This is a genomic window from Mycobacterium sp. NGS22 (assembly GCF_059813095.1).
On sequence record NZ_JCALDY010000002.1, the window covers coordinates 111,942 to 225,419 of the forward strand.

105 protein-coding genes, 3 pseudogenes and 1 riboswitch (2 of these 109 running past the window's edge) are annotated in these 113,478 nt (G+C 68.5%); of the genes and pseudogenes, 56 read left to right on the forward strand and 52 right to left on the reverse strand.

The genetic code is table 11. From position 1 onward, the window contains the following. The 5 genes from AC5Y47_RS02325 to AC5Y47_RS02345 all read left to right on the forward strand — a co-directional run. Positions 1-829, forward strand: the 3' end of a protein-coding gene (locus AC5Y47_RS02325) for an alpha/beta hydrolase domain-containing protein (protein ID WP_499941596.1). It extends 890 nt beyond the left edge of the window; only the last 829 of its 1,719 coding nucleotides appear in the window; its start codon lies beyond the left edge, outside the window; the stop codon is at positions 827-829. Positions 830-992: 163 nt separating this feature from the next. Beyond that, positions 993-3,602: a sensor histidine kinase gene (locus tag AC5Y47_RS02330; RefSeq protein WP_499941598.1), complete on the forward strand. Its 2,610-nt coding sequence runs from the start codon at positions 993-995 to the stop codon at positions 3,600-3,602. Further along, complete coding sequence (locus AC5Y47_RS02335; protein ID WP_499941599.1) at positions 3,599-4,030, forward strand: roadblock/LC7 domain-containing protein; 432 nt, start codon at positions 3,599-3,601, stop codon at positions 4,028-4,030. Before AC5Y47_RS02330 ends, AC5Y47_RS02335 begins: the two co-directional genes overlap by 4 nt. Beyond that, positions 4,006-4,371: a DUF742 domain-containing protein gene (locus AC5Y47_RS02340; RefSeq protein WP_499941601.1), complete on the forward strand. Its 366-nt coding sequence runs from the start codon at positions 4,006-4,008 to the stop codon at positions 4,369-4,371. Before AC5Y47_RS02335 ends, AC5Y47_RS02340 begins: the two co-directional genes overlap by 25 nt. After that, positions 4,352-4,924, forward strand: a complete 573-nt coding sequence (locus AC5Y47_RS02345) for a GTP-binding protein (RefSeq protein ID WP_499941602.1) — start codon at positions 4,352-4,354, stop codon at positions 4,922-4,924. The genes AC5Y47_RS02340 and AC5Y47_RS02345 overlap by 20 nt, the downstream gene beginning before the upstream one ends. Positions 4,925-5,017: 93 nt before the next feature. Here AC5Y47_RS02345 and AC5Y47_RS02350 read toward each other — a convergent pair whose 3' ends face one another. After that, positions 5,018-7,648 (reverse strand): FHA domain-containing protein, encoded by a 2,631-nt coding sequence (locus tag AC5Y47_RS02350; RefSeq protein ID WP_499941604.1) that lies wholly within the window; start codon positions 7,646-7,648, stop codon positions 5,018-5,020. A 30-nt stretch (positions 7,649-7,678) separates the two neighbouring features. Continuing rightward, positions 7,679-8,875 (reverse strand): NADH:flavin oxidoreductase, encoded by a 1,197-nt coding sequence (locus AC5Y47_RS02355; RefSeq protein WP_499941606.1) that lies wholly within the window; start codon positions 8,873-8,875, stop codon positions 7,679-7,681. A gap of 191 nt (positions 8,876-9,066) precedes the next feature. Here AC5Y47_RS02355 and AC5Y47_RS02360 point away from each other — a divergent pair, with 191 nt between their 5' ends. After that, positions 9,067-9,912: a bifunctional methylenetetrahydrofolate dehydrogenase/methenyltetrahydrofolate cyclohydrolase gene (locus tag AC5Y47_RS02360; protein ID WP_499941608.1), complete on the forward strand. Its 846-nt coding sequence runs from the start codon at positions 9,067-9,069 to the stop codon at positions 9,910-9,912. Further along, complete coding sequence (locus AC5Y47_RS02365) at positions 9,909-10,202, forward strand: DUF3017 domain-containing protein (protein WP_499941610.1); 294 nt, start codon at positions 9,909-9,911, stop codon at positions 10,200-10,202. Before AC5Y47_RS02360 ends, AC5Y47_RS02365 begins: the two co-directional genes overlap by 4 nt. 9 nt (positions 10,203-10,211) lie before the next feature. Here AC5Y47_RS02365 and AC5Y47_RS02370 read toward each other — a convergent pair whose 3' ends face one another. Next, entirely contained in the window at positions 10,212-10,658 is a 447-nt protein-coding gene (locus AC5Y47_RS02370) for a DUF732 domain-containing protein (protein WP_499941612.1), read from the reverse strand. A 172-nt stretch (positions 10,659-10,830) separates the two neighbouring features. Between AC5Y47_RS02370 and AC5Y47_RS02375 the strand changes: the two genes are divergently transcribed. Beyond that, positions 10,831-12,267: an FAD-dependent oxidoreductase gene (locus AC5Y47_RS02375; RefSeq protein WP_499941613.1), complete on the forward strand. Its 1,437-nt coding sequence runs from the start codon at positions 10,831-10,833 to the stop codon at positions 12,265-12,267. Between the two features lie 101 nt (positions 12,268-12,368). Here the strand turns inward: AC5Y47_RS02375 and AC5Y47_RS02380 are convergent, their stop codons facing one another. Genes AC5Y47_RS02380 through AC5Y47_RS02390 form a run of 3 tightly spaced genes read right to left on the reverse strand, consistent with a single transcriptional unit; the run spans position 12,369 to position 13,530 of the window. Then, positions 12,369-12,737, reverse strand: a complete 369-nt coding sequence (locus AC5Y47_RS02380) for a DUF4267 domain-containing protein (RefSeq protein WP_499941615.1) — start codon at positions 12,735-12,737, stop codon at positions 12,369-12,371. After that, positions 12,734-13,057, reverse strand: coding sequence for an NIPSNAP family protein (locus AC5Y47_RS02385; protein ID WP_499941617.1), 324 nt, complete (start codon positions 13,055-13,057; stop codon positions 12,734-12,736). Before AC5Y47_RS02385 ends, AC5Y47_RS02380 begins: the two co-directional genes overlap by 4 nt. Beyond that, a complete protein-coding gene (locus AC5Y47_RS02390) occupies positions 13,057-13,530 on the reverse strand; it encodes a DUF1772 domain-containing protein (protein ID WP_499941619.1) in 474 nt (157 codons plus the stop codon). The genes AC5Y47_RS02385 and AC5Y47_RS02390 overlap by 1 nt, the downstream gene beginning before the upstream one ends. Positions 13,531-13,630: 100 nt before the next feature. Here AC5Y47_RS02390 and AC5Y47_RS02395 point away from each other — a divergent pair, with 100 nt between their 5' ends. Next, positions 13,631-14,233, forward strand: a complete 603-nt coding sequence (locus tag AC5Y47_RS02395) for a TetR/AcrR family transcriptional regulator (RefSeq protein ID WP_499941621.1) — start codon at positions 13,631-13,633, stop codon at positions 14,231-14,233. Here the strand turns inward: AC5Y47_RS02395 and AC5Y47_RS02400 are convergent. From AC5Y47_RS02400 to AC5Y47_RS02425, 6 genes are all read right to left on the reverse strand, one after another. Next, the gene (locus AC5Y47_RS02400; RefSeq protein ID WP_499941623.1) at positions 14,197-14,928 is read right to left on the reverse strand and encodes a class I SAM-dependent methyltransferase; all 732 of its coding nucleotides are present in this window, start codon (positions 14,926-14,928) and stop codon (positions 14,197-14,199) included. The two genes, AC5Y47_RS02395 and AC5Y47_RS02400, sit on opposite strands and share 37 nt — an antisense overlap. Then, positions 14,925-16,067 carry a homoserine O-acetyltransferase MetX gene (metX, locus tag AC5Y47_RS02405; RefSeq protein WP_499941625.1) on the reverse strand — a complete coding sequence of 381 codons (1,143 nt, stop codon included), beginning with the start codon at positions 16,065-16,067 and terminating at the stop codon, positions 14,925-14,927. Before metX ends, AC5Y47_RS02400 begins: the two co-directional genes overlap by 4 nt. Before the next feature lie 14 nt (positions 16,068-16,081). Beyond that, positions 16,082-17,437: a bifunctional o-acetylhomoserine/o-acetylserine sulfhydrylase gene (locus tag AC5Y47_RS02410; RefSeq protein WP_499941627.1), complete on the reverse strand. Its 1,356-nt coding sequence runs from the start codon at positions 17,435-17,437 to the stop codon at positions 16,082-16,084. 39 nt (positions 17,438-17,476) lie between these two features. After that, a riboswitch (SAM riboswitch) is annotated at positions 17,477-17,596 on the reverse strand. Between the two features lie 59 nt (positions 17,597-17,655). Then, positions 17,656-18,453: an epoxide hydrolase EphH gene (gene ephH, locus AC5Y47_RS02415; protein WP_499941888.1), complete on the reverse strand. Its 798-nt coding sequence runs from the start codon at positions 18,451-18,453 to the stop codon at positions 17,656-17,658. 149 nt (positions 18,454-18,602) lie between these two features. After that, on the reverse strand, positions 18,603-19,007 hold the full coding sequence (locus tag AC5Y47_RS02420) for a type II toxin-antitoxin system VapC family toxin (protein WP_499941629.1): 405 nt from the start codon (positions 19,005-19,007) through the stop codon (positions 18,603-18,605). 10 nt (positions 19,008-19,017) lie between these two features. Further along, positions 19,018-19,248: a FitA-like ribbon-helix-helix domain-containing protein gene (locus tag AC5Y47_RS02425; RefSeq protein WP_499941631.1), complete on the reverse strand. Its 231-nt coding sequence runs from the start codon at positions 19,246-19,248 to the stop codon at positions 19,018-19,020. Between the two features lie 121 nt (positions 19,249-19,369). On the opposite strand from AC5Y47_RS02425, the gene trpS reads away from it, so the two are divergent. Both trpS and yhjD read left to right on the forward strand, forming a co-directional pair. After that, entirely contained in the window at positions 19,370-20,389 is a 1,020-nt protein-coding gene (gene trpS / locus AC5Y47_RS02430) for a tryptophan--tRNA ligase (protein WP_499941633.1), read from the forward strand. A gap of 7 nt (positions 20,390-20,396) precedes the next feature. Further along, on the forward strand, positions 20,397-21,437 hold the full coding sequence (yhjD, locus tag AC5Y47_RS02435; RefSeq protein WP_499941635.1) for an inner membrane protein YhjD: 1,041 nt from the start codon (positions 20,397-20,399) through the stop codon (positions 21,435-21,437). Here yhjD and AC5Y47_RS02440 read toward each other — a convergent pair. From AC5Y47_RS02440 to AC5Y47_RS02465, 6 genes are all read right to left on the reverse strand, one after another. Further along, the gene (locus AC5Y47_RS02440; protein WP_499941637.1) at positions 21,434-21,748 is read right to left on the reverse strand and encodes a DMT family transporter; all 315 of its coding nucleotides are present in this window, start codon (positions 21,746-21,748) and stop codon (positions 21,434-21,436) included. The genes yhjD and AC5Y47_RS02440 overlap by 4 nt on opposite strands. Then, positions 21,748-22,866: an N-acetylglucosamine-6-phosphate deacetylase gene (gene nagA / locus AC5Y47_RS02445; RefSeq protein WP_499941889.1), complete on the reverse strand. Its 1,119-nt coding sequence runs from the start codon at positions 22,864-22,866 to the stop codon at positions 21,748-21,750. The genes AC5Y47_RS02440 and nagA overlap by 1 nt, the downstream gene beginning before the upstream one ends. After that, positions 22,866-24,233 (reverse strand): sugar porter family MFS transporter, encoded by a 1,368-nt coding sequence (locus tag AC5Y47_RS02450; protein ID WP_499941891.1) that lies wholly within the window; start codon positions 24,231-24,233, stop codon positions 22,866-22,868. The genes nagA and AC5Y47_RS02450 overlap by 1 nt, the downstream gene beginning before the upstream one ends. Further along, complete coding sequence (locus AC5Y47_RS02455) at positions 24,230-24,553, reverse strand: hypothetical protein (RefSeq protein ID WP_499941639.1); 324 nt, start codon at positions 24,551-24,553, stop codon at positions 24,230-24,232. The genes AC5Y47_RS02450 and AC5Y47_RS02455 overlap by 4 nt, the downstream gene beginning before the upstream one ends. Positions 24,554-24,563: 10 nt before the next feature. Next, positions 24,564-25,799 carry a D-alanyl-D-alanine carboxypeptidase DacB1 gene (gene dacB1, locus AC5Y47_RS02460; protein WP_499941640.1) on the reverse strand — a complete coding sequence of 412 codons (1,236 nt, stop codon included), beginning with the start codon at positions 25,797-25,799 and terminating at the stop codon, positions 24,564-24,566. Between the two features lie 74 nt (positions 25,800-25,873). Beyond that, positions 25,874-26,497, reverse strand: coding sequence for a hypothetical protein (locus AC5Y47_RS02465; RefSeq protein WP_499941642.1), 624 nt, complete (start codon positions 26,495-26,497; stop codon positions 25,874-25,876). Between the two features lie 151 nt (positions 26,498-26,648). Between AC5Y47_RS02465 and AC5Y47_RS02470 the strand changes: the two genes are divergently transcribed. Both AC5Y47_RS02470 and AC5Y47_RS02475 read left to right on the forward strand, forming a co-directional pair. Continuing rightward, positions 26,649-27,203 (forward strand): MerR family transcriptional regulator, encoded by a 555-nt coding sequence (locus tag AC5Y47_RS02470; RefSeq protein WP_499941892.1) that lies wholly within the window; start codon positions 26,649-26,651, stop codon positions 27,201-27,203. Then, the gene (locus AC5Y47_RS02475) at positions 27,200-29,443 is read left to right on the forward strand and encodes a VIT domain-containing protein (RefSeq protein WP_499941644.1); all 2,244 of its coding nucleotides are present in this window, start codon (positions 27,200-27,202) and stop codon (positions 29,441-29,443) included. Before AC5Y47_RS02470 ends, AC5Y47_RS02475 begins: the two co-directional genes overlap by 4 nt. Before the next feature lie 84 nt (positions 29,444-29,527). Here AC5Y47_RS02475 and AC5Y47_RS02480 read toward each other — a convergent pair whose 3' ends face one another. After that, the gene (locus AC5Y47_RS02480) at positions 29,528-30,853 is read right to left on the reverse strand and encodes an aspartate aminotransferase family protein (protein ID WP_499941646.1); all 1,326 of its coding nucleotides are present in this window, start codon (positions 30,851-30,853) and stop codon (positions 29,528-29,530) included. A gap of 71 nt (positions 30,854-30,924) precedes the next feature. Here AC5Y47_RS02480 and AC5Y47_RS02485 point away from each other — a divergent pair, with 71 nt between their 5' ends. Both AC5Y47_RS02485 and AC5Y47_RS02490 read left to right on the forward strand, forming a co-directional pair. Then, on the forward strand, positions 30,925-32,229 hold the full coding sequence (locus tag AC5Y47_RS02485) for a serine/threonine-protein kinase (protein ID WP_499941648.1): 1,305 nt from the start codon (positions 30,925-30,927) through the stop codon (positions 32,227-32,229). Positions 32,230-32,247: 18 nt separating this feature from the next. Then, positions 32,248-33,150 carry a sigma-70 family RNA polymerase sigma factor gene (locus tag AC5Y47_RS02490; RefSeq protein ID WP_499941650.1) on the forward strand — a complete coding sequence of 301 codons (903 nt, stop codon included), beginning with the start codon at positions 32,248-32,250 and terminating at the stop codon, positions 33,148-33,150. 10 nt (positions 33,151-33,160) lie between these two features. On the opposite strand, the gene AC5Y47_RS02495 is transcribed toward AC5Y47_RS02490, so the two are convergent. Beyond that, positions 33,161-34,519, reverse strand: a complete 1,359-nt coding sequence (locus tag AC5Y47_RS02495) for a PE family protein (protein ID WP_499941651.1) — start codon at positions 34,517-34,519, stop codon at positions 33,161-33,163. A gap of 9 nt (positions 34,520-34,528) precedes the next feature. Further along, a pseudogene (locus tag AC5Y47_RS02500) lies at positions 34,529-35,146 on the reverse strand (carboxymuconolactone decarboxylase family protein); the annotation flags it as partial. A gap of 79 nt (positions 35,147-35,225) precedes the next feature. On the opposite strand from AC5Y47_RS02500, the gene AC5Y47_RS02505 reads away from it, so the two are divergent. Then, positions 35,226-35,771 (forward strand): condensation domain-containing protein, encoded by a 546-nt coding sequence (locus tag AC5Y47_RS02505; RefSeq protein ID WP_499941653.1) that lies wholly within the window; start codon positions 35,226-35,228, stop codon positions 35,769-35,771. On the opposite strand, the gene AC5Y47_RS02510 is transcribed toward AC5Y47_RS02505, so the two are convergent. Continuing rightward, complete coding sequence (locus AC5Y47_RS02510) at positions 35,683-36,543, reverse strand: SCO6745 family protein (RefSeq protein ID WP_499941655.1); 861 nt, start codon at positions 36,541-36,543, stop codon at positions 35,683-35,685. The genes AC5Y47_RS02505 and AC5Y47_RS02510 overlap by 89 nt on opposite strands. A 73-nt stretch (positions 36,544-36,616) precedes the next feature. Here AC5Y47_RS02510 and AC5Y47_RS02515 point away from each other — a divergent pair, with 73 nt between their 5' ends. Beyond that, positions 36,617-39,196, forward strand: a complete 2,580-nt coding sequence (locus tag AC5Y47_RS02515) for a serine/threonine-protein kinase PknD (protein WP_499941656.1) — start codon at positions 36,617-36,619, stop codon at positions 39,194-39,196. A gap of 66 nt (positions 39,197-39,262) precedes the next feature. Here AC5Y47_RS02515 and AC5Y47_RS02520 read toward each other — a convergent pair whose 3' ends face one another. Genes AC5Y47_RS02520 through sdhC form a run of 4 tightly spaced genes read right to left on the reverse strand, consistent with a single transcriptional unit; the run spans position 39,263 to position 42,633 of the window. Further along, positions 39,263-40,066, reverse strand: a complete 804-nt coding sequence (locus tag AC5Y47_RS02520) for a succinate dehydrogenase iron-sulfur subunit (RefSeq protein WP_499941658.1) — start codon at positions 40,064-40,066, stop codon at positions 39,263-39,265. After that, entirely contained in the window at positions 40,066-41,820 is a 1,755-nt protein-coding gene (sdhA, locus tag AC5Y47_RS02525; protein WP_499941659.1) for a succinate dehydrogenase flavoprotein subunit, read from the reverse strand. Before sdhA ends, AC5Y47_RS02520 begins: the two co-directional genes overlap by 1 nt. 10 nt (positions 41,821-41,830) lie before the next feature. Next, positions 41,831-42,262 (reverse strand): succinate dehydrogenase hydrophobic membrane anchor subunit, encoded by a 432-nt coding sequence (locus AC5Y47_RS02530; RefSeq protein WP_499941894.1) that lies wholly within the window; start codon positions 42,260-42,262, stop codon positions 41,831-41,833. A 35-nt stretch (positions 42,263-42,297) separates the two neighbouring features. Further along, positions 42,298-42,633 (reverse strand): succinate dehydrogenase, cytochrome b556 subunit, encoded by a 336-nt coding sequence (sdhC, locus tag AC5Y47_RS02535; RefSeq protein WP_499941896.1) that lies wholly within the window; start codon positions 42,631-42,633, stop codon positions 42,298-42,300. A gap of 251 nt (positions 42,634-42,884) precedes the next feature. On the opposite strand from sdhC, the gene AC5Y47_RS02540 reads away from it, so the two are divergent. The 6 genes from AC5Y47_RS02540 to AC5Y47_RS02565 all read left to right on the forward strand — a co-directional run bounded on the left by AC5Y47_RS02540 (position 42,885) and on the right by AC5Y47_RS02565 (position 47,579). After that, positions 42,885-43,286, forward strand: a complete 402-nt coding sequence (locus tag AC5Y47_RS02540) for a cytidine deaminase (protein WP_499941661.1) — start codon at positions 42,885-42,887, stop codon at positions 43,284-43,286. After that, positions 43,283-44,569, forward strand: coding sequence for a thymidine phosphorylase (locus AC5Y47_RS02545; RefSeq protein WP_499941663.1), 1,287 nt, complete (start codon positions 43,283-43,285; stop codon positions 44,567-44,569). Before AC5Y47_RS02540 ends, AC5Y47_RS02545 begins: the two co-directional genes overlap by 4 nt. Continuing rightward, positions 44,566-45,645, forward strand: a complete 1,080-nt coding sequence (locus AC5Y47_RS02550; protein ID WP_499941665.1) for an adenosine deaminase — start codon at positions 44,566-44,568, stop codon at positions 45,643-45,645. Before AC5Y47_RS02545 ends, AC5Y47_RS02550 begins: the two co-directional genes overlap by 4 nt. 157 nt (positions 45,646-45,802) lie before the next feature. After that, the gene (locus AC5Y47_RS02555; RefSeq protein ID WP_499941667.1) at positions 45,803-45,943 is read left to right on the forward strand and encodes a hypothetical protein; all 141 of its coding nucleotides are present in this window, start codon (positions 45,803-45,805) and stop codon (positions 45,941-45,943) included. 148 nt (positions 45,944-46,091) lie between these two features. Beyond that, positions 46,092-46,643: a PE family protein gene (locus AC5Y47_RS02560; RefSeq protein WP_499941668.1), complete on the forward strand. Its 552-nt coding sequence runs from the start codon at positions 46,092-46,094 to the stop codon at positions 46,641-46,643. Between the two features lie 48 nt (positions 46,644-46,691). Continuing rightward, entirely contained in the window at positions 46,692-47,579 is an 888-nt protein-coding gene (locus tag AC5Y47_RS02565; RefSeq protein ID WP_499941898.1) for an alpha/beta fold hydrolase, read from the forward strand. Positions 47,580-47,646: 67 nt separating this feature from the next. On the opposite strand, the gene satS is transcribed toward AC5Y47_RS02565, so the two are convergent. Together satS and AC5Y47_RS02575 are read right to left on the reverse strand one after the other, a co-directional pair. Further along, complete coding sequence (satS, locus tag AC5Y47_RS02570; protein ID WP_499941670.1) at positions 47,647-48,969, reverse strand: protein export chaperone SatS; 1,323 nt, start codon at positions 48,967-48,969, stop codon at positions 47,647-47,649. 33 nt (positions 48,970-49,002) lie between these two features. Continuing rightward, positions 49,003-49,872 carry an alkaline phosphatase family protein gene (locus AC5Y47_RS02575; RefSeq protein WP_499941672.1) on the reverse strand — a complete coding sequence of 290 codons (870 nt, stop codon included), beginning with the start codon at positions 49,870-49,872 and terminating at the stop codon, positions 49,003-49,005. A gap of 82 nt (positions 49,873-49,954) precedes the next feature. On the opposite strand from AC5Y47_RS02575, the gene upp reads away from it, so the two are divergent. Further along, positions 49,955-50,578, forward strand: a complete 624-nt coding sequence (upp, locus tag AC5Y47_RS02580) for a uracil phosphoribosyltransferase (protein WP_499941674.1) — start codon at positions 49,955-49,957, stop codon at positions 50,576-50,578. 1 nt (position 50,579) lies between these two features. On the opposite strand, the gene AC5Y47_RS02585 is transcribed toward upp, so the two are convergent. Both AC5Y47_RS02585 and AC5Y47_RS02590 read right to left on the reverse strand, forming a co-directional pair. Next, positions 50,580-52,124, reverse strand: coding sequence for a phospho-sugar mutase (locus AC5Y47_RS02585; protein WP_499941676.1), 1,545 nt, complete (start codon positions 52,122-52,124; stop codon positions 50,580-50,582). A gap of 7 nt (positions 52,125-52,131) precedes the next feature. Next, on the reverse strand, positions 52,132-52,929 hold the full coding sequence (locus AC5Y47_RS02590) for a purine-nucleoside phosphorylase (RefSeq protein WP_499941900.1): 798 nt from the start codon (positions 52,927-52,929) through the stop codon (positions 52,132-52,134). A gap of 46 nt (positions 52,930-52,975) precedes the next feature. Between AC5Y47_RS02590 and AC5Y47_RS02595 the strand changes: the two genes are divergently transcribed. Both AC5Y47_RS02595 and AC5Y47_RS02600 read left to right on the forward strand, forming a co-directional pair. After that, on the forward strand, positions 52,976-54,151 hold the full coding sequence (locus AC5Y47_RS02595) for a M20 family metallopeptidase (protein ID WP_499941678.1): 1,176 nt from the start codon (positions 52,976-52,978) through the stop codon (positions 54,149-54,151). Continuing rightward, on the forward strand, positions 54,148-55,317 hold the full coding sequence (locus AC5Y47_RS02600; protein WP_499941679.1) for a M20 family metallopeptidase: 1,170 nt from the start codon (positions 54,148-54,150) through the stop codon (positions 55,315-55,317). Before AC5Y47_RS02595 ends, AC5Y47_RS02600 begins: the two co-directional genes overlap by 4 nt. Positions 55,318-55,612: 295 nt before the next feature. Here AC5Y47_RS02600 and AC5Y47_RS02605 read toward each other — a convergent pair whose 3' ends face one another. Beyond that, a complete protein-coding gene (locus AC5Y47_RS02605; RefSeq protein ID WP_499941681.1) occupies positions 55,613-56,092 on the reverse strand; it encodes a gamma-glutamylcyclotransferase family protein in 480 nt (159 codons plus the stop codon). 31 nt (positions 56,093-56,123) lie between these two features. Between AC5Y47_RS02605 and AC5Y47_RS02610 the strand changes: the two are divergent. The 3 genes and pseudogenes from AC5Y47_RS02610 to AC5Y47_RS02620 form a co-directional block, all read left to right on the forward strand. Then, positions 56,124-57,598: pseudogene (locus tag AC5Y47_RS02610) on the forward strand (NAD(P)H-quinone dehydrogenase); the annotation flags it as partial. An 18-nt stretch (positions 57,599-57,616) separates the two neighbouring features. Then, a complete protein-coding gene (locus AC5Y47_RS02615; protein WP_499941902.1) occupies positions 57,617-59,359 on the forward strand; it encodes a glycerol-3-phosphate dehydrogenase/oxidase in 1,743 nt (580 codons plus the stop codon). Then, the gene (locus AC5Y47_RS02620) at positions 59,356-60,228 is read left to right on the forward strand and encodes a pseudouridine synthase (RefSeq protein ID WP_499941683.1); all 873 of its coding nucleotides are present in this window, start codon (positions 59,356-59,358) and stop codon (positions 60,226-60,228) included. Before AC5Y47_RS02615 ends, AC5Y47_RS02620 begins: the two co-directional genes overlap by 4 nt. An 18-nt stretch (positions 60,229-60,246) precedes the next feature. Here AC5Y47_RS02620 and AC5Y47_RS02625 read toward each other — a convergent pair whose 3' ends face one another. Next, positions 60,247-60,570 (reverse strand): DUF732 domain-containing protein, encoded by a 324-nt coding sequence (locus AC5Y47_RS02625; protein WP_499941685.1) that lies wholly within the window; start codon positions 60,568-60,570, stop codon positions 60,247-60,249. A gap of 267 nt (positions 60,571-60,837) precedes the next feature. On the opposite strand from AC5Y47_RS02625, the gene pstS reads away from it, so the two are divergent. From pstS to AC5Y47_RS02640, 3 genes are all read left to right on the forward strand, one after another. Then, positions 60,838-61,926, forward strand: a complete 1,089-nt coding sequence (pstS, locus tag AC5Y47_RS02630; protein ID WP_499941687.1) for a phosphate ABC transporter substrate-binding protein PstS — start codon at positions 60,838-60,840, stop codon at positions 61,924-61,926. A 124-nt stretch (positions 61,927-62,050) separates the two neighbouring features. Further along, the gene (locus AC5Y47_RS02635; RefSeq protein WP_499941689.1) at positions 62,051-63,250 is read left to right on the forward strand and encodes a PPE family protein; all 1,200 of its coding nucleotides are present in this window, start codon (positions 62,051-62,053) and stop codon (positions 63,248-63,250) included. Between the two features lie 54 nt (positions 63,251-63,304). Next, the gene (locus AC5Y47_RS02640; RefSeq protein WP_499941691.1) at positions 63,305-64,222 is read left to right on the forward strand and encodes a CE1 family esterase; all 918 of its coding nucleotides are present in this window, start codon (positions 63,305-63,307) and stop codon (positions 64,220-64,222) included. A gap of 1 nt (position 64,223) precedes the next feature. Here AC5Y47_RS02640 and nei2 read toward each other — a convergent pair whose 3' ends face one another. The 3 genes from nei2 to AC5Y47_RS02655 are packed head-to-tail and all read right to left on the reverse strand — an operon-like array spanning position 64,224 to position 70,272. After that, positions 64,224-64,991: an endonuclease VIII Nei2 gene (nei2, locus tag AC5Y47_RS02645; RefSeq protein ID WP_499941693.1), complete on the reverse strand. Its 768-nt coding sequence runs from the start codon at positions 64,989-64,991 to the stop codon at positions 64,224-64,226. Positions 64,992-64,994: 3 nt separating this feature from the next. Continuing rightward, on the reverse strand, positions 64,995-69,560 hold the full coding sequence (locus tag AC5Y47_RS02650) for an ATP-dependent helicase (RefSeq protein ID WP_499941695.1): 4,566 nt from the start codon (positions 69,558-69,560) through the stop codon (positions 64,995-64,997). A 34-nt stretch (positions 69,561-69,594) separates the two neighbouring features. After that, positions 69,595-70,272, reverse strand: a complete 678-nt coding sequence (locus AC5Y47_RS02655) for a TetR/AcrR family transcriptional regulator (RefSeq protein WP_499941697.1) — start codon at positions 70,270-70,272, stop codon at positions 69,595-69,597. A 220-nt stretch (positions 70,273-70,492) separates the two neighbouring features. Here AC5Y47_RS02655 and AC5Y47_RS02660 point away from each other — a divergent pair, with 220 nt between their 5' ends. From AC5Y47_RS02660 to AC5Y47_RS02675, 4 genes are all read left to right on the forward strand, one after another. Next, positions 70,493-70,876, forward strand: a complete 384-nt coding sequence (locus tag AC5Y47_RS02660; RefSeq protein ID WP_499941699.1) for a hypothetical protein — start codon at positions 70,493-70,495, stop codon at positions 70,874-70,876. A 126-nt stretch (positions 70,877-71,002) separates the two neighbouring features. Continuing rightward, entirely contained in the window at positions 71,003-71,314 is a 312-nt protein-coding gene (usfY, locus tag AC5Y47_RS02665) for a protein UsfY (RefSeq protein ID WP_499941701.1), read from the forward strand. Between the two features lie 448 nt (positions 71,315-71,762). Next, positions 71,763-72,200: an anti-sigma factor gene (locus tag AC5Y47_RS02670; protein ID WP_499941703.1), complete on the forward strand. Its 438-nt coding sequence runs from the start codon at positions 71,763-71,765 to the stop codon at positions 72,198-72,200. A gap of 7 nt (positions 72,201-72,207) precedes the next feature. Then, a complete protein-coding gene (locus AC5Y47_RS02675) occupies positions 72,208-72,996 on the forward strand; it encodes an RNA polymerase sigma factor SigF (protein WP_499941704.1) in 789 nt (262 codons plus the stop codon). A 95-nt stretch (positions 72,997-73,091) separates the two neighbouring features. Here the strand turns inward: AC5Y47_RS02675 and AC5Y47_RS02680 are convergent, their stop codons facing one another. The 6 genes and pseudogenes from AC5Y47_RS02680 to AC5Y47_RS02705 all read right to left on the reverse strand — a co-directional run bounded on the left by AC5Y47_RS02680 (position 73,092) and on the right by AC5Y47_RS02705 (position 79,368). Beyond that, on the reverse strand, positions 73,092-74,885 hold the full coding sequence (locus AC5Y47_RS02680; RefSeq protein WP_499941706.1) for an acetyl/propionyl/methylcrotonyl-CoA carboxylase subunit alpha: 1,794 nt from the start codon (positions 74,883-74,885) through the stop codon (positions 73,092-73,094). A gap of 107 nt (positions 74,886-74,992) precedes the next feature. Further along, positions 74,993-75,412, reverse strand: a complete 420-nt coding sequence (locus AC5Y47_RS02685; protein WP_499941708.1) for a SufE family protein — start codon at positions 75,410-75,412, stop codon at positions 74,993-74,995. Further along, positions 75,409-76,302: a sulfurtransferase gene (locus tag AC5Y47_RS02690; RefSeq protein ID WP_499941710.1), complete on the reverse strand. Its 894-nt coding sequence runs from the start codon at positions 76,300-76,302 to the stop codon at positions 75,409-75,411. Before AC5Y47_RS02690 ends, AC5Y47_RS02685 begins: the two co-directional genes overlap by 4 nt. Before the next feature lie 420 nt (positions 76,303-76,722). Beyond that, on the reverse strand, positions 76,723-77,376 hold the full coding sequence (locus tag AC5Y47_RS02695; protein ID WP_499941711.1) for a Maf family protein: 654 nt from the start codon (positions 77,374-77,376) through the stop codon (positions 76,723-76,725). Continuing rightward, positions 77,373-77,738: pseudogene (locus tag AC5Y47_RS02700) on the reverse strand (acyl-CoA carboxylase subunit epsilon); the annotation flags it as partial. The pseudogene AC5Y47_RS02700 and the gene AC5Y47_RS02695, both read right to left, overlap by 4 nt. Further along, positions 77,728-79,368, reverse strand: a complete 1,641-nt coding sequence (locus AC5Y47_RS02705) for an acyl-CoA carboxylase subunit beta (protein ID WP_499941713.1) — start codon at positions 79,366-79,368, stop codon at positions 77,728-77,730. The pseudogene AC5Y47_RS02700 and the gene AC5Y47_RS02705, both read right to left, overlap by 11 nt. Positions 79,369-79,431: 63 nt before the next feature. Here AC5Y47_RS02705 and AC5Y47_RS02710 point away from each other — a divergent pair, with 63 nt between their 5' ends. The 3 genes from AC5Y47_RS02710 to AC5Y47_RS02720 all read left to right on the forward strand — a co-directional run bounded on the left by AC5Y47_RS02710 (position 79,432) and on the right by AC5Y47_RS02720 (position 82,465). Beyond that, positions 79,432-80,988, forward strand: coding sequence for an FAD-binding protein (locus tag AC5Y47_RS02710; RefSeq protein ID WP_499941715.1), 1,557 nt, complete (start codon positions 79,432-79,434; stop codon positions 80,986-80,988). A 145-nt stretch (positions 80,989-81,133) separates the two neighbouring features. Further along, positions 81,134-81,937: a biotin--[acetyl-CoA-carboxylase] ligase gene (locus AC5Y47_RS02715; protein WP_499941717.1), complete on the forward strand. Its 804-nt coding sequence runs from the start codon at positions 81,134-81,136 to the stop codon at positions 81,935-81,937. 9 nt (positions 81,938-81,946) lie between these two features. Next, a complete protein-coding gene (locus AC5Y47_RS02720; RefSeq protein WP_499941718.1) occupies positions 81,947-82,465 on the forward strand; it encodes a PH domain-containing protein in 519 nt (172 codons plus the stop codon). Here the strand turns inward: AC5Y47_RS02720 and AC5Y47_RS02725 are convergent. After that, entirely contained in the window at positions 82,420-83,076 is a 657-nt protein-coding gene (locus AC5Y47_RS02725) for a GtrA family protein (RefSeq protein WP_499941720.1), read from the reverse strand. The genes AC5Y47_RS02720 and AC5Y47_RS02725 overlap by 46 nt on opposite strands. 110 nt (positions 83,077-83,186) lie before the next feature. Between AC5Y47_RS02725 and AC5Y47_RS02730 the strand changes: the two genes are divergently transcribed. The 6 genes from AC5Y47_RS02730 (at position 83,187) to AC5Y47_RS02755 (ending at position 89,654) form a co-directional block, all read left to right on the forward strand. Continuing rightward, positions 83,187-84,407, forward strand: a complete 1,221-nt coding sequence (locus AC5Y47_RS02730; protein WP_499941721.1) for a 5-(carboxyamino)imidazole ribonucleotide synthase — start codon at positions 83,187-83,189, stop codon at positions 84,405-84,407. Beyond that, the gene (purE, locus tag AC5Y47_RS02735) at positions 84,400-84,924 is read left to right on the forward strand and encodes a 5-(carboxyamino)imidazole ribonucleotide mutase (protein WP_499941723.1); all 525 of its coding nucleotides are present in this window, start codon (positions 84,400-84,402) and stop codon (positions 84,922-84,924) included. The genes AC5Y47_RS02730 and purE overlap by 8 nt, the downstream gene beginning before the upstream one ends. Positions 84,925-84,938: 14 nt before the next feature. Then, positions 84,939-86,108, forward strand: a complete 1,170-nt coding sequence (locus AC5Y47_RS02740; protein ID WP_499941724.1) for an acyl-CoA dehydrogenase — start codon at positions 84,939-84,941, stop codon at positions 86,106-86,108. Positions 86,109-86,420: 312 nt separating this feature from the next. Continuing rightward, entirely contained in the window at positions 86,421-87,566 is a 1,146-nt protein-coding gene (locus tag AC5Y47_RS02745) for a PP2C family protein-serine/threonine phosphatase (RefSeq protein ID WP_499941903.1), read from the forward strand. An 82-nt stretch (positions 87,567-87,648) separates the two neighbouring features. Continuing rightward, positions 87,649-89,217 carry a sensor histidine kinase gene (locus tag AC5Y47_RS02750; protein WP_499941905.1) on the forward strand — a complete coding sequence of 523 codons (1,569 nt, stop codon included), beginning with the start codon at positions 87,649-87,651 and terminating at the stop codon, positions 89,215-89,217. Continuing rightward, positions 89,214-89,654 (forward strand): response regulator, encoded by a 441-nt coding sequence (locus tag AC5Y47_RS02755; protein WP_499941726.1) that lies wholly within the window; start codon positions 89,214-89,216, stop codon positions 89,652-89,654. Before AC5Y47_RS02750 ends, AC5Y47_RS02755 begins: the two co-directional genes overlap by 4 nt. Here the strand turns inward: AC5Y47_RS02755 and AC5Y47_RS02760 are convergent. Next, positions 89,651-91,903 carry a SulP family inorganic anion transporter gene (locus AC5Y47_RS02760; RefSeq protein ID WP_499941728.1) on the reverse strand — a complete coding sequence of 751 codons (2,253 nt, stop codon included), beginning with the start codon at positions 91,901-91,903 and terminating at the stop codon, positions 89,651-89,653. The genes AC5Y47_RS02755 and AC5Y47_RS02760 overlap by 4 nt on opposite strands. Before the next feature lie 266 nt (positions 91,904-92,169). Beyond that, positions 92,170-93,357, reverse strand: a complete 1,188-nt coding sequence (locus tag AC5Y47_RS02765; protein ID WP_499941729.1) for a CoA transferase — start codon at positions 93,355-93,357, stop codon at positions 92,170-92,172. 131 nt (positions 93,358-93,488) lie between these two features. On the opposite strand from AC5Y47_RS02765, the gene AC5Y47_RS02770 reads away from it, so the two are divergent. Next, positions 93,489-94,154, forward strand: coding sequence for a cation efflux transmembrane domain-containing protein (locus AC5Y47_RS02770; protein ID WP_499941906.1), 666 nt, complete (start codon positions 93,489-93,491; stop codon positions 94,152-94,154). 66 nt (positions 94,155-94,220) lie between these two features. On the opposite strand, the gene ctpC is transcribed toward AC5Y47_RS02770, so the two are convergent. Both ctpC and AC5Y47_RS02780 read right to left on the reverse strand, forming a co-directional pair. Continuing rightward, entirely contained in the window at positions 94,221-96,317 is a 2,097-nt protein-coding gene (ctpC, locus tag AC5Y47_RS02775) for a manganese-exporting P-type ATPase CtpC (protein WP_499941908.1), read from the reverse strand. Between the two features lie 68 nt (positions 96,318-96,385). Next, positions 96,386-96,667, reverse strand: coding sequence for a DUF1490 family protein (locus AC5Y47_RS02780; protein ID WP_499941731.1), 282 nt, complete (start codon positions 96,665-96,667; stop codon positions 96,386-96,388). 329 nt (positions 96,668-96,996) lie between these two features. On the opposite strand from AC5Y47_RS02780, the gene AC5Y47_RS02785 reads away from it, so the two are divergent. Together AC5Y47_RS02785 and AC5Y47_RS02790 are read left to right on the forward strand one after the other, a co-directional pair. Beyond that, positions 96,997-98,400, forward strand: coding sequence for a PPE family protein, SVP subgroup (locus AC5Y47_RS02785; RefSeq protein WP_499941910.1), 1,404 nt, complete (start codon positions 96,997-96,999; stop codon positions 98,398-98,400). Positions 98,401-98,450: 50 nt separating this feature from the next. Then, the gene (locus tag AC5Y47_RS02790; RefSeq protein ID WP_499941732.1) at positions 98,451-99,806 is read left to right on the forward strand and encodes a PPE family protein; all 1,356 of its coding nucleotides are present in this window, start codon (positions 98,451-98,453) and stop codon (positions 99,804-99,806) included. A gap of 97 nt (positions 99,807-99,903) precedes the next feature. Here the strand turns inward: AC5Y47_RS02790 and AC5Y47_RS02795 are convergent, their stop codons facing one another. Both AC5Y47_RS02795 and AC5Y47_RS02800 read right to left on the reverse strand, forming a co-directional pair. Beyond that, positions 99,904-100,617, reverse strand: coding sequence for a TIGR03089 family protein (locus tag AC5Y47_RS02795; RefSeq protein WP_499941734.1), 714 nt, complete (start codon positions 100,615-100,617; stop codon positions 99,904-99,906). Continuing rightward, a complete protein-coding gene (locus AC5Y47_RS02800; protein WP_499941735.1) occupies positions 100,605-102,083 on the reverse strand; it encodes an LCP family protein in 1,479 nt (492 codons plus the stop codon). The genes AC5Y47_RS02795 and AC5Y47_RS02800 overlap by 13 nt, the downstream gene beginning before the upstream one ends. 64 nt (positions 102,084-102,147) lie before the next feature. On the opposite strand from AC5Y47_RS02800, the gene rfbD reads away from it, so the two are divergent. The 3 genes from rfbD to manB are packed head-to-tail and all read left to right on the forward strand — an operon-like array spanning position 102,148 to position 105,044. Beyond that, complete coding sequence (gene rfbD / locus AC5Y47_RS02805; RefSeq protein ID WP_499941737.1) at positions 102,148-103,056, forward strand: dTDP-4-dehydrorhamnose reductase; 909 nt, start codon at positions 102,148-102,150, stop codon at positions 103,054-103,056. Next, a complete protein-coding gene (locus AC5Y47_RS02810; protein WP_499941739.1) occupies positions 103,049-103,963 on the forward strand; it encodes a glycosyltransferase family 2 protein in 915 nt (304 codons plus the stop codon). Before rfbD ends, AC5Y47_RS02810 begins: the two co-directional genes overlap by 8 nt. A 1-nt stretch (position 103,964) precedes the next feature. Further along, a complete protein-coding gene (gene manB / locus AC5Y47_RS02815) occupies positions 103,965-105,044 on the forward strand; it encodes a mannose-1-phosphate guanylyltransferase (RefSeq protein WP_499941741.1) in 1,080 nt (359 codons plus the stop codon). 43 nt (positions 105,045-105,087) lie between these two features. On the opposite strand, the gene AC5Y47_RS02820 is transcribed toward manB, so the two are convergent. From AC5Y47_RS02820 to cofD, 3 genes are read right to left on the reverse strand one after another with little or no spacing between them, the layout of a single operon-like run. Then, the gene (locus AC5Y47_RS02820; protein WP_499941743.1) at positions 105,088-105,660 is read right to left on the reverse strand and encodes an NUDIX hydrolase; all 573 of its coding nucleotides are present in this window, start codon (positions 105,658-105,660) and stop codon (positions 105,088-105,090) included. Positions 105,661-105,700: 40 nt separating this feature from the next. Continuing rightward, positions 105,701-107,050, reverse strand: a complete 1,350-nt coding sequence (locus tag AC5Y47_RS02825; protein WP_499941911.1) for a coenzyme F420-0:L-glutamate ligase — start codon at positions 107,048-107,050, stop codon at positions 105,701-105,703. A 29-nt stretch (positions 107,051-107,079) separates the two neighbouring features. Beyond that, the gene (gene cofD, locus AC5Y47_RS02830; protein WP_499941744.1) at positions 107,080-108,066 is read right to left on the reverse strand and encodes a 2-phospho-L-lactate transferase; all 987 of its coding nucleotides are present in this window, start codon (positions 108,064-108,066) and stop codon (positions 107,080-107,082) included. Between the two features lie 349 nt (positions 108,067-108,415). Here cofD and AC5Y47_RS02835 point away from each other — a divergent pair, with 349 nt between their 5' ends. Then, positions 108,416-108,772: a WhiB family transcriptional regulator gene (locus AC5Y47_RS02835; protein WP_499941913.1), complete on the forward strand. Its 357-nt coding sequence runs from the start codon at positions 108,416-108,418 to the stop codon at positions 108,770-108,772. 16 nt (positions 108,773-108,788) lie between these two features. Here AC5Y47_RS02835 and AC5Y47_RS02840 read toward each other — a convergent pair whose 3' ends face one another. Then, a complete protein-coding gene (locus AC5Y47_RS02840; RefSeq protein ID WP_499941915.1) occupies positions 108,789-109,208 on the reverse strand; it encodes a metallopeptidase family protein in 420 nt (139 codons plus the stop codon). Positions 109,209-109,380: 172 nt separating this feature from the next. Between AC5Y47_RS02840 and AC5Y47_RS02845 the strand changes: the two genes are divergently transcribed. The 4 genes in view from AC5Y47_RS02845 to manA are tightly spaced (at most 53 nt apart) and all read left to right on the forward strand, a layout consistent with a single transcriptional unit that may run on beyond the window. Next, complete coding sequence (locus tag AC5Y47_RS02845; protein ID WP_499941746.1) at positions 109,381-109,860, forward strand: DUF3499 domain-containing protein; 480 nt, start codon at positions 109,381-109,383, stop codon at positions 109,858-109,860. Positions 109,861-109,913: 53 nt separating this feature from the next. Then, the gene (locus AC5Y47_RS02850) at positions 109,914-111,314 is read left to right on the forward strand and encodes a phosphomannomutase/phosphoglucomutase (RefSeq protein ID WP_499941748.1); all 1,401 of its coding nucleotides are present in this window, start codon (positions 109,914-109,916) and stop codon (positions 111,312-111,314) included. Continuing rightward, positions 111,311-112,381, forward strand: coding sequence for a TobH protein (locus AC5Y47_RS02855; RefSeq protein ID WP_499941750.1), 1,071 nt, complete (start codon positions 111,311-111,313; stop codon positions 112,379-112,381). The genes AC5Y47_RS02850 and AC5Y47_RS02855 overlap by 4 nt, the downstream gene beginning before the upstream one ends. A 6-nt stretch (positions 112,382-112,387) precedes the next feature. Further along, a protein-coding gene (gene manA, locus AC5Y47_RS02860; protein WP_499941751.1) for a mannose-6-phosphate isomerase, class I crosses the window boundary here: on the forward strand, positions 112,388-113,478 show its 5' portion. It continues 184 nt past the right edge of the window; 1,091 of the gene's 1,275 nt are visible here — the first part of the coding sequence; its start codon is at positions 112,388-112,390; the stop codon falls past the right edge of the window.

Genomic DNA, 113,478 nt, shown 5'->3' on the forward strand with positions numbered 1-113,478 from the left:
CAACCAGCGTTACGCGCAGCCGTCGACCCCCGGCGGCAGCGGGCGCGGCACCGCCGACCCATTCGGCAACGCCGACCTGCTCGCCGTGCAGCGCCAACTCGGCGGGGTGCCGAAGACCATCTTCACCAACAGCGCCACCGAGTACTGGCAGGGCGACGGCGCACTGGTCCACGTCGACCCGCACACCGGCCAGGACCTGCCCGAGGACCCCGACGTCCGCACCTACCTGCTGGCCGGCACCGACCACTTCGGCAGCAGCAAGATCAAGAACGCGCTGCCCGCCGCCAACCCGGTGCACCAGCTCGACGTCACCCCGGTCACCCGGGCACTGCTCGTCGCACTGGAGAACTGGGTCGTCGACGGCATCGAGCCTCCCGCCAGCGCCGTGCCGCGGACCAGCGACGGCACCGCCGTCGCCCGCAAGGACGTGCTGTCGCACTTCGGGTACGCCAACGTCCCTTCGCCGGCCTGGTTGCCGTCGGCGCGTCGCGGCCAGTCCCACGTCGACCTGGTGTCGGCGGTCGACGCGGACGGCAACGAGGTGGCCGGGATCCGGCTGCCGGCCGTCGCCGCGCCGCTCGCGGTCTACACCGGTTGGAATGCCCGCCGGTACACCGAGGAGCTGCCCGACGTGCTCTACGAGCGGATCGGCAGCAAGCTGGCCTTCGCGCCGGGACGGCCGTCGGTCGCCGAGCGCTACCCGACCAGCGGCGACTATGCCACCGCAGTCCGCGCCGCCGCGGAAGACCTTGTGGTGCAACGGTTCTTGCTGTCCGAGGAGGTTGACTCGGTGGTCAAGAAAGCGGTGTCCGGTTACCCCGTCGGCTGATGGACAGCTAACTACTGCGTAACGATTGTGGAGACCTCGGCTGCAGGCTGCCATACTCGTCGGATCGCCACGCATCACGTTCGCGGCTATCTGTCGGCGAATAAGCAGCAGGAAGTTCGATGACTCTCTCGTTTCACGCGACGCCGCTTGAAGGCGCGATCACGTGACCATGTTCGCCCGCCCGACTCACCCGGTCGCGGCGGCACCCGCCACCCCGGCGCCGGCCAGACGGCCGGGGGCTTGGTCGCTGCGCAACTGGCCGGTGCGGTGGAAGGTGTTCGCGATCGCCCTGGTGCCGCTGCTGTTGGCGACGGTGTTCGGGGCGCTGCGGGTCGAGAGCGCCCTTTCCCGCTCCAGCGGCCTGCGGCTGGCCGCGGCCCGGGCCGACGTGATCCCGACGATCACCAAGTACATGTCCGCGCTCGACGTCGCGCTGCTGGCCGGTTCTACCGGACGCGACGTGGAAGGGGCGAAGAAGAACTTCGCCTCGCGTAAGAACGAGTTGCAGACCCGCCTGGCCGGCACCGACGTTCTCCCCGACGTCCGCACCGCGGTCGACACGCTGCTCAACAGTGGGCAGACACTGCTGGACAAGACACTGGACAACAGCATCAGCCTGCGCGACCGGATCACCACCTACGCCCCGCTGCTGCTGACCGCCGAGGACGCCATCAACGCCTCGGTCCGCGCGGACAGCGAGCAGATCCGGTCGCAGGTGCAGGGCCTGAGCCGGGCCGTGGGCGCCCGCGGCCAGATGACTCTGCAGCAGATCCTGGTGACCCGCGGCGCCGACCTGCCCGAACCTCAGCTGCGCACCGCGATGATCACGCTGGCCGGCACCGAGCCGTCGACCCTGTTCGGGATGAGCGAGGTGCTCGGCGCCGGCTCTCCGGACGCCAAGAACCTGCAGCAGCAGATGGTCACCCGGATGGCGATGCTGTCCGACCCGGCCAGCGAACTCGTCGACAATCAGGACCTGCTGCGCTCGATACAGACCACGCAGGGAATCGCCGAACAGATCATCACCAACACCACCGCCGAGGTGACGAAGTCGGTGCAGGCCCAGGCCGACGACCGGCGCGCGACGGCGGTCCGTGACGCCGTGCTGGTGCTGGCCGCCATCGCGATCGCGCTGCTGGTCGTGCTGCTGATGGCGCGGGCGCTGGTCAAGCCGCTGCGGTTGCTGCGCGATGGCGCGCTGAAGGTCGCCCACACCGACCTCGAAGGCGAGATCGAGCGGGTCCGCGCCGGCGGTGAACCGATCCCCGAACCGCTGGCGGTGTACACCACCGAGGAGATCGGCCAGGTTGCGCACGCGGTCGACGAACTGCACACCCAGGCGCTGCTGCTGGCCGGTGACGAGGCCCGGCTGCGGTTGCTGGTCAACGACATGTTCGAGACGATGTCGCGCCGCAGCCGCTCCCTGGTCGACCAGCAGCTGGCGCTGATCGACCGGCTGGAACGCGACGAAGAGGACCCCGAGCGGCTCGACAACCTGTTCCGGCTGGATCACCTGGCCGCCCGGCTGCGCCGCAACAGCGCCAACCTGCTGGTCCTGGCCGACGCGCAGATCACCCGCGACCAGCGCGACCCGGTGCCGCTGTCGACGGTGATCAACGCCGCGGTGTCCGAGGTCGAGGACTACCGCCGGGTCGAGACGGGCGCCGTGCCGGACTGCACGGTGCTCGGCACCGCCGCCGGCGGCGTCATCCATTTGCTCGCCGAGCTGATCGACAACGCGCTGCGTTACTCGCCGCCGAACACACCGGTCAAGGTGTCTGCCGTGCGGGGCAGCGAGGGCGGTGTGCTGCTGCGTATCGCCGACTCCGGGCTGGGGATGACGGACTCCGACCGGCGGATGGCGAACATGCGGTTGCAGCCCGGCGGCACGCCGGAGCCCACCCCGGAGAACGCGCGGCACATGGGCCTGTTCGTGGTGGGCCGGTTGGCCGCCCGGCACGGTGTCCGGGTGGGACTGCGTGGTCCGGCGAGCGGCGAAACGGGCGGCACCACCGCCGAGGTGTATCTGCCGGTGACGGTGCTGGTCGGCGGGCAGCCACCGGAACCGCCGCAGCGGCAATTCTTCAAGGTGAGTCCGCCCCCCGAGCCGGCGGCCCCGGCGGCCTCGCCCGTCCCCGCCGGTGGGCAAGCGGTGACTTCGCTGCCGCGTCGCAGTCCCGGGTCCAGCGGCATCACCGCCGGCGGCCCGGTCGCCACCCCGGAGCCGGAACCCAAGCAGAAGCGTCCGTTGCCGACGCCGTGGTGGGAGAAGGGATCCCAGCCGGCACCGGCCGAGCCGGCACCGCCCACCACGACGGCCTCGGACACCTCGGCGTTCTTCGCCCGGCGTCCCGCACCGCCGGCCGCGTCGCCCCCCAAGCCGGCGCCGCCGGACCTCAAGCCGTCGGGACCCGATGACGACGACGTGATCTACCAGCGGATGCTGTCGGAGATCATGGGCGACCCACACGACCTGGTCCGAAGCCCCGACCTGGATTGGCAGACGGTATGGGACCGCGGCTGGACGGCGGCCGCCGAAGCCGAGGACAAGCCGGTCGAGTCGCGCACCGAGTCCGGGTTGCCGATGCGCACCCCGGGAGCCCGGCTGGTGCCGGGAGCGGCCGACGACGACCAGCCCCGACAACCGGCGTCCAACGGCGGATCGCACCCGGGTCGCGACCCCGACGCGGTCCGGGCCAGCATCGGCAGCCACTTCAGCGGAGTTCGTGCCGGACGAGAGCACGCCCCGGAGGAAGGGGCCGATCCGCAATGACCGTCCAATCCTCCTACAGCCCGCTGGACTGGTTGGTGTCGAAGTTCGTGCGCGAGGTCCCCGGTGTGGCGCACGCGCTGCTGGTGTCCGTCGACGGGCTGCCGCTTGCGGCCAGCGAGCACCTCCCGCGCGAACGGGCCGACCAACTCGCCGCGGTGGCATCGGGACTGGCCAGCCTGGCCACCGGCGCCGCGCAGCTGTTCGAAGGCGGGCAGGTGCTGCAGTCGGTGGTGGAGATGCAGCACGGCTTCCTGCTGTTGATGCGCGTCGGCGACGGCTCGCATCTGGCGACGCTGGCCATGCCGAACTGTGACATCGGCCAGATCGGCTACGAGATGGCCATTCTTGTCGAACAGGTGGGCAACGTCGTGCAGTCCGCCCGCCGCGCCGAGCCCGAGCCGCGATGGACCGACGCGAACCACCGCTGAGCCCGAACCTGGTCCGCCCGTACACTTTGACGGCCGGACGCACCGGCACCGACGTCGACCTTCCGTTGGAGGCGCCGGTGCAGACGGTGCAGGCCGGTGAGGCGTCGCCCTGGGGGGCCGACGATGTGCGCGGCAGGATCATCGGGCTGTGCGCGGGTAGCCCGTCGGTTGCCGAAGTGTCGGCGCGGCTGGATTTGCCGGTCGGTGTTGCGCGCGTCCTGATCGGGGATCTGGTCGGCGCCGGTTACCTTCGGGTGCACAGGACCTTGACCGACCGCTCCACCCGCGATGAACGGCACGAACTCATAGGAAGGACGCTGCGTGGCCTCCGAGCACTCTGAACCGCACGGCACCGCGTCGACGAAGATCGTCATCGCGGGCGGGTTCGGGGCCGGCAAGACCACGTTCGTCGGGTCGGTCTCGGAGATCATGCCGCTGCGGACCGAGGCGATGGTGACCGACGCCTCGGCGGGCGTCGACATGATCGAGGCCACCCCCGACAAACGCACCACCACCGTCGCGATGGATTTCGGTCGCATCACGCTGGCCGAGGACTTGGTGCTGTATTTGTTCGGCACGCCCGGTCAGCGCCGGTTCTGGTTCATGTGGGACGACCTGGTGCGCGGTGCGATCGGGGCGATTGTGCTGGTCGACTGCCGGCGATTGCAGGACAGCTTCGCCGCCGTCGACTTCTTCGAGCACCGGCGGCTGCCGTTCCTGGTCGCGGTCAACGAGTTCGACGGTGCGCCAAGGTATCCCGTGGGTGAGGTGCGCAAGGCGCTGACCCTGCCCGAGCACATCCCGGTGATTTCCGTCGACGCCCGCAACCGCAGGTCGGCCACCGACGCGCTGATCGCGGTGAGCGAGTACGCACTGGCCAGCCTGGCCAGCTGACTGTTGGCCGAGCAGACGCAAAAGCCCCTAAAAAGTGCGGTTTTCGGGGGCTTTTGCGTCTGCTCGCGCAGGGAAAGCTAGCGCAGGGGAAGGCTAGCGCCGCTTGAGGCGGATCCTCCACCACACGATGAAGCTGTAGATGATGCACAGCAGCGCCAGCATCGCCATGTCGAATAGCCAGGTGCCCGGATTGTGTTTCCAGTGCGAGTCCTTCGGCTTGACCGGACCCGGTACCAGCTTCTCGATGTTGACCGTCGACGACGACGCCGAATAACCCCACCGCGCGGGGGTGGCCCACGACAGCTGGTCGAGCAGGAACCGGTCGGTCACCCAGATCATTCCGCCGGAGAACACCAGCTGCGACATGATCGCCAACACCAGCATCGGCATGATCTGGTCTTGCGATTTCGCCAACGCCGACAGCGCCAAGCCCAGAATCGCCGAGGCCACGCAGGTCGCGGCGACCGTCACGAACAGCTCGATGCCGACATTGCCCAGTAGCACAGCGTCGGTGGGCGGATAGCCCCAGCCGACCAGCGTGATGATCGTCGCGATCGCAGCCTGAACGATCGCGAACCCGCTGAACACAGCGATCTTGGCGCCCAGATAGGCCCCCGTGGACAGGCCGACCGCCTGTTCGCGATTGAAGATCGGACGCTCGCCGACCAGGTCGCGGATCGTCAGCGCGACGCCCATGAAAACAGCGCCGACGTTGAGCATCACCAGGATCTGCCCCGGCTGGTCGGGGTTGCTGCTCACCGCCTCGGCAATGCCGAACCCGGTCTCGCCGCGCACGGTCATGGCGAGGATCCCGATCAAGAACGGCAGAACCGCCAGGAAGACCGTGTATCCGCGGTCGGAGATCACCAGCCGCACCTGGCGGCGGGCGATGGTGGAGAACTGGTGCAAGGCACTGGTGTGCACCGGTTCACCCAGGTCGGCCGGGCTGCTCTTGGCGGCCGGTTGCGGCCCCCCCGCGTTTTCGGCAAGGAACCGGCGGTTGGCCTCGTCCGGGTCGGCGCCCACTTTGGTGAAAATGTCGGCCCAGTTAGTGGTGCCCATGGCCGCGCCGATCTGATCGGGCGGGCCCAGGAATGCGGTTTTGCCGCCGGGGGCGAGCAACAGGATCTGATCGCAGACGTCCAGGTAGGAGACCGAGTGCGTGACCACCAGCACCACGCGACCGGCGTCGGCCAGCTGGCGCAGCATCATCATCACCTGGCGGTCCAGCGCCGGGTCCAGACCCGAGGTCGGCTCGTCGAGAATCAGCAGCGACGGTCCGGTGAGCAGCTCCAGCGCCACCGACGCACGCTTGCGCTGACCGCCCGAGAGCTTGTCCACCCGGGTCTCGGCGTGCTTGGTCAACTCGAGCTCCTCGAGGACCTGGGCGACCACCTGCGCGCGGTCACCCTTGCTGGTGTCGGGCGGGAGCCGCAGCTCGGCGGCGTAGCCGAGGGCCTGGTTGACGGTGAGCTGCCGATGCACGACGTCGTCCTGGGGGACCATGCCGACCCGGCTGCGCAACGAGGCGTACTCCCCGTGGACGTCGTGGCCCTCGAAGGTCACGCTGCCGGTGCTGGGGCTGGTGTAGCCGGCGATCACCCGCGACAGCGTGGTCTTGCCGGCGCCGGACCCGCCGATGATGGCGGTCAGCGTGCCGGGGCGGGCGGTCAGCGAGATGTGGTCGAGCAGTTGCTTGCCGCCCTCGACGGTGAACGTGACGGAGTTGACCTCCAGCCCGCCGGACCGGGTGGCCGCTGCGGTGCGGCGTACCAGGGTGCCGCCGGCGAACACCAGGTCGACGTTTCCGATGGTGACCACGTCACCTTCGGACAGGATGGCCGACCCGACCCGCACCCCGTTGACGAACGTGCCGTTGACGCTTTGGTTGTCGCGGATCTCCGCACCCAGCGGAGTCAGGGTCAGGAAGGCGTGCTGCCGGGACGCGAGGACGTCCTGGATGACGATGTCGTTGTCGGTGGAGCGGCCGATGGTGACCGACCCGGCGGGCTTGGCGTGTGACCCCGTCCGCGTCAGCAGGGCCTGGAACATCTTGGTCGCGATGTTGCCGGCGTCGGGCGGCTTGGCGCCGATCGGCGGCCCGGGGCGCGGAGGCGGCTGTCGCGGTGGCGCATGCGGGAAATTCGGCGACGACGGCGGCGGCCCGCTGACCGGGTAGCCGGGCGGGGCCCACGGCTGGCCGCTGCTGGGGTACATGGGCTGCCCCGGCGGCGGGGGAGGGGGCCCACCGGGCTGCGGCCGCGGCGGCGGGGCGCCCCGACTGGGCAGCCGCGAGGTTGGTGGTGCTGCTCCGGAAGGCGGACCCGGCGGTCCGGCCGGCCAGCCCCCGGACGGGCCCGCCACGGCGGGGATGCGCATCGACTCGGTTTGCGGTGGGCGCCCGGCCGGTCCGCGGTGCCGTCCGACCTCGAAGATCAGCAGGGGACCGTCCGGGTTTCCGATGTTGACGCCCTGACCGTCCTGGATGTCCACGACCGGCACTCGGCGGCCGTTGGCGTACGTGCCGTTCAGGGAGTTGTTGTCGATCGCCAGCCAACGGCCCTGGTCGAAGCGCAGCAGCAGGTGGGCGCGCGAGATCAGCGGATGGGTGATGCGCAGGTCGGCGCGCAGATCGCGGCCCACCACCACGTCGTGTCCGGCTGCAAAGGTGCGCTCCGAACCGTCATGACGGACGGTCAGCGCTGGCGGGACGGGCGGAGACATTGGTGACAACCTTAGCCGGTAGGCCCGGAGTCACTCCCTGTCCGGCGCGCCGGTCAGCACACAGCGGGTGCGGGTGTAGATGGTCGGCATGCACTGATTGCAGTGCGTGCATGCGGACCGGACGGCCGCGCCGTCGCGCGCGATCTTGTTGATCAGGTCCGGCTCGGCCAGCAGCGCCCGACCCATCGCGACGAAGTCGAAGCCCTCCGCCATGGCCAGGTCCATGGTGTCCCGGTTGGTGATGCCGCCGAGCAGGATCAGCGGCATCTTCAACTCGGCGCGGAACAGTTTGGCCTCATTGAGCAGATACGCCTCTTTGTACGGATACTCGCGCAGGAACTTCTTGCCGGTCATGCGCATGCCCCAGCGCATCGGCGGCTTGAAGGCGCCGGCGAACTGCTTGATCGGAGCGTCGCCGCGGAACAGGTACATCGGGTTGACCAGCGAACTGCCGGCGGTCAGCTCGATCGCGTCCAGGCCACCGTCTTCTTCGAGCCATTTGGCGGTGGTGACCGCCTCCTCGTTGCTGATCCCGCCGCGGACGCCGTCGGACATGTTGATTTTGGCGGTCACCGCGATCTGCCGCGGACCCTGATCCACCGCACGGCGCACCGCCATCACCACTCCGCGGGCTACCTTGGCTCGGTTGGCCAGCGAGCCACCGAATTCGTCGGTGCGCCGATTGATCAGCGGCGACAGGAACGAACTCGCCAGATAGTTGTGACCCAGATGGATCTCGACCGCGTCGAACCCGGCCTCGACGGCAAACCGCGCGGCCTTGGCGTGGTCGGCGAGCACGTCGTCGATGTCGTCGGCGTTTGCCTTGCGGGCGAATCGCATCCCGATCGGATTGAAGAACCGCACCGGAGCCAGGGCGGTGGCCTGGTTGGACTTGGCGTTGGCGACCGGCCCGGCGTGGCCGATCTGCGCGCTGATCGCGGCTCCTTCAGCGTGAATCGCGTCGGTGAGCTTGCGCAACCCGGGCACCGCCTCGGGACGCATCCACAGGCCGTTGCCTTCGGTGCGTCCGCCGGGGGAGACCGCGCAGTAGGCGACCGTGGTCATGCCGACCCCGCCGGCTGCGGGCAGGCGGTGGTACTCGATCAGGTCGTCGGTCACCAGTGCGTCGGGTGTGCGGGCTTCGAAGGTCGCGGCCTTGATAATGCGGTTGCGCAGCGTCACCGGACCCAGCTTGGCGGGGCTGAACACATCTGGGGCAGCAGACATAGAGGGAGCCTATCGGCGATCGCAAGCGCGGCGAAGCCGGGCGAGGCGGGTCGCCGCCATTGGGCACAGCGGCGATCGCAAGCGCGGCGAAGCCGGGCGAGGCGGGTCGCCGCCATCGGGCACAGCGGCGATCGCAAGCGCGGCGCTGCCGGGCGCCACCGCACCCCGGCGAACGTGCGAGACTGTCAGCCGTGGGCGCAATCACGCTGGACGGCAAGGCCACCCGTGACGAGATCTTGTCCGACCTCACCACGCGAGTGGCGGCTCTGAAATCGTCGGGCCGTACGCCTGGCCTCGGCACCATCCTGGTCGGGGAGGATCCCGGCTCCCAGGCTTACGTGCGTGGCAAGCACACCGACTGTGCCAAGGTGGGCATCACCTCGATCCGCCGCGACCTGCCCGCCGACATCTCCACCGAGACGCTCAACGAGACCATCGACGAGCTGAACGCCAACCCGGACTGCACCGGCTACATAGTGCAGCTGCCACTGCCCAAGCATCTGGACGAGAACGCCGCGCTCGAGCGCGTCGACCCGGACAAGGACGCCGACGGCCTGCACCCCACCAACCTGGGTCGCCTGGTGTTGAACACCCCGGCGTCGCTGCCGTGCACCCCGCGCGGCATCGTGCACCTGCTGCGCCGCTACGACGTCGAGATCGCCGGCGCTCATGTGGTGGTCATCGGCCGCGGCGTGACGGTCGGGCGGCCGTTGGGCCTGCTACTCACCCGCCGTTCCGAGAATGCGACAGTCACGTTGTGCCACACCGGAACCCGCGATCTGGGCGCGCTGACCAGGCAGGCCGACATCATCGTGGCCGGTGTCGGGGTGCCGCATCTGCTGACCGCGGACATGGTGCGTCCCGGCGCGGCCGTCGTCGACGTCGGAGTCAGTCGGGTGGACGGCAAGCTCACCGGCGACGTGCATCCCGACGTCTGGGAAGTGGCCGGTCACGTGTCGCCCAACCCCGGCGGCGTCGGTCCCCTGACCCGAGCGTTCCTGCTGACCAACGTCGTCGAGTCAGCCGAACAGCAATGACCGTCCGGGCCATTCTGGCGCGCGCGGCCCGCGCCCAGTGGCCGATCCTGCTCGTCGGGTTGATCTTCCTGGTGGCGTTCGTGCTGGCGGGGGCGAACTTCTGGCGCCGCGGCGCGCTGCTGATCGGCATCGGCGTCGGGGTGGGCGCCGCGCTGCGGCTGGCGCTGCCCGAGGAACGGGCCGGACTGCTGGTGGTGCGCAGTCGGGGAACCGATTTCCTGACGACCGCGTCGGTCGGTGCCGCGATGGTCTACATCGCGTGGACGATCGACCCGCTGGGTACCGGTTAGCGCAGCAGCTCAGGACCCGGGCAGACCCGGTATGGCGCCCAGACCCGGGATGCCGCCGGCCAGGCCGGGTATCGCCGAGGCGCCCGGAAGCTGTTGCAGCCCAGCCAGATTGCCGCTGGCGACGTCAGCCATCACCGACGGGCAGTACATCTGGATCGCGATGGTGGTGAACATGCTGGCCATCTCCGGCGACATGCCGTTGCTGCCCCGGATGCGCGTGGCGGCCGCGGCGAAGTTGCCGCCCGGTTGAACCAGCATCGGGCAGACCGATTGCCCCAGAGCTTCGGCGTCGATCGGGTCTCCGACGTTGACACCGGCGTTGGTCAACGCGGTGATGAAGGCGTCGTCGACGGGACTTGCCTCGGCCGGTGCGGCGAACGCCGCCGCCGCAGTCAGCATCCCCGCGGCGCCCGTCAACAGACGAACCGACAACGGTTGGTGGCGCAAAGGGTTCATGTGGTCTCCTCTTGGTGTGTCCAGAACCTTTCTCTACGGCGGTCTCATTCGGGACACGATGGCGTAAAGGTTTGGTCCGGTCGGCGTTTCGCGTTCGGTAACAACACGATCGGATCACGCTGTGCCGCGACACGTTGGCGGACAACCACATTGGCTACCGGCGCGACTGACAATGCGGTCCATGATCTCTCGCCAGGCTTTTCTTCGGGGCGCCGCCGGAGCGTTGGCGACCTCCGCGCTGTTCCCGACGAGGGCATGGGCCGAGCCGACGGGCGCGTGGAGCGGGTTGGCCACCTCGATCGGTGGCAGGGTGCTGCTGCCGGCCGACGGTGCCTCCTTCACCACCGGTAAGCAGGTGTTCAACTCCAACTACGACGCCGCGAACCCGGCGGCGGTGGTGGTGGTCACCTCCCAGCAGGACGTCGAGAAGGCGGTCGCGTTCGCGGCGGCCAACAGGCTCAAGGTCGCACCCCGCGGCGGCGGCCACTCCTATATCGGGGCGTCGAACGCGAACGGGGCCATGGTGCTCGACCTGCGCGGCCTGCAGGGCGGAGTGAACGTCGACAACGGCGCCGGCACCGTGACGGTGCCGGCGGGAACCCAGCTCTACGCGATACAGCAGGCTTTGGCCGGCGCGGGCCGGGCGATACCGGCCGGCAGTTGTCCTACCGTCGGGGTGGGGGGTTTGACGTTGGGCGGCGGGATGGGCGCGGATTCCCGCCACGCCGGCCTGACCGCCGATGCATTGCGGTCGGCCACGGTGGTGTTGCCCAACGGGCAGACCGTCACCGCTTCCGCCGAAGACCACCCGGATTTGTTCTGGGCGCTGCGCGGCGGCGGTGGCGGCAATTTCGGGGTGACGACGTCGCTGACGTTCACGATGTTCCCGACCTCCGATTCCGATGTGGTGCGCGTCGACTTCGCGCCGTCGGCCGGCGCGCAGGTGCTCACCGGCTGGCAGACATGGCTTTCCGCTGCCGATCGCAACACCTGGGGCTTGGTCGACCTCTCGGTCAACGGGGCGCAGGGCAATTGTCATGTGCTGGCGACCTGCCCGGCGGGCACCGGCCAGGCCGTTGCCGATGCCATCAAGTCCGCGGTCGGCGCCGCGCCCACGGCGGCCGAGCACAAAACGCTGAGCCACATGGAGCTGGTGACCTATCTGGCCGGTGGCAGCGCGACGAGTTCGCCGCGCGGCTTCGTGGCCGGATCCGACGTGATCGGAACCCTCAATTCGGCTGCGGCGCAGGCAATTGTCGGTGCACTCGGCAAATGGCCGGCCGAAGGCGGTCGTGCCTCGGTGATCGTCGACACGCTGTCCGGAGCCGTGGGCGACGTCGACGCGACGGCGACGGCCTTCCCGTGGCGCAGCGCAGCCGCCGTCGCGCAGTGGTATGTGGAGAACGGGAACGGCCAGACGTCGACGTCCAGTACCTGGGTGGCGACCGCGCACCAAACGGTGAAGCAGTATTCGGTCGGGGGCTACGTCAATTATCTGGAGGCCAACACCTCGGCGTCACGGTATTTCGGGTCGAACCTGGCGCGGCTCAGCGCTGTTCGTCAACAGTACGACCCGAATCACGTCATGTACTCCGGGCTCGACTTTTAACTTCGCGTTTAGCTCCACCCGCTCCGGCCGCCGAGAGTGGATTCCACGACGCGACACGCCGCGGTGGCGTCGCCGGACGCACACTCGCCGGGGAAGGCTGGTCAGGAGATAAGCAGCAGAGTGGCAGTCGCGAGCATGACGGCGGCGGTGAGACCGTGGACGCCCACCGCGATCGACTTGGAGCCGCCGTGGCGGAGCACGATGAGCGCGTCGGCCAACGGAATGATCGTGGCGGCCAGGATCATCCAGCCGAGCAGGTGCGTGGCGCCCGCGGCGATCATGATGAAGACGAAAATCCCCCACGCGATGTCGCGGATCCCCTTGACGCTCAGGTAGGCGTCAGTGGATCGATCGGCTTGCACGCCGTAGCCGGCGGCAGCCACGCGCGGCGCGACGATGAATCGTGCACCGATGAAGACGATGCCCACGCCGATGAGTCCGGCGAGCGTATAGCCGATGGTTGCGGTCATGCCGAGAGCTCCTGCGCCGAAAATAGTGAGTCAAGCAGCACCGATTGGACGTCGACGATCTCCTCGACATCGAACCCGGCCATGTCGGCGGTGAACTCCGGGCTGGCCATGACCTGCCGAGTGAGTTGTTCGGGTTCGGCGCCAGGTGGATAGCGGATCAGCGCGACGAGTCGATTCGCGCCGCCGGTTCGCTCCGACCACACGCCGTGCGTAGTGATGCCGAAAGTCCGGAAGGTGGGCAGGTGCCGAGCCCAGTGAACCGTGGCGTACCGCCGCAGCGCTTCGGGTGAGCGCAGGGTGTAAATCCTCAGTTGCAACATCAGGCCGCCAGCACCACGCACAGAGCGGCCAGCGCCAGACCCTGCAGCACAGCGCGGGCGCCGATGACGCGGTCCCAACTTGCCTGCAGCGCCCGTCCGTTCGTCAGCTGGCGCCCGGCATCGGCTGCCGCGGTGAGCTGCTTGTTCAGCGGTGCGCTCACCCGCAGGTAGACCACCAGCCAGATGGACAGCGACAGTACGGCGGTGGCCGCCGCGATCGCGTGCGTCCAATGTGCGCTTGCTGCCGCCAGCACTGCGCTGACCAGGGCGGCGAGCAGGCCGAGCACTCCAGGTACCGGCATGCGCCGGTCCCCGTAGCGGTGCACGCTCCCCATCACCGTGACCAGGGCGTTGTCGCCGATCGATGCCAACGCCGGGCGCATAACCGTCGCGCAGAACACGTCAGTGCCGTAGACGACGGCGTTAGCCAGCACCGCGATCAGCGCGGCGAAGCGGGTGAGGTCAAGGGCCATGTAGTTACTCCCGTCAGACGAACTGCTAGCAATGCTAACCCCTAACGCGCAGCTGGGGCAATAGCGGTGCTAGAAATTAAAGCAATGCTAGAATGACGACATGGCAATTCAGGACCGACGGGAACGTGAGCGGGCCGCGCGTCGGCGGCTGATAATCGACACGGCCCGTAAGTTGGCCGAAACCGAAGGGTGGGACGCAGTCACCACACGTCGGCTCGCCACCGAGATCGAGTACAGCCAACCGGTGCTGTACAAGCACTTCGCCGGCATGGAACACGTCGCCGAAGCGGTGGCGATCGAGGGCTTCGGCGAACTCGCGGACGTGTGCGCAGCCGCATCAGCAGCCAGCGCCGCGGGCGATGCCCTGACACGAGTCGTGCGCGCCTACCTGGACTTTGCCCGCGACAACCCGGCCGTTTACGACGCGATGTTCACTCGAACCACCACTTTGCGCTTCGCCGCCGAAAGCACGCCGCCGCAACTGCAGGCGGCGTTCGCCCGGTTGCGAGAAGCGGTCGAGGGGACGGCCGCAGAACACGACACAGACACAGACACAGACACGCTCACCGAAGTTTTCTGGGCGGCGTTGCACGGGCTGGTCACCCTCGGCCGGACCGGACGACTACGTCCCGACCACGACTCGCAACGCGTGCAACTACTCGTCGATCAGTTCAGCGTGGCTCGCACGCACACCGTAATGTAGGGCAGCGCAAGGCCATTGGAGTTGGCTAGTGCCGGATGGGTTCTCAACAGTTCGCGCACCTTGTCCAGCGTCCGGGTGCGCACTTCGGCAGGGGAGTTGATGCAGTAGGTGCGGGACGCGACGAGATCGATAAGTGCTTGCGGGGTAAGGTAATTCGTCCACTCGAGCTGATGGCGCTGCGGCTCGGTGAACGGTGCGGGGAACGTGACGTCGAAGCGGCCGCCGTCGTCGTCGCGGCCGATGATCTCACCGAGTTCGCGCACCCAGCCCAGCCGTTCGTCGCGGGTGTTCCACACCAGGCCCAGCCGGCCTCCCGGTCGCAGCACCCGGGCGACCTCCGGAATCGCGCGGGCCGGATCGACCCAGTGCCACGCCTGCGCGACCAGCACGGCGTCAACGCTGTTGTCCGGCAACGGAATCTCCTCCGCGGTACCGAGCAGCGCGCGGGTCTGCGGCAGCGACGCGGACAGCACTTCCAGCATCTCCGGAACCGGGTCGACGGCGACGACGTCCAGGCCGCGTTCAACCAGTCGGGTGGTCAACTTGCCGGTTCCGGCCCCCAGGTCGAGCACCTCGCGGGCGTCGGACGGCAACAGCCAGTCGATGGCCTCCGGCGGATACGACGGGCGACCACGCTCGTAGGCGGCCGCCGCCGAGCCGAACGACAGGGAGCGGTCACGCCGGGATCGGGTCACCTTTGCGACCCTGCACACGTGCCCGCAGCGAGTTCCAGTGTCTCGCGGATCAATTCGCCGACGGCCTCGGTTTCGACCAGGAACCCGTCGTGCCCGCAGACCGACGGCACCACCCGCACGTCGACGCAGCCTGGCAACAGTTCGGCCAGCTCGTCCTGCAACCGCAGCGGATAGAGCCGGTCGGAGGTGATGCCGCCGACCACCACCGGCACCGGGCAACTGGTCAGCGCCGCATGCACGCCGCCCCGGCCCCGTCCGACGTCGTGGCTGTTGAGCGACTCGGTCAGGATCACGTAGCTGCCGGCGTCGAAGCGGGACAACAGTTTGTCGCCCTGATGCTCCAGGTAGCTCTGCACGGCGTAACGGCCGCCGGCCGACGGGTCCTCGCCGGTCTGGGGGTCGTTGCGGAACCGCACGTCCAGCTCGATCTCGCCGCGGTAGGTCAGGTGCGCGAACCGGCGCGCGACCCGCAGCCCGTCCTCGGGTGCGCGGCCGGTGTCGTAATAGTCGCCGCCCTGCCAGTTCGGGTCGGCCTTGATGGCCGCGATCTGAGTGGTCTGGGTGCCGATCTGGTCACCGGTGGCGCGCGCACCCACCGCCAGCAGCAGCCCGGCTCGCACCCGGTCGGGGTGACCGACGATCCACTCCAACGCTCGCGCGCCGCCCATGGATCCGCCAACGACGGCGGCCACCTGAGTTATTCCCAGTGCTTCCAGCGCGGCGATGTCGGCCTGCACCTGGTCGCGCACCGTGACCAGCGGGAACCGGGAGCCGTACGGCTGGCCGTCGCGGGCCAGCGAACTCGGGCCGGTGGAACCCCGGCAACCACCCAGCACGTTGGTGGCCACCGCGCACCAGCGGTCGGTGTCGATGGGTGCGCCGGGCCCGGCCACCCCGTCCCACCAGCCGGGCGTCGGATGCCCGGGTCCGGCGGGTCCGATGACATGCGAATCGCCGGTGAGCGCGTGCAGCACCATCACCACGTTGTCCCGTGCCGGCGACAACTCGCCCCAGCGCTGCACCGCGATGTGCACGTCGGGCAGGACCGCGCCGCTCTCCAGCGTCAGCGACCCGATGTCGACGACACCGATCTCGCCTTCGGCGGGCAACGTCTGAGTTGGCACGTCAGAGATCGTCATGTTCTACGCGGTCCTCAGAAGGCAGCCACGGCCTGCGGGTCGCTGCCGTTGGCCGCGTATACCCCGGCCGCCGCGAATCCAAGCTCCAGGTCGGCCAGGATGTCGTCGATGCCTTCGAGGCCGACGGCCAAGCGCACCAGTCCCGGCGTGACCCCGGTGGCCAGTTGCTCGGCCGCACTGAGTTGGGCGTGCGTGGTGGACGCGGGATGGATCACCAGCGAGCGCACGTCGCCGATGTTGGCGACGTGGCTGTGCAGCTGCAGCGCGTCGACGAACGCCTTCCCGGCCTCGACCCCGCCGGCCAGCTCGAAGGCCAGTACGGCCCCGGTTCCCTTGGGCGCCAGCTTCTTTGCCAGCTCGTGCCACGGCGAACTGGGCAGCCCGGCGTAGTTGACCGACAGGACGTCGTCGCGGCCTTCCAGGTATTCGGCGACCCGCTGGGCGTTGGCGACGTGGCGCTCCACCCGCAGGCTCAGCGTCTCCAGGCCTTGGGCGACCAGGAACGCGTTGAACGGCGAGGCCGCCGAGCCGAGGTCGCGCAGCAACTGCACGCGCGCCTTGAGCGCGAACGCGGGAGGTCCCAGCTCGGCGAACACGACACCGTGGTAGCTGGGGTCGGGCGTGGTGAAGCCGGGAAAGCGGCCCTGCGTCCAATCGAAGGTGCCGCCGTCGACGATCACCCCGGCGATCGCCGAACCGTGCCCGCCGAGGTACTTGGTGGCCGAGTGCACCACGATGTCGGCGCCCTGAGACAGCGGCTGGATCAGATAGGGGGTGGCGATGGTGTTGTCCACGATCAGCGGCACCCCGTTGCGGTGCGCGACCTCGGAAACCCCAGGGGTGTCCAGGATGTCGATCTGCGGGTTGGAGATGGTCTCGGCGAAGAACGCCTTGGTGTCGTCCCGCACCGCGGCCTGCCAGGACTCCAGGTCGTCGGGGTCCTCGACGAAGCTGACCTCGATGCCCAGCTTGGCCAGCGAATAGTGGAACAGGTTGTAGGTTCCGCCGTAGAGCCGGGGGCTGGACACGATGTGATCGCCGGCGCCAGCCAGGTTCAGGATGGCGAACGTCTCGGCGGCCTGCCCCGAGGACAGGAACAGCGCGGCCACCCCGCCCTCGAGTGCGGCGATGCGCTGCTCGACCACGTCGGTGGTCGGGTTGCCGATGCGGGTGTAGATGTTGCCCGGCTCGGCCAGACCGAACAGCGCGGCGGCGTGCGCGACGTTGTCGAACGTGTAGGAGGTGGTCTGGTAGATCGGCAGCGCCCGGGCATTGGTGGCCGGGTCCGGCTGCTGGCCGGCGTGGATCTGCTTGGTTTCGAACGACCAGCCCGCAGTCGGATCGGTTTCGGTGGTGCCGTCAGTGCTCACGAAATGTTCCCCTGTCTGGCTCAGGGGCCCGTCATGGCGGACCCGCGCTTGCCGCGTAGCCGGTAGTGGCTACTCAACCTGGTCATCACCCGGGGCACCCCACCGCGGTTGGAGGGTTGCCGGCCAGCGAGCCGGGGCTTGACGCTGGCGCTCATGACCGACCCGCAGCCTATCGCATGGCGGGTGTCAGCTGCCAATTGCGCGCTGACGGTGGCCGGTTAGCTCGCGCCGGGCTCGACCGCGCGAGTGTCCTGCACGCACTCATCGAGGAAATCGAGGATGACCTCGGTGACCCGGCCGGGTGCCTCGAACATCGGCACATGGCCGACGCCTTCGAGTTTGGTGAATTGATGGTCGTCAGGCAGGTGGTGGCGGAAGTGCTTGCTGAACCTCGGCGATGGCACGATGCGGTCCTTGGTGCAGATCACCAGATGCGCCGGGACGGAGTTCTCGGCCAGTTCCTGGAGGCCGGGCATCAGCAGCGCCTTGACCAGCAACTGGAAATAGGCCGGGCAGTGCGCGACGTCGTCGATGATGACGCTCAACTCCCGTTCGCTGACCCCGTCAGGAGTCGCGCTGATGGCGTAGGTGGACAGCTGGCGGCTGAACGGAATGTGCAAGGCCTTGGGCCCCAGGAGCCAAGCGACGAGCAACAGCGGAATACCGAGGATGAATTTGGCGATCACCTCGAATTTGGCTGGGCTCCAACGGGTCCAACCGCCGGCCGGCGCGATGCCCATCACGCTGCGGGCACGACCCCGGCGCTCCAACTCGAACGCGACCCAGCCGCCCAGCGAATTGCCGACGATGTGCGCGGTGTCCCAGCCGAGTTCGTCCATCTGCTTCTCGACGTGATCGGCCAAGACATGCGAAGACAGGAAGTAGGTGCCCGCGCGCGGGCCCCCGTTGTGACCGGCCATCGTCGGGGCGAAAACCTCGTAGCGGCCGGTGTCGGCCAACTGCCGGGCGACGACCTCCCACACGGTCTGGGACATCAAAAACGGGTGCAACAGCAGCACCGGCTCACCCGAACCCAGGTGGATCGGCTCGCGGGTGGCCTCTGCTTCGGACGCACCTTTGAGGAAGCTTGGCATGAATTCGACAGTAAATGCGGTACCGGGGGTATCGCAAGGCGGCCCGGTCGGGGGCGCGGCGGCGCGTGGGCCTAGAGGACAGTGATCGCTACCGATATGCCGAGCTGATCAGTGGCGCTGGCCAGGCGGCTGTCGACGGTGACCACGGCGGCGGAGTGTTCGGCGGCTACGGCGATATAGAGGCCGTCGTAGATCGATACGTTATGCCGCCAGGCCCAGGCGGTCCGCAGTAGCAGTGGATCCGGAAGCACGTACTCGATGGCAAGTGCGGCGACGGCGTCGGCGGCGGCCTCGGCGTCTTCAGGTTCCAATTGGTTGCGCGATACGGCCTTGTGCAGGGTGCGTAGCACCTCGCCCGGCATGTGGGCCGGCGCGAGCCAACCGTCGTCGCTGTTCAGGACTGCGCGTGCCGCGTCGCCTTTGGGGCTGCTGCTCGTAAGCGCCAACACCAGCGCGCTTGCGTCCACCACGATCACCGGCGGAAGCTCACCCGTCGCGGTCGGCGCGGATGACGGTCGCCACTTCCTCGGCCGTCATGGTGAGGCTGCGATGACCAACCAATGCCTCCAAGAGTTGCCGGTTGCGCCCCGCCTGGTACTCCCGTTCCAACAGCGATCGCAGATACGCCTGGGTGGACTGGCCGCGCGCCGCGGCGCGGGCCGCCAGCGCGTCGCGGATTTCCTCGGGGACATCTTTGATCTGAATTGCGACGGCCACGGTCACAAACTATCACATGCGCATGGCATGCACATGCGCAGCAGTCCGAGGCCGGCAGCGCGGGTTGTCGACGCCTGACCGTCAGCTGCTGAAATATGCCCGTGAAAAGATCGACGGCATCATGAGCACCCCTACCGCAACGCGCCGAATCTTCTCCGGCGTCCAGCCCACCTCCGACTCGCTGCACCTCGGCAACGCTTTGGGCGCGGTCGCGCAATGGGTGGCGTTGCAGGACGAGCACGACGCGTTCTTCTGCGTGGTGGACCTGCACGCGATCACCATCCCGCAGGACCCCGCCGCGCTGCGCCGCCGCACGCTGATCACCGCCGCGCAGTATCTGGCGCTGGGCATCGACCCCGCGCGGGCCACCATCTTCGTGCAGAGTCACGTGCCCGCGCACAGCCAGTTGGCCTGGGTTCTGGGCTGTTTCACCGGGTTCGGTCAGGCGTCGCGGATGACGCAGTTCAAGGACAAGTCGGCCAAGCAGGGTGCGGAGTCCACCACCGTCGGCCTGTTCACCTACCCCGTCCTGCAGGCCGCCGACGTCTTGGCCTACGACACCGATCTGGTGCCGGTCGGGGAGGACCAGCGTCAGCACCTGGAACTGGCGCGCGACGTCGCGCAACGCTTCAACAGCCGTTTCCCGGATACCTTCGTGGTGCCCGACGTCCTCATCCCGAAGGTCACCGCCAAGATCTACGACCTGCAGGACCCCACGTCGAAGATGAGCAAGTCGGCGTCCACCGACGCCGGCCTGATCAGCCTGCTCGACGACCCGGCCAGATCCGCCAAGAAGATTCGTTCCGCGGTGACCGACAGCGAACGAGAGATCCGCTACGACGTCCAGGCCAAGCCGGGCGTGTCCAACCTGCTCAGCATCCAGTCCGCAGTCACCGGCGTGAGCATCGACGCGCTCGTCGACGGCTACGCCGGGCGCGGCTACGGCGACCTGAAGAAGGACACCGCCGAAGCCGTCGTCGAATACGTCAGCCCGATCAAGGCGCGGGTCGACGAACTCACGGAAGATCTGGGCGAACTGGAAGCGACGCTGGCGGCGGGGGCGCAGCGCGCCAACGACGTCGCCGGCAAAACCGTGCAACGCGTCTACGATCGGTTGGGTTTCCTTCCGCAACGGGCATAATCCAGACATGGCAGCGGAGGCCGAACGGGTCGAGCCGGGCTTGCTGGATCGGCTGCGAGCCAGGGTTCCTTGGCTGCCCCACGTGCTCGAGGCTTATCAGCGCTTCAGCAAGCAGAAAGGCTCCTTCTTCGCGGCGGGCCTCACCTATTACACGATCTTTGCGTTATTTCCTTTGCTGATGGTCGCTTTCGCGGTGGCCGGCTATGCGTTGAAGCGCCAACCGCAGCTGCTGACCACGATCAACTACAACATTCGGTCCGCGGTGTCGGGCGAACTGGGACAGCAACTGATCGATCTGATCAATTCCGCGATCGACGCGCGCGCCTCGGTGGGCGTGATCGGTTTGCTCACTGCAGTGTGGGCCGGTCTGGGTTGGATGTGGCACCTGCGCGAAGCGTTGAGCGAGATGTGGTTACAGCCGGTCGATCCGGCGGGCTACGTGCGCACCAAGCTGTCGGATCTGATCGCCATGCTCGGGACGTTCCTGGTCATCACGGTCACCATCGCGCTGAGCGCACTGGGACAGTCCGGACCTATGAACGCGGTGCTGAGATTGCTTCGCATACCCGACTTCTCGATTTTCGACGAAATCTTCCGCGGCGTCTCGGTATTGGTGTCGCTGCTGGTGTCGTGGCTGCTGTTCACCTGGATGATCGCCCGGCTGCCGCGGTTGCCGGGCAGCTTCGTCACCTCGATGCGCGCCGGATTGATGGCAGCCGTCGGATTCGAGTTGTTCAAGCAGCTGGGATCGATCTACCTGCAGACCGTGGTGCGCAGCCCGGCAGGCGCCACGTTTGGTCCGGTGCTGGGATTGATGGTGTTCGCGTTCGTCACCTGGTCGCTGCTGCTGTTCGCCACCGCCTGGGCCGCGACCGCCTCCGACGACGAGCGTGAAACGCATGTGGAGCCGCCACCTCCGGCGGTGATCAGCCCACGCATCCAGGTCAACGACGGCCTCAGCGGCCGCCAGACCGCGGCCGCGATGGCCGCGGGAGCCGTTGGAGCACTGACGCTTTCCCGGCTGACGCGCCGGCGTCGCGACCGCTAGCCGGTCAACTTCAGCCCGACGATGCAGCCGACGACCCCGGCGATCAACAACAGCTTGACCGGGGAGGCCGATTCGTCACCCGTCGCCATGGCGTAGCCCACAGTGAGTACCGCCCCGATGCCGACCCACACCGCGTAGCTGGTTCCGGTAGGCAGGCTGCGCATCGCGAACGCCAGCCCGGCCATCGAGAACAGCAGTGCCACACCGAAAACGAGCGACGGACCGAGTCGGGTGAAGCCCTCGGACTTGTTCAGCGCGGTCGCCCACACCGCCTCGAGAATTCCAGACACGGTCAACACGAACCACGCCATCATGCACCTCCGCTTGTCGGCTGCCAGCACCCGTCGACCATCACCGCACTCACCCTCGACTCCTGATCCAGTACAACGAGATTCGCGCTGAGGCCCACCCGGATGGCCCCTACCCCGGCCAGGCGCAGCGCACGCGCCGGGGTTGTCGACGTCGTCTGCACCGCGGCGGCCAATCCCGAGCCGGCCTGCACCGCGCGGAAGAGTTCATCCATGGTGGCGGTGCTGCCGGCGATGGTGTCGGTGCCGCGCACCCGCGCCACGCCCGCGGCGACGACGACGGGAACCGAACCCAGCCGGAATTCGCCGTCGCCGCAGCCGGCCGCGGCGGTCGCATCAGTGATGACGGCGACCCGCTCGGGACCGACTGTGGCCATCACCGCCGTGACGACGTCGGGATGCACATGCACTCCGTCGGCGATCAGTTCGACGGTGACCCGGTTGTCCTGCAGCAGGGCGAGCACCGGTCCGGGGTCGCGGTGATCCAGCGGCGGCATCGCGTTGAACACGTGGGTGCCGATGGTGGCGCCCAGCGCGACAGCACGCCGCGTCTGTTCGTAGGTGGCGTCGGTATGCCCCACGGCTACAACGACATTCGCGTCGACAAAACGCCGGATGGCGTGCTCGGCGCCGGGCAGTTCGGGAGCCAGCGTGACCATCCGGATGGTGCCGTCGGCCGCGTCGAGAACCGCCTCTATCTCGGCGGGATCCGGCGGGCGGATCAGGGTGTGGTCGTGGGCGCCGCAACGGGCAACACTCAGCCACGGGCCCTCCAGATGGATGCCGGCGACGACGCCCGAGCGCGTCAGTTCGGCGAGTCCGCTTACCGCAGTGAGCAACTGCGCGGGTGGCAGGGTGACCAGACTGGCCACGGTGGTGGTGGTCCCGTGCCGGCGGTGAAACTCCACCACCCGGTGGGCGCCGTCGGTGAAGGACGCCCCACCGCCGCCGTGCACGTGCATGTCGACAAAGCCCGGTACCACAACCGAATTCGGCAGGTCGACGTCGGGCGCCGAGGGCGGGTCACCCGCGCCGCAGGCGACGATCGCGGCGCCGTCCGTCTGCACCCAGCCCGGTCGGCACACCTGGCCGTCGACGACGACGGTCCCGGCGCGGATCATCATGACGACTCGGCGGGCCAGCGTCCGCCGTTCTCCCAGAAGTACCGGATGTCCTCCAGGTCACGGCCTTTGGTCTCCGGCGCGAACCGGTGCACCACGCCGAACGCGAGCACCGCGAACAGCCCGAAGATCGCGAAGACGGTTGCACCGCCCAGCGTTTCAAAGATGGTCAGGGAATAGCCGGCGATCAGCGCATTGGCGGTCAGGTTCGAGGTCAGCATCACGCTGGACCCCATCGATCGCAGGTGAGACGGGAAACTCTCGCCGGCGAACACCCAGACCAGCGAGCCGAACCCGAAGTTGAACCCGATGGTGAACAACAGTATCCCGAAGAAGCCGAATATCGGTGCGAGGCCACCGCCATGCCCGATGTCCCTGGCGTAGACGACGACCAGCACCGCGTCGGCGACGATCATCATCGCGATCCCGGACAACAGGATTGGTCGTCGGCCCAGCCGGTCGACGAGGGACAGCGACACGCATACCGCCGCCAATCCCGCGACCTGCACCATCGCCGGCAGTGCCAGTTGCCCGAAATAGTCGGTGAATCCCATGGCCTGGAACAGTTTCGGGCTGTAGTAGACGATCGCGTTGATCCCGGTGATCTGCACCAGGAAACCGAGCGTGACGACGAACAGCGTGGCCCGCAGATACGGCCGGCGCAGCATCTCGCCGATGGTGCCCCGGCCCTCCTGGACGGCGCCCGCGATCTGCGCCAGTTCGGTCTCGACGGCGTCGTCAGGTTCGATCCGCGCGAGCGCGCTGCGAGCTTCGTCGACGCGGCCCTTGCGCAGATACCACCGCGCGGTGTCGGGCATGCGCAGCAGCAACGGCAGCAGCAGCACCGGGGGCACGGTGGCCAGACCCAGCATCCAACGCCAGCTCTGGGTGGTCTCGGCCAGCAGGTACCCGAGCAGATAACCCAGGATGATGCCGGTGAGGGTGGCGAACTGGTAGGCGATCAACAATCTGCCGCGCACCGCGGCGGGCGCCGACTCGGCCACGTACACCGGCACGACCACGAGCGACACCCCGATAGTGACCCCCAGCAGGAACCGCGCCACCAACAGCGTCGGCAGCGAACCCGCCGTCGCCCCCAGCAGCGCGAACAGCGCGTACCCGATGAGGATCGCCACCATCGACTTCTTGCGGCCGAACGCGTCGGCCAGCACGCCGCCGCCCAGCGCCCCGGCTATCTGGCCGATCACCACCATGGTGGTGACCAGTCCCTGCTGCCCGGTGGTGAGGCCGAATTCCGTGGGCAGGAACAACAGGACGCCGGCGATGCTGGACAGGTCGTAGCCGTAGATGACTCCGATGCTGGCGGCGGTGAGCCCGACCAGCAACGCCCGCCGTCGAGCGCTCAGCCCTTGACCTTTGCTTTGAGGATCTCGATGACCTTGGCCGGGTCCTCGGGGGTGACGCAGGAGCGCACCCGGCGGCCGACGTCGAGGATCAGCAGGGTGGACTTGCGGTTCCGGTGGATGTCGAGGGGGAACCAGTAGCGCGGGTCTGACGCGCCCCAGATCCGGCCCTTGCCCGATGCCCAGCTCATCGCTTGGGCCTTGATGCCCTGGATGTCGCCATACCCGATCCGCTTGGCCGTAGCGAACGGAAAGTAGTAGCGATTGATGGTGATTCCGTCCTCGTCCAGCGTGAGGCCGGGATCCTCGTACAGGGCAGTCATCACGCAGAGTCTAGTGCTGCGTCCGGCTGTTCATCGACCGTGCGATCAGGATCAACCCGAACACGACGACGGCGCCGATGAACGCCACGCCGACCCGGATCGGCAACGCGTCGGCCGGCGACATCAGCCCGTCGGCCTGGTTGTTGTCGGGGGCCCGGCTGGCCGGATTGTTGGTGGGGGTGGCAAGCGACGGGTCGGGTTCGACCAACGACCCCACCTGGGTGCCCGCCGGCGTGCTGAACCCGTAATCGAGCAGGTGCGCGGCCTGTTCCCACGGCGCGATCGGCTGCCGGGTGCCGTGCAGCAGAATCGCCATCAGCCGTCGTCCGTTGCGGTTGGCCGCGCCGACGAACGTCTGGCCGGCGTCGTCGGTGTAGCCGGTCTTGCCGCCCATCGCGCCCGGATAGTGGTAGAGCAGCTGGTTGTCGTTCTCCAGTTCGTAGCCGGGATGGTCGCCGTGGCCGGGGAAGTCGAAGGTCCGGGTGGCGACGATGTCGGCGAAGATCGGATTGCGGTAGGCGTACCGGTAAAACAGGCCCATGTCGTAGGCCGAGGTGCTCATGCCCGGCCCGTCCAGCCCCGACGGCGTGGCGACGCGGGTGTCGTGCCCGCCCAGCTTGGCCGCCAGCACATTGAGCTTGTCCAGCGCGGCCTGCATGCCGCCGAGCTGCATGGCCAGCGCGTGCGCGGCGTCGTTGCCCGAGTGCATCAGCAGGCCGTGCAGCAGCTGGTTGATGGTGTAGGTGCCGCCGTTGTCGACGCCCACCTTGGTGCCCTCGGCGGCCGCGTCTTCGTCGGTTCCGGCGACCGTCTTGTTCTGGTTGAACGCGTTGATGGACGCCATCGCGACCAGCACCTTGATGATGCTGGCCGGGCGGTGGCGGCCGTGCGGATCCTTGGCGGCGATGACCGCGCCGCTGTCGATGTCGGCGACCAGCCAGGCCTCGGCGGAGACGTCGCCCGGTACCGGCGGGGTGTCCGGGGCGGCGACGATGCCGCAACTTCCCAGGGCATTGCCGCCGATCGGGGTGGCGGGAAGCGCGAGCGGCAGCGGGGGATCACCGGCCCGCGGCACCTCCGAGGAGTCGACCGCGGGTGGGGTGTTGATCTTGTACGGGCAGTTCGGCGCACCGGGGTTCACCTCGGCGCTGGGCTCGGCATTCGCCAGCGCGCCGGACCCGGCGAGCAGGAAAGCCGCCGCGGCCAGGCTCGATGCTGCGCGTATCGAGGTCCGTAGGAAGGGCATTGGTGAGCAGCGTAGGCGATCGGCGCCCCGATCGCAGGTCGCCGCGCGGTGTCGGTTTCCCCGCACCTGCCCGGTCAGAAGTCGAACCCGTAGCCCCCGCGTAGGTCTTTGTGCGCGGCCGCCAGGATGCGGTCGCACAGGTCCACCAGGTCGCCGAGGTCGAGATCGGAATCCCTGCCCAACATGTCGAGGAACACCGTCTCCTGCTTCCTGAGCTCGGACCATTTCAGTTCGCCCTCGTAGTACACGGTCGCGTCCTCCGCGGGCGCGGGACAGGCCGTGGATTGGGCCAACTGTCGCTTGCAGGCATCCAGCTGGGTCAGTGAGTAGCCGTGTTCGCGGAACTGACGGTCCCACTCGTCGAGTAGCAGACTCACCAGCTCGCGCACCGGCGGCGCGGCGTAGACCATCAGTTCGGCCACTCCGTCGTCCAGACCCAACCGCATCCGGAAGTCATACAGCTCCCGGATGGCCTCGGCGCGCCGCTGGCTGGCGACCTCCTCGGCGGTCCCGCGTCCCTCGTATTGGGCCGCGCGTTTGACGTACATGATCGCCGAGATCAGCGACTTGAGCACGGCCTTCTTGTCATCGGCCGCCCGTTTCTCGAAGTCGAGCACACGTTCGTGCCGGCGGTCTGCCGCCTTGTTCCTGGCGTCGATGCGCTTGGTCCAGATCGCGACGGTGGCGCTCGAAATCACGGACGCGAGAGGGACGAGAGCATTTGCTATCACCGTCATCCAATTCATCTGTCGACCCTAAACTCGCGGCTCCGGGTAGCGCACGCAAACGCGGGTAGCGCGTACCCGGCTATTTGACAGTGTCAGTATCTATATGACACTGTCGGTAGTGATGGTTCTGCTGACCTTGCCCGAATTCGCCGACGCGGCCGCCAACGCCGTGCAGGCCTCCGGCGCCGCGCCGGAAAACCGGCAAGCCAAGGCCGTCCCGGCTCAGCGCATGGTGCGCTACTACACCGCGCGGGGCCTGCTGCCTCGTCCGGGAAACCGCGGACGCGCCCTCACTTACGGACGAACGCACCTGATCAGACTGGTCGCCATCAAGCGGTTGCAGGGTCAGGGCCTGTCGCTGGACGAGATCGCCGAGCGCCTGGCCGACATGTCGCCCGCCGAGGTCGAGGCACTGGCCGCCATTCCCGAGGAAGCGATGCCAGCCGACCTGGGCGATCCGGATCCCGTGCCCCAGCCCGCCCGCGCCGCGGGCGCGTTCTGGCGCGCTGTCCCCGAGCCGCCGGCCGCTGCGGCCGTCACCAACCTGCAAGCTGTCCGGCTGTCCGACACTGTCACGTTGCTGGTCGAGGGACCGCTACCGCCGATCGACTCGCTGCGCCGCGCTGCCGCGCCGCTGCTGGGCCTGCTCGACAACACCGGAAAGGAACCGCAATGACTCTGCCCCTACTCCCTGTCGAGGCCGACCAGCCAACCCGGTTGGGCTGCGGCGAGTTGACCGGCCCGGACGGCCGTTCGCTGCCGCTGCGGGCCATCGACGTCGACACCGCGATCGTCGGCATGACGGCCACCTCGACCGTTCGGCAGCGGTTCGTCAACGCCGGTGACACCGTCATCGAGGCCACCTATGTGTTCCCGCTGCCGGCGCGGGCCGGAGTCACCGACTTCGTGGCCGACCTGGCCGGGCGGCGGGTGATCGGCGTGCTCAAGGAGCGCGGCGAGGCCCGCGTCGACTACGAGCAGGCGCTGGCAACCGGGCAGCGGGCGGCGATCGTGGAGGAAGACCGCCCGGAGGTTTTCTCGGTGCGGGTCGGCAACATCGGCCCGGGGGAGGAAGCCGCGATCGAGATGCGGCTGACGGGTCCGCTGTCGTTCGAGGACGGCGAGGCCACGTTCCGGTTCCCGCTGGTGGTCGCGCCGCGCTACACCAAGGGCAGCGCCTTGCCCGGGGATCAGACCGGATCGGGCGAGGCCGTCGACACCGATCTGGTGCCCGACGCGTCCCGGGTCACACCGCCGCGCCTGCTGGACTCGGAAGAGCGTCCGGACCTGCAGATCTCGGTGCGCGTCGACGGCGCAGGCCTGGCGGTGTCGGAGTTGCGGTCGAGCCTGCCGACCGCCGTCGCGGAGAGCGACGGATTGATCCGGTTACGGGTGGAGCCGGGCGCGCGGGCCGACCGGGACTTCGTGCTGCGGTTCAAGCTCGACCGCAACCAGTTGTCGTCGTCGGCACTGCTGGTCCCGGACGCCGACGGGGACGAAGGCACCTGGTCGGTGACGTTGGTGCCACCCGCCGAGGCGTCCAGTGCGCCGCGGGACGTGGTGGTGCTGCTGGACCGCTCGGGTTCGATGGGCGGTTGGAAGATGGTCGCAGCACGGCGCGCGGCGGGCCGGATCGTGGACATGCTCGACACCGGCGACCGGTTCTGCGTCCTGGCTTTCGACAACCAGGTTGAAACACCCGCGCAGCTGCCGGAAGGTCTGGTGGCTGCGACCGACCGCAACCGGTTCGCCGCGGCGTCATGGCTGGGCTCGCTGGAAAGCCGCGGCGGGACGGTAATGGACGAACCGCTGTTGCAGGCGGCGCACATCCTGGCCGCGTCCGGAGCGGACCGGCAGGCCAGCGTGGTCCTGGTGACCGACGGCCAGATCAGCGGCGAGGACCATCTGCTGCGCACGTTGGCGCCGGCGGTCGGGGAGACCCGCATCTACTGCGTGGGCATCGACCGCGCCGTCAACGCCGGCTTCCTGGACCGGGTCGCGCGGTTGGGCAACGGCCGCTCGGAGCTGGTGGAATCCGAGGAGCGACTGGACGAGGTGATGACACGGCTGGCCCGCACCATAGGTCGTCCGGCGCTGACCGACGTGCGGGTGAGCGCCGAAGGTGTGCAGCTTCTCGATGATACCGTCACACCGGGCCGGGCGCCCGATGCTTTCGCCGGCGTGCCGTGCGTGATATCCGGGCGGTACCGGGGCCCGCTGTCCCGCGCCGCGATGCGCGTCGACGCCGACGCCGGCGACGGGCCGTTCGTCCAGGTGCTGCCAGCGCGGGTGGTGCCGGAAGCCGTTGCGGTGCAGACTATTTGGGCCCGCTCGGTGGTACGCGACCTGGAAGACGAGTACGCGTCGGATGCCGGTGACGACGAGCTGGCCGCGAGGTTGGTGGCGCACTCCATCCGGTTCGGCGTGCTCTCACGGTTCACCGCCTTCGTGGCTGTCGACCCGGAACGCACCGACGCCGCGCCGCTGACCGAGGTCATCCAGCCGGTCGAGGAGCCGTCGGGGTGGGCGCGCACCATGGGTTTCGCGCCGGTCGCACTCAGCGCGATGCCCGCACCCGCGTTGTACACCGGGGCGGCACCCGGCGGCGCGCCGGAGGGCGCTATGTCCGCGCAAGAAAGGCTCGCGCCGCCGCGAGCGCTGGACAAGCTGCTCAAGCAGGTGGAGAAGGGTGCCCAGGTGCGCCGCTCGGGCCTGGACGTGGTGCTGGCCGAGCTGGAGCGGCATCGCGACGCCGCCGCCGATCCCGAATTGCGTGCGGCGCTGGAGGATCTGTGCGACGCGCTGCAGCGGTTCCTGGCGCAGCCGACCGGGCCGCAGGGCCGGCAGCTGATGGTGATGGTCGAGGCGGTGCGGCGGGCGATGGGTCCGCCGAGCAAGCGGCGCTTCTGGCGCTGACGGTTGCCGAGCGCGCTCAAAATGCCGGCCTGTGCCGACGTTTCGCGTACATTTGGGCGCGCTCGACGGCCGGGGCGGGGCGCGTCAGATCTCGATCTCGCTGAGCACGCCGCGCAGGATGGACTCGATGGCGTCGAACTCGGCCTGACCGCTGATCAGCGGCGGCGCCAACTGGATCACCGAGTCGCCGCGTTCGTCGGTGCGGCAGTACAACCCGGCCTCGAACAGCGCCGACCCGACCCGCCCGAGCAGCTTGGTGCGTTCCTCGTCGCTGAACCTCTCTTTGGTCGCCTGGTCCTTGACCAACTCGACGCCGAAGAAGAAGCCTTCGCCGCGCACGTCCCCGACGATCGGCAGGTCATAAAGCTTCTCCAGGGTGGCGCGCAGCGCGGGGGACTGCTGCTTGACATGGTCGTTGAGACCCTCGCGCTCGAAGATGTCGAGGTTGGCCAGCGCGACGGCCGCCGAGACCGGATGGCCGCCGAAGGTGTAGCCGTGCCGGAAGGTCGTCTTGCCGTCGTTGAACGGCTCGAACACCTTGTCGCTGGCGATCATTGCGCCCAGCGCCGAATAGCCCGACGTCATGCCCTTGGCGCAGGTGATCATGTCCGGCACGTAGCCGAAGTCATCACAGGCGAACATCGACCCGATCCGCCCGAACGCGCAGATCACCTCGTCGGAGACCAGCAGCACGTCGTACTCGTCGCAGATCTCGCGGACCCGCTCGAAATAACCGGGCGGCGGCGGGTAGGAGCCGCCGGCGTTCTGCACCGGTTCCAGGAAGACCGCGGCGACGGTGTCGGGTCCTTCGAACTCGATCGCCTCGGCGATCCGGTCGGCCGCCCACCGGCCGAACGCCTTGACGTCGGTGTCGAACGGTTCCGACGCGCGGTAGAAGTTGGTGTTGGGCACCCGGAACCCGCCCGGCGCCAACGGCTCGAAGGCTTCCTTGTACTTGGGCAGACCGGTGATCGACAACGCGCCCTGGGTGGTGCCGTGGTAGGCGATGGCGCGCGAGATGACCTTGTACTTGTTGGGTTTGCCGGTGAGCTTGAAGTATTGTTTGGCGGCCTTCCAGGCGGTTTCGACGGCCTCGGTGCCGCCGTTGGTGAAGAACACCCGGTTCAGGTCGCCGGGCGCATAGCCGGCGAGCCGCTCGGCGAGTTCGATCGCCGGCGGGGTGGTGTTGCCCCAAAGCGGGAAGAACGCGAGTTTCTCGGCTTGCCGGGCGGCGGCCTCGGCCAGTTCGGTACGGCCGTAGCCGACCTGGACCACGAACAGACCGGACAGCGCGTCGAGGTAGCTCTTGCCGCGGTCGTCGTAGATGGTGACACCCTCGCCGCGGGTGATGACCGGCGGCGCTATTCCGTTGCCGTGCTGGGCGAAATGGAGCCAGAGGTTATTCGACATCGTGATTCGAGCCTAGACCGCGCGGGTTGGGGATTCCCGATCCGCCCACAGTGGCCGATACTGGCAATTCTATGAGCGATCAATCACGCGATATGGCGGTCGCGGGGGATGCGTCGGCGGAAGACGGCACAGCGTTCGGCCGCTATCGGCTGATCGAGTTGCTGGGCCGCGGCGGCATGGGCGAGGTGTGGCGCGCCTTCGACACCGCGACCGAGCGCCGGGTCGCGGTGAAGGTGCTGCCCGAGGACCTGTCCCACGACGCGAAGTTCCAGGAGCGCTTCCGCCGCGAAGCCCTCGCCGCCGCGAGCCTCAACAGCCCGCACGTCATCCCGATCCACAACCACGGCGAAATCGACGGCCGGCTGTATGTGGACATGCGCCTGGTCGAGGGGCGTGATCTGGAAACCGTCCTGGCGGACGGGCCGCTCGACCCCGGGCGCGCCGTGCGGATCGTCGAACAGGTGGCGCGGGCGCTGCAGGCCGCGCACAAGATCGGCTTGGTGCACCGCGACGTCAAACCGTCGAACATCTTGATCGCCGAGGACGACTTCGCATACCTGATCGACTTCGGGATCGCGCGCGCCACCGGCGAGGTCGGCCTGACCGGCACCAACGCCTTCATCGGCTCGTGGCACTACATGGCGCCGGAGCGGTTCAGCGGCAATGAAGCCGACGCGCGCGTGGACGTGTATGCGCTGGCCTGTGTGCTGTATGAATGCCTGACCGGTCAGCGGCTCTATCCGGGGGAAAGCCTGGAACGGCAGTACTTCGGGCACGTCTCCACCCCGCCGCCGAAGCCGTCGTCCGTCAATCCGAGCGTGCCGTCCAGTTTCGACCGGGTGACCGCCAAAGGGTTGGCTAAGGACCCCGCTCAGCGCTACGCCAGCACGGTCGAATTCGCCCGCGCCGCAAGCGAAGCCAGCACCGATCCGATACCCCGCCCGGCGCTGCCGGTCCCGCCCGTCCAACCGCCGCCCGCCCCCCGTCCGCAGCAGGCGTGGCGACCGCCGCCCGTCCCGCAGCACCGGCCGGCACCCCCGCCGGTCCCGCAGCACCGGCCGGCACCCCCGCCGGACCGGGTCACCCAGCAGCGACCCCCGCCGGCGACGAGTCCCCCGCAACTCCGCGAGCCGGTCCGCCGCCCCGCGGCTCCCAGCGCGCCGATCCCAGCGTCGGTGGCCCGCGAGATCCTCTCACTCGAGATCCTGCTGGGCGCGGTGTCCTTGTTCTTCCTCTGCTTCTTCACCGCCTATGCCGTGCACGACGGCGGCACCGACCTCGTCCTGGTCGTGGTGTTGTGGTGGGCAGGCACGATCGCCGTGCTGTTGGATGTGGTCCGCCGGATACGACGGCAGCGGCGCAACCGCGGCGGCTAGCGGCGATAGGCTCGGACGATGACCTCGACGCAGGTCGACGACTTCGAAGCGCTGCGACCGCATCTGATGTCGGTGGCCTACCGGCTCACCGGAACGGTGGCCGACGCGGAGGACATTGTGCAGGACGCGTGGCTGCGCTGGAGCGCCCAGGACGGCCGGATCAACAATCTGCAGGCCTGGCTCACCACCGTGGTGAGCCGGCTGGGCCTGGACAGGTTGCGCTCGGCCACGCACCGGCGCGAGACCTACACCGGCACCTGGCTGCCCGAGCCGGTGGTCACCGGATTCGATTCGGCCGATCCGCTGTCGGCCGTGGTGTCCGCCGAGGATGCGCGCTTCGCGGCGATGGTGGTGCTGGAACGGCTCAGCCCCGATCAGCGGGTGGCGTTCGTCCTGCACGACGGGTTCTCGGTGCCGTTCGGCGAGGTGGCCGACGTGCTGGGCATCAATGAGGCCGCCGCGCGGCAGTTGGCGTCCCGGGCCCGCAAGGCTGTCGCCGCCGCACCGCCGCCGCAGCCGGATCCCGCGCACGCCGAAGTGGTCGGTCGACTGATGGCGGCGATGGCCGCCGGCGACCTGGACACCGTCGTGTCGCTGCTGCACCCCGACGTCACCTTGACCGGGGACTCGAATGGCAAGGCGTCCACGGCAATTCGAACCATCCGCGGCGCCGACAAGGTCGTCCGGTTCATGCTCGGGCTGGCCAACCGGTACGGCGACTCGTTCTACACCGCCAATCACCTTGTCCTGGTCAACGGCGAACTCGGTTCCTACACAACGGGTTTCCCGGCTGCCGACGGGCGGCGCGAGATGGCGCCGCGGATCACCGCGATGACGGTGCGCGACGGCAAGGTCGTCGCGCTCTGGGATGTCGCGAATCCCGACAAGTTCACCGGGTCGCCGATGCGGGCGTCGCGGTAACGGCTCGGGGCTACTGCAGGACAATCCCCGTGGCGGGGCCCAGCGTGATCTGCTGCCCGCCGGGCGGCTGGTAGGGGCCGTTGGGTCCGTAGATGCCGTACAGCGGGTTGAGCGGACCGAATCCGGCGTACATGTCGTTGATCCAGCCGGTGGAGAGGGTGTGCACGGCCGCGGTGGCCCCAGGCGGGGAGAACCCGGTGAGTAGCTGGGCGGCGAAGTCGATAAGCGGGTTGCCGCCGAGCATCGCGTCGACGTGCGAGCCGCCGACGATCTCGACCCCGGTGAACTGGTTCGGCGGCGTGAGGCTGACCAGCTGACTTGTGGTGGCGCCGAACGCATTCCACGGTTGGGGCGGCGCGACCACCGCATACAGCGGCACACCGGCCGCCTGCAGGGTGTTGACCGCGGCGCCGAACGCGGCGGCGTTGCTGGCGACCCCGTCGAACATCACCACCCCCTGCAAATGGTTGGTGCCCGCGCCCAGACTGGTCAGGTAACTATTGGCCGCCATCGTGGCCAGACCGCCGCCCGCCGAGTGCCCGGTCAGCACGAAGTCCTGGGGCAGGGTGCCGGCGTAACCCGCATGATGCGCGGCGGCGTTCAGTGCGGGCTGGCCGCCCAAAAACAGCGAACCCACCCCCTGCTGCATCTCCGGACTGCTCAGCCACAGGCCGAAAGGCAACGGCACCGACGGGATGGTGGGGGTGACCACGACACTGTTGGTCTGCGACGCCAGCTCCAAAGCCAACGGCTGATAGAACCAGCCGATCGCGGCGAAGCCGTGCTGCAGATAGGTGGTGCCCTGCGCGGCGACCACGCCGTCGGCCAGCGTCGGGAAGTACCACAACGCGGGTGCCGGGAACTCGTAACCGTAGGGAATGCCGAGGAATGAACCCGTCACGGGCAGGCGCAGGAACGAGAACCCGACCCGGACCCCGGACACCCCGCCGGTCCCCGCCAGCGACACCGTCGTGGGGAACGGGTTGCCCAGGCCGACCGCGTTGGTGGCGAAGTTCAGCACCGCACCGACCGTCGCGGCGTCGCGGACGAACATCTGCTGCAGCGGCGCGAAGAGACTTTGGGCACTCGCCGCCTCGGCGCTCGCGTATGCGGCCGCCGCCTCGCTCAACGACCGCGCAAACTGGGCTTGCAGGTGCGTCGTCTGCACACTCAGCGCCTGGAACTCCTGGCCGAAGCCGCCGAAAAGCCGTGCGATGGCTGCCGACACCTCGTCGCCCGCCGCCGCCAGGATCCCCGTCGTCGGCGGCGCTGCCGCGGCGGCGGCTTCGGCCAGCAGCTCCCCGATCCCGGCCAGTTCTCCAGATGCCGCGGCCACCGCCTGCGGCGCTGCGATCAGGTACGACGGCATCACCGCATGCTAGCCAGCCGAACCCGACTTGGTACCCGAATCGGCCCACGGCACCCGGCACGCGTCGCCCGAGCTGAAGCCCTGTTCGGTGATGCCGAGCGCCGAGTACATGCGGGCGCGCATGTTCTCGATACCGACCTGGTAGGTCAGCTCGATCACCCCTGCGTCACCGAAGCGGGCACGCAGGTCCTCGACCTGGTCGTCGGTCACCGAATGCGGGTCGGTGGTCATGGCGTCGGCGAAGGCGATCCCGGCACGTTCGTCGTCGCTGAACGCCGGTGACGTCGCATAGTTGTCGATGTCGCGGAGCCGCTCGACGTCCAGACCGTCCAGCCGCTGCAGCATGGACCCGAAGTCCACACACCACGAGCAGCCGATGGTGCGCGCGGTCCAGAACACCGCCAACTCCCGCACGCTGGTCGGCAGCGTGCGCGACGCGCTCTGCAGCAGCGTCTCGTGCACGGCGTTGGCGACCAGCAGCCGCGGGTGATGTGCGGCGACGGTGAACGGCTCGGGAACCTCGCCGAAGCGCCGCTTGGCGACCCGGTACATGGTGCGGACCAGCAGGCCGGCGCGGTGGGGGGACAGGGGCTCGATGCGGGTTTTCGATGTCATACCGATCAGACGAAGCAGGCCGGCGGAGTGTGACGGGATATTCCAAGAATCCGCCAAGGATCCTTTAAGTGCGGCAGCGGAGCCTTGCCCGGTGGAACAAAGCACATCGTCTTACTGGGACATCGTCGAAGCCTCCTTGCTCAGCGATCTGGAAGAGCTGGCGCACACCGAGGTGCTGATCTCCGAGACCCGCTTGGACCAGTCCGGCATCCGAGCCGCCGTGGACGCGGTCTTCGACGCCAACCCGACGCTGGGCGCCGTCTTCGAGCCGATGGACGAGAGCTGGCTGGCCCGCCCGGGTGGCGGCTGGAGCTGGGCGGTCGAACCGCCGGACACCACCGTGGCCCAGGTCATCGCCCGGCAACGCGCCGGCTACGACAAGCGCACCGGCCGGCTGTTCGCGGTGTCGCTGATCCCCGGTGACCGCGAGCGCCTGGTGCTCACTGCCAGCCGGCTGTGCGTGGACGACGCACTCTGGCGCAGCGTGGTCGACGCCCTGGTGACGGCGTACGACGGCGCCGGCCTGGCACCCGACGTCACCTACCGGACTAAAAGTCGCGCCGGACGCTCATGGGCGTGGTGGCGGGCAGATCGCCGCCCCCAATCACCGCTCGCGCTAGTGGCGTCAATGCTGTGAACAGCGCCTGCAGCTCGTCGTCGGCCAGACCGTCGAACGCGTGCAAAGCCAGTGTGTCGGTGACGGTTTCGATCTGGTCCTTGAACTGACGTCCGGCCGTCGTCAACGAACCGTCCTCGTCGAGCAGGCCCCGGGCGGCCAGGCTGGCCTCGCAGGCGCGCCATTCGTCGTCGTCGTAGTGGCGTGTCTGCTTCATGTACTCGGCCGGCACGGGTCCGGCCGCGGTGTGCAAGACGTTGGATTCCCGCCCGGAGATGCCGGCGGCGGCCAGCACCGCCACGTGCCCGTCGCCGCGGTGCTCACGCAGCAACGTCGCCGCATGCCATAGCGCGGCCACCGGATCCGACGGCACCGGCAGCGCCACATTGGCCGCGAACAGCGGCCGGGCATCCACCGGGGTGGTCTGCGCCGCGCGAAGAGCCAATTGTGCTGCGGTGCGGACGTTTTCGTCGTCGTCCAGACCGGACCGGCGCAGGGCTGCGACGGCCGAGTCCTGGCGGGCGCGCAACGCGGCTTCGGGACCGGCCAGCTGCCAGGCGGCCGGCAGGGCTTTGGCCACCCGTGCGTGCGCGAAGTTGTAGAACACTGCGGTCACGACATGCGGGGCGACCGGGCCCAGCGGCGCCGACCGGGCCGCAAAGTAACCCATCCAGAAGCCGCGGTAACCGAGGCCGTCCAGCGCTTCGCGGGCTTCCGGCGCGAAGTAGGTGACCGCGTGGATCGGCTCGAAACGGTCGTAGAACTGCCGGGCCAGCTCGGGGGTGCGTTGCATGCCTGCAGTTTCGCAGAGCTGGCGGCCCCGGCGTTGATAGCATCCATCCACGCACGCGGAGGAGGCTGCGCTGGTGGCGGACGGGAAGGCGTTCGGGCGTTACCGATTGCTCGAGGTGCTCCGCCGGGCTGGCACCGGGACCGTGTACCGGGCTCGGGACACGATGATGACGCGCGATGTGGCCATCAAGGTGCTCCCCGAGGAGTCTGCCGACGACCCCGCCTATCAGGAGCAGTTCCGGTCAGAGGTGTCCATCGCGGCCCAGCTGAACAACCCGAACGTCATCCCGGTCTACGAGGCCGGCGAGATCGACGGGCAACTCTATCTGGTGGTGCCGATTCTGGACGGCGTCGATGCGCGGAGTCTGCTCCGGAGCGACGGGGCGATGAGTCCGGCGGCGGCGGTGCGCACCATCGAGCAGGCTGCCGCGGCACTGGAATCCGCACACCGGTCGGGTCTGGTGCACGGCGATGTGAAGCCGTCGAACTTGTACGTCGTCGGCGGGGAATTCGTGTATCTGATCGACTTCGGAGCGGGCGCGATCGGCCTGGACGCGGCGACCGATAGCTGGCCGTACCTGGCCCCGGAGCGCCTGGGCCCCGATGCCGCCACTAGTGCCCCGGGTGACATTTACGCCCTGGCTTGCGTGCTCTACGAGTGTCTGACCGGACAGCAGGCGGTGCGGGGCGACAGCTTCGAGCAGTATGCCGCCGCGCATTCCGACGGCAAGCCACCTCGGCCCTCCGATGCCGACCCGGCGATCCCGATCGGATTCGACGAGATCATTGCGCGCGGCATGGCCAAGAACCCCGCCGACCGCTACCAGAGCGCACACGAGTTCGCTTGTGCCGCAAGGGAAGCACTCACACCCGCGGGAGGTGCCGCGGCGGTCTCGGCAGATGAACGCGAGTTCGGCCGCTATCGACTACTCGAAGTCCTCGGCGCGGGCGGCATGGGCGCGGTGTACCGGGCCCGCGACACCGAACTGAACCGGGATGTCGCCGTCAAGCTGCTGCAGCCGGGACTGGCCGTCGAACCCGGCTATCAGGAGCGCTTCCGCCGGGAGGCCTACACCGCCGGCCGATTGGCCAGTCCCAACATCATCCCGATCTACGAGGCCGGCGAAATCGACGGCCGGCTGTATCTGGTGATGCCGATCATCGACGGTGTCGACGTGCACACCGTGTTGTCGCGGGACGGGGCGATGGACCCCGAACGAGCGGTGCGGGTGATCGAACAGGTCGCGTCCGCCTTGGAAGCGGCGCACAAAGCGGGGTTGGTACACCGCGACGTCAAACCGTCGAACTTGTTGATGGTCGGCGAAGAGTTCGTGTATCTGATCGACTTCGGACTCGTCCACGAAGCCTCTGCCGCTCGCCTGACGGTCACCAACATTGCGCCGGGAACTCCTGCCTACATGGCTCCGGAGCGCTTCGCCGCGGGGTCGATCGCCGATGCCCGCGCCGACGTGTACTCGCTGGCCTGCGTCCTCTACGAGTGCCTGACGGCGCAATTGCCTTTTGCCGGCGACAGTCTCGAGCAGCTCGTCGTCGCGCACCTGTCCAACGACCCGCCGAGACCGAGCAATTTCGCCCCCGCCATCCCCGCCGGGTTCGACGAGGTGATCGCGCGCGGCATGGCCAAGGACCCGGACGCCCGCTACCAGACGGCCAACGAGCTGGCAGTTGCCGCCCGCAAGGCCCTCACCGACACCGGACCCGCGACGCCGGTCAGCTCCGGTGAACCCCTACTGGACGAGACGGTGCTGGCGCCCGCCCCACGACGCAATCGTCGCCGTGCCGTCGCCGTCGCCGCGGCCGTGGCCACCCTCGTCGTCGTCGCGGTTGCCGCAATCCTGTTGATCGACAACCCTTTTCGTGCCGCGGATCCGCTGACGCAGACCGTGCTGCCGTTCAATGGCCTGGAGCGGCCGCTGGGGATCGCCATCGACGCCAAGGGCACCGTCTACGTCACCGATACCGGCCACAACCGCGTTCTGCAGCTCGCCGCGGGCTCGACAGAACAGACCGTCGCGCCGTTCTCCGGTCTGGACCAACCCGCCGATATCACCGCGGATGACCAAGGTGCCGTCGTGGTCAGCGAGTTGGTGAACCCCCGCGTGCTGCAGTTGACCGCGGGATCGACCGACCAGACCGTCCTGCCCTTCACCGGACTCGTGGAACCGACGGGCGTGGCGATTTCCACCGACGGGAAAGAGCACGTGGTGTACGTCGTCGACGCTCGGCGCAACAGGGTGCTGGCGTGGAACCCCCGCTCGGCCGAGCAGACGGAGTTGCCCTTCACCGGCCTGAATCATCCCTCGGCGGTGACGATGGACGGCAACGGCACTCTCTTCGTCGTCGATCGGGACAACGAGCGGGTCATCAAATTTCCCGCGACGGCGACGGTGGCGACGGTCCTGGCCTACGCGGTCGGTCGTCCGGAGTACATCGCCGTCGACGCCGACAACGACTTGTACGTGACCGACACCCGGCACAACAGCGTGCTGAAGCTGCTCAAGGCGTCGAACACCATGATCACGTTGCCGTTCAAGGGGCTTCGCAATCCCCAGGGTGTCGCCGTCGACGCGGCCGGGAACGTCTACGTCGTCGACGCCGGCAACAACCGGGTGCTCAAGCTGCCCCCTTCGTAGGCCGAGCAGACGCAAAAGCCCCCGTTTTCGTGCCGAAAAGGGGGCTTTTGCGTCTGCTCGCGCAAGCTAACGGGAGAACATCACCGCGCGCTTGACCTCCTGGATCGCCTTGGTGACCTCGATGCCGCGCGGGCAGCCCTCGGTGCAGTTGAACGTGGTGCGGCAGCGCCACACCCCGTCGACCTCGTTGAGGATGTCGAGCCGCTCGGCGGCGGCCTCGTCGCGGCTGTCGAAGATGAACCGGTGCGCGTTGACGATCGCCGCCGGCCCGAAATAGCTGCCCTCGTACCAGAAGACCGGGCAGCTGGTGGTGCAGCAGGCGCACAGGATGCACTTGGTGGTGTCGTCGTAGCGGGCGCGGTCGGTCGGACTCTGGATGCGTTCGCGGGTGGGCGGGTTGCCGGTGGTGATCAGGTACGGCTTGATTGCCCGGTAGGCGTCGAAGAACGGCTCCATGTCCACCACCAGGTCCTTCTCCACCGGCAGCCCGCGGATCGGTTCGACCGTGATGGTGAGTTTCTTGCCCGGCTTTTTTGGCAACAGGTCGCGCATCAACACCTTGCAGGCCAACCGATTTACGCCGTTGATGCGCATCGCGTCCGAGCCGCAGACGCCGTGCGCGCAGGAACGCCGGAACGTCAGCGTCCCGTCCAGGTAGCCCTTGATGTAGAGCAGCAGGTTGAGCAGTCGGTCGCTGGGCAGACACGGCACCCGGAAGCTCTGCCAGCCCCCGGTGGCGGCGAACTTGTCGGGGTCGTCGGGATTGAACCGGGCGATCTTGAGGGTCACCATTACCGCGCCGTCCGGGACCGGCGGCAATGGAGGTTCCAGCGGGTCGGGGTTCGCGACCTCTTTCTCGAGGCTTGTCATCAGTACTTCCGCTCCTTGGGCTCGTAGCGGGTCTGCACCACGGGTTTGAAGTCCAGCTTGATGTCACTGAGCAGGTGGGTGCCGTCTTTGTATGCCATGGTGTGGCGCATGAAGTTGACGTCGTCGCGGTTGGGATAGTCCTCACGGGCGTGACCGCCGCGGGACTCCTTGCGATTCAAAGCACCGACCACCGTGACTTCGGCGAGCTCCAGCAGGAAGCCCAGCTCGATGGCCTCCAGGAGATCACTGTTGAACCGTTTTCCTTTGTCCTGCACGGTGATTCGTGAATAGCGCTCCTTCAACGCGTGGATGTCGGTGAGCGCCTGTTTGAGCGTCTCCTCGGTGCGGAACACCGCGGCGTTGTTGTCCATCGTCTGCTGCAGGGCGCCGCGGATGTCGGCGACGCGCTCGTTGCCGTGCTCAGAGAGGATGTCGGCCACCCAGCCGACCACCATCGATTCCGGATTCGGTGGCATGTCGGCGAAATCGTGACTCCGAGCGTATCGCGCGGCGGCGATGCCGGCGCGCCGGCCGAACACGTTGATGTCCAGCAGCGAGTTGGTGCCCAACCGGTTGGCGCCGTGCACCGAGACGCAGGCACACTCGCCGGCCGCGAACAATCCCGGCACGGTGTTGGTGTTGTCGCGCAACACCTGACCGGTCACCGTGGTGGGGATGCCGCCCATCACGTAGTGGCAGGTCGGGTAGACGGGGACCAGTTCGTGTACCGGGTCCACGCCGAGGTAGGTGCGGGCGAACTCGGTGATGTCGGGCAGCTTGGCCTCCAGCACCTCCTCGCCGAGGTGACGGACGTCGATGTAGACGTAGTCCTTGTTGGGGCCCGCCCCGCGTCCCTCCAGCACTTCCAGCACCATCGAGCGGGCGACGATGTCGCGCGGGGCCAGGTCGACGATGGTCGGGGCGTAGCGCTCCATGAAGCGTTCACCCTCGGCATTGAGCAACCGGCCGCCCTCGCCGCGCACCGCCTCGGAGATCAGGATGCCCAGTCCGGCCAGGCCGGTCGGGTGGAATTGGTGAAATTCCATGTCCTCCAACGGAAGTCCCTTGCGGAACACGATGCCGATGCCGTCGCCGGTCAGGGTGTGCGCGTTGGAGGTGGTCTTGTACATCCGCCCGGATCCGCCGGTTGCCAGCACGATGGCCTTGGCGTGGAAGACGTGGATGTTGCCCGTCGCCAGCTCGTAGGCGACCACCCCGGTGGCCACCGGACCGGTCGGGGTTTGGGTGAGCACCAAGTCGAGTGCGTAGAACTCGTTGAAGAACTGCACGTCGTGCTTGACGCAGTTCTGGTACAGCGTCTGCAGGATCATGTGGCCGGTGCGGTCGGCCGCGTAGCAGGCCCGGCGGACCGGGGCCTTGCCGTGGTCGCGGGTGTGCCCGCCGAACCGGCGCTGGTCGATGCGGCCCTGCGGGGTGCGGTTGAACGGCATCCCCATCTTCTCCAGGTCCAGCACGGCGTCGATGGCCTCTTTGCACATGATCTCCACCGCGTCCTGGTCGGCGAGGTAGTCGCCGCCCTTGACGGTGTCGAACGTGTGCCACTCCCAGTTGTCCTCTTCCACGTTGGCCAGCGCGGCGCACATGCCGCCCTGGGCGGCGCCGGTGTGGCTACGGGTGGGGTACAGCTTGGTCAGCACTGCGGTACGAACGCGCGGACCCGCTTCCACCGCGGCCCGCATCCCGGCCCCGCCGGCGCCGACGATCACCACGTCGTATCGGTGTTGCTCGATCACCGCGCACCTTTCACGAGATGTTGGGGTTGAACGTCATCAGCACATAGGTCCCGAGCATCAGCGTGAACACCATCGACACCGTCAGCAGCGCGTTCAGCCAGAACCGGGTGATGTTCTTGCGGCTGTAGTCGTCGATGATGGTGCGAATGCCGTTGCCGCCGTGCAATTGCGCCAGCCATAGCAACAACAGGTCCCACACCTGCCAGAACGGCGACGCCCAGCGTTGCGCGACGAAATTGAAATCGAGGCGGTAAACACCGTCGTCCCACACCAGCATGATGAACATGTGCCCGACCACGAGCAGTACCAGCGCGATGCCGGAGAACCGCATGAACAGCCAGGCGAACTTCTCGAAGTTGGGGATGCCGGCCCGACGGCGCGGTGAGCGCGGATTGTCCAGGCTGGCCGGACGGTAATGGCTGCGTTGCCGAACCGGCGCCAGTTGATCGGGGCCGCGCTGCAGATTCGGAGTGCTCGTCACAGGTGCTCCCAGGCATGGATGCCGATCACCACGCCGGCCATCACGAACGGCACCAGGAAGGCGACCGCGACGATCCACAGCATCCTGCGTTGATGGCGCGGGCCCTCGGACCAGAAGTCGATCAGGATGATGCGGATCCCGTTGAGGGCGTGGAACAGGACCGCGGCCACCAGGCCGAATTCCATCAGCCCGACGATCGGTGTCTTGTAGGTCGACAACACCTCGTCGTAGGCCTGCGGACTCACCCGCAGCACCGCCGCGTCCAGCACGTGGACGAACAGGAAGAAGAAGATCGTGGCCCCGCTGATGCGGTGCAGCACCCAGGCCCACATGCCGGGGTCGCCCCGGTACAGCGTCCGTGGTGGCCGTCGTTTGCGTGAGGATCCCAGAGGCGCCGGATCCGCCGTCGTCGTCGTTTGAATCACCCGCCTTGAATGCGACCTGAAATTGCCCGGAAAACCGCTATCAAACATAACGCCGTCAGATAGCCGCTGGTCCTGAATGATCCGATAAAAATCGCATGTCGTTTCCGCGTTAGGCTGGCGGCACTGGAAGTCCGTCCTCGGCCGAGCGGGGTAACGAGATGCCTGGCATTGATTGGAATATGCTGCGCGACAAGGCTTTTCGCGCGACTTCTGCCGCTTACGCACCTTATTCGGGCTTTCCGGTGGGCGCTGCCGCGCTGGTTGACGACGGTCGCGTGGTCACCGGGTGCAATGTGGAGAATGTCTCATATGGTCTTGGTCTCTGTGCGGAATGCGCTGTGGTGTGTGCCCTGTACACGTCCGGCGGGGGCCGACTGCTCGCGCTTTCCTGCGTCGACGGCACCGGTTCGGCGTTGATGCCGTGCGGCCGATGCCGCCAGGTGTTGCTCGAACACGGCGGTCCGGAAATGCTGGTCGACCACCCGGCCGGCCCCAAGCGGCTCGGCGAGCTGCTCCCAGACGCATTCGGCCCCGACGACCTCGCCCGGGAATCCCGTTGACGGACTTGCCATTCGACGCGCCGACGGTCATCCGCGTCAAGCGCGACGGCGGGCGGCTTTCCGATGCCGCGATCGACTGGGTGATCGCGGCCTACACGTCCGGGCAGGTCGCGCCCGAACAGATGTCGGCGTTGTTGATGGCGATCTTCCTGCGCGGCATGGACGGTGGCGAGATCGCCCGCTGGACCGCGGCGATGCTGGCGTCGGGACCGCGGCTGGACTTCACCGACCTGGGCCTGGCCACGGTGGACAAACACTCCACCGGCGGGGTCGGCGACAAGATCACGCTGCCGCTGGTGCCCGTGGTCGCAGCATGCGGTGGGGCGCTTCCGCAGGCGGCTGGACGCGGGCTGGGCCACACCGGCGGCACGCTGGACAAATTGGAATCGATCGCCGGGTTCACCGCTGACCTGTCCAGCCGGCGTGTGCGCGCACAACTGGTCGAGGTCGGGGCCGCGATCTTCGCCGCGGGCGAGCTGGCGCCGGCCGATGCCAAGCTCTACGCGCTGCGCGATGTCACCGGGACCGTCGAGTCGCTGCCGCTGATCGCCAGCTCGATCATGAGCAAGAAGCTGGCCGAGGGAGCGGGCGCGCTGGTGCTCGACGTGAAGGTCGGCTCGGGCGCGTTCCTGAAATGCGAGCGGGAATCCCGCGATCTGGCCCGCACCATGGTCGAACTCGGCGCCGAGCACGGAGTGCCCACCACCGCGCTGCTCACCGACATGAACTGTCCGCTGGGCGCGACCGTCGGCAACGCGCTGGAGGTCGAAGAGTCGCTGGAGGTGCTGGGCGGTGGCGGGCCGCCCGACGTGGTGCAGCTGACGGTCCGGTTGGCCGAGGAGATGCTGGAGTTGGCCGGGCTCGACGGCCGCGACCCGGCGCAGACGTTGCGCGACGGCACTGCCATGGACCGGTTCCGCCGGTTGATCGCCGCTCAGGGCGGAGATTTGGCGAAACCGTTGCCCATTGGTGGGCATTCGGAAACCGTGACCGCCGCCCGAAGCGGCACAATGGGCGACATCGACGCGATGGCAGTGGGGCTGGCGGCTTGGCGGCTCGGCGCGGGCAGATCCCGCCCCGGGGCGCAGGTCCAGCACGGCGCCGGTGTGCGGATCCATCGGCGCCCGGGCGATCCGGTGGCCGCGGGTGAGGCGTTGTTCACGCTCTACACCGAGACCCCGGAGCGCTTCGGTCCCGCGATGGTCGAGTTGGAAGGCGCGTTCAGCGTGGCGGATTGTCCGCCCGCGCCGCGGCCCCTGATTATCGATCGGATCACGCGATGAGCCTGAGTCTGGAGCAGATCCGCAAGGCGCCCAAAGCGCTGTTGCACGACCACCTCGACGGGGGGCTGCGGCCGTCGACCGTGCTCGAGATCGCCGAGCAGGTCGGGTACGACGGATTGCCGGCCGACGACGTCGAGGCGCTGGCGAGGTGGTTCCGCACCCGGTCGCACAGCGGCTCGCTGGAGCGCTACCTGGAACCTTTCTCGCACACCGTGGCGGTGATGCAGACCCCGGACGCGTTGTACCGGGTGGCCTACGAGTGCGTGGAAGACCTGGCTGCGGACTCCGTGGTGTACGCCGAGGTCCGGTTCGCACCCGAGTTGCATATCAATCGCGGGTTGTCGTTCGACGAGGTCGTCGACGCGGTGCTGGCCGGTTTCGCCGCGGGCGAGAAGGCAAGTGCCGCCGACGGTAACGGCATCAAGGTGCGCTGTCTGGTCACCGCGATGCGGCACGCCGCGATGTCACGCGAGATCGCCGAGTTGGCAATCCGGTTCCGGGACAAGGGCGTCGTCGGATTCGACATCGCCGGTGCCGAAGCCGGGCACCCACCGACCCGGCACTTGGACGCTTTCGAGCACATGCGGGACCACAACGCGCGCTTCACCATTCACGCCGGTGAGGCGTTCGGGCTACCGTCCATCCACGAGGCGATCGCGTTCTGCGGTGCCGACCGGCTGGGCCACGGGGTACGCATCGTCGACGACATCGACGTCTCGTCCGACGGGGTCCGGTTGGGCAGGCTGGCATCTATCTTGCGGGACAAGCGAATTCCGCTGGAGCTGTGTCCCAGCTCCAACGTGCAGACGGGCGCCGTCAACAGCATCGCCGACCATCCGTTCGATCTGTTGGCGCGGGCGCGTTTCCGCGTGACCGTCAACACCGACAACCGGTTGATGAGCGATACCACGATGAGTGAAGAGATGCAGCGACTGGTGGAGGCGTTCGGCTACGGCTGGACCGACCTGCAACGGTTCACGATCAATGCGATGAAGTCGGCGTTCATCCCGTTCGACGAGCGGCTGGCGATCATCGACGACGTGATCAAGCCGCGGTATGCGGTGCTGATCGGGTAGCAGGACTGCGCGAAAACACGTACGGGCGCCGGGCGCCCGGCGCGAACCTACGACCCCGTCGGCGCAGAAATACGCGTTCCTACCGATGGCTGTGGCCGCGAGAAATAGGACAGTCGAGTTGTCCGGAATTCCCCGGCTACTCCCCAAGGAGACTGACATGAAGCACTTGCCCCGTACCGCGACCTTCGGCCGCAAAGCCACCCCGTCCGAGCGGCGCAACCGCCCGCGGGCGAACGACTCCAAGCGTTACGTGTACCTCGAAGATGCTGCCATGTCCCGCGCCATGTACCGCCTCTAGCGGGTCGATGCGGTGGCAACGCATCCGGTGGCCATCCTGCTACGCGCCGGCAGCTCCGGACGGGCCCATAGCGCACTGAGAAGTCGAGTACCCGGCTACTCAATTCGCGAGTGAGCAGCCGTGGGACGGTAGCGCGAGGATCAGAGCTTTGCTGGAGGGCGACATGTCGCAGGTAATGGTGGCGCCGGACCTGGTAGAGGCGGCGGCAACGGATTTGGCGGCCATCGGTTCGGCACTCGAGGCGGCGCACCTCGATGCGGCGGCTCCGACGCTGGCGATCGCTCCCGCGGCGGCCGATGAGGTGTCGGAGGGCATCGCGCAGATGTTCTCGCAGCAGGGCGCGGACTATCAGAAAGTGGCCGGGGCGGCGGCGGCGTATCACGAACAGTTCGTGCAGCATTTGACCGAAAGTGCCGGCGCGTACGCGACCGCCGAGGCCGCTGGCGCGGCGGGGCTGCTGTCGCCGATCGCAGCGGTGTTCGGCCAGCTTGCCGGAGCCTTCTGGACTCAATCAATACAAATATTCGGCGAGTTTGCCAGCTGGCTATATGTGGTCAATCCGGCTTTGGTCGCATTCCTCGGGGGCGTGGCCCTACTCTCCATCATCGCGCTACTTTTGTTATTCGTTTTCACGGCCAACTTTATTTTTCCGGCTATCCCGCAGCCGTTGCTCACTTTATTCTCTGTGCTATTCGGTTAGTCACGTCGTCTGCGCGGTCGGCCAGTGAATAACATCGCTGATGTGCAGCTGCCAGAACATATCCGGTCCGACGAAGCCACCGTGTTCCCGTTGCCCGACGGACGCACGCTGGCCTACCTGGAGTGCGGCGACCCCGTCGGCTACCCCGTGTTCTACTTCCACGGCACCCCGAGTTGTCGGCTGGAAGGTGTCCTTGCCGATGGCGCCGCGCAGCGGCACGGCTTCCGGCTGATCGCGGTCGACCGTCCCGGGTTCGGACGGTCGACCTTCCAGCGTGGTCGCACCTTCCTGGACTGGCCGGCCGATGTGTGCGCGCTGGCCGACGGCCTCGGCGTGGACGATTTCGGTGTTATCGGGCATTCCGGCGCTGGACCGCACCTGTTCGCCTGCGGCGCGCTGATCCCGCAGGAACGGCTGAAATTCATTGGTGCGCTTGGACCTTGGGGTCCGCTGGCGACACGGGAGATCAGACGAAGTCTCAATTCGACTGACCGTCTCAATGCGCGCCTGGCGCGGTACGGACCACGGCCCTTTGCTGCCGCTTACGCTCCGCTCGGCTGGTGCGCCAGATACCGCCCGGGGCTGTTCACCCGGTTGGTCACGTCGTCGCTGCCCGACACCGACCACGAACACACGCGCGCTGAACTGTTCCTACGGCACTTCCGTGCCATCTTGCAGGAGGCGTTCCGTCAGGGTGGGCGCGGCCCCGCGTATGAGACGTTCCTCTTGTACCGCCCGTGGGGCTTCGGGGTGGACGAAGTGGCGGTTCCGACCCACATTTGGCAGGGCGATCGCGACACGTTCATCCCGGGCGCCATCGCTGAGTATCTTGAGCGCACGATTCCTGCCGCCGACTTGCACTGGTCGCCGGGCAAAGGCCATTTCAACATCGAGGACTGGGACGCGGTTCTCGCCGCGTGTGCCAGCGATATCTAAATAGCGAACAGGAAATCCCGCAAGCGCAAATGGCAGGTGGATCGAAGGTGGGATTGCGCGGCCGCCGCTATTCGCGCCGCAGTCGCGAGTCCACGAACGACTCCAACTTCTCCCACGCCCGCACCGCCGAGGCATACGGCCCCGCGGGTTTGCCGACCGAGTCCGGCTCCAGCACGTAGGCGATAAGCTTGCCCAGCGGCTTGCCCGGCTCCAGCGCCTTGTTGACGGTGCTCTCCTCGGAATAGTCACCGACGTCGCGCAGCAGTTCGACGGCCAGGTCGAGTTGCTCACGGTCCACCGCTTCCGGGCCGTCGGCGAAGTCGTCGGCCAGGCCGCTGAGCACGTAGACGTTCTCGTCGGTGATGTCGACCTTCAAGGAGCCGTCGGTGGCGGCGGTGCGGATGTCGTCGTAGGTGGCCAGGTCCGACAGGTCGTGGTCGTGCTCGTCGGCCAGATAACGGGCCAGCGCACGCTCGGAGGTGAACACGCTGATCCGGCCATTGCGGCCCAGGAAGATGGGCTGCTCGTCGAGGTAGCAGCGCAACGTGTAGAAGGTCCCGGAACTGGTCATGATCCGGATCGGGTCGATGCCGACCTCGGCCCAGAAATCGTCGGCGCCGCCCAGGATGACGGTGTCGCCTTCGGCGCGGCCTTCGTCCTCGTCGTCCTCGTCGTCCTGGTCGGATTCGGACTCGTCGGATTCGGTTTTGTCGGACTCGGATGACTCGGACTCGGACTCGGGCTCGGGCTCCGCCTCAGCCTCGGCCTCTTCGGCCGACTCTTCCTCTTCGATTTCCTCTTCGAGCTCGTCGGCGGCCTTGGCCGACAGCTTCTCGTCGACCTCGGGTGTGCTGACGACGTCGTCGAGGGCCTTGAGCACGTCGTCCCAGCTGCGCGCGATCACCTCGCCGATCGTGTTCCAGCGCTTCTGGCCGGCCTTGCCGGTGAAGTGCCCGATACCGCCGGACACCGTGCCCAGGCTCGGGTTGCCGTTGAAGAACTTCGAGATCGCCGGCAATTCGCACACCGATCCGATGGACGACACGATCGCCAGCGCGCCCGCCAGTGCCTGCACCGACTCCTCGGTCGGCTTCTCGGCCACCAGCTCCTCGACGGCAACCAGGTCGAACCGCTTGTCCTCAGCCGGCTCCAGCTTCTGCGCGTGGGCCTCGGTGACGCCTTTCCACGCCGGGTGATCGACCAGGTCGTTGTCGGTGTCGCTGCGCACGAAGGCAACCAGGTCGGCAACGTCGTCGAAAACGTAGAGGTCCTCGTCCTTGCCCAGGAACGCCTCCCACTCGTCCCCGGAGTCGCGCCAGCGGGGCGCCCACAGCGTGTAATGGTCACCTTCGGACAGGCTCAGGCGGATGGGCACGAGGTCAGCAGCCATGCGGCACACAATAGCGACCCGGCCCGTTGCCGCTTACCCGCCCCAAATAGTTGCGATGACGGGAGCATTGGCCGCGTAACCCGTTTTGGGCAGCCCGTACATCTCCTCGAGGGTGGACAGCACGTTGTAGTGGCTGATCGTTTCGTTGTAGGTGCCGGGGCGGACGTGTGCGCCGTAGAACACCGTCGGGATCTGATTGCGGGGACCGCCGTCGTCCTCGTCCCACGTCACGATCAGCAGGCTGTTGTTGGCCTTGGCCCAGTTCGCGTAGGCGGCCAGGTGAGTGTTCAGCCAGGCGTCGCCCTGGGCGATCGACCCGTCGTGCATGTTGTTGTCGTTGTTCGGGATGACGAACGACACCGTGGGCAGACTCGCGTAGTTGCCGGGTTGCGGGAACGCCGAGAACGGCACCGACACCGTCGGCGGCACGTTGCTGAAGTTCACCCACGGCACGTGCTTGCGCCCGTACTTGCCGGCTCCGCAGACCGTCGAACCCACGGCGGGCAAATCCTCGGAGTAGCCGCCGAAAGTGCGTCCCGCGGCCAGCAACCCGGTCGCCAGGTTCGGTTGGGCGCCGACTTCGACCGGACAACTGTCCTTGGTCAACCCGAACGTGCTGCCGGCGAACATCGCCAGGTAGTTCGGTTCGCTGGGATGGGTCTCGGCGAACGACTGGGCCATCATCGCGCCATTGGCGGCGAGTGCGTTGATGAACGGCGCCGTCTTGTTGCCGATGATGTTGGCCTGCGAGCGGTTCTCCTCCACCACGATCACCACGTGGGCGAAGCTCGGCAGGGTCGCCGCGGTGAGGGCTATGCGGGTCCCGGGGCTGGCCAACACCATCGCCGCCAACGCCGCCAGGACACAGAAAACCCTGGTCAGGCGCTGTCTGGACGCTCGCATGCCCGGAGTATATGGGCGGGCCAGACCCCCCTCGGCGACGAAATCGCCCGCTGAACCGGATCGTTATATATGGTCACCGTTCGTGGACGTGCACGTCGTCGATCACCCGTTGGCCGCGGCCCGGCTCACCACGTTGCGGGACGAACGCACCGACAACGTCGCGTTTCGCGCCGCCCTGCGTGAACTGACCTTGGCCTTGATCTACGAGGCCACCCGGGACGCGCCGACTGAACCGGTACCGATCCGCACGCCGCTGGCCGAGACGACGGGGATGCGGTTGGCCCGGTCGCCGTTGCTGGTGCCGGTGCTGCGCGCCGGTCTGGGCATGGTCACCGAGGCGCATGCGATGTTGCCGGAAGCGCACGTCGGGTTCGTCGGTGTCGCTCGGGACGAGCAGACCGCCCGTCCGGTGCCCTACCTCGCGTCGCTGCCCGACGACCTGTCCGAGCTACCGGTCATGGTGCTCGACCCGATGCTGGCCACCGGGGGATCCCTGGTGCACACCGTGGGTCTGCTGCAAGAGCGCGGTGCTCACGACATCACCGTGCTCTGTGTGGTCGCCGCTCCGGAAGGCATTGCGGCACTGGCGGAAGCGGCGCCGAACGCGCGGCTGTTCACCGCGGCCGTCGACGACGGGCTCAACGAGATCGCTTATATCGTGCCGGGATTGGGCGACGCGGGCGACCGCCAGTTCGGGCCTCGCTGAGTCACCACTTTTCGACGTCTGCCACGAGTCGGTCCCGCAGCGCCCGCGCGCGGGCACGGGCCACGTCCAGGTCTGCCGTCGGTGCGCAGCGAATCTCTAGATAGCACTTCAGTTTTGGTTCGGTGCCCGACGGTCGCACCACGACCCGGGTTCTCGCGTCGGCCTCACCGCGGGTGAAGATCAGGGCATCGGTGATGTCGGTCATGTCGAAACCCGCCGGCGGTGACTCGCGCAGTCGGCGCATCAGGGCCGCGGCCTCGTCGGTATTGGCGACCCGGCGCGGCACCGCGGCCACCTCGTGCACGCCGTGGCGGCGGGCGAGGTCGTCCAGCGCGTCGGCCACCGTGCGGTCTCCCAACGCCGCGACCAGGTCGCAGAACAGCACCGCGGCGCTGATGCCGTCCTTGTCGCGCACGGCGTCCGGGTCGACGCAGTGCCCGATCGCTTCTTCGTAGGCATAGACCAGGCTTCCTGGGCGGTCGGCGTCGGCGCGGGCCAGCCACTTGAACCCGGTCAAGGTTTCGACGTGGCGCGCGCCGTGGTGCGCGGCGATCGCGGCCAGCATGCGGGAGGACACCACGGTGCTGGCCACGGTGCGCGGCTGCGCGGCGGGTTGCGAAAGGATGTAATCGCCGAGCAGCCAACCGGTTTCGTCGCCGGAGAGCATCCGCCAGCCGGACGGCCCCGTTATTCCCACGGCGCAGCGGTCGGCGTCGGGATCCAGCGCGATCGCGACGTCGGCGTCGACGTCGGCGGCCAGCGCAAGCAGGGCATCGGTCGCCCCCGGCTCCTCCGGGTTGGGGAAGGCGACGGTGGGGAAGTCGGGATCGGGCGCGAATTGCGTTGCCACGGTGTGGATATCGTCGAAACCGGCGCGCCGCAACGTTTCGATGGCCAGCGCCCCGCCCACCCCGTGCATCGGCGTCAACGCCACCCGCACGCCGCCGCTGCCGCGACGCACGGCAGCGGCGCGCTGGATGTAGCGCTCTCGAAGATCGGTGTCCGCGGGTGCGACGGGGGTGCGGGCGATCTGGTCGGCCGGCGGCGCGGCGGTCATCGCCGCCTCGATCCGCCGATCGGTAGGGGAGACGATCTGCACCCCGCCGTCGAGATACACCTTGTACCCGTTGTCGGTGGCGGGATTGTGCGAGGCGGTGATCTGGACCCCGGCGACCGCGCCGGTTGCGCGTACCGCGAAGGCGACCAGCGGCGTCGGCACCGGTTCGGGGAACATCAGCACCGAAAATCCTTGCGCGGCAATGGCTTCTGCCGCGGCGTTGGCAAACGCCGCCGATCCGTGCCGGGCATCGCGGCCCACCACCATCGTTCCGGTGCCCTCGCTCGTCTGCGCCAGTGCCCAGCTGGCACGCAACACCACGGCGACATTCATCGCGTCCGGCCCGCCGCGCACCGGTCCGCGCAGCCCGGCGGTGCCGAAGGTCAGCGGGCGGGCGAACCGCGCCGCCAGCTCGTCGGGATCACAGGCGGCCAGTTCGGCGGCCGTCTGCGGGTCGGGATCGTGGGCGATCCAGGCATCGGGATTCAAGGGGGATTCACTGGAACCTGTTGATCACCTCGGCCAGCAGCGAACCCATCCGGGCCGCCGACGCTGCACCGGTGGCCAGCACCTCGGCGTGGCTCAGCGGCGCACCGGTGATGCCGGCCGCCGAATTCGTCACCAGCGAGAGCCCCAGCACCTCGGCCCCGGCCGCCCGCGCCGCGATGGTCTCGTGCACGGTCGACATGCCCACCAGGTCCGCGCCCAGCACCCGCAGCATCCGGATCTCGGCCGGTGTCTCGTAATGCGGACCCGGCAGCGCGGCATACACACCCTCGGCCAGCTCCGCGTCACATTCGCGGGCCAGCGCCCGCAGTCGCGGCGCGTAGGCGTCGGTCAGGTCGACGAACTGGGCGCCGACCAGCGGTGAGCGGGCGGTGAGGTTCAGGTGGTCACTGATCAGCACCGGCTGCCCGACGCGAAGGTCTGATCGCAAAGCCCCGGCGGCGTTGGTCAGCACCACGATCCGTGCCCCTGCCGCGCACGCCGCCCGGACCGGGTGCACCACGTGCTGCAGGTCGTGGCCCTCGTAGGCGTGGATCCGGCCGGCCAGCACCAGCACCCGGTGCGCGCCGACGGGCACCGACAACAACTCGCCGGCATGCCCTGCCGCGCGCGGCGGCGCGAATCCGGGCACCTCGGCCTGGGGCAGCGCGGCCGTCGGGGAACCCAGTGCCGCGATCGCCGGCGCCCATCCCGACCCCAGCACCACGGCGACGCCATGCTCGGCGATCCCGGTGCGTTCGGCGATAACCAGCGCGGCCCGCGCAGCGATGTCGTCGGGATCGGGCATCAGGCTGGTCACACTCGGCGAGCTTAGGCGATGAGATACTGCCAAGATGCCCGCACGCAACCCACTGGACAGCGTCGAGGCGTCGGTGCGGCAGCGGAGTTCCGACCTGGTCGAGTTGTCGCACGCCATCCACGCCGAACCGGAGCTGGCGTTCGGCGAGCACCGCAGCTGCGCCAAGGCCAAAGAGCTGGTTGCCCAGCGCGGCTTCGAGATCAGCGCGGTCGCCGGGCTGGACACCGCGTTTCGCGCCGACTTCGGCAGCGGACCGCTGGTCGTCGGGGTTTGCGCGGAGTACGACGCGCTGCCCGACATCGGCCATGCGTGCGGTCACAACATCATCGCTGCCTCGGGTGTGGGCACCGCGTTGGCGCTGGCCGAGGTTGCCGACGAGCTCGGCCTGACGGTGGCGTTGCTGGGCACTCCGGCCGAGGAGTCCGGCGGCGGCAAGGAGCTGATGCTGCGGGCCGGGGCGTTCGACGACGTCGCGGTGGCCGTCATGGTGCACCCCGGTCCCACCGACATCGCCGGAGCGCGGTCGCTGGCCCTTTCCGAAGTCACCGTGCGGTACCGGGGCAAGGAGTCGCACGCCGCCGTCGCGCCGCACCTCGGGGTCAACGCCGCCGACGCGGCGACCGTCGCACAGGTGGCGATCGGGCTACTGCGTCAGCAGCTGGCCCCCGGGCAACTCGTGCACGGCATCGTCACCGACGGCGGGCAGGCGGTCAACGTCATCCCGGGACAGGCGACGTTGCGGTATGCCATGCGCGCGGTCGAATCGGACTCGCTGCGCGAACTGGAGGGCAGGGCGTACTCCTGCTTTGCCGCGGGCGCACTGGCCGCCGGCTGTGAATACGACATCGACGAGGCCGGCCCGGCCTACGCGGAATTGAAGCCCGACGAGTGGCTGGCCGACGTGTGCCGCAGCGAGATGCTGCGCCTGGGCCGCGACCCGGTGCCGGCCTCCGTCGAAGCCGGGTTGCCGTTGGGCAGCACCGACATGGGCAACGTGACGCAGGTGATGCCGGGTATTCATCCGATCATCGGGGTCGATGCCGGCGGGGCCACCGTCCACCAACGTGCCTTCACCGCCGCGGCCGCGGGTCCCAGCGCCGACCGGGCAGTGGTCGACGGCGCAATCATGTTGGCGCGCACGGTGGTTGCGTTGGCCGCGGATCCCGCCCAGCGCGACCGGGTACTGGCCGCACAGGAGCGCAGGGCATGAGCCTGGTCGACAGCGCCGAATCCTGGTTGGCCGCACACTACGACGACCTGGTCGCCTGGCGGCGACACATCCACCGCTACCCGGAACTGGGTCGTCAGGAGTTCGCCACCACGCAGTTCGTCGCCGAGCGGCTGGCCGACGCCGGTCTGAATCCGAAGGTGCTTCCCGGTGGGACCGGCCTGACCTGCGATTTCGGTCCTGAGCATCAGCCCCGGATCGCTTTGCGCGCCGATATGGACGCGCTGCCGATGACCGAGCGGACCGGTGCGCCGTACGCCTCGACGATGCAGAATGTCGCACACGCCTGCGGTCATGACGCGCACACCTCGATCCTGCTCGGCACCGCGCTGGCGCTGGCGTCGGTGCCCGAGCTGCCGGTCGGGGTGCGGCTGATCTTCCAGGCGGCCGAGGAACTGATGCCCGGTGGAGCGATCGATGCGATCGCCGCCGGCGCGCTGACCGGGGTGTCGCGGATCTTCGCGCTGCATTGTGATCCGCGGCTGGAAGTCGGCAAGGTCGCCGTCCGGCTCGGACCCATCACGTCGGCGGCCGACCAGATCGAGATCACGCTGTATTCGCCGGGTGGGCACACCTCGCGTCCGCACCTGACCGCCGACCTCGTCTACGGGCTGGGCACGGTGATCACCGGGCTGCCGGGGGTGCTGTCGCGGCGCATCGACCCGCGCAACAGCACCGTGCTGGTGTGGGGAGCGGTCAATGCGGGCAACGCGCCCAACGCCATTCCGCAGTCCGGCGTGCTGGCGGGCACGGTGCGCACGGCCAGCCGGCAGACCTGGGTCGACCTCGAAGCGATCATCCGCGAGGCCGTCGCGGGTCTGCTGTCGCCGCTGGCCATCGAGCACACGCTGCAGTACCGCCGCGGTGTGCCGCCGGTGGTCAACGAGGACGTCTCGACGCGCATCCTGATGCACGCCATCGAAGCCGTCGGCCCCGACGTGCTGGCCGACACCCGGCAGTCCGGCGGCGGCGAGGACTTCTCCTGGTACCTCGAAGAGATTCCCGGCGCGATGGCGCGGCTGGGGGTGTGGTCGGGGGAGGGTCCGCAGTTGGACCTGCATCAGCCGAACTTCGACCTCGACGAGCGGGCGCTGGCGATCGGGGTGCGGTTGATGGTGAACATCATCGAGCAGTCGGCTATCTGCTGATCGGGCGAGCGCGCCCATATGCACGCCAGAGCGTCGTATTTCTGACATTTTGAGGACCCTCGGCAGGTGAATTGTCGGGTCGCTTCTAGTTGCCGACGATAAGCCGCGTGCATCCCGAGCTCTGTCACCTGCTCAACGCACAAGGCGGCGTCGTCAGGTGTCACCCCGCCCGACTCGTCCAACGCCTCAACGCGCGACTTTGTCGAGCCGCTTAGGGCGCCGAGCGTCCCCAAAATGCCGGGAATTGCGGCATTTGCCGTACATATGAGGACGCTCGGGCGCAAAAGGCAACCAGCTAAGTAGGTGTCCCCGGGCCGATATTGCGGGCCGGGCGGGTGCGCAGGTCGTGCACGTAATCCGCGGGCGCCCCGGCGATTTCGGCAGCGTCGGCCATCACGCCCAGATAGCGCGCCGACGGCAACCCGCCTTCCCAGGCGTCCAGCACATATAGCCACGCCAGCACCGGGTCGATGTCGGTGTCCGACGACTCCCGCTGCACGCGGCAACGGATCTTCTTGTGCACGCCGAACTCGGAACCTTCCCAGCGGTCCAGGTTCATCTCGTCGGCCGGCGTCATGTCGTAGAGCACGACGAACACCCGCGAACCGGGATCCTCGACCACCGTGGCCAAAGCTCCCTCCCAGCCGATGTCCTCCCCGCCGAACGTCAGCCGCCATCCCGGCAACCAGCCGGTTCCGGCCATCGGCGAATGGGGTGCGCGCTTGAGCATCTGCTCGGGATGCATGTTCGACCCGTAGGCGGCGTAGAGCGGCACGGGGAAAGCTTAAACGCTAGGTTTGGTGGCTGTGGCGACCCGCATCGTGATCCTCGGTGGAGGCCCGGCCGGATACGAAGCGGCCCTGGTGGCCGCCAATGCCCGCCCCGACGTCGACGTCACCATCATCGACTCCGACGGCATCGGCGGCGCGGCCGTGCTGGACGACTGTGTGCCGTCCAAGACGTTCATCGCGTCCACCTGGCTGCGCACCGAGCTGCGCCAGGCGCCGCGGCTGGGCTTCGACATCGACATCGACGACGCCAGGATCCTGTTGCCCCAGATCCACGCCCGCGTCAAGAACCTGGCCGCCGACCAGTCCGCCGACATCGCCGCGCAACTGCGCAGCGTGGGCGTGCACCTCATCGCCGGGCGCGGGGAGCTGATCGACCCGACGCCCGGGTTGGCCCGGCACCGTCTGCAAGCCACCGCGGCGGACGGCACCGTCACCGAGCACGAAGCCGACGTGGTGCTGATCGCCACCGGTGCCAGCCCCCGGATCCTGCCGTCGGCCAAGCCGGACGGCGAACGCATCCTGACCTGGCGGCAGCTCTACGACCTCGATGAGCTCCCCGAACACCTGATCGTGGTGGGCTCCGGAGTCACCGGCGCCGAGTTCGTGCACGCCTACACCGAGCTGGGTGTGCCGGTGACGGTGGCCGCCAGCCGCGACCGGGTGCTGCCCTACGAGGACGCCGACGCCGCCGCAGTGCTGGAGGAGTCGTTCGCCGAACGCGGGGTGCGGCTGTTCAAGAACGCCCGCGCCGAGTCGGTCAAGCGGACCGGAAACGGCGTCCTGGTCACCATGACCGACGGCCGCACCGTCGAGGGCAGCCACGCCCTGATGACCATCGGCTCGATCCCCAACACCAGCCACCTCGGCCTCGAGCGGGTCGGCATCGAGCTCGGCCCCGGCGACTATCTGAAAGTGGACCGGGTCTCGCGTACCTCGGTCCCGGGCATTTACGCCGCCGGCGACTGCACCGGCCTGCTGCTGCTGGCTTCGGTGGCGGCGATGCAGGGCCGCATCGCGATGTATCACGCGCTGGGCGAGGGCGTCAGCCCGATCCGGTTGCGCACGGTCGCCGCGACGGTTTTCACCCGGCCCGAGATCGCCGCCGTCGGCGTCCCACAGTCGGCGATCGACGCCGGTGAGTTCAGCGCCCGCACGATCATGCTGCCGCTGCACACCAACGCCCGCGCCAAGATGTCGGGGATACGGCAGGGTTTCGTCAAGATCTTCTGCCGCAAATCCACCGGCGTGGTGATCGGTGGCGTGGTGGTCGCGCCGATCGCCTCGGAGCTGATCCTGCCCATCGCGGTCGCGGTCACCAACCGGATCACCGTCAACGAGCTGGCCCAGACACTGGCCGTCTACCCGTCGTTGTCCGGTTCGATCACCGAGGCCGCCCGGCGCCTGATGGCCCACGACGATCTGGACTGAAGGACGACTCGCCGACCTCCGAGCAACTAGCCTGGGTTGAGCATCGCCTACTGACGAGTAACCGACAGGAGTCTGTTGTCGTGAGCAACCCGATCGAGAACGAACCCGCCCCGTCGACTCTCGGACCCGAACAGCGCGCGACGGCGTGGGAGCGACTCGGTACCGAGCAGTTCGACGTGGTCGTCATCGGCGGTGGCGTGGTGGGCTCCGGCTGCGCGCTGGACGCGGCCACCCGCGGGCTGAAGGTGGCGCTGGTCGAGGCCCGCGACTTCGCCTCCGGCACGTCGAGTCGCTCGTCGAAGATGTTCCACGGCGGTCTGCGCTATCTGGAACAGCTTGAGTTCGGTCTGGTGCGCGAAGCTTTGTTCGAGCGCGAACTCTCCCTGACCACGCTGGCACCGCACCTGGTCAAGCCGCTGCCGTTCCTGTTCCCGTTGACCAAGCGGTTGTGGGAACGCCCCTACATGGCCGCCGGCATCTTCCTCTACGACAGCCTGGGCGGCGCGAAATCCGTTCCCGCGCAAAAGCATTGCACACGAGCCGGAGCCCTGCGATTGAGCCCGGGACTGAAGCGCAGCTCGCTGATCGGCGGCATCCGCTACTACGACACCGTCGTCGACGACGCCCGGCACACCATGACCGTGGCGCGCACCGCGGCGCATTACGGCGCGGTGGTGCGATCCTCCACCCAGGTGGTGGCGTTGCTGCGCGAGGGCGACCGGGTCACCGGCGTGCGGGTGCGCGACTCCGAGGACGGCGAGGTCACCGAGGTCCGCGGTCACGTGGTGATCAACGCGACCGGCGTCTGGACCGACGAGATCCAGGCCCTTTCCAAGCAGCGCGGCCGGTTCAAGGTGCGTGCCTCCAAGGGAGTACACGTGGTGGTGCCGCGCGACCGCATCGTCAGCGACGTCGCGATCATCCTGCGCACCGAGAAGTCGGTGATGTTCGTCATCCCGTGGGGCAGCCACTGGATCATCGGGACCACCGACACCGACTGGAACCTCGACCTGGCGCACCCGGCGGCCACCAAGGCCGACATCGACTACATCCTCGGCACGGTCAACGAGGTGCTGGCCACCCCGCTGACCCACGCCGACATCGACGGCGTCTACGCCGGGCTGCGGCCGTTGCTGGCCGGGGAGAGCGAGGAGACCTCCAAGCTGTCCCGGGAGCACGCCGTCGCGGTGCCCGCGCCCGGCCTGGTCGCGATCGCGGGCGGCAAGTACACCACCTACCGGGTGATGGCGGCCGACGCGGTGGACGCCGCGGCCGAGTTCATCCCGGCCCGGGTGGCGCCGTCGATCACCCAGAAGGTGCCGCTGATGGGCGCCGACGGCTACTTCGCGCTGATCAACCAGACCGAGAACGTCGGCGCGATGCGAGGCCTGCACCCCTACCGGGTGCGTCACCTGCTGGACCGCTACGGCTCGCTGATCGACGAGGTACTGGCGTTGGCCGCCAAAGATCCCAGCCTGCTGGCGCCGCTGAAAGAGGCGCCGGGGTATTTGAAGGTGGAGGCGCTCTACGCGGTCGCGGCCGAGGGCGCGCTGCACCTCGAGGACATCCTGGCCCGCCGGATGCGGATCTCCATCGAGTACTCCCATCGCGGTGTCGACTGCGCGCGCGAGGTGGCGGAACTGGTCGCACCGGTGCTGGGGTGGTCGGCCGAGCAGACCGACCGCGAGGTGGCCAACTACACCGCGCGGGTGGAGGCCGAGATCCTGTCCCAGGCCCAGCCCGACGACGTCTCCGCCGACGAGTTGCGGGCCAGCGCACCCGAGGCGCGTGCCGAGATCCTCGAGCCCGTCCCGCTCAATTGAGACCTGCGCCCCTGCCGGTCCGCGACGGGTTGGGACCCGCGCGGGTACGGCTGCACGGCGGGCCGGTGCTCGCCGAGCTCACCACACGGTTCGGGGCGGCGGCCGGCGCGAAAGTCCGCGCCGGCGAAGTCGTGGACGCCGACGGCGCGGTGATCGGCCCCGCAACGACGCTGCCCGCCGGCGCGCACGTCTACCTGTATCGCGATCTACCGGACGAGGTTCCGGTACCGTTCGAGATCCCGGTGCTCTACCGGGACGACGACATCGTCGTCGCCGACAAACCGCACTTCCTGTCCACCATGCCGCGGGGACGGCACGTCGCCCAGACCGCGCTGGTGCGGCTGCGACGCGAGCTGGACCTGCCCGAACTCAGCCCCGCCCACCGGCTGGACCGGCTGACCGCCGGAGTGCTGCTGTTCACCACCCGCCGTGAGCTGAGGGGTTGCTATCAAACACTTTTCGCCCAGGGCCAGGTGCGCAAGGTCTACCTGGCCCGCGCGGCGGTCGACGTGTCCGGAACGTTGCCGCGGGTGCTGCGCAGCCGCATCGTCAAGCGCCGCGGCCACCTGCAAGCGGTGACGGAACCCGGTCCGCCCAACGCCGAAACGTTGGTCGAGGTGGTGGGCCCGGGGTGGTACCGATTGACGCCGCGAACCGGCCGCACCCACCAACTGCGGGTGCACATGGCCGGTCTGGGGTTGCCGATCATCGGAGACCCGCTGTATCCCAACGTGATCGACGTCGAACCGGACGATTTCAGCGCGCCACTGCAGCTGCTGGCGCAGCGCATCGAGTTCGACGACCCACGCACCGGGACACGACGCGAGTTCGTCAGCCGACGATCCCTGGGCGCCAACACGTTTGGGTAGGCCGGCGCGAACCGGCGGTCACGACGTGGCGTGATGCCGGGGACAGTAGGCCGCGATGCTCAGCCCGACGAAGAAGCCGGCGCGGAACCCGTCCAGGTTGCCGTTGCTGCTCAGCGCGTTGGCGACATCGCCTTTCGGCCTGCCCAGGTCGAGCTCGTCACACACGTGATGGCCGGCCATGACCGCCGCCTGCGGCGTCGTGAAGTTGATCCCCTTGGTCTGCAGGGCATTCAGGAATTGGCCGTCCACCCCGTCGGCGTGCGCGGCCGGGGCCGCCACCAATGCGGCCAAGCCGAACAGCATGGCGCCGGGTAGCAACGAGCGCAACCGGCTGGTGATCATCGCTCGAACCTCCCCTGCTGGGTGTGACGTAACACAATGCTTACATTTGCGATCATCGCACGAACCGCTGCAGCGAGCGGACGGCTTTCTCTGCGTGACGGTGATTGTGCGAAATGTCGGGATCGTGAATCCGCCGCGAACGGCTGTTGAAATCGTCGAATCCGGATGCCACCGGCGGTCGCCGAGCGTGAATGGCGGCCCGGTTGGTTGTTACCATCTGGCTGAGCCGAACCGCTCCGGGTAAGTATCAGTCGAGGAAATGAATTGATGCCCTTTCGATTTGGGGCCGTGTTGGCTGTGCTGGTCGCCGGTGCGGCGATGGTGTCGGCGTGCGGCGCGCGGAACCAGTCCGCGAACGGGGGCGCGTCGGCCAGGTGCGGCGGCAAGCCGGCGCTGACGGCCAGCGGTTCCACCGCGCAGGAGAACGCCATCACCCGTTTCGCCAAAGCTTTCGAAACGGCCTGCCCGGGCCAGTCGCTGCACTACACCGCCAACGGATCCGGCGTCGGGATCGGCGAATTCCTCAGCAGTAAAACAGATTTCGCCGGGTCGGACTCGCCGCTGAACAACGACGAGTACGCCAGGGCGCAGGACCGCTGCGGCTCACCCGCGTGGAATCTGCCCGTCGTGTTCGGTCCGATCGCCATCGCCTTCCGCGTCGACGGTCTGGCGGCGCTGAACCTGGACGGGCCGACCGCGGCCAAGATCTTCAATGGGCAGATCACCACTTGGAACGACCCCGCACTCGGCGCACTCAACCCCGGAGTCGCCCTGCCCGCCACGCCGATCCACGTCGTCTTCCGCAGCGACGAGTCAGGCACCTCCGACAACTTTCAGCGCTATCTGGACACCGCGGCCAATGGTGCGTGGGGCAAGGGTGCCGGCAAGACATTCCGCGGTGGTGTCGGAGAGGGCGTCAGGGGTAGCGACGGCGTCGCGGCGACCGTCAAAGACGTCGACGGGTCGATCGGCTACGTCGAATGGTCCTTCGCCCAAGCCCGGAAACTGGGCATGGCCAGTGTCGTCACCTCGGCCGGACCCGAACCGGTGGCGATCAGCGCGGACGCGGTGGGCAAGACGATCTCGGCGGCCTGGTTCCTGCGTGAGGGCAACGATCTCGCCTTCGACACCATCTCGTTCTACCGGCCGAACCAGCCCGGCTCCTATCCGATCGTGCTGGCGACGTACGAGATCGTGTGCTCGAAGTATCCCGATGCCCAGGTTGGAGCGGCGGTGCGGGCATTTTTGCGCAGCGCGATTGCTACTGGCCAGGACGGTTTGGTGGACCACGGCTACATTCCGGTTCCCGACGAGTTCAGGCCGCGTATGACCACGGCTGTCGATGCCATCGCGTGACCGGTGATTTCGGGCCGAAGTTAGCCCATGGCGCACCTGGCGACCCGCAATGTTCTAGGGTTTGTCCCGGCCTGTTTAACGGAATGTTCCCAAAATTCTCCGACGATTGTCATTGTGAAGTGCTATGGAGTTCATTGCTTTGCCGCCGGAGGTCAGCTCGGCGCTGATCCACTCGGGGCCGGGGGCGCAATCGTTGATCGAGGCGTCGCTGGTGTGGCACCGACTCGGCACCGAGCTCGAAGAGAACGCGGCCGGCTACACCGCTGTGCTGTCGGCACTGGCCGCGGAATGGCATGGCTTGTCGTTGACGACGATGGTCGACGCCGCCGGACCCTACCTCGCCTGGCTGCGCGGCACCGCGCAGCAGTGCCTGCAGTTGGGTTCTTCGGCGCAGGTCGCCGCGGGCGCTTTCACTGCCGCGCTGTCGTCGGTCGTTCACCCGTCCGTGGTGCGCGCGAACCGGCTGCACTTGGCTGAATTGCTGGCCACCAATGGTTTCGGCAGGAACGTCGCGGCCATCGCTGAGACCGAGGCGCAGTACGACCGGATGTGGCTGAACAATGCCGTGGCGATGTACCGCTACCAGGCGGCGTCGGCTCAGGCTCTCGCGCTGCCGCTGTTCTCGTCTCCGCCCGTGATCACCACGCCCGAAGGAACGGCGGCTCAGGCCGATGCCGTGCAGGCAGCCTCCGCTTCCGCGGCCCCGGCACCAGCCGCAGCCGTCGCGGCCCTGGCCGCACCCGCCGACGCCGTCGCACCGCCGGTGTCCCCGCTCGACGCGGTTCTGCAGGCGGTCGGCGTCACCTTTGACCCCAACGAGGGCTGGTTCGGATTGACGAACACCTACCTGAATCAGTTCGTCTCGTCGGGGTTCCCCATCAACATGCTCAGCTACTTCGCGCAGTTCACCTCCGCGCAGGCGCTGGCGGGGCTGTCTCCGGATGTCGCCGAGGGTCTGTCGGAAGGGGAAGCCGCCCTGGGCGGGGCGGTGGCCGGATTGTCCGACGCGGCCGACGCCGTGGCCGCAGCGGAGCCGACGGCGGCGATGGGCGCCGCGGTGTCGATGGGCGGCCTGTCCGCCCCGCCCGCCGCAACCGCGGTGCTCACCGGCGCGCATCTGCCGGTGCAACTCGCCTCCGCGGCCACCCCGCTTGCCGCCGGCGAGGTCGCAGACGCCGGGTTCCCCATGTTGCCGCCGCTGGTGGCGCCGCCGATCGCGGCGGGCAGCGGCTGGCGCAAACGGAAGGAAACCAAGTACGAAGACCTGGCCATGGGTCTGGAGGTGAAGGGGATGTTCATCCCGCGCTCGCCGTCGGCGGGCTGAGTGTCCATCCCGCCGCCGTGCCGACGCGCCCGCTGTGATCGGTAGCTTTAACCCATGCCGTGGGCGCGATTGCTCTCATCGGCCGTTCTCCTGATCAGCCTGGTCGGCTGCAGCGAACGGCAAGTTCACGCTGCCGGGGCCCGCGATCAGGCCGGAATGCTCCGCTACGGCGCGCTGAACCGGACCTACCTGGTGCATGTGCCCCCTGGCCCGCCCGTCGGCCTGGTGCTCAACCTGCACGGTGGCGGCGGTACCGGTGCCGGACAGCGGGGGTTGACCAACTTCGACTCCGTCGCCGACTCCAACGGCCTGGTGGTGGTCTATCCCGATGGCTACGACAAGAGCTGGGCCGACGGGCGGGGCGCGTCGCCGGCCGACCGTCGCCGGCTCGACGACGTCGGATTCCTGGTCACGCTGGTGACCAAATTGCGCGACGAATACAACGTGCCCACCGGGCATGTCTTCGCCACCGGCATGTCCAACGGCGGTTTCATGTCCAACCGGCTGGCGTGCGAGCGTGCCGACTTGTTCGCCGCGATCGCGCCCATCTCGGGCACGTTGGGTGTGGGCGTGGCGTGCAATCCGTCGCGTCCGGTCTCGGTGCTGGATGCGCACGGCACCGCCGACGCGGTGGTGCCCTACAACGGCGGTGACGTCCGCGGTCGCGGCGGGTTGAGCCATGCCATCTCGGTCGCCGACATGGTCGACCGGTGGCGTGCCGTGGACCGTTGCCCGGCCAATCCCCGGGTCGAGGAACTCCCCAGCGTCGGCGACGGAACCGTGGTGCGCCGCTTCGATTCCCGGGGCTGCGCCGACGACACCGAGGTGATCCACTATCAGATCGATAAGGGCGGGCACACCTGGCCGGGCGGCAAACAGTACCTGCCGAAGGCCGTGATCGGGTCCACCACCCGTGCGTTCGACGGTTCTCAGGTGATCGCTGAGTTCTTCATGAGCCACGGCCGGGACTGACTCAGCGCTGACAGACCGGGCACCAGTACCGCACCCGTTCGGCGCTGCCGTCCGGTGGATCTTGCTGCGAGATGGGGGTTCCGCAGCGCCGGCAACCCTGCCCCGCCCGCCCGTACACCCACATCAGCCGTCCGCCCCGGGTGTCGCCGGTGGTGCAGCGGTTCCATCGAAAACGGTTGGCCCACAACATGTCTCGTGCACGCGAAACGAGCCTTAAGGGGTCGGCGACGGCGCTGACGGGCGCGGTCGGCAGATGGCCGCTGATGAAGCACAGTTCGTTGGCGTAGACGTTGCCGACCCCGGCCATCACCCGCTGGTCCAGCAGCGCCTCGGCCAGCGGACGGTCCGGGTCGGCGGTCAGGTTTGCGGCGGCGCGCCGCGGATCCCAGTCCTCACCCAACAGGTCCGGTCCCAGATGGGCGACGGCCTCGGCGTCGTGGTCGCGTGCCAGGATCTGCAGCACGCCGAGGTCGACGCCGACGGCCCGAATGTCGCCGGCTTCCAGGATGATCCGTGCCCGGTAATCCACCCGCAACCGCTTGTCCCCGACCCGCCAGGCGCCGTCCATCTTCATGTGCGAGTGAATGCTGGCCGCACCGACCCTGATGAAAAGGTGCTTGCCCCGGCTGAGCACCTCGTCCACCACCTGCCCGGTGAGATCCACGGTGGCAAAGCGGGGCACCCGGATATCGCAGCGCGTCAACGTTTTTCCCAGCAGCTGCCGGCGCAGCGTGTCGGCGGTGTGAAAGACCGTGTCTCCCTCCGGCATCGTCTACCTCAGCCGCAGACCGCGTGGGGTGCGCGCGAATCCCGCTTCGGCCAGCGCCGCCACCACTGCGTCCGGGCCGTCGGGCGCGAGCACCGACACCCCGTCGACCCGCTCGACCAGAATCGACGCCACCCGCCGGGAGGCCACCAGGTCGGCCAGCCCCACCGCCGCCGCATGGCAGGCGCCGGGGTCGTCGGTGAAGGTCAGCAGGGACCGTCCGCCCCGCTCGAGGAACCAGACCAATTCGCCGTCCACCAACACCACCAGGGCGCCGGCCTTGCGGCCCGGCCGGGCTCCGTCGCTCAACGCACTCGGCCACGGCAACGCCGCACCGTAGGGGTTGGCGGGGTCGGCGGCGGCCAAGACGACCGCCCGGTACTCGGGCCGTTGTGGATCGACCCCGTCGAGGTAACTGCGCAACCGGTCGACGGTGGAGGCGACGGCGAACTGTGCACCGCCCAACGACTCGACGAAATAACCCCGCTGGCACCGGCCGGCGTCCTCGAATGCGCGCAACACCTTGTACAGCGTGCCGAAACCGCCCGGCACCCCCTCGGCGGCAACCCCGCCCTTGGTCAGCACACCGTGCCGGTTCAGCAGCAGCTCGGCCTGGAAATGCGCGCGCAGCGTGGAGTCGGGTTCGGGGGCCGGCAACGCCGACCACCGACCCGCCACCGTCGGGTCGGAGGGCCGGGTCTGAGCGTGCGCGACGCTGTACCGGCTCAGCCGCGGCGCGCGCGGGGTGCGGTGCGCCGGTGCCGAGCGCTTGCGGGCGCCGACGCTGCCGCCGAGGAGTGCCCGCACCGGCGCGAAGGTGTCGCCGGTGACCCGGCCGGCCCAGATCAATTCCCACAGCGCGGATTTGAGCTCGGCCTCGCCGTGCCCGCCCTGCGCGAGCTGACGGAAGAAGTAGGCGCCCCCGCCGGACAGGGCGTCCAGGATCGCCCGGTGCACGTCGGTGAGTTCGATCTCGGCCGGCGGGGCCAAGGTCAGGGCAGCAGAGTCCGCCACGTGCAACGCGATCCAGCCGTCGCTGCCCGAGATCGACCCGGCGCCCGACCAGGTGACCTCGCCGGTGGCGAGCAACTCGTCGAGCAGCGCGGGGGAGTAGTCCCGCACCCGCGGAGCCAGCACCAGCGGTTCCAGCGCCGAAGCCGGAATCCGGGTGCCGGCCAGCTGCTCCACGACGGCCGCCAGGCCGTCCAATCCGGCATGTCCCGACGACCGGTCACCGACGTGGTGCCAGGCCGGCAGGAACCGGCCATAGGCTGCGGTGCTGACCGGCTCGACCTGGGCGCGCAGCGCCGCCAGCGAACGCCGCCGCAGAATGCGCAGCACGTCGGCGTCACACCACTGCTCGGCGCCGGGGCCACCGGTGCTGTCGACGAACTCCCCGCGCACCAGCCGGCCGTCGCCGGCCAACCGGCCCAGCACGTCGGCGGTCACCCGCAGCCCCAGGCCGAAGCGGGCGGCGGCCTGCGCGGTCGTGAACGGGGTGTGCGTGCGCGCGTAGCGGCCCAGCAGGTCGCCCAGCGGGTCGGCGACCTGCTCGGTGAACGCCGCGGGCAGGCCCACCGGTACCGCCGCCCCGACGCCGTCACGCAGCCGGCCGATGTCCTCCACCGCGACCCACCAATTGCGCCCGGCGAACGACACGGCCAACGCGCGCCGGGCGCTGAGCAGTCCTTCCAGCCATCCGTTGAGCGCCGCGCGGTCGGTCACCGCGGCCCGCGCGAGGATCTCGTCGTCGGTCAGCGGGCCCAGCAGCCGCAACAGGTCGGCGACCCCTTCGGCATCGCGCGCGGCCCGGTCCTCGGACAGGTGCTGAAGCTGGCGGCCGGTGCCGGCGATGACCTCCGGGTCGAGCAACTCGCGCAGCTCGACCCGGCCGAGCAACTCGGCCAGCAGCGTGCTGTCCAACGACAGCGCCGCGGCGCGGCGTTCGGCCAGCGGCACGTCGCCCTCGTACATGAACGCGCCGACGTACCCGAACAGCAGCGACGCGGCGAACGGCGAGGGCTTGCTGGTTTCGGCCTCCAGCACCCGCAGCCTGCGCTGGGCGATCTGCGCCATCAGCTGAGTCAGCGTCGGCACGTCGTAGACGTCCTGCAGGCACTCGCGGACGGTTTCCAGCACGATCGGGAAGTCCGGATACTTGCGCGCGACCTCCAGCAGTTGGGCCGCGCGCTGGCGTTGCTGCCACAACGGCGACCGTTTGCCCGGATGCCGCCGCGGCAGCAGCAGCGCGCGCGCCGCCGACTCGCGGAACCGGGAGGCGAACAGCGCCGATTCGCCCACTTCGGTGGTCACGATCGGGTCGATCTCGTCGGGGTCGAAGACGAACAGCTCGGCCCCGGGCGGGGTGTCGTCACCGGAGAAGGTGGTGTCGGGCAGTCGCACCACGATGCCGTCGTCGGAGGCGGTCAGCTTCTCGTCGAGACCATAACGTTCGCGCAACCGCCGCCCCACCGCCAGCGCGAGGGGACCGTGCACCTGCAGCCCGTACGGCGAGTGCAGGATCACCCGCCAGTCGCCCAGCTCGTCGCGGAACCGTTCGATCAACAGGGTGCTGTCGGTGGGCACCACGCCGGTCGCGGTGCGCTGCTCGTCCAGCAACCGCCACAGATTGTCGGTGGCGTAGTCGTCGAAACCCCAACTCGCGCAACGCTTCCCGAAGGCATCCCGGTCCAGGCTGGCCAGCTCCCCGGTGAGCGCGCCCAGCGCGGCGCCCAGCTCGGCCGGCCGGCCCACGTCGTCACCGCGCCAGAACGGCAACCGGGCGGGCTGCCCTGGGGCGGGAACCACCAGCACCCGGTCGTGGGTGATCTCGACGATGCGCCAGCTGGTGGCACCCAACGCGATCACGTCGCCGGGACGGGACTCGTAGACCATCTCCTCGTCCAGCTCGCCCACCCGCGACGACTTCTCGGAGTCGCTGGCGAGGTAGACGGTGAACAGCCCGCGGTCGGGGATGGCGCCGCCGGAGGTGACGGCCAGCCGCTGCGCGCCGGGCCGCGCGGTCAGCGTGCCGTGATCGCGGTCGTAGACCAGCCGCGGCCGCAGTTCGGCGAACTCGGTGGAGGGGTACTTGCCGGACAACAGGTCCAGGGTGGCCTCGAAAACGCTGCGCGGCAGCGTGGCGAACGGCGCGCTGCGGCGCACGGTGTCGAACCAGCGGTCGGCGTCGATCGGCTCGAGAGCCGCCGCGGCCACGGTGTGCTGGGCCAGGATGTCCAGCGGATTGGCGGGCACCCGCATGGTCTCGATCTGGCCGGTGAGCATGCGTTGCACGCTGACCGCGCAACCGAGCAGGTCGGTGCGGTGTTTGGGGAACAGCACCCCGCGCGACACCTCGCCGACCTGGTGACCGGCCCGGCCGATGCGTTGCAGGCCGCTGGCGACCGACGGCGGCGCCTCCACTTGGATCACCAGATCGACCGCGCCCATGTCGATGCCGAGTTCCAGGCTGGACGTGGCTACCACCGCCTTGAGCTGCCCGCTCTTGAGGTCCTCCTCGACCAGGGCGCGCTGCTCCTTGCTGACCGAGCCGTGATGCGCGCGGGCCAGCAGCGTGGGGGCGCCGAACGTCTGTCCGCTGCCCATGACATAGGCCGGTGCGCCGCCGGCCACCTTGGGATTCCCCTCCGGGGGTCCCGCGATACCCAGTCGCTCGGCGTGGATCTCGTTGAGCCGCGCGGTCAGTCGCTCCGCCAGCCGGCGCGAGTTGGCGAACACGATCGTCGAGTTGTGCGTCTCGATCAGGTCCACCAGCCGCGCCTCGACGTCGGGCCAGATGGAGTTGTCGGCCAGGTTGGCCATGTCGGGGACCGGAACCTGGACGGAGAGCTCGACGGTCTTGGCCGACGGCGGGGACACGATGGTGGTGGGGGCATGTCCGGACAGGAACCGGGCCAGCTCCTCGGGTGGACGCACGGTGGCCGACAACCCGATGCGCTGGGCGGGGCGCCCGTCGGAGAGTTCGTCGAGCCGCTCCAGGGACAGCGCCAGGTGTGCGCCGCGTTTGGTGGCCGCGATGGCGTGGATCTCGTCGACGATGACCGTCTGCACCCCGGCCAGGGTTTCGCGCGCCGCGGAGGTCAGCATCAGAAACAGCGACTCCGGGGTGGTGATCAACACGTCGGGCGGACGGGTGATGAGCTGGCGTCGGACCGTGGGCGGGGTGTCACCGGACCGGACGCCCGCGCTGATGTCGGGCGGGGGCTGGCCTTGTGCCTGCGCCAGGCGGGTCAACCCCGCCAGCGGGGTGCGCAGGTTGCGTTCGACGTCGACCGCGAGGGCCTTGAGCGGCGACACGTACAGCACCCGGGTGCCGGCCGGCCTCTCGGGCGTGCGGGCCAGGTTGTCCAGCGCCCACAGGAAAGCGGCCAGCGTCTTGCCGGAGCCGGTCGGCGCGATGACCAGGGTGTTGTCCCCGTCGGCGATCGCGTTCCACGCGGCGGCCTGCGCGTCGGTGGGCGCGGGAAAGGTGCTGACGAACCAGTCGCGGGTGACGGGGCTGAACCGTGCCAGCGCGTCAGGCGGCGGGCCCGAAGAAGACGCAGTGCTCACCACACCATGGTGCCAACAGGCACCGACAAGTGCCTCAGACCTGCGGTTTGAAGCGCGCGGTCGACATCGCCTCGGCCAGCTCGCCGGGGATCTCCGGCACCCGGGCTATCGCCTCGAGCAGGGTGTGCGCGCACGCGTCGGCCAGCCGGTCGGCTTCCAGCGTCATGTCCATGATCCGTTGCCGGCAGATCTCGAACGTGAACGCCAGCCAGCCGTGGATGATGACCCGCAGGTCGCGCTCGACCTCGGCTTCCAGCGCCGCCGTGCCCGGCATGCCGCTGACCACTTCGCCGATCCGCGTCATGATGTGTTCCATCTGGCGGTTCTTGGCTTCGTCGTCGATGCCGAGCAGGACCGGGTCGGACCGGCCGAGGCCGACGTAAGCCGCCCACGCCGCCTCCGGGTTCTGCTCGTGGTAGGCCATATAGGCCAGCACGCCGGTCCGGATCTCCTCGAACATCGTCATGCCCGGCGCCGGCTGGATGTTGGTCGCCGAGTACAGCCGGTCCGCCTCGTCCTTGACGACCGCGGCGAAGAACGCCCGCTTGTCGGGGAAGTAGTGGTACATCAGCGCGCGTGACACTCCGGCGCGCTCGGCGATCTCGTCGATCCGCACCTCGTCATAGGGTCGCTTCCCGAAGACTTCCGCCCCCAGGGCGAGCAACTCAGCGCGTCGATCCTCGGGCGATAACCGCCTCCTGGCTGTCGCCATAAGCAGTGATACTACTCACGCCGGATAAGGGCTTCGCTACGGCGGATCCTCAGTCGGCCGCGCCGGCCGCCCCTTCGTCGCCGTAGCAGCGTTTCGTGAAGTGGCCTTCCGGGATCGCGACCGCAGGCCTCCGCGGCCGGTTTGCCCACCGTTGTCGCTGGGTATTGGACAAAAACGGGTTTCCGGGGTTGGGTGTAGCCGCCAGATTCGAGGTGCTCCGATGCGTACCGCAGACGAGAGAGTGCGTGGTGACCGGTTGGGTCACGACGACAGGGAAGTCCATGCCGCCATCAAGTTCGCGGTGCTGGCGAGCGCGGCCGGAGTCGGCTTCGTGGTGATGGCCGCCCTCTGGGTCAGCACCTGCGGCGGCGGAAGCATCGACACGGTGGCCTGTGGCCCGCCGGAGCGGACGATGCTGGCGTTCGGCGGTCCCCTGATCTTGTTGCTCGCCGGAGTGTGGGCGTTCTTCCGCACCTACCGGGTGTGGCGCGACAACGGCGTCTGGTGGGGATGGCACGGCGCTGGCTGGTTCCTGCTGACACTGATGGTGATCGCGCTGTCGATGGGTGTCCCGCCCATCGCCGGTCCGGTGTTGGCCCTCTGACGGCCCGGCCGCACAAACCGCAAATTTTCGGCCGTCAACCTCCCCAATCGGGTTTGCCGAGTTCTACCGTGGAGTTAGTGCCCACACGGGCACTCACGCAGAAATCGCATCCGATAGGAGGCTGCCATGGGGGACACCTATCGTGACCCCGTCGACCACTTGCGGACGACGCGGCCACTTGCCGGCGAATCGCTGATCGATGTGCTGCACTGGCCGGGCTACCTGATGGTGGTGGCCGGGTTGATTGCCGGCGTCGGATCTCTTGCCGGGTTCGGTACCCAGCACTATTCGCAAGGCATGACCTTCGGCGTGTTGGCGGGCGTACTCACGGTGATCGGACTGGTCTGGCTGGCTTTCGAGCACCGCCGGATCCGTCGCATCGCCGACCGCTGGTACACCGAGCATCCAGAAGTCCAGCGCCAGCGCCTGGCCAGCTGACGGCTGGTCGATACTTCATCGAGCGCCCCCCGGTAACCGGGCGATCGGTGGTGTGCGGCCGCCCGGTAAGGTCGGCTCAGACGCGGCGCAGCACCCGGCCGGAAACGACGGGTTTCGTAGTTTTACCCCCGCCGGTGACTGGGTATCAGGAGAGCACCATGATGAGTACCGGCAATTGTCCAATAGCGTGGATACCCCATCATGGGGGACCGAATCACGAGAGCACCTACGCTCAGCACCTTCATCACCCCGGCTATCACCGCGACGTGCTGCAGTCGGCGCGCGCCGGTGGGGTCGGAGACGTCTGTCTCGCCGACAACTGGTTGAATATCCGGTGGCGATCATGACCAACCGGCTCGACCCCTTGGTACACGGCGAGCCGCAACCCGGCGCCGCAGCCCGTGACCAAGCCAGGAGTAATGTCGGTCGAACTATGCCGGGAGGCCACATGACCGATGCGGATCTGCGCGCTGACGGGCGCCAACGCGGTTACCGCGCCGTCGAACTGAACGTCGCGGCCCGCTTGGAGAACCTGGCAATGCTGCGCACCCTGGTCGGTACCATCGGCACGTTCGAAGACCTGGATTTCGACGCCGTCGCGGATCTGCGGCTGGCCGTTGACGAGGTGTGCACCCGGCTGATCCGCTCGGCGACTCCCGGCGCCACGCTGACCCTGGTGGTGGACCCGCGCGACGAGGAACTCGTCGTGGAGGCGTCCGCCGCGTGCGACACCCACGACGTAGTGGCCCCCGGCAGTTTCAGTTGGCATGTACTCACCTCGCTGGCCGATGACGTCCAGACGTTCCACGACGGTCGCGAGCCCGACGCAACGGGCAGTGTCTTCGGAATTTCGTTGACAGCGCGACGGGCGGCCACTAGTAAGTGACGGCCAGTTGACAGAGCAAACTGCCGGCGGTTCCCAATCTCGACCTAACGAATACGCCGATGTTCCGGACATGTTCCGCGAGCTGGCCACCTTTGCTGCCGGCTCGGCGGAGTTCCAGCGCAACCAGGACAAGATCGTGGAACGCTGCCTGCCGCTGGCTGACCACATCGCCCGGCGATTCGAGGGCCGCGGCGAACCACGCGACGACCTGATCCAGGTCGCGCGGGTCGGACTGGTCAACGCGGTGGTGCGCTTCGACGTCGAAACCGGTTCGGACTTCGTCTCTTTCGCCGTCCCGACCATCATGGGCGAGGTCCGGCGGCACTTCCGTGACAACAGCTGGTCGGTCAAGGTGCCGCGCCGGCTCAAGGAGCTGCACCTGCGGTTGGGCACCGCGACCGCCGAGTTGTCGCAGCGGCTGGGAAGAGCCCCCACCGCAACCGAACTCGCCGTCGAACTGGGTATGGACCGCGCCGAAGTCGTCGAAGGTCTGGTCGCGGGAAGCTCCTACAACACGTTGTCCATCGACAGCGGCGGCGGCAACGAGGACGACGACGCGCGTGCCATCGCCGACACCCTGGGCGATGTGGACCAGGGCCTGGACCGGATCGAGAACCGCGAGGCGCTGCGCCCGCTGCTCGAAGCGCTGCCGGAACGCGAGCGAATGGTGTTGGTACTGCGCTTCTTCGAGTCGATGACGCAGACGCAGATCGCCGAGCGGGTCGGGATCTCGCAGATGCACGTCTCCCGGCTGCTGGCCAAATCGCTGGCGCGGCTGCGCGACCAGTTGGAGTGAGTTTTTCGCGAGTGTGCAGCCTGCCGCGCATTCGGCGCCGAGTGCGCGGGTAGCCGCACACACTCGACGCTCGAAGCGCTGGAAGCGCCGAAGCGCTACTTGATCTCGGCGAGCACCGTGCCCTGAGTGATGGCCGCGCCCGGCTCCACCGCCAGCCCGGTGATCACCCCGTCCTTGTGGGCGGTGACCGGGTTCTCCATCTTCATCGCCTCCAGCACCACCACCAGGTCGCCGGCGGATACCTGTTGGCCCTCCTCGACGGCGACCTTGACGACGGTGCCCTGCATGGGAGCCGTCACCGCGTCACCGGAGGCCGCCGCACCGCCGTGCCCGCCTCGCTTGCGCGCCTTGGGCTTACGGCGTACCACACCGACGGCGTCGGGAGCGCCGCTGGACAGCGCCAGGTCGCCGGGCAGGGAGACCTCGACGCGGCGGCCGTCGACCTCGACGATGACCTTCTGCCGCGGCCGGGACTCCTCTTCGTCCAGCGGTTCGCCGCCGGTGAAGGGCTCGATGGTGTTGTCCCACTCGGTCTCGATCCAGCGGGTGTGAACGGTGAAGCCGTTCTCATCGCCGATGAACGCCGGGTCGGACACCACGGCGCGGTGGAACGGGATGACGGTCGCCAGCCCCTCGACGTGGAACTCGTCCAGCGCACGTCGGGAACGTGCAAGCGCCTCCTCGCGGGTGGCGCCGTAGACGATCAGCTTGGCCAGCATCGAGTCGAACTGGCCGCCGATCACCGAACCGGCCACCACACCGGAGTCCAGCCGGACGCCGGGACCGCTGGGGGTGTCGTAGCGGGTCACCGGGCCGGGCGCGGGCAGGAAGCCGCGACCGGCGTCCTCGCCGTTGATCCGGAACTCGATGGCGTGCCCGCGCGGCGTCGGGTCCTCGGAGATGTCGAGCTTCTCGCCGTTGGCGATCTTGAACTGCTGCAGCACCAGGTCGATCCCGGCGGTCTCCTCGGTGACCGGGTGCTCCACCTGAAGGCGGGTGTTGACCTCCAGGAACGAGATCAGCCCGTCCTGGCCGACGAGGTACTCGACGGTGCCGGCGCCGTAGTAGTGAGCTTCCTTGCAGATCCGCTTGGCGGACTCGTGGATCTCCTTGCGCTGGGCGTCGGTGAGGAACGGCGCCGGCGCCTCCTCGACCAGCTTCTGGAACCGACGCTGCAGCGAGCAGTCCCGGGTGCCGGCGACGATGACGTTGCCGTGCTGGTCGGCGATCACCTGTGCCTCGACGTGGCGGGGTTTGTCCAGATAGCGCTCCACGAAGCACTCACCACGGCCGAACGCGGCGACGGCCTCCCGGGTGGCCGACTCGAACAGCTCGGGGATCTCCTCGATGGAACGGGCCACCTTCATGCCGCGGCCGCCGCCACCGAACGCGGCCTTGATCGCGATCGGCACGCCGTACTCCTTGGCGAACGCGACCACCTCGTCGGCGTCCTTGACCGGGTCGGGGGTGCCGGGCACCAGCGGAGCCTGCGCGCGGGCAGCGATGTGGCGCGCGGTGACCTTGTCGCCGAGGTCGCGGATCGACTGCGGGCTGGGCCCGATCCAGATCAGGCCGGCGTCGATCACCGCCTGAGCGAAGTCGGCGTTCTCCGACAGGAAGCCGTAGCCGGGGTGCACGGCGTTGGCGCCGGACTTGGCGGCCGCGTCGAGCAACTTGCCGAAGTCCAGGTAGGACTCCGCGGAGGTTTGGCCGCCCAGCGCGAAGGCCTCGTCGGCCAGGGCGACGTGCGGAGCCTCGGCGTCGGGCTCGGCGTACACCGCCACGCTGGCGAGTCCGGCATCCCGGGCTGCCCGGATCACCCGGACGGCGATCTCGCCGCGGTTGGCGACGAGAACTTTGGAGATCCGCGAACTGGCGTGACTGGGCACTGCGCCTCCTGGTTTGGACGTCTTTTCGTCTTTAAGAGAATTTCTTACAAGCCTTGTCGGGGAAGTTTATGCGGCGCCCCGTCGGCCCGGTCACGCGGTTCCCCGATTCAGGCGGATTCGCGAAGCCGGCGCTTGATTCGCGCCAGCATCGCCGACATTCCGCGCAGCCGCAGCGGGCTGATCAGCTCGGCCAGACCGAGATCGGTGTAGAAGTCCTCGGGCACCGCGAGGATGTCGGCGGCGGGTTGCTCGTCGAGGCCGGCGGCCAGGATCGACGCGAATCCGCGGGTGGTCGGCGCCTCGGCCGGCGCGCTGAAATGCAGCCGCACCCGGTCGCGGTCGCGGGCGTCGACGTGCAGGAACAGCGGTGACTGGCATTCGGGGACCGGCTCCATCGCGGATTCGGCCAAATGTGCCGGCAGGGCTGGGAGTTCACCGGCGAACTCCAGCAGCAGCTGCAGCTTGTCCTGGCCCTGGACTTCGGCGAAGTCGGACACCACCTCGGCCAGCGGCGCGGGCATCGTCATGTGGCCGGTGCTGGTCCTGGTTCGGGGCCGGCGGTGATCGGCACGCGCACGGTGTTACCCCACTCGGTCCACGACCCGTCGTAGTTGCGCACGCCGGATCTGCCCAGCAGATGGGTCAGCACGAACCAGGTGTGGCTGGACCGTTCGCCGATGCGGCAATAGACGATGGTCCGGTCGTCGGGGTTCAGAAAGCCGTAGAGCTCTTCGAGTTCCTCGCGGCTGCGGAAGCGGCCGTTCTCGTCGGCGGCCTTGCCCCACGGGATGGACCGTGCGGTGGGGATGTGGCCGGCGCGCAGCGCGCCCTCTTCGGGGTAGTCGGGCATGTGGGTGCGCTTGCCGGTGTATTCGTCGGGGGAGCGCACGTCGATCAGCGGCTGACTGCCCAGCGCCTCGAGCACGTCTTCTTTGAAAGCCCGGATCGGCGCGTCGTTGCGCTGCACGACGGGATAGCCGGCCGAGGTCTTGGTCGGGACCTCAAGGGTGGTGTCGCGGCGTTCGGCGAGCCAGAGGTCGCGTCCGCCGTTGAGCAGGCGCACATCGGGGTGACCGAACAGGGTGAACACCCACAACGCGTAGGCCGCCCACCAGTTGCTCTTGTCGCCGTAGATCACCACCGTGTCGTCGCGGGCGATGCCCTTGCTGTCCATCAGCGCGGCGAACTGGTCACCGGTGATGTAGTCGCGCACCCGTGGGTCGTTGAGGTCGGTGTGCCAGTCGATCTTGACGGCTCCGGGAATGTGGCCGACGTCGTAGAGCAGCACATCCTCGTCGGATTCGACGATTGCCAGGCCGGGAGAGCCGATGTGGGCGGACAGCCAGTCGGCCGTGACGAGCCGTTCGGGGTTGGCGTAGCCCGACAGGGTGGGGCTGGGATCTGGGGGAAGTGGCACGTCACCGAGCCTACTAAAGCGAGTCGAACAGCTCGGTTGAGTGTTGGGCGCAGTGCTTCTCGGGCGTCTGCAGGGTTGGTTCTCGGCTGCGGATTAAGGCTTCGCCGACCGCATCGTTTCGACCTTCAGACCGCGCCGCGGTGCGGTGCGCCGGGCTTTTGGTGTGAAACCTGGGCGTTGCGCGTGAAGCCTGGGCGTTGCGCGTGAAACCTGGGCGTTGCGCGTGAAATCTGGGCGTTGGGGGTGAAACCTGGGCGGGATCCTGCCGATTTTCCCGCCCAGACTGCACGCCGAAAGCCGTCACTTCACACTCAAAGCCAAGGCTTCACAACCGTGCTTGAGCCGGCAATGCGGCGGAAATCGTCACCGACACCGCTCAGTCGCTCACCCCCGATCAACTGCAAGTCGAGCGTTTAGCTGTTACTCCGATTCCGGCGTCGGATTGGCGGCCCACAACGACGCGACCGACACCCCGACCCGTCCCAACAGCGAGCGCAACAGCGGCAGGCTCACGCCGATCACGGTCGACGGGTCGCCGTCCACCCCGTCGACGAACCAGCCGCCCAAGCCGTCCAGGGTGAACCCGCCCGCCACCTTCAGCGGTTCGCCGCTGGCCAGGTACGCCTCCAGGTCGTCGCGGGACGGGGTCCCGAATTGCACTGTGGTGACCGATGTTTCGGCCTCGGTTCGCACGACGGTGTGGTCGCGTATCCGAACCAGGCAATGCCCGGTGTGCAGGTGTCCGCGGCGTCCGGCCATCGACTCCCACTGCCGGCGCGCGTCCTCGACCGACGCGGGTTTGCCGCACAACCGGCCGTCGAGGTAGAGCATCGAATCACAGCCGAGCACAACGCAATCCGCCGTGACCGCACGGTCGGGCAGCACCGACGTCACGTGTTCGGCCTTCGCGGTGGCCAGCGCCCGCACCACCTCGCCGGGCGCGGCGGTCGGACCCAGCGCGGCGATCAGTCCGTCCTCGTCGACGCCGGAGACCAGCACCAGCGGGTCGACACCCGCCTGGCGCAGCACCGTGAGCCGTCCCGATGAGGCCGACCCGAGCACCAGGCGGATCATCGACGCATGTGCGTCATTTCCTGCAGGGTGATGCGCTGCCAACTGAAGACCGGGTAGCGCAACTTGTCCACCGGCAGACCCCACCGGGCCGGTTCGGGTTCCGGTGGGGGCGTCCCACCGCCGATGCAGCCCAACACGGCGATCAGCGCCGCCAGCTCCTGGTCGCTCGGGTGGCCCTTGACGACCTTGAGGTGCGGTTCGTGCGCGTGCGGCGCCTCCTCGGCCGGCTGCGTCTCCTCGGTCACCTCAGTCATCTCACTCCCGTCGCTGGTGAAGTTGGGCGAGCAGACGCAAAAGTCCCCATTTCGTGCCGAAATGGGGTGCTTTTGCGTCTGCTCGGCACTAGTTGCCTCACAGGGGGATGTTCCCGTGCTTCTTCGGCGGCAACTGCGCGATCTTGCGTTCCAGCAGCCGCAGCGCGGTGCCGACGTAACCGCGGGTGTGCGACGGCGGGATCACCGCGTCGACGTAGCCGCGCTCGGCGGCGATGTAGGGGTTGACCAGGGTGTCCTCGTACTCCTGCTGCAACTGCAGCCGCAGCCCGTCGACGTCCTCGCCGGCCTCCGCGGCCTCCTTCAGCTTCTGCCGGTACACGAACCCGACCGCGCCGGAGGCGCCCATCACCGCGATCTGGGCCGTCGGCCACGCCAGGTTGACGTCGCAACCCATGTCCTTCGAACCCATCACGCAGTAAGCGCCGCCGTAGGCCTTGCGGGTGATCACGGTGATCTTCGGGACGGTCGCCTCGCCGTAGGCGTAGAGCAGCTTGGCGCCGCGCCGGATGATGCCGTTGTATTCCTGGCCGGTGCCCGGCAGGAACCCCGGCACGTCCACCAGCATCACGATCGGGATGTTGAAGCAGTCGCAGGTCCGCACGAACCGGGCGGCCTTCTCCGAGGCGTTGATGTCCAGGCAGCCGGCGAACTGGGTGGGCTGGTTGGCCACGATCCCGACCGGCCGGCCCTCGACGCGACCGAACCCGACGATGATGTTCTGCGCGTAGCCCGCCTGCACCTCGAGGAACTCGTCGTCGTCGAGGATGCGCACGATCACTTCGTGCATGTCGTAGGGCTGGTTGGGCGAGTCCGGGATCAGGGTGTCCAGTTCGAGGTCCTCGTCGGTCAGGTTGTCCTCGATCGGACCCACCGGCAGCGGCGCCGGCTCCCGCGGCGGGTCGGTGGCGTTGTTCGGCGGCAGGTAGCTGAGCAGGTCGCGCACGTACTCGAAGGCGTCCTGCTCCCCGGACGCGACGTAATGCAGCGTGCCCGACTTCGCCATGTGGGTGTGGGCGCCGCCGAGTTCCTCCATGGTGACGTCCTCGCCGGTGACGGTCTTGATCACGTCGGGTCCGGTGATGAACATCTGGCTGGTCTGGTCGACCATGATGACGAAGTCGGTCAGGGCGGGGGAGTACACGTGGCCGCCGGCCGCGGCGCCCATGATCAGCGAGATCTGCGGGACGACGCCGGACGCCAGGATGTTGTTGCGGAAGATCTTGCTGTACAGGCCCAGCGAGACGACGCCCTCCTGGATGCGGGCGCCGGCGCCGTCGTTGATGCCGATCAGCGGACGCCCGGTCTTGATCGCAAGCTCCTGCACCTTGACGATCTTCTCGCCGTACACCTCGCCCAGACTGCCGCCGAACACCGTGGCGTCCTGGCTGAAGATGCAGACGTCGCGGCCCTCGATGGTGCCGTAACCGGTGACGACGCCGTCGCCCACCGGACGGTTCTTCTCCAGCCCGAAGTTGGTGCTGCGGTGCTTGGCCAGCGCGTCCAGCTCGACGAACGAATCCTCGTCCAGCAGTGCGGTAATCCGTTCCCGCGCCGTCAGCTTGCCCTTGGCGTGCACCTTGTCGACGGCGGCCTCACCGACCGGATGCAGCGACTCCTCCCGACGCTTGTGCAGCTCCGCGAGCTTGCCCGCGGTGGTGTGGATGTCGATCGTGTGCTCGGCGGCGGGCTCTGCGGTGTGGTCGGCGACGCTTGTCATGGGAGTCGATGTTATCGGCAGACCCGGCCCGACCCTTAATGAGCCCTTAAGTAGTCTCCGGGCATGGACGGCCATCCGGAAATGCGCTGGGCAGAGGAGTGCGACGTGTTGGTCGCCGGATCCGGTGGCGGCGGCGTGACCGGCGCGTATACCGCCGCCCGCGAAGGCCTCAATGTGCTGCTCGTCGAGTCGACCGACAAGTTCGGCGGCACCACCGCCTACTCCGGCGGTGGCGGCGTGTGGTTTCCGTGCAATCCCGTCCTCAAGCGCACGGGCACCGACGACACCATCGAGGACGCGCTGACCTACTACCACGCGGTGGTGGGCGACCGGACCCCGCGGGAACTGCAGGAAACGTTCGTGCGCGGCGGCGCGCCCCTGATCGAATACCTCGAGCAGGATCCCGTCATCAAATTCGTGCCGCTGCCCTGGCCCGACTATTACGGCAAGGCGCCCAAAGCCCGACTGGACGGCCAGCGTCACATCGCCGCGAAGCCGCTGAAGGTGGCCGCCGCTCCGGAACTGCGCGACGAGATCCGCGGACCGCTGGACACCGACCGGCTCGGCGCCGAAACCCCGCCCGACTACTACGTCGGCGGCCGCGCGCTGATCGCGCGGTTCCTGACGGCGATCAAGCAGTACCCGAACGCCTCGCTGCGCCGGGACACCGCGCTGGTCGAGCTGGTGGTGTCCGACGGTCGGGTCGTGGGTGCCGTCGTGGACAACTGGGGCAAACGCACCGCGATCCGCACCCGGCGCGGAGTGCTGCTGGCCGCCGGCGGTTTCGAAGACAACGACGAGCTGCGCCGCCGCTACGGCGTGCCCGGTCACGCGCGCGACACCATGGGCGGGCCGGGCAGCCTCGGCCAGGCGCTGCAGGCCGGCATCGCCGTCGGCGCCGACACCGACCTGTTGGACCAGGCGTGGTGGTCGCCGGGCATGACGCATCCCGACGGCCGCTCGGCGTTCGCGCTGTGGTTCACCGGCGGCATCTTCGTCAACCAGGACGGCAACCGATTCGTCAACGAATCCCGGGCCTACGACCGCGCCGGCCGCGAGATCATCGGCAAGCTGCAGGACGAGTCGGTGACGTTGCCGTACTGGATGATTTACGACGACCGCGAAGGGGAGGTGCCGCCGGTCAAGGCGGCCAACGTCTCGATCGTGGAGACCGAAAAATACGTCGCGGCCGGGCTGTGGCACACCGCCGACACGCTGGAGGCGCTGGCCACCCAGATCGGGGTGCCGCCGGGCCAGTTGGCGACGACGGTGGCCCGGTTCAACCAGTTCGCCGCCGCCGGGGTGGACGAGGACTTCGGCCGCGGCGACGAGGCATTCGATCGGGCGTTCTCCGGCGGCGCCTCGCCGCTGGTGCCCATCGACCGGCCGCCGTATCACGCCGCCGCCTTCGGCATTTCCGACCTGGGCACCAAGGGTGGACTGCGCACCGACGCCGCCGCGCGGGTGCTGGACACCTCGGGCAATCCGATCCCCGGCCTGTACGCCGCCGGCAACACGATGGCCGCGCCCAGCGGGCTGGCCTATCCCGGCGGCGGCAACCCGATCGGCACCAGCATGCTGTTCAGCCATCTGGCGGTCAGGGACATGCTCGGACGCTGAGCCTTCGCTGGCCCCGCCGAGCGTGTAACCACTGTCAAAATTCGGGTCGATTTTCGCACTGGCGACACGCTCGGCGCGGACGAGTAGGCGGCTGAGCGTCGGCGCGCCGGGATGACCCGGCAAAGCGGGTCTTTAAGCTGATCGCGTGACCGACCGCGACCGGCTCGACGAGGCCGCCCTGCGCGCCGAGGTGATCGGCGACGACTCCTACTGGCGGCAACTCGACGTCGTCGAGCAAACCGGTTCCACCAACGCCGACCTGCTGACCCGGGCGTCGAACGGCGCCGACATCGACGGCGCGGTGCTGATCGCCGAACAACAGACCGCCGGCCGCGGACGGCATGGCCGGAACTGGACGGCGGCGCCGCGAGGGCAGATCACGATGTCGGTCGGGGTCCGAGTCGACGACGTCCCGACGGCCGGGTGGGGCTGGCTGTCGCTGGCTACCGGGCTGGCCGTCGTGGACGCGGTGGCCGCGGTGAGCCCGGTGGAAGCCGGGCTGAAGTGGCCCAACGACGTGCTCGCCGGGAGCGGCAAGCTGGCCGGCATCCTGGCCGAGGTGGCACAACCGTTCGCGGTGGTCGGCATCGGGCTCAACGTCAGCGACGCCCCACCCGACGTCGGTGCGACCTCGCTACTGAACGAGGGCGTCGCGCAGCTGGATCGCAACCTGCTGGTGCGTCGGTTGTTGCGCGAGCTGGGGGAGCGCATCGCCGCCTGGCGCGCCGTGCGGGGAGCCGACCCCCAGCTGGCCAACGACTACCGGGCCCGCAGCCTGACCCTCGGATCGCGGGTCCGGGCCGAACTCCCCGGCGACCGAGCCGTCGTCGGGATCGCGCGCGACATCGACGAGCAGGGCCGGTTGTGCCTGGAAACCTGGGACAGCGACGCCGACAAATCCGGGCAGAACGTCGTGGTTTCCGCCGGTGACGTGATCCATTTGCGTTAGCTTGGGGCGGTGGGCTATCCGGACAACGCACTGGCCAAGGGCGAGCAGGTGGTCCTGCACCGTCACCCGCACTGGAAACGTCTGATCCTGCCGGTCCTGGCGCTGATCGTGGCGACCGCGCTGGCCTCGCTCGGTTCCGGGTTCGTCGACTCCACCCCGTGGCAGCCGATGACGAAGAACATCATCTACGGCGTGATCTGGGGTATCTGGTTGATCATCGTCGGCTGGCTGACGGTGTGGCCGTTCCTGTCCTGGCTCACCACGCATTTCGTGGTGACCAACCGGCGGGTGATGTACCGCCACGGCGTGCTGACCCGCAGCGGCATCGACATCCCGCTGGCGCGGATCAACAGCGTGGAGTTCCGGGACAGAGTCTTCGAAAGGATCTTCCGCACCGGAACGCTGATCATCGAGTCGGCGTCACAGGATCCGTTGGAGTTTCACAACATTCCGCGGCTGCGCGATGTGCACGCGCTGCTGTATCACGAAGTCTTCGACACCCTGGGCTCGGAGGAATCTCCCAGCTGAGTCTTGCCGGCGCGGTTGCGCCAGGACCGCAGCAAGGTGACGTTGCCCTCTTCCAGCTCGTCCTCGAAGACCTCGGCGATACCGCCGGCGGTCAGCGCCGACTCCAGCGCCTTCTCCGGGTCGCGGGCGAACGCGTCCGGGAACACCCAGCGCCGGAAGGCCCAGAACCGGAACGCCATCTGCAGCAGGTTCCCGATGATGTAGGCCGACAGGAAGTCGGCCAGGTTCTCCACGGTCAACGACACATTGGGCACCCGCAGCTGCAGGACGTAGCTGGAGAAATACAGCGGCGCCATGCTCAGCAACACACCGACGCCGCTGAACGCGAAGAACAGCAACGCTTCGTGGTGGCGTTCGCGGCCGCCCCGGTTACGGAAGCTCCATTCGCGGTTCAGAATGTAGGACGCGATCACCGCGACGATCCCGGCGATGACTTTGGCCGTCACCGGTTTGGGTTCGAGAATGGTCAGCTTCAGCGTGTAGAAAATGGCCGAGTCGATGATGAATGTGGTGCCGCCGACGATGGCGAATTTGATCAGCTCGTGGTGGCGCATCGCAAAGGGCTGAACAGCCGCGGGGAGACGCGCGATCGTGGCATCGGCAAAGGACACAGCACGCCAGTCTACGGATGATCTCGAAATCGGCGCAAAATGGTACATAACGATTTGGCATTCTGAGCCGTTTAAGGCCACTAAACACGCCGGTCAGGTGCCGTGACAACATGAGGGCCGTGCCGAGTCCCCGAACTCCCCTGGTAGCCATGGTCGGCGGTGGTCAATTGGCCCGGATGACGCACCAGGCCGCTATCGCCCTCGGGCAGACCCTGCGTGTGCTGGCAAACTCGACCGACGACCCGGCCGCCCAGGTCAGCCCCGACGTGGTCATCGGTTCGCACACCGAGCTGGAGGACCTGCGCCGGGTGGCCGCCGGGGCCACCGCGCTGACGTTCGACCACGAACATGTGCCGTCCGAGCTGCTCGAGAAGCTGGTCGCCGAGGGCGTCAACGTGCTGCCGCCCCCGCCCGCCCTGGTGCACGCCCAGGACAAGCTGGTGATGCGGCGGCGGTTGGCGGCGCTGAACATGCCGGTGCCGCGCTACCTCGGCCTCGAGAGTCAGGACGACCTCGGTGAGCTGGCGGCGTTCGCCGACGGTCCCGTCGTCGTCAAGGCGGCCCGGGGCGGCTACGACGGCCGCGGTGTCGCGATGGCGCGTGATCTTGCGCACGCCCGCGAGATCGCGGGCGAATATCTGGCCGGCGGGGTGCCGGCACTCGTCGAGGAGCGGGTGGTGCTGCGCCGGGAGCTGTCCGCGCTGGTGGCCCGCTCGCCGTTCGGTCAGGGCGCGGCCTGGCCGGTGGTGGAGACCGTGCAGCGCGACGGCATCTGCGTGCAGGTGATCGCGCCTGCACCGGAGCTGTCCGAGGCGCTGGCCGTCGAAGCCCAGCAGCTGGCGCTGCGGCTGGCCGACGAACTGGGCGTGGTCGGGGTGCTGGCCGTGGAACTGTTCGAGACCACCGACGGGCGGTTGGTGGTGAACGAGCTGGCGATGCGGCCGCACAACTCGGGGCACTGGACCATGGACGGATCGCGGACCAGCCAGTTCGAGCAGCACCTGCGCGCGGTACTGGACTATCCGCTCGGCGATACCGCGGCCGTCGTGCCGTGGACCGTGATGGCCAACGTGCTGGGCGCGAAAGCGGACGAGACGCCGCAGATATCCATGGATGAGCGGCTGCATCACCTGTTCGCCCGGATGCCCGACGCCAGGGTGCACCTGTACGGCAAGGCCGAGCGGCCGGGGCGCAAGATCGGGCACATCAACTTCCTCGGCACCGACGACCCCGGCCCGGAAAGCCTGGCCACGCTGCGGGAACGGGCCGAGCTGGCGGCACACTGGTTGTCGCACGCGCAGTGGACGGACGGATGGGACGCGCATGAGTGACACCAGCCCGCAGCCCCGAGTCGGGGTCATCATGGGCAGCGACAGCGACTGGACGGTGATGCAGGACGCCGCCGCGGCCCTGGCCGAATTCGACGTCCCGCACGAGGTCCGCGTGGTCTCGGCGCATCGCACTCCGGCGGTCATGTTCGACTACGCGCGCGAGGCCGCCGACCGCGGTCTCGAGGTGATCATCGCCGGTGCCGGCGGGGCCGCGCACCTGCCGGGCATGGTCGCCTCGGCGACCCCGCTGCCGGTGATCGGTGTCCCGGTGCCGCTGGCGCGGCTGGACGGGCTGGATTCGCTGTTGTCGATCGTGCAGATGCCGGCCGGGGTGCCGGTGGCCACGGTGTCGATTGGTGGCGCCCGCAACGCGGGACTGCTGGCCGTGCGCATGCTGGGATCGTCGGACCCGCAACTGCGGGCGCGCATCGTCGAGTTCCAGGACCGGCTGGCGCAGACCGTCGCGGCCAAGGATGCGGCGTTGCAGCAGCTACAGGGTAAAGTTACCGACGAGTAGCAAGGAGGCTGGCGATGGCTGGATGGGCCGGAAATCCGTCGTTCGATCTGTTTCAACTGCCCGAGGAGCACCAGGAGTTGCGCTCGGCGATCCGTGCGCTGGCGGAAAAGGAGATCGCCCCGCACGCCGCCGACGTCGATGAGAACTCCCGGTTCCCGCAGGAAGCGCTGGACGCGCTGAACGCCTCGGGATTCAACGCCGTGCACGTCCCCGAGGAATTCGGCGGGCAGGGCGCGGACTCGGTGGCGGCCTGCATCGTCATCGAAGAGGTCGCCCGCGTCGACGCGTCGGCATCGCTGATTCCCGCGGTCAACAAGCTGGGCACCATGGGGTTGATCCTGCGCGGCTCCGACGAGCTGAAGAAGCAGGTGTTGCCGTCCATCGCCGACGGCACCGCGATGGCTTCCTACGCACTGAGCGAACGCGAGGCCGGATCGGACGCCGCGTCGATGCGCACCCGGGCCAAGGCCGACGGCGACGACTGGATCCTCAACGGCGCGAAGGCCTGGATCACCAACGGCGGCAAGTCATCCTGGTACACCGTGATGGCCGTGACCGATCCGGACAAGGGCGCCAACGGCATCTCGGCGTTCATCGTGCACATCGACGACGAGGGCTTCCAGATCGGCCCCAAGGAACGCAAGCTGGGCATCAAGGGGTCGCCCACCACCGAGTTGTACTTCGAGAACTGTCGGATCCCCGGCGACCGCATCATCGGCGAGCCCGGCACCGGATTCAAGACCGCGCTGGCGACGCTGGATCACACCCGTCCGACCATCGGGGCCCAGGCCGTCGGCATCGCGCAGGGCGCCCTGGACGCGGCGATCGCCTACACCAAGGACCGCAAGCAGTTCGCCCAGTCGATCAGCTCGTTCCAGGCCGTGCAGTTCATGCTCGCCGACATGGCCATGAAGGTGGAATCCGCCCGGCTGATGGTCTACACCGCCGCCGCCCGCGCCGAGCGCGGCGAAGGCAATCTGGGCTTCATCTCCGCGGCGTCGAAGTGCCTGGCTTCCGATGTGGCCATGGAAGTCACCACGGACGCGGTGCAGCTGTTCGGCGGCGCCGGCTATACCATCGACTTCCCGGTCGAGCGGATGATGCGCGACGCCAAGATCACCCAGATCTACGAAGGCACCAACCAGATTCAGCGAGTCGTGATGTCCCGGGCCCTGTTGCGCTGACGCCGGCGTAAGCAGCTCCGATGACATTTGCCAGAACGACAGGAAAACCCGCGTCCCACCGCCTAGTATCCAGCTGACGACCAAGTCCACGCGCGATTGAGAAGCCAGTCGAGGTGGCAAGATAACGCCCGGATCTTTTCGGACCTGCTTCGACGCACTTGCCGGATGCCGGCGCGTCGTCCCATGACCAGACGTGTTGCCACTGCCCAGGGGGCCGAATTTGGTGAAGAACGTGAGTTCGCGTGTGCGCCCGCGGGTGACAGGGACTTGACGGTGCAGGGTTTCGTGGCCCCCGCGGCCAGCTGGCGGGCGTTGTCGTTGCTGTTGGTCGAAGACGACCGGGCCGACGCCGTGCTGGTGGAAGAACTGATCGCCGACGCGGTCGCCGACATCGAGGTGGTGTGGGCGCAGTCGATGGCGCACGCCGAGCGCGAGCTGGCCTCGGCCCGCCCGGACTGTGTGCTGCTGGACCTGAATCTGCCCGACGCCAACGGAATCGACGCGCTGGACCGGATCCTGCGAAGCGATGCCACCGTGCCGATCGTGGTGCTCACCGGACTCAACGACGAATACTTCGGCGCCTCCGCCGTCGCCGCCGGAGCCCAGGACTATCTCGTCAAAGGCCGGGTCGAACCGGAGATGCTGCGCCGCGCGCTGTTGTACGCGATCGAACGCAAACGTGCCGAGCTGATCGCCGCGGACCTGCATGCCAGCCAGCTGCGCGCCCGGGAGAACGCGCTGCTCGAACGCGGCCTGTTGCCGTCCCCGCTGCTGCTGGAGGACCCGGGTCTCGAGATCGTTGCCCGGTACCGGCCCAGCCGGGAGAAGGCGTTGTTGTGCGGCGACTTCTACGACGTCGTGCAGACCCCCGACCGGGTCACCCATGTGCTCATCGGCGACGTCGCCGGTCACGGCCCGGACGAGGCGGCGTTGGGAGCTGCGCTTCGGATCGCCTGGCGCACACTGACATTCGCCGGCGTGCATGGGGTGGATCGGATGCGTCAGCTGGAACGGGTGCTGCACGCCGAACGCGCCGACAACGGCGTCTTCGCCACGGTGCTGAGCCTGGCGATACCGGGCGACGACGCTCCGATCACCGCGGTGCGCGCCGGGCATCCCGGGATGCTGGTGCACGGCCCGGGATCGGTGGAGTGGCTCGAGCCGCCCCATGGTCCGGCGTTGGGCCTGAATTGCGCCGACTGGCCGCAGACTGAGGTGCACCTGCCGGCCGGGCACGGTCTGTTGCTGCTGACCGACGGACTCTTCGAGGGTTACTCCGGAAGCGGCGGCCGGCGACTCGGCGAAGACGGATTGTTGGCTCTGGCGCGTGGGCACGCCGGGCTGGCCGGACCGGAGTTCGTCGACGCGCTGATCGACGGCGCAGAGGAACTCGCTCAGGGAATGGGCGGGTTGAGCGACGACATCGCCGTGGTCCGCGTGCAGCGGACCACCCGGTGACCCGGTGAGGAACGACGCCCGGGGCACGTTGCCCAAGCCGCAGCTCACCGTGCGGGGATGGCTGGCCTCCGTGCTGTCCGCGATGGGGCTGTTGGTGCTGCTGGGCTCCGTGGTGGGCGCGTTGCTGCTGGACCGCACCGACGAGGTGTCGCGGTCGCTGCGCGACGACGTCCAGCCCTCGCGTGTTTCGGCATCGCAATTGCAAGCGGCGTTGCGCGATCAGGAGACGGGGCTGCGCGGCTACCTGATCTCCGCCGATACGCAGTTCCTGACGCCCTACTACGACGGCGTCCGCGCCGAACAGGCTGCGTCGCAGGACATCCGGTCTCGGTTGGCCCGGCACGCCGATCTGTTGGCTGACCTGGACGCGATCGAGACGGCCGCCGCCAACTGGCGCAGAGACTACGCCGAGCCGCTGATTGCGCGCGTGACTCCGAACTCCCCGATGGTGGTGCCGAATGCCACGGCGGCGCTGGGCAAAGCCGACTTCGACTATCTGCGCGGACTTTTCGACACGCAGAATGCACACCTGAGCGCGGCCCGTGACATCGGTGCCGCGCGACTCGAGCGCATGAACGACTGGCGCGACAGGGTGCTGGGCGGCATGGTGCTGATCTTCATCGCCACCGCCGCACTGCTCGGTTTGCTGATCCAGCGCGCGGTCACCCGTCCGTTGGACAACCTGGCCGGGTCTTGCCGGGCAATCGCCGACGGTCATTTCGACGACCGCATCGCACTGCCGCGCCGGCCCGCGGACATCCGGGGGATGGCAGCCGACGTGGAGAACATGCGCCAGGTAATCGTGCAGGCGCTGGTCGAATCCCAGGAAACGCAAGCACAACTGGACGAGCAGGCCGCCGAGCTGCGGCGTTCGAACGCCGAGCTCGAGCAGTTCGCCTACGTCGCCTCGCACGACCTGCAGGAGCCGCTGCGCAAGGTGGCCTCGTTCTGTCAGTTGCTCGAGCGGCGCTACGCCGACAAGCTCGACGCCCGCGGTGTGGAGTACATCGGGTTCGCGGTGGACGGCGCCAAGCGCATGCAGGTGCTGATCAACGACCTGTTGAGCTTTTCCCGGGTGGGCCGGCTGAACACCAAGTACACCGAGGTGGAACTTGACACCGCGCTGGATTCGGCGGTGGCCAATCTGGCCGTCGCGATCGAGGAGTCCGGGGCCGAGATCGTCCGGCGCAACCCGCGCATGCCGCAGGTCTGCGGAGACCCGACCTTGCTGACCATGTTGTGGCAGAACTTGATCGGCAATGCGGTGAAATTCCGGCGGGAGGACCGCGCGCCCCGGGTCGTCATCGACTGCCAGCCGGGCACCGGTAAGCGCGAGGGCTACTGGTTGCTCAGCGTGGCCGACAACGGCATCGGCATCCAGCCGGAGTTCGTCGACAAGGTCTTCATCATCTTCCAGCGGCTGCATGGTCGCGACGCCTATGGTGGAACAGGTCTGGGTCTCGCGCTATGCAAGAAGATCGTCGAGCACCACGGGGGCACCGTGTGGGTCGACACCTCGTACACCGACGGGACACGGTTCGAGTTCACCCTTCCGGTCCCGGAGTCCAACGCTGAACCCATCGGGGGGGCCGGCGGAGGCGCGAAGGAAATCGCAAAAGGCTTGGTCACTGTAGAAGGAGCACACGAATGACACCATCCGGTCGGGCGATCGACATCCTGCTGGTCGAAGACGACCCGGGCGACGAGCTCATCACCCGAGAAGCCTTCGAGCACAACAAGCTCAAGAACCGGTTGCACGTCGCGCACGACGGCGAAGAGGGTCTGAACTACCTCTACAAGCGCGGCGCCTACGAGCACGCGCCCCGACCCGACCTGATCCTGCTGGACCTGAATCTGCCGAAATACGACGGGCGCCAACTACTGCAGAAGATCAAGTCCGACCCGGAGCTGTGCGGGATCCCGGTCGTGGTGCTGACCACGTCGTCGGCGGAGGAGGACATCCTGCGCAGCTACAAGCTGCACGCCAACGCCTACGTGACCAAGCCGGTGGACCTGGACCAGTTCATGAACGCCGTCCGGCAGATCGACGAGTTCTTCCTTCAGGTCGTGCGGCTGCCGCAGAGCTAACGGGCTTCGGCGGGTTCGGCGGTGTGCACGATCCCGTTCCGGTCCACCACATGCACGTGCACGGTGGCGAAGTCGAAGAAGATGCCGACCACCTGAATGGCGTCCGATGCCAACGCGGACGCCAACAGCGGGTGGCGGCTGAGCCGGTCGACCTGCAGCGCGACGTTCACGATGGCCAGTTGGTCGACCTCGCTGAAACGGAAGCCGTTGCGGGCGCTGCTTTCTCGCGCCGCATGGTTGTCCCGGTAGGCCGCCAGGCTTTCCCGGGCATGCCCCAGCCACTTGTTGATGGGGCTGCTCGTGTCGTCGGTGTCGTCGTCCAACAGTGCCTGCATCGCGCGGCAGGCCGAATGTCCGCACACCACCACCGAAGTCACGCCTAACTGGTTGACCGCGAAGTCCAGTGCGGCGTCCACCGAGTGCTCGGCGGGATCGGTGGGCACCAGGTTGCCGACGTTGCGGACGATGTAGAGATCACCGGGCCGGCTGGCGGTGATGGTGTCCGGCAGGATCCGGGAATCCGCGCAGGTGAGGAACAGCGTGTCCGGGTTCTGTGAATCGATCAGTTCGGGCACGTGGTGGTGCAGGTTGTTCACCCCGTGCCGGTGATAGTGCTCGACGCCGTCGAGGATCGAAGTATCGGTCCGGTCGCCGTTCTGGTCCCGCCGCGACGGCCAGGGCGCCTCGCGCAGCGAGCGGGAGGTGAAGTGCCGTGTGGGCGGTTTGTGTTGCGCGGTGGACAGATTGGCCGGGGATATCTCGTTGATGACGACCGAGCCGCCGCTGGCTTCGTGACTGACCTTCCAGTCCGAGATGGCTTCGGAGATGGAATGGTCGATGTAGTCGGCGTTGAGGTTGAGGGTGACGTCGGAGCCCTGCGGCAAGGTCGACAGCACCCCGGTCAGGCGCGGCATCAACAGGAAGCTCAGCGTGCCGTCGATGTCGACGCGCCACTGCTTGGTCTCCTCACCCACCGGTTTGGCCTCGATGGGTGCCCGTACCACGCGCACCAGCAGGAAGCCGATCGCGACGGCCAGCCCGATCGCCACACCTTCGAGCAGGTTCAGGAACACGACGCAGACGATGGTGATGCTGTAGATCGCGGCGTTGCCGGTGCGCCAAGCCAATTGAACGTGGGCCAGCTTGACCAGCTGCAGACCGATCACGATCAGCAGGCCGGCCAGCGCCGCTTTCGGGATGAGTTCCACCAGGTTGGTGAACAGCGAGGCGAACAGCAACACCCAGACCCCGTGCAGGATCGCCGACATCCGGGTGCGAGCGCCGGCGGCCACGTTGGCCGAACTGCGCACGATGACGCCGGTGACGGGCAGCCCACTGAGCGCACCGGAGAGCATGTTCGCGCTGCCCTGTCCGATCATCTCCCGGTTGAAGTTGGTGCGCGGGCCGTTGTGCAGCTTGTCGACGCCAACGGCGCACAGCAGCGACTCGACGCTGGCGATCAGCGCGATGGTCAGCACACCGAAGCCGATGGTGCTGATCTTCGCGCTCCACGGCTGGTCGTGCGGGGCGTGGTCGGGGAGCTTGGGGAAGCCGACGGCGTCGAAGAAGCCGCCCTTCAGATTGATGGTTTCGACGGCCATGTCGAACACATGGGCCAGCGCCGTCGCCACGATGATGGCCACCAGGGCACCGGGGATCATCCGCAGCTTGGGTGGCAGTTTCGACCACAGCAACAGGATGGCGATCACGGTGCAACCGACGATCACCTCGGGCAGTTCGTGATTCAGGACGCCGCCGGGGATCGCCGTCAGGTTCTGCCATGCCGAGCTGCGCGAATGGTCGCCGACCAGGACGTGGAACTGCTGCAGCACGATCGTGATGCCGATGCCCGCCAGCATGGCGTGCACCACCACCGGGGCGATGGCCAGCGCGGCGCGGGCCATGCGGCTGACGCCGAACAGAATCTGCAGCGCTCCCGCCCCGACGGTCATCAGGCACAGCATCTCGAAGCCGAGCTCCTCGATCAGCTCGGCGACCACCACGGTCAGGCCCGCGGCGGGCCCGCTCACCTGAACCGCCGAGCCGCCGAGCGAGCCGGCGACGATGCCGCCGACGACCGCGGCGATCAGGCCCGCGGCCAGCGGCGCGCCCGAGGCGATCGCGATCCCCAGCGACAGCGGCAGTGCCACCAGGAAGACCACCAGCGACGCCGGAAGGTCATGCCGCAGATTCGTCAGGATCGTTCGGTGCTCCGGCGCTTTGACGGAACCCTCAGCGGTGCTGCCCATAAGACTCCTCGAAACCGGTCGCCAACACGTCGCGGCCGTCGTCGACTGCGGGCAGGACCACCCTGCCGGATCTGGGTGAACGGGATCTGCCAGTTGCGTGTCCACCGAGCGTCGGACCAGCGGGAGACGTCCTATCTGAGTCCAGCAAACATGTGAATCCCACTACGGCCGGATGACCAAATCCTCCCCGTAGCCTCCGGTGAATCCCTTGCGGCCCGGCCGATTCATTCGCAATTCAAAGAAAGGCCATGTACTGGCCGACCTCGTTAGGAGCTTTCGGTGAGGTAAAGCGCGTTGTGTTGCCCGGCGGCCGGCGGCGGATCGGTCACCCGGGCGTCGAAGGCGGCGAAACGCGCGGGGGTGCGGATGACCGTCACCGCTTCGTCGCCTTCCCCGACGACGAGCGCGAGGTCGTTCTCGGCGAACAGCGGGGTGTCGACCACCTGTTTCCAGCTGTAGGCGAGGCAGGCCATCAAGCCGCCCTCTTGCAGCAGCTCGACCCATTCGGCAGCGGTCTTCGCCGCCAGCGCCGACTCGAGTTCGTCGGTCAGCTCGGGGTAGTTGATCGCCCGCAAGCGCTGCTCGGCGAACCGCTCGTCGTCGATCAGTTCGGGCCGGCCGATGATCTGGCACAGCTTCGTCCAGTGCTTGGGCACGTAGGCGCTGATGACCAGATAGCCGTCCGAGGCCCGAAAAGCGTCCGACGGCTGGGTGGCAAATCCGACGCCCTTGCGCTTCTTGACCGGAGCGTCGGATTTCGGGGCCGGCGGTGGCGCGCCGGTCTTGTTCAGGTGGATGGTCAGCTGGTTGGCCTGCAGTCCGACCGCGACGTCGTACATCGCGACTTCGACCAGATCGCCGACCCCGTGCCGTTCCCGGTTGAGCAGGGCGGCCAGCACCGCTTGCGCCAGCACGTGGCCGCTGGCGTTGTCGACCAGTTGGAACGGGATGATCTGCGGTTTCCCGCTGGGTGTCGGCATGCCGGTGCTCATGCCGGCCTCGGCGGCGACCATCAGGTCGACACCGGGACGCAAACCGTGCGGTCCGCGGCCGCCGTAGGCGCTCAGCCTGGCGTAGATCAGTTTCGGGTTGCGCGCCCGCAGTTGGTCGGGACCGAGACCGAGTCGCTCCATCACCCCGGGCCGGAAACCTTCGAGCACCACGTCGGCGGTGTCGGCCAGCCGCAGTATCTGCTGTTTGGCCGCGTCGTCGGTGAGATCGACGGTCACCGACTTCTTGCCGCGGTTGTTGGGCAGGAAGTAGGTGGGCAGCGGCGGGCGTCCGGGCAGCACCGAGGTCAGCCGCCGGGACTGCTCGCCGCCGGGTGCCTCGATCTTGACCACCTCGGCGCCCAGGTCGGCCAGCACCTGTCCGGCCAACGGCCCGGCGACGTTCTGGGTGAAATCGAGGACCCGAAATCCGTCCAGCGGTTTGGCGGGGGCGTTGTTCGGCATCTATCGGCCTTCCTGGTGCAATACGGCGGTGCGCGCCATTCGTGGTCTTTCTTCCGCCGCGAGCTATTGGTTAGACACAGTAACGAGGTCCCTGGGCAGATCTGCACCGCCGTTAGCATCATGGGATGGAGATGGCGACCGGGGCGCACGATCATGACGTCAGTGACCATGCGCGGACGCGGCCGGAGATCCGCGGCGCCGATTGGCAGCGCAACGCGCAATGGGCCCGCCGACTGGCCTGGGTCAGCCTGGCGGTGCTGCTCATCGAGGGCGGCGTGGGGTTGTGGCAGGGGTTGGCCGTCGGGTCGGTCGCGCTGACCGGATGGGCGCTGGGCGGCGGGTCCGAGGGCCTGGCCAGCGCGATGGTGGTCTGGCGGTTCAGTGGCGACCGCACGCTGTCCGCGACCGCCGAACGGCGTGCGCAGCGCGGTGTCGCGCTGTCGTTCTGGCTGGTGGCGCCCTACGTCGCCGCCGAATCCATCCGCCATCTGCTGATCCGTGAGCACGCCGAGACCTCGGTGATCGGGATCGGATTGACCGCGTTGGCACTGGTACTGATGCCGGCGCTGGGCTGGGCCAACCACCGCCTGGGGGCACGTCTGCATTCCGGGGCCACCACGGGGGAGGGCACCCAGAATTACCTGTGTGCGGTCCAGGCCGCCGGGGTGTTGGTCGGTCTGGCTGTCACCGCGGCCTGGCCGGGCGGTTGGTGGATCGACCCGGTGATCGGGCTCGCGGTCGCGGGCATCGCCGCGTGGCAGGGCGTGCGGGCCTGGCGCGGCGAGGACTGCTGTTAGCTGGGCGAGCAGACGCAAAAGCGCCCAATTTCGTCCCGAAATTGGTGCTTTTGCGTCTGCTCGCCACTACTCCAGGCGATAGCGGATCAGCCGGGAGCTGTTGGCCACCACAGCCACCGACGACGCGTTGTGCAGGATCGCGGCCAGCACCGGTGACAGCGCGCCACCCGCTCCGATCAGCAGCCCGGCGGCGTTGACGGCGATGGACATGCCGTAGTTCTGCTGGATCACGTCCACAGCGCGCGCGCCCAGGTCGCGCACGTCGAGCAGGCGGTGCAGGTTGTCGTTGGCCAGCGCCACGTCGGCGGTCTCCACCGCGACGTCGGTTCCGGCCAGACCCATCGCGATGCCGATGTCCGCGGCCGCCAGCGCGGGCGCGTCGTTGATGCCGTCGCCGACCATCCCGACCACGTAGCCCTCGGCCTGCAGTCCGCGCACCACTTCGAGCTTGTCCTCGGGCATCACCTCGGCGCGCCACTCGTCGATGCCCAGCTCGTCGGCGACCACCCGCGCGATGTCGGGGTGGTCCCCGGTGAGCATCACGATGCGGCGAATCCCGTTGGCGCGCAACCTGTTCAACACTTCGGTCGCCTCGGGCCGGACCTCGTCGCGCAGGCTGATCAACCCCACCAGCTTGCCGTCCACGGCCAGCAGCAGCGGCGTCTCGGCCTCGCCGCGCAACTTGTCCACCCACTCCTGTGCCTTCTTGGACACCCGGACCTTCTCGGCACGCAACAGACCCGGACTGCCCAGCAGCAGGGTGCGGCCGTCGGCCCAGGTCCGCATGCCCAGGCCGACCAGCACCTCGCACTCCTCGTGCGGGGGAATGCTGATGTGGCGTTCCTCGGTGGAGCGGATGACGGCTTCGGCCAACGGGTGCCGGGAGTGGATCTCCGAGCTGGCGGCATAGGCCAGCACCTGCTCGGGCTCCCAATCCTTGTGCAGCGAAACGATATTGGTGACGACGGGTCGCCCGACGGTGAGCGTGCCGGTCTTGTCGAAGACGATCGCGTCGACCCGGCCGGCCTGTTCGAGGTGCGACCCGCCCTTGATCAGGATGCCGCGGCGCGCGCCGTTGCCGATCGCGGCGCTGATGGCCGTCGGGGTGGACAGACCGACCGCGCACGGGCAGGCGATCAGCAGCATCGTCATCGCGCGCCGCACGTCACCGGTGACCAGCAGGGTCAGCGCCGAAACGACGAACGAGGTGGGCACGAATCGGCGGGAGAAGTTCTCGCCGACCGTCTGGATCGGGGCGCGGTCGTGTTGCGCCTCCTCGACGCGGGTGATGATGCGGCCGATCGTGGTCTGGTTGCCCACCGCTTGCGCGCGCACCACCAACCGGCCGCGCACCACCACCGAGCCGGCGTGCACGTGGGCTCCGGTGGTGACCGACACCGGCAGGTTCTCCCCGGTGATCGCGGACTGGTTGACCACGGCTTCGCCCGCCGTCACCTCGCCGTCGACCGGTATGGCGACGTGGTCGTGGACGATCACCTCGTCGCCGATTTCGACGCTGTCGATCGGAACCTGGACCTCGCTGCCGTCGGCCAGCCGGATCCAGGCCGTGTCCTGGTTGCCGCGCAGCAGCTCCGAGATGGCGCGGCGGGTCCGGCGCAGCGTCAGGTCCTGCAGGTATTCGCCGATGTTGAGCAGCCACAGCACGGTCAGCGCGACGACGTTCTCGCGCAGGATGAGGCTGGCCACGGTCGCCGCCGAGACCAGCGCGTCGGTGCCGGCCTTGCCCGAGCGCAGCGAGCGGACCGCCCCGCGCAGGAACGGATAGCCGGTGAAGATGGTGACGCCGGTGGCGACCAGCCGGCCGCTCGGGCCGAGTAGCGGAGGGCGCGCGAACACGTAACGGCGGATGCCGAGTAACGCCAGTGCCGCACCGCCGATGACCATCCGCACCACGTCGCTGTTGCGTATCTCCTCGGAGTGGGGTCGGCGCGCGGGGATCAGATTGGGGGCCACTGCGGCGGCTTGGCTGATCGCGGCCAGCACGGCCGTGCGGTCACAGCGCCTCGGGGAGTACCAGACGACCACCGAACCGGTGCGCGGGTAGGCGTGCACGACGCGCACACCGTCGCACTTGGCGACGGCCTCCTCCACGGCGACGGCGCGCCGCGAGTCGCAGCGCACCCAGGCGACCCGGACCCGCATGCGTCCGGCCGCGTCGGAGACGACGGGCAGGGTGGGGTCGGCGGGTTCGACGAGAGCGAGGGTCACGATCAGTGATCGTGGTCGTGGACGTCTCCGACCGCCGGGGTGGGCGCCTCCTCGCCGATGCGCTCGCGGGCCTCGGCCATCACGTCGGCGATCTTGAGGCGGGCGGACTCGGCGGCTTCCTCGGCCTTGCGGGTGCCGCGCAGACCCAGTTCGGCGCCCTTGACCGCGCCCTCATGCAACGGCGCCTTGGCGACGGCCTTCTTCAGCAGCTCATACGCGGTCACTCCGACCACGCCGGTGACCACCGTCGATGCCGCCTTCGCCAAGAGCACTTGCACCGCCATCATCGCGCCTTTCTGTGGGTTTTCCCGACGTTAACATCCAAATATTGCGATATCAACATGTATTTGCCGGGCCCTGGCAACCCGCCCGTCGAAGGTCCACAAAATGCCAGTTCCGGCCGCGTGTCGCCGTACATTTGAGCACCCTCGCGGCGCCATACAGGGGTCGTCTGCGGAGGTAGATGCGCGGGATATACGGCCTGACCTCGCTGGCGGCACGCGGTGCGCGGTCGCTGTACAGTGGCTGTTCGGTGATTCCGTCGTCCCGGATCCCGCAGCACGAGCGGCGCGATGGGTTCACCGCGGCCACGTGTCTCGAGGAGGGGCGAGTCATGGATTTCGGGAGTTATCCCCCGGAGGTCAACTCGGCTCGGATGTTTGCCGGTGCCGGATCGGGACCGTTGTTGGCCGCGGCCGAGGCGTGGGCTGCGCTCGCCGCCGGACTGAACTCGGCGGCGGATTCGTACCGCACTGTGGTGTCGGGATTGACCGCCGGTCCCTGGTTGGGGCCGTCGTCGGCGTCGATGAGCGCTGCGGCCGCGTCGTATGCGGCGTGGTTGCGCGTCACCGCTGCACAGGCCGAAGAAACCTCCGCTCAGGCCAAGGCCGCGGCAGCTGCCTACCAGGCCGCGTTCTCGGCGACGGTTCCGCCGCCGATGGTGGCGGCCAACCGCAGTCAGCTGATGACCCTGATCGCGACCAATGTGTTCGGGTTGAACACCCAGGCGATCGCGGCCACCGAAGCACAGTATGGGGAGATGTGGGCCCAGGACGCGGCGGCGATGTACGGCTATGCAGGCTCGTCGGCCTCGGCGACCGAGCTGACGCCGTTCAACCCACCCCCGCCGACCACCAACCCGGACGGCGTGGCCAACCAAGCCGCCGCCGGCCAGGCCACCATCGCGGACGGTGCCGCCCAGCGAGCCTTCTCCGCGGTGCCCAGCGCGCTGCAGAGCGCTGCGGCGAGCCCGGCAGCGGCCGCGGAGGACCCGTTGCTCCTGCTGGGCGTGCTGGCCGATCTGTCCGCCATCACCTTGGGCGTATCGGCGGCCGCCGCTACCCTTGCTATCGGCGTGCCTGCCGGTGTGCTCGGGGTAGTGAACTTCGGGGTGGCCATCTACGCCACCCTGGTGGGTCTGCACACCGACGAGATCCTCAGCGGCTGGAATGGCGTGGAACCCTTTCCGAGCACTGAGCCGGCGCCAGTGAAGCCGTTCCCGGCGCCGCTGCTCAACTTGCCGGCGGGCACGGTGCCGCCGCCGAGGCTGTCGGCCGGTCTGGGTGAGGCGAACGCCGTCGGGGCGTTGTCGGTACCGCCGGCGTGGACCGTTGCCACCCCGTCGGTGCGTCCTGTCGCGTATACGCTGCCCTCGCTGAGTGAATCGGCGGTGAGCGCAGCACCGGCGGCGGGAGGCGCTTCGGCCGGCACGATGGCCCAGATGGCACTTGCGGGCATGGCCGGACGGGCCATGGCCGGAACCGTCGGCGCCGGTCGGCGCGGCGGCAAGGAGGCCAAGAACGCAGCCGGATCCGCTCGCGCCAGAACCGCTGGGACGGCTGGAGCCGCCGGTGACAAGGCGGCGATCGGCGAAACCCGCGATGGCCCCAACGACAAGCCGCGGGCTGTGGTCACCGGCGTCGCGGCCGAGCTACGCGAATTCACCAAGCTCCGCGACGAGGGGATCTTGACCGAGGAGGAATACACCGAGCAGAAGAACCGCCTGCTCGGTCGCTGAACCATCCGTCGGGCGACTCCGGTGGTCATCCAGAAGAGGTATGTGCAGCAGTGGATTTCGGCATCTATCCGCCGGAGATCAACTCCGGTCGGATGTATACCGGTCCGGGCCCGGGGCCGATGCTGTCAGCTGCGCAGGCCTGGGAAAGCGTGGCCGACGCTCTCTACACGACGATCTCCGGATACCAGTCGGCGGTGTCGGAACTCACCGAGGGGGCTTGGTCGGGTCCGTCGTCCGCGGCGATGAGCGCAGCGGCCGGGTCGTATCTGGACTGGCTGAGTACCACCGCTGAGCGGGCTGAGCAGACCGCCGCTCAAGCATGGACGGCGGTCGCCGCCTACGAGGCGGCGTTCGCAGCCACGGTGCCGCCACCGGAGATCGCCGCCAACCGCAGCCTGCTGGCAGCGCTGGTGGCGACCAATTTTCTGGGACAGAACACACCGGCGATCGCGGCCACCGAAGCGCTGTACGCGGAGATGTGGGTGCAGGACAGCCTGGCGATGTATAACTATGCAGCGTCGTCGGCAGCCGCGGTCGTGCTGACTCCGTTCACCCCTCCCCACCAGAACACCGACGCGGGCGCGACGGCCGGCCAAGCCGCCGCGATCAGCCAAATCGGCACCTCCGCCGGCAATGCGCCAGGTTCCATATCGGTTGTGCCGCAGGCGTTGTCCGCGATGGCGGTACCGGCCCAGTTCGAACAGTTAGAACTCCTCAGCCTGCTCGCGTTCCTTTTCACTGGGCCAACCGAAGCAATGTCCCTTTTCGGGGTCCTACCTACCGAGGTGCTCGGTTCCTTCGCGGAGTTACCTTTTGCCGCGTTCAGCGCCATTTCGAGTATCGATGACGATGAGACATTCAGCGGCTGGAACGGGGTGGAGCCCTATCCGGGTACCGGGCCGGCACCAGTGGAGCCGTTCCTGGCGCCCCTTCCGAACCCGCCCCCCGGCGGTCTCCCCACCCCGACCCTTTCAGCGGCGTTCGCGCGCGCGAACATGGTCGGGGGATTGACGGTACCGCCGAGCTGGACCCAGGTCGCCGCCGAAGTACGTCCGACCGCACTGATGACACCGCTGGCGAACGCGAACGCCGCAGCGGCGGCAGCAAGATTCGACATGGCAAACACGTTGAACCCGATGGGAATCGGCGCGATGGCCGGGCAGGCGATGGCCGGCCCGTCGGCTGTCGCCGACGGTCAGAAGAATGGCAGCGCGGCGCGGCTCACCGGTAGCGCCGAGGATGCACCGGCCGAGGACGTCGAGGTCTTGCCCGCTCCGCGGACCGTCATGACCGGCGTCGCCGCCGCGATCCGCGAGATCGCCGTGCAGCGCGCCGCTGGACTGTTGAGCGAACAGGAATACGCCGAGCAGAAGAAGAGCCTGCTGGAAATCTCGTTCGGCCAGTAGGTCCGCCGCTATGCCGTCCACCCCGCCCGTCGAGGGTGCACGAAATGTCGGTTGCACCGGGGGGTCGCGGCACATCTGCGCACCCTCGCCGAAAGGGCTAGAGGACCCGGGTGACCTTTTCGGTCTCGATGCGGCGGTCCCGCGCACCGGGGTCGGGGTTGGCCACCTGTACCAGCGACGCGCCCACGGCCAGCACCGCCAGCAGGCCGTCCACCAGCTGCTCGGGCCGTTCCCAGGACGCCGTCGACAGCACCCGGTCGGTCGCGGTGATGCCCTGCATCGCCGCCGATTGCGCGCATGCGGCCAGCAGTTGGGCGGCCGACTGCCCGGCCAGCGCCGGACCGGGGTCGGGTTCGGGCACGATCTGGTCGCCGTGCACCCGCACCGCGGTCGCGTAGTCGGTGACGCCGATCGGCAGGCCGGGGGCGGGCTGGCCGAACGGGTCCAGCGACAGCACCGCTACCTCACCGCCGGAAGCCGCCTCGTCGGCCTCCTCGAGCCGGTCGGACGTGCACAATGCGAGGTCGGCCGGTCCCTGCAACGCCACCTCGGCGCCGATCCACCACACCCCGAACACCACTGCCGCGGTCTGCCAGTGTGCGGGCAACAGCACCGCCACGCGGGAGTGCGGCCCCGCGCCCATCTCGTCGCGCAGCAGGTTGGCCGTCTTGGCGGCCCAGTTGGCCAGCGTCACCGCGGACAGCTCGATGCGCTCACCGCTGGCATCGTCGTAGTAGGTGATGCGCGGGCCGACCGGGTCGGCGCGCAGCATCGGGTCCAGGATCGCCGCGCTGAGCGTCAGTTGATGCACTCGGGGTTCTCCGAGCCCGCGGTCAGGATCGGCGACGGAGCCGGAACGGTGGAGTTCGGGGATCCGGCGTTGGACACGCGGGCCTGCTGAGTGACGGTTGCGCCGTCGAGTCCCGAGCCCGGCCCGGTGTAGTCGTTGGCCAGCACCACCCGGACCGATCCGGCCGGTAGCGACGAGTCGGCGACGACGGGCAACCCGCCCAGCAGTTTGGCGACCTCCTGGGCGCCCAGGTCGTCGGTCTTGGCCGCCCGCACCTGGCTGCCCTTGACGTGCCCGCCCTCGTTGTTGCCGACGGTGCCGGCGGTAAAGCCCTTGGCGCTCAACACATCCGACACCGCCGATGCCAGCCCGTTGATGTCGGTGTCGTTGACGACGTGGGCGGTGGTCTTGGCGGGGGTGTAGGCGATCTCCTCGGTCTTGCCCTGATCCTGTTCGTGCAGCAGGCCGGCGACCCAGTCCTGGACCTGGTGTGCGTCCACCCGCACCACGCTCTGCATGCCGTCGTCGCTCCACCCGGCGCCGTCGAGGACCGGGATGGTGGCGAACGCGACGTTGCCGCCGGCCAGCTTCTGCAGTTGCCGCACGAAATCCATGATGTCCCAACCCGAAGAAAGCACCACCGAACGCTGGACGGCGGCCTCCAGCCGCTTCAGCGTGGCCGGGCTGGACAGCGTCTTGCCGGAGATCACCCGGTGGGCCAGCGAGGCCATCACCGCCTGCTGGCGCACCACCCGGTCCAGGTCGCCGCGCGGCAGCTCGTGGCGCTGCCGGACGAAGCTGAGCGCTTGCGGGCCGTCCAGCCGTTGCCGGCCGGCCGGGAAGTCGGCGCCCGAAAGGGGTTCGTAGACAGGCTCTTTGAGGCACACCTCGACGCCGCCGAGCGCGTCGGCGATCAGCGCGAAGCCGAGCAGGCCGATCTCGGCGTAGTGGTCGACGGTGACGCCGGTCAGGTCGGCGACGGTCTTGATCAGTGCCTCCCGCCCGGCCTGGGTGCCGGCCGCCGCGGCTTCGGTGGGCGAGGCGCCGGCCTGCACCAGGCTGACCCGCTTGGTCTCGCGGGTCTGGCCGTAGACGCCGTTGATCTTGGTCTTGCCCAGGTTGGGCGCCTGGACGTAGGAGTCGCGGGGGATCGAGATCGCGGTGGCCGATTTCCCGTTGTTGGGGATCCGGATCAGGATGATGGTGTCGGTGTTGGTGGCTTCCTCGTCGCCGGCCCGCAAGGATGCCAGTTCCTCGGCCGAGAGCGGGTTGCCGTGTGCGTCGGTGCGGCTGTCCAGACCCACCAGCAGGATGTCGATCGCGCCGTCTTCGGCCCCGCTGCCCAGCGCGGGCGACGACATGTGAAAGATGCCGTCCTCGAAGGATCGGACGTTGCTCCAGGCCACCCCGGTGCCGAGCACGACGATCACGGCCATTGCCGTGCAAATCACACGAACCACACGAGCCACACTCTGCGCAGGCATCACTGTAGGTTACTTGCGCAACAGCCGCTTTCCGGTTAGCCGGACCCGGCGTGCCAGACTCGATCCCGTGGCGAGCAGGGTGGTGATCACCGGGGCAGGTGGGCAACTGGGCAGTCTGTTGACCGCGCATGCCACCGGCGACGGCCGCGACGTGCTGGCCAGGACGTCGTCGGAATGGGACATCACCGACCCCACCGCGGCCGACGAGATCATCCGGACCGGCGATGTCGTCGTCAACTGCGCGGCGTACACGAACGTCGACGGTGCCGAAACCGACGAAGCCACCGCGTACGCCGTCAACGCGACCGGACCCGAACATCTGGCCCGCGCCTGCGCGCGCACCGGCGCCCGGCTGATCCACGTCTCCACCGACTACGTGTTCGACGGCGATTTTCACGGTGCCGAGCCGCGACCCTACGAGCCCGCCGACCCGACCGCACCGCAAGGCGTCTACGCCCGCAGCAAGCTCGCCGGCGAACAGGCCGTGTTCGCCGCGCTGCCGGAGGCCGTCGTGGTGCGCACCGCGTGGGTCTACACCGGCGGCGTGCAACGCAGCGACTTCGTCGCGGTCATGCAGCGCCTGGCCGCCGGGGATGGCCCGATCAAGGTGGTCGACGACCAGGTCGGCACGCCGACCTATGCGGCCGACCTGGCCGGCGCATTGCTGGAACTGGCCGACAGCGAGGTGAGCGGCCGGCTGCTGCACATAGCCAACGAGGGGATCGTTTCCCGGTTCGAGCAGGCCAGGGCGGTGTTCGAGGAGTCCGGCGCCGACCCGCAGCGGGTCAATCCGTGCGGCACCGACGAATTCCCCCGGCCCGCGCCGCGGCCGCCCTACTCGGCGCTGTCCAGCCGGGAGTGGGCCGCGGCGGGACTGATGCCGTTACGGCCCTGGCGCACGGCGCTTGTCGCGGCTATCACAGCTGCTTCGGGCCTTGGTTCGACCGATCGACCGTTACCCTCGACGCGTGACTGACGTTCTGCCGGTCGTGGCGGTGACCTATTCCCCGGGTCCGCACCTGGAGCGGTTCCTGGCGTCGTTGTCGCTGGCCACCGAGCGTCCGGTCAGTGTGCTGCTGGCCGACAACGGCTCCACCGACGGCACCCCGCAGGCCGCCGTCATGCGCTATCCCAACGTGCGGTTGCTGCCCACCGGGTCCAACCTCGGCTACGGGACCGCGGTGAACCGCACCGTCGCCAAGCTCGCTCAGCGTGACGAAAACTGGGTCGACGAGTGGGTCATCGTCGCCAACCCCGACGTGCAATGGGGACCCGGCAGCATCGACGCGCTGCTGGAAGCCGCCACCCGGTGGCCGCGGGCCGGCGCGTTCGGTCCGCTGATCCGCGACCCGGACGGATCGGTCTACCCCTCGGCGCGTCACCTGCCCAGCCTGATCCGCGGCGGTATGCACGCGGTGCTCGGTCCGGTCTATCCGCGCAACAGGTGGACGCGGGCCTATCGCCAGGAGCACCTGGAGCCCAGTGAGCGGCCGGTGGGCTGGCTGTCGGGGTCGTGCCTGCTGGTGCGGCGCGCGGCGTTCGAACAGGTCGGCGGGTTCGACGAGCGCTACTTCATGTACATGGAGGACGTCGACCTCGGCGACCGGCTCGGCAAGGCCGGCTGGCAGTCGGTGTACGTGCCGTCGGCCGAGGTGTTGCACCACAAGGGTCACTCCACCGGCCGTGACCCGGCCAGCCATCTGGCCGCCCATCACCGCAGTACCTATATCTTCTTGGCGGATCGGCATTCCGGATGGTGGCGGGCTCCGCTGCGCTGGACGCTGCGCGGGTCGCTGGCGGTGCGTTCGCGCGTGATGGTGCGCAGCGCACTGCGCCGGTCGCGCAAGTCGTTGCGGCGGGAGCTGGCAGAAGGGCGGCGTTGAGATGGCGACCCATCAAGTCGACGCGGTGGTGCTGGTCGGCGGCAAAGGGACCCGGCTACGACCGTTGACGTTGTCGGCGCCCAAGCCGATGTTGCCGACGGCAGGGCTGCCGTTCCTGACCCATCTGCTGTCGCGGATCGCGGCCGCGGGCATCGAGCACGTGGTGCTGGGTACCTCCTATCGGGCCGAGGTGTTCGAGGCCGAGTTCGGCGACGGCTCCAAGCTGGGGTTGCAGATCGAGTACGTGACCGAGGAGAACGCGCTGGGCACCGGCGGTGGCATCGCCAACGTCGCCGGCAAGTTGCGCCACGACACCGTGATGGTGTTCAACGGCGACGTGCTGTCCGGTGCCGACCTGGGCCAGCTGCTGGAGTTCCATCACGGGCATCAGGCCGACGTGACGTTGCATCTGGTGCGGGTGGGCGACCCTCGCGCGTTCGGTTGCGTGCCCACGGACTCCGACGGCCGCGTCACCGCCTTTCTCGAGAAGACGCAGGATCCGCCGACCGACCAGATCAACGCCGGCTGTTATGTGTTCGGGCGCGACGTGATCGACCGGATTCCGCGGGGCCGGGAGGTCTCGGTGGAACGTGAGGTGTTCCCGTCCCTGCTCTCGGCCGACGACGTCAAGGTGTGCGGGTACGTCGACGCCACCTATTGGCGCGACATGGGCACGCCGGAGGACTTCGTGCGTGGTTCGGCGGACCTGGTGCGCGGGATCGCGCCGTCCCCGGCGCTGCACGGGCAGCGTGGTGAGTCGTTGGTGCACGACGGCGCCGCGGTGGCGCCGGGCGCGCTGCTGATCGGCGGCACCGTCGTCGGGCGGGGTGCGGAGATCGGCCCGGGGGCGCGGCTGGACGGCGCGGTGGTCTTCGACGGCGTCAAGGTCGAGGCCGGCAGTGTGATCGAGCGTTCGATCCTCGGCTTCGGCGCCCGCATCGGTCCGCGGGCGCTGATTCGCGACGGCGTGATCGGTGACGGTGCCGACATCGGCGCGCGCTGCGAACTGCTGCGCGGCGCGCGGGTGTGGCCGGGGGTCTCGATTCCCGACGGCGGAATCCGGTACTCGTCCGACGTCTAGTTGTTGTGGCGAGCAGACGCAAAAGCCCCCTGAAACGGCCGTTTCAGGGGGCTTTTGCGTCTGCTCGCCGCACTGACGTGCGGCGCGCTGAGGCGCGGTCCACCAGGTACTTCAGGGCGTGATCGGTGCCGTCCGGCAACGCCTCGGCCGGCCACCACTGCAGGTCGTCGGACTCGTCGCTGAGCACGATCTGAGCCCCGGCCGGTGCATGGGCCACGAACTGCAGATCCACGTGCCGGGTCGGCACGCCCAGTGAGCAGGTGACCGGATGCACGTGCAGCGCAACGAGTTCGGGGTCCACGCGCAACCCGTCGACGCCGGACTCTTCGGTGGCTTCGCGCAGTGCGGCGGCCAGGATGTCGGTGTCCTCGGGTTCGCAGTGCCCGCCCAGTTGCACCCAGCGGCCCAGCCTGGGGTGCAGGGTGAGCAGCACCCGTTCGCCGCTGTCGTCGAACACCAACGCCGAGGCGGTGACGTGGCCCGGTACACATTCGCGCACGCAGGAGTCTTCGCGGGCCAGCACGAAGGTCAGCACGGCCTGCCGAAGCGCATCCTGGGCGGGGTCAGGTGTCTCCCAACCGCCCAGCAGTTCGATCACCGAGTCCCGGAGGTTCATCGCGCGCCTCGTCTGTCAAAACCCGCGCCGGCGGAGGTCTTCACTTGCGGATCAGCAGGTCGTCGACCGGGACCGGGTCGCGCAACCCGGCGGGCTCGGCCGGGTACCCGATGGCGATCGCGCCCAACGGTTCCCAGTCGGCGGGCAGCCCCAACTCGGCGCGGACCAAATCGGCGGCGAAGATCGTCGACCCGATCCAACAACTGCCGACTCCACGCACCGCCAGCGCGACCAGCAGCCCCTGCACGGCAGCCCCGACCGCGACGGTGAACATGGTGTGCTCGGCCTCGGTGCGCGCGGCATCGGGATAGCTGTGGGCGCCGTCCGGCACCAGCATGGGAATCACGACTTCTGGTGCGTCATAGAGGATCTGGCCGCGCGAGACCCGGCGGTCCACCGCGTCGGCGGGTCTGCCGTCGGCGGTGAGGTCCGCGCGCCACTTGTCCTTCATCCGGTCCAGCAGCCGGGTTCGGACCGTGGCGGTCTGCAGCCAGACGAACCGCACCGGGCGGGTGTGGTGGGGCGCCGGGGCGGTCAACGCCTCGGCGACGGCGGCTTCGACGAGTTCGGGTGGCACCGGCTGGTCGCTGAACTGGCGGATCGAACGACGCGACAGCTGCGCCTGACGACGGCCGAGATCCAGCGCCTCGGCGGTGCCCAGCCAGAACAGGTCCTCGGAACCGGCGCGCACCAACTGCCGCGCGCTCGAACCGTCGTCCACCGGGTCCAACCCGCGCACCACCGCGACCGGCATCGCGGTCAGCTTGCCCTTGACCAGGTCGGCGGCGGCGGCCACCTCGTCGGCGACGGCGATCTCGGTCACCACCAGATCGTTGCCGTACCGGTCGGCAGCCCCCGAATAGTTATGCAGCACAGCAATTCCCGCGCTGCCGATGGCGGCGTCGATCTGACCGTTGCGCCAGGCGCGGCCCATGGTGTCGGTGATGACGACGGCGACGGTGACGCCGAGCCGCGCGCGTAACCCGGCCCGCAGCGCGGCCGCGCTGCCGTCCGGGTCGACGGGCAACAGCGCCAATTCCGAACGGCCGACGTTGGATCCGTCCACCCCGGCGGCGGCCTGCACCAGGCCCAGCCGGTTCTCGGTGATCAACGTACGCTCCTTGCGGGCCAGCACCCGCACCGCTTCGCCGTCGACGAGCTTGCGGCGCAAGGTGTCTCGGCGCTCCGGATCGAGGGGTGCCGGAACCAGCCGGCCCTCGCATTTGGACACGACCTTGCTGGTGACCGCCAACACGTCCCCGTCGCGCAGCCACGGCGCCGCCGCGGCCAGGGCGGCACTGAGGTCGTCACCCGGACGGAACTCGGGAAGCCCGGTGACAGGCAGTATTTCGATCGCAGTCGCGGTGCCGTGCTCACCCGCCGGCGGCAGCGCCGGTTCGAAATGAGGACCGGGCCCGCTCACACCGCCACGCCCGCCAGATCCAGCCCGGCACGCACCATCTCGGCCGTCGCTGCCGGATCGCTCATCAACAACGGTATGGAACGCACGGTCACACCGTCGATTTCGGCGGTGTCGCCGTCGTGCACCAACCAGTGATCCAAGATCCCGGTGCCTCGGCGGGCACCGTAATACCGACCCACCGCCTGCGCGGTGCTATCCACACCGATCACCGAAAGGCAGGCATCGGCCATGCCGCGCAACGGCTTTCCCCCGATGATCGGTGAGTATCCGACGACTGCGGCGCCGGTGGCCCGCAGCGCGGCCCGGATGCCCGGCACCGCCAGGATGGCGCCCACGCTGACCACCGGATTGGACGGTGCCAGCATGATTACGTCGGCCTCACCGATGGCCGCCGTCGCTTCGGTTGTGGCGCTGGCCTTTTCGGCTCCGACGAAAGCGAAGCTGTGGGTGGGTACCTGGGCACGGTAACGCACCCACCACTCCTGGAAGTGAATCGCCCGCCGGGTCCCGGCTTCGGGGTCGGTGATCACCACGTGCGTCTCGCAGCGGTCGTCGCTGGCCGGCAGCAACCGTGCGCCGGGTTGCCAGCGGTCGCACAGCGCCGCGGTGATCTGCGACAGCGGGTAGCCGGCGTTGAGCATCTGAGTGCGAACCAAATGGGTGGCCAGGTCCCGGTCACCCAGGCCGAACCAGTCGGGCTGCACGCCATAGCGCGCGAGTTCCTCTTTGGCATGCCAGGTTTCGTCACGGTGACCCCAGCCGCGCTCCGGGTCCACCCCGCCGCCCAGGGTGTACATGCAGGTGTCCAGGTCCGGACAGATGCGTACGCCATGGATCCAGGCGTCGTCACCGATGTTGACCACGGCGGTCAGTTCATGCTCGGTCTGATCCGATCGAGCAAACTGCCCAAGGCCGAGCAACTGCTGCACGCCGAGCAGGAATCGGGCGCCGCCGACCCCGCCGACCAGCACGGTGACCTTCACACCGCAGGACAGTACCCGCCCCCCGAAACCGGGATCTCCTCGGTAACCACTGTGGCACAAGGGACTTGTGATACTACTGTGTCCGACACGCCCATGTGGCCGAACAACAGAAACGCCGAAATTCGATCACGAGATGGTATGGAAATGCGGCGAAGTGCTTGACCAGGGTCACCCGCCCGTGTCTAATCACATCAGTGTCATTTCCCGGTTGGCCGGCCGGTTCCGGTGTCGCAGACCGAGATTCGATCACTTGTTCGAATTGGGCATCTGTACATCAGAACAGTGGGAAACCATTTCATTCTCTATGCGAGGAGGCGGGGTCATGTCCTATGAGCACCTTCGGGGCGTAATGGGAGGCGTGCCGCACACCAACTCCGGCTCGGCCGTGACACATCTGCCGATGCCGACGGCACCGGTCCGTCCTCATCTCAGCGTCGTCCCGGATGCGCCCGCCGTATTCGAGCCCGAGCCGCTGCCGGAAGTCCCTGCCGACCAATGGCAGGACAAGGCGCTGTGCGCGCAGACCGATCCCGAGGCCTTCTTCCCGGAGAAGGGCGGCTCGACCCGCGAGGCCAAGAAGATCTGCCTGGGGTGCGAGGTCCGTCATGAATGCCTGGAGTACGCGCTGGCGCACGACGAGCGCTTCGGCATCTGGGGCGGCCTGTCCGAACGGGAACGCCGCCGCCTCAAGCGCGGCATCATCTGAGCCGCCCAGGCCAAGATCAGTCGTCGATCGTCGGGTCGATGACCGAGGGCTCCACGTCCAGATAGATGGCCACCTGCGCCACCAGGATCTCGTGCAGCAGGTCGCCGAGTTCGATGGTGTCCTTGGCTCGTCGCTCAATTGGCTTGCGAAACAACACGATTCGGGCCCGCGTGGCGTTGCCGCGCACGTCGACTCCGGCGGGAATCAGACGGGCCAGCGCGATCGGCCCGTCGGCGATCACCTCGGGCGGCCACTGCACGCTGCCGGGATCCTTGGCGGCGATCCGTGGGATCTCGTCGACGGCGACGTCCAGTTCCGACACCCGGTCCTGCCAGCGCCGCTCGATGGGTTCGTAGGCCTCGAGCACCGCCATGTCGAACCGCTCGGCGCGGCTGCGCCAGCCCGGCACCGTGGGCGGGAGCAACGGACCGCGCAGCTCGCGACCCCGCCGTCGGGACCGGTGCCCGGACGTCCCGGTCCAGCCGCCCCCCGGCCGACCACTGCGGCCGGAGCCGCGGGAATCGCTCACGCGCCGATGGTAACGGTTACACATCGGACCCCGCGTGTCCGGCGCTTCAGCGACGTTTACCCGCGATAGCCTTTCGAGCGTGAACGTACCCCGTCGCTGCTGCCGGCCCGGGTGTCCGCACTACGCAGTGGCAACGCTGACGTTCGTCTACTCGGACTCCACTGCGGTGGTCGGACCACTCGCCACCGCGCGGGAACCCCATTCCTGGGACCTGTGCGTCGGCCATGCCGGTCGCATCACCGCCCCGCGTGGCTGGGACCTGGTGCGCCACGCCGGCCCGCTCAATTGCGAGCCCGCCAATCCCGACGAGGACGACCTGGTGGCGCTGGCCGACGCGGTACGCGAGGGTGCCGTGGCCCGCGGAACTGCGATCGTCAACGGGTTCAGCACGCGCACAGACGGATACGACGGATACGACGACGTCCCGCGCGCCAACGGCGATCATCTGCATCCGGCCGGAGCGCACGCCGCGCCGAGCGGGTCCGTGTTGGCCCCGCCGGAACACCGGTCCGGACGCCGGCGTGGACACTTGCGGGTGCTGCCCGACCCGGCTGACTAAGGCGTCCCGATAGGCTGGCGGCCAAGAGTTCACGTCGTCAGGAGCGCTGCAGAATGTCATGGCCCGCGGAGGCTGTCCACCGTGTCATCAAGGCCTACGACGTTCGCGGACTGGTGGGCGAAGAGATCAACGAGCCGTTCGTCGCCGACGTCGGCGCCGCGTTCGCCCGGCTGATGCGCGGTGAGGGCGCCGGCCAGGTGGTGATCGGCCACGACATGCGTGACAGTTCCCCGTCGCTGGCGGCCGCGTTCGCCGACGGCGTCACCGGCCAGGGCCTGGACGTGGTGCGGATCGGGCTGGCCTCCACCGACCAGCTGTACTTCGCGTCCGGCCTGCTGGACTGCCCCGGCGCGATGTTCACCGCCAGCCACAACCCGGCGGCCTACAACGGCATCAAACTGTGCCGCAACGGCGCCAAACCCGTCGGCAAGGACACCGGACTGACGTCCATCAGCGAGGACCTGATCGCCGGGGTGCCGAACGCGCAGGACCGGCCGCGCGGGTCGGTCAGCGACAAAGACGTGCTGGTCGAGTACGGGGTGTACCTGCGTTCGCTGGTCAACACCGCCGACCTGCGCCCGTTGCGGGTGGCGGTGGACGCCGGTAACGGCATGGCCGGGCACACCGCCCCGGCAGTGCTGGGCGCGATCGGCTCGATCACGTTGCTGCCCTTGTACTTTGAGCTCGACGGCACGTTCCCCAATCACGAAGCCAACCCGCTGGACCCGGCGAACCTGGTGGACCTGCAGGACTTCGTGCGCGAAACCGGCGCCGATATCGGGCTGGCGTTCGACGGCGACGCCGACCGTTGCTTCGTCGTCGACGAACGCGGCCTGCCGGTCTCGCCGTCCACGGTCACCAGCCTGGTGGCCGCCCGCGAACTGGGCCGCGAGATCGGCGCCACCGTGATCCACAACGTGATCACCTCCCGCGCCGTGCCCGAGCTGGTGGCCGAACGTGGCGGCACACCGCTGCGCTCGCGGGTCGGTCACTCCTATATCAAGGCGCTGATGGCCGAGACCGGCGCGATCTTCGGCGGCGAACATTCGGCGCACTACTACTTCCGCGACTTCTGGGGCGCCGACTCCGGCATGCTGGCCGCGCTGTACGTGCTGGCGGCCCTCGGCGAGCAGCACCGACCGCTCTCGGAGCTGACCGCGGACTATCAGCGCTACGAATCCTCCGGTGAGATCAACTTCAAGGTCGCCGACGCACCGGCCTGTGTGGACGCGGTGCTCAAGACGTTCGGCAGCCGGATCCACTCCATCGATCACCTGGACGGGGTGACGGTGGACCTGGGCGACGGCAGCTGGTTCAACTTGCGCAGTTCCAACACCGAACCGCTATTGCGGCTCAATGTGGAGGGGCGCAGCATCGAGGATGTGGACGCGGTGGTCGCACAGGTCAGCGAAAGGATCGCGGCCCAGGGCGCCCGGTCCGGGGCCGGTACGTGAACGCCGTCGGGGCGATCGACCTCGAGGACGCCGACGGCCTGCTCGCCGCCGACCGGGACGGCCTGTTGCGGGCGGCGTCGATGGCCGGCGCGCAGGTGCGCACCGTGGCCGCCGCGCTGGAGGAAGGTGACCTGGATCCGCTGCGCGGGAACGACCGTGCGCGCAGCGTGATCTGGGTGGCCGGCCGCGGTACCGCCGAGACGGCGGGCGTCCTGCTGGCTTCGACCCTGACCACCGCCGCCGCCTCGCCGATCGTGCTGGCGACCGAGGCGCCGCCGTGGGTCGGGCCGCTGGACGTGCTGATCGTGGCCGGGGACGACCCCGGTGATCCGGCGCTGGTCGGCGCGGCCGCGACCGGGGTGCGCCGGGGCGCGCGGGTGGTGGTGGCGGCGCCGTACGAGGGTCCGCTGCGGGACTCGACGGCCGGCCGGGTCGCGGTGCTGGCGCCGCGGCTGTGGACGCCGGACGGGTTCGGGCTGTGCCGGTACCTGGCCGCCGGTCTGGCGGTGCTGCAGACCGTGGACCCCAGGCTGGGATTCGACCTCGCCGCGCTGGCCGACGAACTGGACGCCGAGGCGCTACGCAACAGCGCCGCGCGCGAGTTGTTCACCAATCCGGCCAAGACGCTGGCCGCGCGGATGACCGATTGCCGGGTCGCGTTGACCGGAGACAATGCCGCGACGCTGGCGCTGGCCCGGCACGGCAGTTCGGTGCTGCTGCGCAACGCTCAGCAGGTCGTCGCGGCCACCGGGCTGGCGGACGCGGTGACCGCGCTGCGCCACGGACCCGACGCTTACGGCAGCGTGACGGACGCGCTGTTCCACGACGAGCAGATCGACGGGCCGCTGCCGCAGCGGCTGCGGGTGCTGGCGCTGACGCTGAGCGCCGAGCGCACGGTCGTGGCCGCCCGGGTGGCCGGGCTCGACGACGTGTATCTGGTGGGGGCGCAGGACGACTCGGGTGTCACGACCACGCCGACCGCCACCCAGCGCGTGGAGGAGCAACTGGCAGTATTGGCCGTTCGGCTGGAAATGGCCGCGGTTTACCTGCGACTGGCACGGGGATAGAAGACGGTGGACTTGCTACGCGGAGCCTTGCGCACCTACGCCTGGGGATCGCGCATCGCCCTCGCCGAGTTCACCGGGCGGCCGGTACCGGCCGCGCATCCCGAGGCCGAACTGTGGTTCGGCGCCCACCCCGGCGACCCGGCCTTCTTGGAGACCGCCGACGGTGAGACCTCGTTGCTGGTGGCACTGACCGCCGACCCGGACGGACAGCTGGGCGCGGCGTCGCGGGCGCGGTTCGGCGACGTGCTGCCGTTCCTGGTCAAGGTGTTGGCCGCCGACGAACCGCTGTCGTTGCAGGCTCATCCGAGCGCCGCGCAGGCGGTCGAGGGATATCTGCGCGAAGAGCGACTGGGCATCCCGGTGAACTCGCCGGTCCGCAACTACCGCGACACCAGCCACAAGCCGGAGTTGCTGGTGGCGTTGCAGCCGTTCGAGGCGCTGGCCGGTTTCCGGCAGGTGGCACGCACCCGCGCGCTGCTCCAGGCGCTGGCCGTCTCCGACCTCGACCCGTTCATCGACCTGCTCGGTGACGGATCCGGCGACGGATCCGACGACGGATCCGGCGACGGATCCGACGACCAGTCCGACGCTGACGGCCTGCGCGCGCTGTTCACCACCTGGATCACCGCACCCCAACCCGACCTCGACGTCCTGGTGCCCGCTGTGCTCGACGGCGCCATCCACTACGTCAGTTCCGGCGCAACCGAATTCGCCGCTGAAGCCCGGACGGTGCTGGAGCTGGGGGAGCGCTACCCCGGCGACGCCGGCGTGCTGGCCGCGCTGCTGCTCAACCGCATCAGCCTGGCCCCGGGTGAGGCGATCTTCCTGCCGGCCGGCAACCTGCACACCTACCTGCGCGGCTTCGCGCTGGAGGTAATGGCCAACTCCGACAACGTATTACGCGGCGGACTCACCCCCAAGCACGTCGACGTGCCGGAGTTGCTGCGGGTGCTGGACTTCACCCCCACCCCCGAGTCGCAACTGCGCCCGCCGGTCCGCCCCGACGGGCTGGCGCTGTGCTATGAAACCCCGGCCGAGGAGTTCGCGGTCGCTTTGTTGGTGCTCGACGGCGACCAGCTGGGCCATGAGGTCGACGC

What these genes read in the sequence shown, in the direction of transcription:
- AC5Y47_RS02670 (WP_499941703.1), top strand. Translation starts at nt 71,763, where the DNA reads ATGACCGATGCGGATCTGCGCGCTGACGGGCGCCAACGCGGTTACCGC.
- AC5Y47_RS02590 (WP_499941900.1), bottom strand. Translation starts at nt 52,929, where the DNA reads ATGCCCGATCCCGACGACATCGCTGCGCGGGCCGCGCTGGTTATCGCC.
- AC5Y47_RS02335 (WP_499941599.1), top strand. Translation starts at nt 3,599, where the DNA reads ATGACCGTCCAATCCTCCTACAGCCCGCTGGACTGGTTGGTGTCGAAG.
- AC5Y47_RS02520 (WP_499941658.1), bottom strand. Translation starts at nt 40,066, where the DNA reads ATGACAAGCCTCGAGAAAGAGGTCGCGAACCCCGACCCGCTGGAACCT.
- AC5Y47_RS02765 (WP_499941729.1), bottom strand. Translation starts at nt 93,357, where the DNA reads ATGCCGAACAACGCCCCCGCCAAACCGCTGGACGGATTTCGGGTCCTC.
- AC5Y47_RS02850 (WP_499941748.1), top strand. Translation starts at nt 109,914, where the DNA reads ATGTCATGGCCCGCGGAGGCTGTCCACCGTGTCATCAAGGCCTACGAC.
- AC5Y47_RS02455 (WP_499941639.1), bottom strand. Translation starts at nt 24,553, where the DNA reads ATGACTGCCCTGTACGAGGATCCCGGCCTCACGCTGGACGAGGACGGA.
- AC5Y47_RS02495 (WP_499941651.1), bottom strand. Translation starts at nt 34,519, where the DNA reads ATGCCGTCGTACCTGATCGCAGCGCCGCAGGCGGTGGCCGCGGCATCT.
- AC5Y47_RS02375 (WP_499941613.1), top strand. Translation starts at nt 10,831, where the DNA reads ATGCGGTCCATGATCTCTCGCCAGGCTTTTCTTCGGGGCGCCGCCGGA.
- AC5Y47_RS02770 (WP_499941906.1), top strand. Translation starts at nt 93,489, where the DNA reads ATGGCGACCGGGGCGCACGATCATGACGTCAGTGACCATGCGCGGACG.
- AC5Y47_RS02395 (WP_499941621.1), top strand. Translation starts at nt 13,631, where the DNA reads ATGGCAATTCAGGACCGACGGGAACGTGAGCGGGCCGCGCGTCGGCGG.
- ctpC (WP_499941908.1), bottom strand. Translation starts at nt 96,317, where the DNA reads ATGCGGGTCCGGGTCGCCTGGGTGCGCTGCGACTCGCGGCGCGCCGTC.
- AC5Y47_RS02380 (WP_499941615.1), bottom strand. Translation starts at nt 12,737, where the DNA reads ATGACCGCAACCATCGGCTATACGCTCGCCGGACTCATCGGCGTGGGC.
- AC5Y47_RS02655 (WP_499941697.1), bottom strand. Translation starts at nt 70,272, where the DNA reads ATGGCGACAGCCAGGAGGCGGTTATCGCCCGAGGATCGACGCGCTGAG.
- AC5Y47_RS02695 (WP_499941711.1), bottom strand. Translation starts at nt 77,376, where the DNA reads ATGATCCGCCTGGTGCTCGGGTCGGCCTCATCGGGACGGCTCACGGTG.
- AC5Y47_RS02440 (WP_499941637.1), bottom strand. Translation starts at nt 21,748, where the DNA reads ATGGCGTGGTTCGTGTTGACCGTGTCTGGAATTCTCGAGGCGGTGTGG.
- AC5Y47_RS02390 (WP_499941619.1), bottom strand. Translation starts at nt 13,530, where the DNA reads ATGGCCCTTGACCTCACCCGCTTCGCCGCGCTGATCGCGGTGCTGGCT.
- AC5Y47_RS02640 (WP_499941691.1), top strand. Translation starts at nt 63,305, where the DNA reads ATGCCGTGGGCGCGATTGCTCTCATCGGCCGTTCTCCTGATCAGCCTG.
- AC5Y47_RS02355 (WP_499941606.1), bottom strand. Translation starts at nt 8,875, where the DNA reads ATGTCTGCTGCCCCAGATGTGTTCAGCCCCGCCAAGCTGGGTCCGGTG.
- AC5Y47_RS02340 (WP_499941601.1), top strand. Translation starts at nt 4,006, where the DNA reads ATGGACCGACGCGAACCACCGCTGAGCCCGAACCTGGTCCGCCCGTAC.
- AC5Y47_RS02755 (WP_499941726.1), top strand. Translation starts at nt 89,214, where the DNA reads ATGACACCATCCGGTCGGGCGATCGACATCCTGCTGGTCGAAGACGAC.
- AC5Y47_RS02750 (WP_499941905.1), top strand. Translation starts at nt 87,649, where the DNA reads ATGGGGCTGTTGGTGCTGCTGGGCTCCGTGGTGGGCGCGTTGCTGCTG.
- AC5Y47_RS02635 (WP_499941689.1), top strand. Translation starts at nt 62,051, where the DNA reads ATGGAGTTCATTGCTTTGCCGCCGGAGGTCAGCTCGGCGCTGATCCAC.
- AC5Y47_RS02350 (WP_499941604.1), bottom strand. Translation starts at nt 7,648, where the DNA reads ATGTCTCCGCCCGTCCCGCCAGCGCTGACCGTCCGTCATGACGGTTCG.
- nei2 (WP_499941693.1), bottom strand. Translation starts at nt 64,991, where the DNA reads ATGCCGGAGGGAGACACGGTCTTTCACACCGCCGACACGCTGCGCCGG.
- AC5Y47_RS02365 (WP_499941610.1), top strand. Translation starts at nt 9,909, where the DNA reads ATGACCGTCCGGGCCATTCTGGCGCGCGCGGCCCGCGCCCAGTGGCCG.
- AC5Y47_RS02475 (WP_499941644.1), top strand. Translation starts at nt 27,200, where the DNA reads ATGACTCTGCCCCTACTCCCTGTCGAGGCCGACCAGCCAACCCGGTTG.
- AC5Y47_RS02370 (WP_499941612.1), bottom strand. Translation starts at nt 10,658, where the DNA reads ATGAACCCTTTGCGCCACCAACCGTTGTCGGTTCGTCTGTTGACGGGC.
- AC5Y47_RS02540 (WP_499941661.1), top strand. Translation starts at nt 42,885, where the DNA reads ATGCCTGGCATTGATTGGAATATGCTGCGCGACAAGGCTTTTCGCGCG.
- satS (WP_499941670.1), bottom strand. Translation starts at nt 48,969, where the DNA reads ATGGCTGCTGACCTCGTGCCCATCCGCCTGAGCCTGTCCGAAGGTGAC.
- AC5Y47_RS02820 (WP_499941743.1), bottom strand. Translation starts at nt 105,660, where the DNA reads ATGAACCTCCGGGACTCGGTGATCGAACTGCTGGGCGGTTGGGAGACA.
- metX (WP_499941625.1), bottom strand. Translation starts at nt 16,067, where the DNA reads ATGACGATCTCTGACGTGCCAACTCAGACGTTGCCCGCCGAAGGCGAG.
- AC5Y47_RS02685 (WP_499941708.1), bottom strand. Translation starts at nt 75,412, where the DNA reads ATGACGATGCCCGCGCCGCTGGCCGAGGTGGTGTCCGACTTCGCCGAA.
- AC5Y47_RS02705 (WP_499941713.1), bottom strand. Translation starts at nt 79,368, where the DNA reads ATGACAAGCGTCGCCGACCACACCGCAGAGCCCGCCGCCGAGCACACG.
- usfY (WP_499941701.1), top strand. Translation starts at nt 71,003, where the DNA reads ATGGGGGACACCTATCGTGACCCCGTCGACCACTTGCGGACGACGCGG.
- AC5Y47_RS02510 (WP_499941655.1), bottom strand. Translation starts at nt 36,543, where the DNA reads ATGCAACGCACCCCCGAGCTGGCCCGGCAGTTCTACGACCGTTTCGAG.
- yhjD (WP_499941635.1), top strand. Translation starts at nt 20,397, where the DNA reads ATGGCAGCGGAGGCCGAACGGGTCGAGCCGGGCTTGCTGGATCGGCTG.
- nagA (WP_499941889.1), bottom strand. Translation starts at nt 22,866, where the DNA reads ATGATCCGCGCCGGGACCGTCGTCGTCGACGGCCAGGTGTGCCGACCG.
- AC5Y47_RS02550 (WP_499941665.1), top strand. Translation starts at nt 44,566, where the DNA reads ATGAGCCTGAGTCTGGAGCAGATCCGCAAGGCGCCCAAAGCGCTGTTG.
- AC5Y47_RS02660 (WP_499941699.1), top strand. Translation starts at nt 70,493, where the DNA reads ATGCGTACCGCAGACGAGAGAGTGCGTGGTGACCGGTTGGGTCACGAC.
- pstS (WP_499941687.1), top strand. Translation starts at nt 60,838, where the DNA reads ATGCCCTTTCGATTTGGGGCCGTGTTGGCTGTGCTGGTCGCCGGTGCG.
- AC5Y47_RS02780 (WP_499941731.1), bottom strand. Translation starts at nt 96,667, where the DNA reads ATGGCGGTGCAAGTGCTCTTGGCGAAGGCGGCATCGACGGTGGTCACC.
- AC5Y47_RS02710 (WP_499941715.1), top strand. Translation starts at nt 79,432, where the DNA reads ATGGACGGCCATCCGGAAATGCGCTGGGCAGAGGAGTGCGACGTGTTG.
- AC5Y47_RS02740 (WP_499941724.1), top strand. Translation starts at nt 84,939, where the DNA reads ATGGCTGGATGGGCCGGAAATCCGTCGTTCGATCTGTTTCAACTGCCC.
- sdhC (WP_499941896.1), bottom strand. Translation starts at nt 42,633, where the DNA reads ATGTGGGCCTGGGTGCTGCACCGCATCAGCGGGGCCACGATCTTCTTC.
- AC5Y47_RS02595 (WP_499941678.1), top strand. Translation starts at nt 52,976, where the DNA reads ATGCCCGCACGCAACCCACTGGACAGCGTCGAGGCGTCGGTGCGGCAG.
- AC5Y47_RS02835 (WP_499941913.1), top strand. Translation starts at nt 108,416, where the DNA reads ATGGGAGGCGTGCCGCACACCAACTCCGGCTCGGCCGTGACACATCTG.
- AC5Y47_RS02555 (WP_499941667.1), top strand. Translation starts at nt 45,803, where the DNA reads ATGAAGCACTTGCCCCGTACCGCGACCTTCGGCCGCAAAGCCACCCCG.
- AC5Y47_RS02575 (WP_499941672.1), bottom strand. Translation starts at nt 49,872, where the DNA reads ATGCGAGCGTCCAGACAGCGCCTGACCAGGGTTTTCTGTGTCCTGGCG.
- dacB1 (WP_499941640.1), bottom strand. Translation starts at nt 25,799, where the DNA reads ATGCCCTTCCTACGGACCTCGATACGCGCAGCATCGAGCCTGGCCGCG.
- trpS (WP_499941633.1), top strand. Translation starts at nt 19,370, where the DNA reads ATGAGCACCCCTACCGCAACGCGCCGAATCTTCTCCGGCGTCCAGCCC.
- AC5Y47_RS02760 (WP_499941728.1), bottom strand. Translation starts at nt 91,903, where the DNA reads ATGGGCAGCACCGCTGAGGGTTCCGTCAAAGCGCCGGAGCACCGAACG.
- purE (WP_499941723.1), top strand. Translation starts at nt 84,400, where the DNA reads ATGAGTGACACCAGCCCGCAGCCCCGAGTCGGGGTCATCATGGGCAGC.
- AC5Y47_RS02625 (WP_499941685.1), bottom strand. Translation starts at nt 60,570, where the DNA reads ATGATCACCAGCCGGTTGCGCTCGTTGCTACCCGGCGCCATGCTGTTC.
- AC5Y47_RS02470 (WP_499941892.1), top strand. Translation starts at nt 26,649, where the DNA reads ATGGTTCTGCTGACCTTGCCCGAATTCGCCGACGCGGCCGCCAACGCC.
- AC5Y47_RS02480 (WP_499941646.1), bottom strand. Translation starts at nt 30,853, where the DNA reads ATGTCGAATAACCTCTGGCTCCATTTCGCCCAGCACGGCAACGGAATA.
- AC5Y47_RS02490 (WP_499941650.1), top strand. Translation starts at nt 32,248, where the DNA reads ATGACCTCGACGCAGGTCGACGACTTCGAAGCGCTGCGACCGCATCTG.
- AC5Y47_RS02385 (WP_499941617.1), bottom strand. Translation starts at nt 13,057, where the DNA reads ATGTTGCAACTGAGGATTTACACCCTGCGCTCACCCGAAGCGCTGCGG.
- AC5Y47_RS02730 (WP_499941721.1), top strand. Translation starts at nt 83,187, where the DNA reads ATGAGGGCCGTGCCGAGTCCCCGAACTCCCCTGGTAGCCATGGTCGGC.
- AC5Y47_RS02485 (WP_499941648.1), top strand. Translation starts at nt 30,925, where the DNA reads ATGAGCGATCAATCACGCGATATGGCGGTCGCGGGGGATGCGTCGGCG.
- manB (WP_499941741.1), top strand. Translation starts at nt 103,965, where the DNA reads ATGGCGACCCATCAAGTCGACGCGGTGGTGCTGGTCGGCGGCAAAGGG.
- AC5Y47_RS02600 (WP_499941679.1), top strand. Translation starts at nt 54,148, where the DNA reads ATGAGCCTGGTCGACAGCGCCGAATCCTGGTTGGCCGCACACTACGAC.
- AC5Y47_RS02785 (WP_499941910.1), top strand. Translation starts at nt 96,997, where the DNA reads ATGGATTTCGGGAGTTATCCCCCGGAGGTCAACTCGGCTCGGATGTTT.